The sequence below is a fragment of the Pseudomonas sp. efr-133-TYG-5 genome, from assembly GCF_030209175.1.
GTDB lineage: Bacteria > Pseudomonadota > Gammaproteobacteria > Pseudomonadales > Pseudomonadaceae > Aquipseudomonas.
This window is the reverse complement of the sequence record NZ_JARVSM010000004.1, coordinates 1-111818: the sequence shown is the minus strand read 5'-3', so window position 1 is coordinate 111818 and position 111818 is coordinate 1. Positions and strand designations below refer to the sequence as shown.

The 111818-nt window shown below is 62.7% G+C and carries 111 protein-coding genes (1 of these 111 running past the window's edge); 46 read left to right on the top strand and 65 right to left on the bottom strand.

The window, feature by feature from the left end:
* On the bottom strand, nt 1-663 hold the 5' portion of the coding sequence (locus QRN70_RS15305) for a response regulator transcription factor (protein ID WP_285418837.1). The gene continues 57 nt to the left of window position 1, outside the view; only the first 663 of its 720 coding nucleotides appear in the window; it begins with the start codon at nt 661-663; its stop codon lies off the left edge, out of view.
* A gap of 169 nt (nt 664-832) precedes the next feature.
* Between QRN70_RS15305 and QRN70_RS15300 the strand changes: the two genes are divergently transcribed.
* Entirely contained in the window at nt 833-2374 is a 1542-nt protein-coding gene (locus tag QRN70_RS15300) for a sensor histidine kinase (RefSeq protein ID WP_285418836.1), read from the top strand.
* Nucleotides 2375-2531: 157 nt separating this feature from the next.
* Here QRN70_RS15300 and QRN70_RS15295 read toward each other — a convergent pair whose 3' ends face one another.
* The 4 genes from QRN70_RS15295 to glyQ form a co-directional block, all read right to left on the bottom strand.
* Nucleotides 2532-3311 (bottom strand): lysophospholipid acyltransferase family protein, encoded by a 780-nt coding sequence (locus QRN70_RS15295; protein WP_285418835.1) that lies wholly within the window; start codon nt 3309-3311, stop codon nt 2532-2534.
* An 82-nt stretch (nt 3312-3393) separates the two neighbouring features.
* Complete coding sequence (gene gmhB / locus QRN70_RS15290; protein ID WP_285418834.1) at nt 3394-3933, bottom strand: D-glycero-beta-D-manno-heptose 1,7-bisphosphate 7-phosphatase; 540 nt, start codon at nt 3931-3933, stop codon at nt 3394-3396.
* A 4-nt stretch (nt 3934-3937) separates the two neighbouring features.
* Entirely contained in the window at nt 3938-5992 is a 2055-nt protein-coding gene (glyS, locus tag QRN70_RS15285; protein WP_285418833.1) for a glycine--tRNA ligase subunit beta, read from the bottom strand.
* Nucleotides 5989-6942 (bottom strand): glycine--tRNA ligase subunit alpha, encoded by a 954-nt coding sequence (glyQ, locus tag QRN70_RS15280; protein WP_003187265.1) that lies wholly within the window; start codon nt 6940-6942, stop codon nt 5989-5991. Before glyQ ends, glyS begins: the two co-directional genes overlap by 4 nt.
* An 81-nt stretch (nt 6943-7023) precedes the next feature.
* On the opposite strand from glyQ, the gene tag reads away from it, so the two are divergent.
* From tag to QRN70_RS15265, 3 genes are all read left to right on the top strand, one after another.
* Complete coding sequence (tag, locus tag QRN70_RS15275; RefSeq protein ID WP_285418832.1) at nt 7024-7581, top strand: DNA-3-methyladenine glycosylase I; 558 nt, start codon at nt 7024-7026, stop codon at nt 7579-7581.
* Between the two features lie 40 nt (nt 7582-7621).
* Nucleotides 7622-8509: a lysophospholipid acyltransferase gene (locus QRN70_RS15270; protein ID WP_285418831.1), complete on the top strand. Its 888-nt coding sequence runs from the start codon at nt 7622-7624 to the stop codon at nt 8507-8509.
* Between the two features lie 82 nt (nt 8510-8591).
* Complete coding sequence (locus QRN70_RS15265) at nt 8592-8831, top strand: PilZ domain-containing protein (RefSeq protein WP_285418830.1); 240 nt, start codon at nt 8592-8594, stop codon at nt 8829-8831.
* Between the two features lies 1 nt (nt 8832).
* Here the strand turns inward: QRN70_RS15265 and QRN70_RS15260 are convergent, their stop codons facing one another.
* From QRN70_RS15260 to def, 5 genes are all read right to left on the bottom strand, one after another.
* Complete coding sequence (locus QRN70_RS15260) at nt 8833-9147, bottom strand: tetratricopeptide repeat protein (protein ID WP_285418829.1); 315 nt, start codon at nt 9145-9147, stop codon at nt 8833-8835.
* 167 nt (nt 9148-9314) lie between these two features.
* Nucleotides 9315-10691 (bottom strand): Trk system potassium transporter TrkA, encoded by a 1377-nt coding sequence (trkA, locus tag QRN70_RS15255; protein ID WP_285418828.1) that lies wholly within the window; start codon nt 10689-10691, stop codon nt 9315-9317.
* Between the two features lie 22 nt (nt 10692-10713).
* On the bottom strand, nt 10714-12024 hold the full coding sequence (gene rsmB / locus QRN70_RS15250; RefSeq protein ID WP_285418827.1) for a 16S rRNA (cytosine(967)-C(5))-methyltransferase RsmB: 1311 nt from the start codon (nt 12022-12024) through the stop codon (nt 10714-10716).
* Nucleotides 12021-12980, bottom strand: coding sequence for a methionyl-tRNA formyltransferase (gene fmt, locus QRN70_RS15245; protein ID WP_285418826.1), 960 nt, complete (start codon nt 12978-12980; stop codon nt 12021-12023). The genes rsmB and fmt overlap by 4 nt, the downstream gene beginning before the upstream one ends.
* 70 nt (nt 12981-13050) lie before the next feature.
* Nucleotides 13051-13557: a peptide deformylase gene (gene def, locus QRN70_RS15240; protein WP_285418825.1), complete on the bottom strand. Its 507-nt coding sequence runs from the start codon at nt 13555-13557 to the stop codon at nt 13051-13053.
* A gap of 155 nt (nt 13558-13712) precedes the next feature.
* On the opposite strand from def, the gene QRN70_RS15235 reads away from it, so the two are divergent.
* The 3 genes from QRN70_RS15235 (at nt 13713) to tsaC (ending at nt 16530) form a co-directional block, all read left to right on the top strand.
* Complete coding sequence (locus QRN70_RS15235; RefSeq protein ID WP_285418824.1) at nt 13713-14738, top strand: LysM peptidoglycan-binding domain-containing protein; 1026 nt, start codon at nt 13713-13715, stop codon at nt 14736-14738.
* Between the two features lie 79 nt (nt 14739-14817).
* On the top strand, nt 14818-15918 hold the full coding sequence (gene dprA, locus QRN70_RS15230) for a DNA-processing protein DprA (protein ID WP_285418823.1): 1101 nt from the start codon (nt 14818-14820) through the stop codon (nt 15916-15918).
* A 54-nt stretch (nt 15919-15972) separates the two neighbouring features.
* A complete protein-coding gene (gene tsaC / locus QRN70_RS15225) occupies nt 15973-16530 on the top strand; it encodes an L-threonylcarbamoyladenylate synthase type 1 TsaC (RefSeq protein WP_285418822.1) in 558 nt (185 codons plus the stop codon).
* Between the two features lie 73 nt (nt 16531-16603).
* Here the strand turns inward: tsaC and QRN70_RS15220 are convergent, their stop codons facing one another.
* Nucleotides 16604-17581 carry a quinone oxidoreductase family protein gene (locus QRN70_RS15220; protein ID WP_285418821.1) on the bottom strand — a complete coding sequence of 326 codons (978 nt, stop codon included), beginning with the start codon at nt 17579-17581 and terminating at the stop codon, nt 16604-16606.
* A 193-nt stretch (nt 17582-17774) separates the two neighbouring features.
* Between QRN70_RS15220 and hemF the strand changes: the two genes are divergently transcribed.
* Both hemF and aroE read left to right on the top strand, forming a co-directional pair.
* Nucleotides 17775-18689 (top strand): oxygen-dependent coproporphyrinogen oxidase, encoded by a 915-nt coding sequence (gene hemF / locus QRN70_RS15215; protein ID WP_285418820.1) that lies wholly within the window; start codon nt 17775-17777, stop codon nt 18687-18689.
* A 13-nt stretch (nt 18690-18702) separates the two neighbouring features.
* Nucleotides 18703-19524, top strand: coding sequence for a shikimate dehydrogenase (gene aroE, locus QRN70_RS15210; RefSeq protein ID WP_285418819.1), 822 nt, complete (start codon nt 18703-18705; stop codon nt 19522-19524).
* Between the two features lie 91 nt (nt 19525-19615).
* Here aroE and QRN70_RS15205 read toward each other — a convergent pair whose 3' ends face one another.
* The 3 genes from QRN70_RS15205 to betC all read right to left on the bottom strand — a co-directional run bounded on the left by QRN70_RS15205 (nt 19616) and on the right by betC (nt 23900).
* Complete coding sequence (locus QRN70_RS15205; RefSeq protein WP_285418818.1) at nt 19616-21184, bottom strand: SulP family inorganic anion transporter; 1569 nt, start codon at nt 21182-21184, stop codon at nt 19616-19618.
* Nucleotides 21185-21448: 264 nt separating this feature from the next.
* Nucleotides 21449-22369: a choline ABC transporter substrate-binding protein gene (gene choX / locus QRN70_RS15200; protein ID WP_285418817.1), complete on the bottom strand. Its 921-nt coding sequence runs from the start codon at nt 22367-22369 to the stop codon at nt 21449-21451.
* Nucleotides 22370-22385: 16 nt separating this feature from the next.
* Nucleotides 22386-23900 (bottom strand): choline-sulfatase, encoded by a 1515-nt coding sequence (gene betC / locus QRN70_RS15195; RefSeq protein WP_285418816.1) that lies wholly within the window; start codon nt 23898-23900, stop codon nt 22386-22388.
* Between the two features lie 114 nt (nt 23901-24014).
* On the opposite strand from betC, the gene QRN70_RS15190 reads away from it, so the two are divergent.
* Nucleotides 24015-24965, top strand: coding sequence for a choline sulfate utilization transcriptional regulator (locus tag QRN70_RS15190; RefSeq protein WP_285418815.1), 951 nt, complete (start codon nt 24015-24017; stop codon nt 24963-24965).
* Nucleotides 24966-25051: 86 nt separating this feature from the next.
* Here QRN70_RS15190 and QRN70_RS15185 read toward each other — a convergent pair whose 3' ends face one another.
* Nucleotides 25052-25717: an NAD(P)-dependent oxidoreductase gene (locus QRN70_RS15185; RefSeq protein ID WP_285418814.1), complete on the bottom strand. Its 666-nt coding sequence runs from the start codon at nt 25715-25717 to the stop codon at nt 25052-25054.
* 84 nt (nt 25718-25801) lie between these two features.
* Here QRN70_RS15185 and QRN70_RS15180 point away from each other — a divergent pair, with 84 nt between their 5' ends.
* Nucleotides 25802-26128, top strand: coding sequence for a DOPA 4,5-dioxygenase family protein (locus tag QRN70_RS15180; RefSeq protein WP_285418813.1), 327 nt, complete (start codon nt 25802-25804; stop codon nt 26126-26128).
* Here QRN70_RS15180 and QRN70_RS15175 read toward each other — a convergent pair whose 3' ends face one another.
* Nucleotides 26129-26530, bottom strand: coding sequence for a GFA family protein (locus QRN70_RS15175; protein WP_285418812.1), 402 nt, complete (start codon nt 26528-26530; stop codon nt 26129-26131).
* A 321-nt stretch (nt 26531-26851) separates the two neighbouring features.
* On the opposite strand from QRN70_RS15175, the gene QRN70_RS15170 reads away from it, so the two are divergent.
* From QRN70_RS15170 to QRN70_RS15130, 9 genes are all read left to right on the top strand, one after another.
* Nucleotides 26852-28159, top strand: a complete 1308-nt coding sequence (locus tag QRN70_RS15170; protein ID WP_285418811.1) for a CitMHS family transporter — start codon at nt 26852-26854, stop codon at nt 28157-28159.
* A gap of 70 nt (nt 28160-28229) precedes the next feature.
* Nucleotides 28230-28997, top strand: a complete 768-nt coding sequence (locus QRN70_RS15165; protein WP_285418810.1) for a TerC family protein — start codon at nt 28230-28232, stop codon at nt 28995-28997.
* 377 nt (nt 28998-29374) lie between these two features.
* Nucleotides 29375-31033, top strand: coding sequence for a Na/Pi cotransporter family protein (locus tag QRN70_RS15160; RefSeq protein ID WP_285418809.1), 1659 nt, complete (start codon nt 29375-29377; stop codon nt 31031-31033).
* A 172-nt stretch (nt 31034-31205) separates the two neighbouring features.
* Nucleotides 31206-32597 (top strand): M16 family metallopeptidase, encoded by a 1392-nt coding sequence (locus QRN70_RS15155; protein WP_285418808.1) that lies wholly within the window; start codon nt 31206-31208, stop codon nt 32595-32597.
* 191 nt (nt 32598-32788) lie between these two features.
* Nucleotides 32789-33817 carry a DUF5924 family protein gene (locus QRN70_RS15150; protein WP_285418807.1) on the top strand — a complete coding sequence of 343 codons (1029 nt, stop codon included), beginning with the start codon at nt 32789-32791 and terminating at the stop codon, nt 33815-33817.
* A 55-nt stretch (nt 33818-33872) separates the two neighbouring features.
* A complete protein-coding gene (locus tag QRN70_RS15145; protein WP_285418806.1) occupies nt 33873-35021 on the top strand; it encodes an ABC transporter permease in 1149 nt (382 codons plus the stop codon).
* Nucleotides 35018-35821, top strand: a complete 804-nt coding sequence (locus tag QRN70_RS15140) for an ABC transporter ATP-binding protein (protein WP_285418805.1) — start codon at nt 35018-35020, stop codon at nt 35819-35821. The genes QRN70_RS15145 and QRN70_RS15140 overlap by 4 nt, the downstream gene beginning before the upstream one ends.
* A gap of 1 nt (nt 35822) precedes the next feature.
* Nucleotides 35823-36761 (top strand): MlaD family protein, encoded by a 939-nt coding sequence (locus tag QRN70_RS15135; RefSeq protein WP_285418804.1) that lies wholly within the window; start codon nt 35823-35825, stop codon nt 36759-36761.
* Entirely contained in the window at nt 36758-37381 is a 624-nt protein-coding gene (locus tag QRN70_RS15130; RefSeq protein ID WP_285418803.1) for an ABC-type transport auxiliary lipoprotein family protein, read from the top strand. Before QRN70_RS15135 ends, QRN70_RS15130 begins: the two co-directional genes overlap by 4 nt.
* 115 nt (nt 37382-37496) lie before the next feature.
* Here the strand turns inward: QRN70_RS15130 and QRN70_RS15125 are convergent, their stop codons facing one another.
* From QRN70_RS15125 to QRN70_RS15105, 5 genes are all read right to left on the bottom strand, one after another.
* Nucleotides 37497-38726, bottom strand: coding sequence for a spore maturation protein (locus tag QRN70_RS15125; protein WP_285418802.1), 1230 nt, complete (start codon nt 38724-38726; stop codon nt 37497-37499).
* A 201-nt stretch (nt 38727-38927) separates the two neighbouring features.
* Nucleotides 38928-40259: a glutamate/aspartate:proton symporter GltP gene (gltP, locus tag QRN70_RS15120; protein WP_285418801.1), complete on the bottom strand. Its 1332-nt coding sequence runs from the start codon at nt 40257-40259 to the stop codon at nt 38928-38930.
* Between the two features lie 704 nt (nt 40260-40963).
* Nucleotides 40964-41428, bottom strand: a complete 465-nt coding sequence (locus tag QRN70_RS15115; protein WP_285418800.1) for an inhibitor of vertebrate lysozyme family protein — start codon at nt 41426-41428, stop codon at nt 40964-40966.
* Between the two features lie 2 nt (nt 41429-41430).
* A complete protein-coding gene (locus QRN70_RS15110; RefSeq protein ID WP_003177151.1) occupies nt 41431-41595 on the bottom strand; it encodes a DUF1328 domain-containing protein in 165 nt (54 codons plus the stop codon).
* A gap of 77 nt (nt 41596-41672) precedes the next feature.
* The gene (locus QRN70_RS15105; protein ID WP_285418799.1) at nt 41673-41960 is read right to left on the bottom strand and encodes a hypothetical protein; all 288 of its coding nucleotides are present in this window, start codon (nt 41958-41960) and stop codon (nt 41673-41675) included.
* A gap of 427 nt (nt 41961-42387) precedes the next feature.
* Between QRN70_RS15105 and algB the strand changes: the two genes are divergently transcribed.
* Together algB and QRN70_RS15095 are read left to right on the top strand one after the other, a co-directional pair.
* A complete protein-coding gene (algB, locus tag QRN70_RS15100) occupies nt 42388-43734 on the top strand; it encodes a sigma-54-dependent response regulator transcription factor AlgB (RefSeq protein WP_025112294.1) in 1347 nt (448 codons plus the stop codon).
* A 10-nt stretch (nt 43735-43744) separates the two neighbouring features.
* Nucleotides 43745-45535: a KinB sensor domain-containing domain gene (locus QRN70_RS15095; protein ID WP_285418798.1), complete on the top strand. Its 1791-nt coding sequence runs from the start codon at nt 43745-43747 to the stop codon at nt 45533-45535.
* On the opposite strand, the gene QRN70_RS15090 is transcribed toward QRN70_RS15095, so the two are convergent.
* The 7 genes from QRN70_RS15090 to QRN70_RS15060 form a co-directional block, all read right to left on the bottom strand.
* A complete protein-coding gene (locus QRN70_RS15090) occupies nt 45532-47145 on the bottom strand; it encodes an EAL domain-containing protein (RefSeq protein WP_285418797.1) in 1614 nt (537 codons plus the stop codon). The two genes, QRN70_RS15095 and QRN70_RS15090, sit on opposite strands and share 4 nt — an antisense overlap.
* 76 nt (nt 47146-47221) lie before the next feature.
* Nucleotides 47222-48001, bottom strand: a complete 780-nt coding sequence (locus tag QRN70_RS15085; RefSeq protein WP_285418796.1) for an N-acetylmuramoyl-L-alanine amidase — start codon at nt 47999-48001, stop codon at nt 47222-47224.
* A 100-nt stretch (nt 48002-48101) separates the two neighbouring features.
* Complete coding sequence (locus QRN70_RS15080) at nt 48102-50168, bottom strand: diguanylate cyclase (protein ID WP_285418795.1); 2067 nt, start codon at nt 50166-50168, stop codon at nt 48102-48104.
* Entirely contained in the window at nt 50169-51044 is an 876-nt protein-coding gene (locus QRN70_RS15075) for an endonuclease/exonuclease/phosphatase family protein (protein ID WP_285418794.1), read from the bottom strand.
* Between the two features lie 14 nt (nt 51045-51058).
* Nucleotides 51059-51700: a thiol:disulfide interchange protein DsbA/DsbL gene (locus QRN70_RS15070; protein ID WP_285418793.1), complete on the bottom strand. Its 642-nt coding sequence runs from the start codon at nt 51698-51700 to the stop codon at nt 51059-51061.
* Nucleotides 51701-51900: 200 nt separating this feature from the next.
* A complete protein-coding gene (locus QRN70_RS15065) occupies nt 51901-52512 on the bottom strand; it encodes a c-type cytochrome (RefSeq protein WP_285418792.1) in 612 nt (203 codons plus the stop codon).
* Between the two features lie 45 nt (nt 52513-52557).
* Nucleotides 52558-52815 carry a c-type cytochrome gene (locus tag QRN70_RS15060; RefSeq protein WP_285419358.1) on the bottom strand — a complete coding sequence of 86 codons (258 nt, stop codon included), beginning with the start codon at nt 52813-52815 and terminating at the stop codon, nt 52558-52560.
* Nucleotides 52816-53032: 217 nt separating this feature from the next.
* Between QRN70_RS15060 and yihA the strand changes: the two genes are divergently transcribed.
* A complete protein-coding gene (gene yihA / locus QRN70_RS15055; protein ID WP_007962753.1) occupies nt 53033-53683 on the top strand; it encodes a ribosome biogenesis GTP-binding protein YihA/YsxC in 651 nt (216 codons plus the stop codon).
* A gap of 410 nt (nt 53684-54093) precedes the next feature.
* Here yihA and polA read toward each other — a convergent pair whose 3' ends face one another.
* Complete coding sequence (polA, locus tag QRN70_RS15050) at nt 54094-56898, bottom strand: DNA polymerase I (RefSeq protein WP_285418791.1); 2805 nt, start codon at nt 56896-56898, stop codon at nt 54094-54096.
* Between the two features lie 74 nt (nt 56899-56972).
* Between polA and QRN70_RS15045 the strand changes: the two genes are divergently transcribed.
* Together QRN70_RS15045 and QRN70_RS15040 are read left to right on the top strand one after the other, a co-directional pair.
* Nucleotides 56973-57269: a DUF2782 domain-containing protein gene (locus QRN70_RS15045; RefSeq protein ID WP_285418790.1), complete on the top strand. Its 297-nt coding sequence runs from the start codon at nt 56973-56975 to the stop codon at nt 57267-57269.
* Nucleotides 57270-57331: 62 nt separating this feature from the next.
* Nucleotides 57332-58285, top strand: coding sequence for a homoserine kinase (locus QRN70_RS15040; protein WP_285418789.1), 954 nt, complete (start codon nt 57332-57334; stop codon nt 58283-58285).
* Between the two features lie 84 nt (nt 58286-58369).
* Here QRN70_RS15040 and QRN70_RS15035 read toward each other — a convergent pair whose 3' ends face one another.
* Nucleotides 58370-59290, bottom strand: coding sequence for a zinc ABC transporter substrate-binding protein (locus QRN70_RS15035; protein ID WP_285418788.1), 921 nt, complete (start codon nt 59288-59290; stop codon nt 58370-58372).
* Between the two features lie 66 nt (nt 59291-59356).
* On the opposite strand from QRN70_RS15035, the gene QRN70_RS15030 reads away from it, so the two are divergent.
* From QRN70_RS15030 to QRN70_RS15015, 4 genes are read left to right on the top strand one after another with little or no spacing between them, the layout of a single operon-like run.
* A complete protein-coding gene (locus QRN70_RS15030) occupies nt 59357-59839 on the top strand; it encodes a Fur family transcriptional regulator (protein ID WP_285418787.1) in 483 nt (160 codons plus the stop codon).
* Nucleotides 59839-60624: a zinc ABC transporter ATP-binding protein ZnuC gene (znuC, locus tag QRN70_RS15025; RefSeq protein ID WP_285418786.1), complete on the top strand. Its 786-nt coding sequence runs from the start codon at nt 59839-59841 to the stop codon at nt 60622-60624. The genes QRN70_RS15030 and znuC overlap by 1 nt, the downstream gene beginning before the upstream one ends.
* A complete protein-coding gene (gene znuB, locus QRN70_RS15020) occupies nt 60617-61405 on the top strand; it encodes a zinc ABC transporter permease subunit ZnuB (protein WP_285418785.1) in 789 nt (262 codons plus the stop codon). Before znuC ends, znuB begins: the two co-directional genes overlap by 8 nt.
* Nucleotides 61406-61442: 37 nt before the next feature.
* Nucleotides 61443-62156, top strand: a complete 714-nt coding sequence (locus QRN70_RS15015) for a PA5502 family lipoprotein (RefSeq protein WP_285418784.1) — start codon at nt 61443-61445, stop codon at nt 62154-62156.
* 124 nt (nt 62157-62280) lie between these two features.
* Here QRN70_RS15015 and katE read toward each other — a convergent pair whose 3' ends face one another.
* On the bottom strand, nt 62281-64422 hold the full coding sequence (katE, locus tag QRN70_RS15010; protein ID WP_285418783.1) for a catalase HPII: 2142 nt from the start codon (nt 64420-64422) through the stop codon (nt 62281-62283).
* Between the two features lie 259 nt (nt 64423-64681).
* On the opposite strand from katE, the gene QRN70_RS15005 reads away from it, so the two are divergent.
* The 3 genes from QRN70_RS15005 (at nt 64682) to QRN70_RS14995 (ending at nt 67217) form a co-directional block, all read left to right on the top strand.
* On the top strand, nt 64682-65689 hold the full coding sequence (locus tag QRN70_RS15005) for a methionine ABC transporter ATP-binding protein (RefSeq protein WP_285418782.1): 1008 nt from the start codon (nt 64682-64684) through the stop codon (nt 65687-65689).
* The gene (locus QRN70_RS15000; RefSeq protein WP_285418781.1) at nt 65689-66363 is read left to right on the top strand and encodes a methionine ABC transporter permease; all 675 of its coding nucleotides are present in this window, start codon (nt 65689-65691) and stop codon (nt 66361-66363) included. Before QRN70_RS15005 ends, QRN70_RS15000 begins: the two co-directional genes overlap by 1 nt.
* A gap of 80 nt (nt 66364-66443) precedes the next feature.
* Nucleotides 66444-67217: a MetQ/NlpA family ABC transporter substrate-binding protein gene (locus QRN70_RS14995; protein WP_285418780.1), complete on the top strand. Its 774-nt coding sequence runs from the start codon at nt 66444-66446 to the stop codon at nt 67215-67217.
* 277 nt (nt 67218-67494) lie between these two features.
* Here the strand turns inward: QRN70_RS14995 and QRN70_RS14990 are convergent, their stop codons facing one another.
* The 5 genes from QRN70_RS14990 to QRN70_RS14970 are packed head-to-tail and all read right to left on the bottom strand — an operon-like array spanning nt 67495 to nt 71403.
* The gene (locus QRN70_RS14990; RefSeq protein WP_285418779.1) at nt 67495-68130 is read right to left on the bottom strand and encodes an SCO family protein; all 636 of its coding nucleotides are present in this window, start codon (nt 68128-68130) and stop codon (nt 67495-67497) included.
* Nucleotides 68127-69026, bottom strand: coding sequence for a heme o synthase (cyoE, locus tag QRN70_RS14985; RefSeq protein WP_285418778.1), 900 nt, complete (start codon nt 69024-69026; stop codon nt 68127-68129). The genes QRN70_RS14990 and cyoE overlap by 4 nt, the downstream gene beginning before the upstream one ends.
* A complete protein-coding gene (locus QRN70_RS14980; RefSeq protein WP_285418777.1) occupies nt 69014-70093 on the bottom strand; it encodes a COX15/CtaA family protein in 1080 nt (359 codons plus the stop codon). Before QRN70_RS14980 ends, cyoE begins: the two co-directional genes overlap by 13 nt.
* Before the next feature lie 10 nt (nt 70094-70103).
* Nucleotides 70104-70697 (bottom strand): PA_0111/PP_0108 family redox-active disulfide protein, encoded by a 594-nt coding sequence (locus tag QRN70_RS14975; RefSeq protein WP_285418776.1) that lies wholly within the window; start codon nt 70695-70697, stop codon nt 70104-70106.
* A complete protein-coding gene (locus QRN70_RS14970) occupies nt 70663-71403 on the bottom strand; it encodes an SURF1 family protein (RefSeq protein ID WP_285418775.1) in 741 nt (246 codons plus the stop codon). Before QRN70_RS14970 ends, QRN70_RS14975 begins: the two co-directional genes overlap by 35 nt.
* 70 nt (nt 71404-71473) lie before the next feature.
* Here QRN70_RS14970 and QRN70_RS14965 point away from each other — a divergent pair, with 70 nt between their 5' ends.
* Nucleotides 71474-71677 (top strand): twin transmembrane helix small protein, encoded by a 204-nt coding sequence (locus tag QRN70_RS14965; RefSeq protein ID WP_285418774.1) that lies wholly within the window; start codon nt 71474-71476, stop codon nt 71675-71677.
* 62 nt (nt 71678-71739) lie between these two features.
* Here the strand turns inward: QRN70_RS14965 and QRN70_RS14960 are convergent, their stop codons facing one another.
* The 4 genes from QRN70_RS14960 to coxB all read right to left on the bottom strand — a co-directional run bounded on the left by QRN70_RS14960 (nt 71740) and on the right by coxB (nt 76128).
* A complete protein-coding gene (locus QRN70_RS14960; RefSeq protein WP_285418773.1) occupies nt 71740-72627 on the bottom strand; it encodes a cytochrome c oxidase subunit 3 in 888 nt (295 codons plus the stop codon).
* 25 nt (nt 72628-72652) lie between these two features.
* Nucleotides 72653-73204, bottom strand: a complete 552-nt coding sequence (locus QRN70_RS14955) for a cytochrome c oxidase assembly protein (protein ID WP_285418772.1) — start codon at nt 73202-73204, stop codon at nt 72653-72655.
* A 127-nt stretch (nt 73205-73331) separates the two neighbouring features.
* Entirely contained in the window at nt 73332-74918 is a 1587-nt protein-coding gene (ctaD, locus tag QRN70_RS14950; protein WP_285418771.1) for a cytochrome c oxidase subunit I, read from the bottom strand.
* Between the two features lie 82 nt (nt 74919-75000).
* Entirely contained in the window at nt 75001-76128 is a 1128-nt protein-coding gene (coxB, locus tag QRN70_RS14945; RefSeq protein WP_285418770.1) for a cytochrome c oxidase subunit II, read from the bottom strand.
* Nucleotides 76129-76498: 370 nt separating this feature from the next.
* Here coxB and QRN70_RS14940 point away from each other — a divergent pair, with 370 nt between their 5' ends.
* Nucleotides 76499-77149, top strand: coding sequence for a hypothetical protein (locus tag QRN70_RS14940; RefSeq protein ID WP_285418769.1), 651 nt, complete (start codon nt 76499-76501; stop codon nt 77147-77149).
* Between the two features lie 134 nt (nt 77150-77283).
* Here the strand turns inward: QRN70_RS14940 and QRN70_RS14935 are convergent, their stop codons facing one another.
* From QRN70_RS14935 to QRN70_RS14910, 6 genes are all read right to left on the bottom strand, one after another.
* Nucleotides 77284-78810 carry a SulP family inorganic anion transporter gene (locus QRN70_RS14935; protein ID WP_285418768.1) on the bottom strand — a complete coding sequence of 509 codons (1527 nt, stop codon included), beginning with the start codon at nt 78808-78810 and terminating at the stop codon, nt 77284-77286.
* A 90-nt stretch (nt 78811-78900) separates the two neighbouring features.
* Nucleotides 78901-79632: a carbonic anhydrase gene (locus QRN70_RS14930; RefSeq protein WP_285418767.1), complete on the bottom strand. Its 732-nt coding sequence runs from the start codon at nt 79630-79632 to the stop codon at nt 78901-78903.
* Nucleotides 79633-79868: 236 nt separating this feature from the next.
* Nucleotides 79869-80927 carry a PA0069 family radical SAM protein gene (locus QRN70_RS14925; RefSeq protein ID WP_285418766.1) on the bottom strand — a complete coding sequence of 353 codons (1059 nt, stop codon included), beginning with the start codon at nt 80925-80927 and terminating at the stop codon, nt 79869-79871.
* A gap of 74 nt (nt 80928-81001) precedes the next feature.
* Entirely contained in the window at nt 81002-82303 is a 1302-nt protein-coding gene (locus QRN70_RS14920; RefSeq protein ID WP_285418765.1) for a c-type cytochrome, read from the bottom strand.
* Nucleotides 82304-82315: 12 nt separating this feature from the next.
* A complete protein-coding gene (locus QRN70_RS14915) occupies nt 82316-84100 on the bottom strand; it encodes a GMC family oxidoreductase (protein WP_285418764.1) in 1785 nt (594 codons plus the stop codon).
* Nucleotides 84101-84102: 2 nt separating this feature from the next.
* The gene (locus tag QRN70_RS14910) at nt 84103-84852 is read right to left on the bottom strand and encodes a gluconate 2-dehydrogenase subunit 3 family protein (protein WP_285418763.1); all 750 of its coding nucleotides are present in this window, start codon (nt 84850-84852) and stop codon (nt 84103-84105) included.
* A gap of 299 nt (nt 84853-85151) precedes the next feature.
* Between QRN70_RS14910 and QRN70_RS14905 the strand changes: the two genes are divergently transcribed.
* A complete protein-coding gene (locus tag QRN70_RS14905) occupies nt 85152-85796 on the top strand; it encodes a dual specificity protein phosphatase family protein (RefSeq protein WP_285418762.1) in 645 nt (214 codons plus the stop codon).
* A gap of 43 nt (nt 85797-85839) precedes the next feature.
* On the opposite strand, the gene QRN70_RS14900 is transcribed toward QRN70_RS14905, so the two are convergent.
* Entirely contained in the window at nt 85840-86124 is a 285-nt protein-coding gene (locus tag QRN70_RS14900) for a YheV family putative zinc ribbon protein (RefSeq protein WP_285418761.1), read from the bottom strand.
* Nucleotides 86121-88199 carry an oligopeptidase A gene (prlC, locus tag QRN70_RS14895; RefSeq protein WP_285418760.1) on the bottom strand — a complete coding sequence of 693 codons (2079 nt, stop codon included), beginning with the start codon at nt 88197-88199 and terminating at the stop codon, nt 86121-86123. Before prlC ends, QRN70_RS14900 begins: the two co-directional genes overlap by 4 nt.
* Before the next feature lie 62 nt (nt 88200-88261).
* Between prlC and QRN70_RS14890 the strand changes: the two genes are divergently transcribed.
* Together QRN70_RS14890 and QRN70_RS14885 are read left to right on the top strand one after the other, a co-directional pair.
* Complete coding sequence (locus QRN70_RS14890) at nt 88262-88807, top strand: gamma carbonic anhydrase family protein (RefSeq protein WP_285418759.1); 546 nt, start codon at nt 88262-88264, stop codon at nt 88805-88807.
* Between the two features lie 28 nt (nt 88808-88835).
* Nucleotides 88836-89486, top strand: coding sequence for an HAD family hydrolase (locus tag QRN70_RS14885; protein WP_285418758.1), 651 nt, complete (start codon nt 88836-88838; stop codon nt 89484-89486).
* A 106-nt stretch (nt 89487-89592) separates the two neighbouring features.
* Here QRN70_RS14885 and QRN70_RS14880 read toward each other — a convergent pair whose 3' ends face one another.
* Nucleotides 89593-90669, bottom strand: a complete 1077-nt coding sequence (locus QRN70_RS14880; protein WP_285418757.1) for an aminopeptidase — start codon at nt 90667-90669, stop codon at nt 89593-89595.
* A gap of 59 nt (nt 90670-90728) precedes the next feature.
* Between QRN70_RS14880 and QRN70_RS14875 the strand changes: the two genes are divergently transcribed.
* Nucleotides 90729-91151 (top strand): PA0061/PA0062 family lipoprotein, encoded by a 423-nt coding sequence (locus tag QRN70_RS14875; protein ID WP_285418756.1) that lies wholly within the window; start codon nt 90729-90731, stop codon nt 91149-91151.
* Nucleotides 91152-91191: 40 nt separating this feature from the next.
* Nucleotides 91192-91611 carry a PA0061/PA0062 family lipoprotein gene (locus tag QRN70_RS14870; protein ID WP_285418755.1) on the top strand — a complete coding sequence of 140 codons (420 nt, stop codon included), beginning with the start codon at nt 91192-91194 and terminating at the stop codon, nt 91609-91611.
* A 6-nt stretch (nt 91612-91617) separates the two neighbouring features.
* Here QRN70_RS14870 and QRN70_RS14865 read toward each other — a convergent pair whose 3' ends face one another.
* Both QRN70_RS14865 and QRN70_RS14860 read right to left on the bottom strand, forming a co-directional pair.
* Nucleotides 91618-91857 carry a DUF1161 domain-containing protein gene (locus QRN70_RS14865; RefSeq protein WP_285418754.1) on the bottom strand — a complete coding sequence of 80 codons (240 nt, stop codon included), beginning with the start codon at nt 91855-91857 and terminating at the stop codon, nt 91618-91620.
* Between the two features lie 102 nt (nt 91858-91959).
* On the bottom strand, nt 91960-92391 hold the full coding sequence (locus QRN70_RS14860) for an OsmC family protein (RefSeq protein WP_285418753.1): 432 nt from the start codon (nt 92389-92391) through the stop codon (nt 91960-91962).
* A gap of 244 nt (nt 92392-92635) precedes the next feature.
* Between QRN70_RS14860 and QRN70_RS14855 the strand changes: the two genes are divergently transcribed.
* Complete coding sequence (locus tag QRN70_RS14855) at nt 92636-93637, top strand: LLM class flavin-dependent oxidoreductase (RefSeq protein WP_285418752.1); 1002 nt, start codon at nt 92636-92638, stop codon at nt 93635-93637.
* A gap of 111 nt (nt 93638-93748) precedes the next feature.
* Here QRN70_RS14855 and QRN70_RS14850 read toward each other — a convergent pair whose 3' ends face one another.
* Both QRN70_RS14850 and QRN70_RS14845 read right to left on the bottom strand, forming a co-directional pair.
* Nucleotides 93749-93973, bottom strand: coding sequence for a DUF1161 domain-containing protein (locus tag QRN70_RS14850; protein WP_285418751.1), 225 nt, complete (start codon nt 93971-93973; stop codon nt 93749-93751).
* 127 nt (nt 93974-94100) lie between these two features.
* Nucleotides 94101-94316 carry a dodecin gene (locus tag QRN70_RS14845; RefSeq protein WP_027610201.1) on the bottom strand — a complete coding sequence of 72 codons (216 nt, stop codon included), beginning with the start codon at nt 94314-94316 and terminating at the stop codon, nt 94101-94103.
* Between the two features lie 159 nt (nt 94317-94475).
* On the opposite strand from QRN70_RS14845, the gene QRN70_RS14840 reads away from it, so the two are divergent.
* Nucleotides 94476-94802, top strand: a complete 327-nt coding sequence (locus tag QRN70_RS14840; protein ID WP_011331820.1) for an ElaB/YgaM/YqjD family protein — start codon at nt 94476-94478, stop codon at nt 94800-94802.
* Here the strand turns inward: QRN70_RS14840 and QRN70_RS14835 are convergent.
* Nucleotides 94775-95692: a LysR family transcriptional regulator gene (locus QRN70_RS14835; protein ID WP_285418750.1), complete on the bottom strand. Its 918-nt coding sequence runs from the start codon at nt 95690-95692 to the stop codon at nt 94775-94777. The genes QRN70_RS14840 and QRN70_RS14835 overlap by 28 nt on opposite strands.
* Nucleotides 95693-95806: 114 nt before the next feature.
* Between QRN70_RS14835 and trpB the strand changes: the two genes are divergently transcribed.
* From trpB to QRN70_RS14820, 3 genes are all read left to right on the top strand, one after another.
* Nucleotides 95807-97039, top strand: coding sequence for a tryptophan synthase subunit beta (trpB, locus tag QRN70_RS14830; RefSeq protein ID WP_285418749.1), 1233 nt, complete (start codon nt 95807-95809; stop codon nt 97037-97039).
* Nucleotides 97039-97851 carry a tryptophan synthase subunit alpha gene (gene trpA / locus QRN70_RS14825; protein ID WP_285418748.1) on the top strand — a complete coding sequence of 271 codons (813 nt, stop codon included), beginning with the start codon at nt 97039-97041 and terminating at the stop codon, nt 97849-97851. The genes trpB and trpA overlap by 1 nt, the downstream gene beginning before the upstream one ends.
* Nucleotides 97852-97973: 122 nt before the next feature.
* Nucleotides 97974-98417: an anti-virulence regulator CigR family protein gene (locus QRN70_RS14820; protein ID WP_285418747.1), complete on the top strand. Its 444-nt coding sequence runs from the start codon at nt 97974-97976 to the stop codon at nt 98415-98417.
* A gap of 94 nt (nt 98418-98511) precedes the next feature.
* Here QRN70_RS14820 and QRN70_RS14815 read toward each other — a convergent pair whose 3' ends face one another.
* From QRN70_RS14815 to QRN70_RS14765, 11 genes are all read right to left on the bottom strand, one after another.
* A complete protein-coding gene (locus QRN70_RS14815) occupies nt 98512-100473 on the bottom strand; it encodes a DUF7844 domain-containing protein (protein WP_285418746.1) in 1962 nt (653 codons plus the stop codon).
* Complete coding sequence (locus QRN70_RS14810) at nt 100470-100790, bottom strand: DUF2388 domain-containing protein (protein WP_285418745.1); 321 nt, start codon at nt 100788-100790, stop codon at nt 100470-100472. Before QRN70_RS14810 ends, QRN70_RS14815 begins: the two co-directional genes overlap by 4 nt.
* A 28-nt stretch (nt 100791-100818) precedes the next feature.
* The gene (locus QRN70_RS14805) at nt 100819-101127 is read right to left on the bottom strand and encodes a DUF2388 domain-containing protein (RefSeq protein WP_285418744.1); all 309 of its coding nucleotides are present in this window, start codon (nt 101125-101127) and stop codon (nt 100819-100821) included.
* Nucleotides 101128-101234: 107 nt separating this feature from the next.
* Entirely contained in the window at nt 101235-101552 is a 318-nt protein-coding gene (locus QRN70_RS14800; protein ID WP_285418743.1) for a DUF2388 domain-containing protein, read from the bottom strand.
* 133 nt (nt 101553-101685) lie between these two features.
* Entirely contained in the window at nt 101686-101895 is a 210-nt protein-coding gene (locus QRN70_RS14795; protein WP_285418742.1) for a YjiS-like domain-containing protein, read from the bottom strand.
* A 257-nt stretch (nt 101896-102152) separates the two neighbouring features.
* Complete coding sequence (locus QRN70_RS14790) at nt 102153-102368, bottom strand: DUF1127 domain-containing protein (protein ID WP_285418741.1); 216 nt, start codon at nt 102366-102368, stop codon at nt 102153-102155.
* A gap of 321 nt (nt 102369-102689) precedes the next feature.
* Nucleotides 102690-104183 (bottom strand): succinyl-CoA:acetate CoA-transferase ScpC, encoded by a 1494-nt coding sequence (scpC, locus tag QRN70_RS14785; RefSeq protein WP_285418740.1) that lies wholly within the window; start codon nt 104181-104183, stop codon nt 102690-102692.
* 214 nt (nt 104184-104397) lie between these two features.
* Nucleotides 104398-105831: an NAD(P)(+) transhydrogenase (Re/Si-specific) subunit beta gene (locus QRN70_RS14780; RefSeq protein WP_285418739.1), complete on the bottom strand. Its 1434-nt coding sequence runs from the start codon at nt 105829-105831 to the stop codon at nt 104398-104400.
* Nucleotides 105831-106151, bottom strand: coding sequence for an NAD(P) transhydrogenase subunit alpha part 2 (locus tag QRN70_RS14775; RefSeq protein ID WP_003187417.1), 321 nt, complete (start codon nt 106149-106151; stop codon nt 105831-105833). The genes QRN70_RS14780 and QRN70_RS14775 overlap by 1 nt, the downstream gene beginning before the upstream one ends.
* A 15-nt stretch (nt 106152-106166) precedes the next feature.
* Entirely contained in the window at nt 106167-107288 is a 1122-nt protein-coding gene (locus QRN70_RS14770) for a Re/Si-specific NAD(P)(+) transhydrogenase subunit alpha (protein ID WP_285418738.1), read from the bottom strand.
* A gap of 434 nt (nt 107289-107722) precedes the next feature.
* A complete protein-coding gene (locus QRN70_RS14765; protein WP_285418737.1) occupies nt 107723-108622 on the bottom strand; it encodes a LysR family transcriptional regulator in 900 nt (299 codons plus the stop codon).
* Nucleotides 108623-108780: 158 nt separating this feature from the next.
* Between QRN70_RS14765 and QRN70_RS14760 the strand changes: the two genes are divergently transcribed.
* Together QRN70_RS14760 and QRN70_RS14755 are read left to right on the top strand one after the other, a co-directional pair.
* The gene (locus tag QRN70_RS14760) at nt 108781-109962 is read left to right on the top strand and encodes an acyl-CoA dehydrogenase (protein ID WP_285418736.1); all 1182 of its coding nucleotides are present in this window, start codon (nt 108781-108783) and stop codon (nt 109960-109962) included.
* A gap of 13 nt (nt 109963-109975) precedes the next feature.
* Nucleotides 109976-111196, top strand: a complete 1221-nt coding sequence (locus QRN70_RS14755) for a CaiB/BaiF CoA transferase family protein (RefSeq protein WP_285418735.1) — start codon at nt 109976-109978, stop codon at nt 111194-111196.
* Nucleotides 111197-111818: the final 622 nt, after the last annotated feature.

Below are 111818 nucleotides of genomic sequence, written 5' to 3'. Positions count from 1 at the left end.
CAGCTGCCAGCCGCGATCCGCGGTCAGTCCCAGTTTGTTGCGCAGGCGGTAGATATGCGTGTCCAGAGGACGTGAGGTGGACATCTCTTCGTGGGGCCAGAAGCGTTCGTAGAGGTAGTCGCGCGACAGCGGGCGGCCGAGGTTGCTGAACAGGCAGTGCGCCAGGCGATACTCGCGTTCGGTCATGACGATCGGCTTGCCGTCGCGGGTGACCGTCAGTTCGGCGTCGTCGAAGACCAGATCGTTGAAGCTCAGGACTTCGGCAGTGACGGCGCGCTGCTGGCTGTGCCGACGCAGCACGGCAGCGACTCTGGCCTTCAGCTCGTTGGGCCGGAACGGTTTGCTGACGTAATCATCCGCCCCGGCATTCAGGGCCTGGACGATATCGCTTTCGCCGTCGCGGCTGGTCAGCATGATCGCTGCCGGTGGCGCTTGCAGATGCTCGCGGGTCCAGCGCAGCAAGGCCAGGCCACTGAGGTCGGGCAGTTGCCAGTCGAGGATCAGCAGGTCAAAGGTTTCCCGACGCAGCTGACGCAGCAGGTCTTCGCCGCGCTCGAAGCTGTGCAGTGACCACGGCTGTTCGCCGGCTTCGGCCAGCTGCTGCAGGGTCTGCTCGACCCGACGCAATTCGGCGGGTTCATCGTCCAGTATCGCAACACGCATACGCGGTGATTCCTTGGCGCTTGGGCAATTGGCTGCCGAACAATAGCGGCTCGGCCAACGCAGTGAAAGTAACGGCCCGTCGTGGATTGCGCTCCGCTATGATTCTTCGGGTCTACGTCCTCAGACCTGTGGCCCATGAAACGATTCCACCCGCCCTGCCCGTTTTCTCATGAATAACCCTCGTCGCCTGGAAAGTCGTGTACCGAGCCAGGTTCAGCGCCTGTTTCGGCAACTGGTGCGCGAGTGGGTGTGGATAAGTCTAGTGCTGTTGCCGCTGACTGCGCTGTTGTCTTATCGCGCGCAGATCAACCTGCACGATGCCGTGCCGGGCTGGAGTGCGGCGCTGTCGGTATTGCTGGTGGCCGCTGTGTTGGGCCTGCTGTTGTGGCGACCGCGCCTGGCGATCTGGCTGACGCTGGGCGGCATGGCGTGCGTGTTGCTGGCCAGCGTCGGCCTGGCCGAGATGCGGCATTGGTGGTCGCCGACGCCGGCGGTCCTGGGGATGCTGTTCGGCTATCTGATCTGGAACTGGCGCCGCCTGAGCGTGGTGCTGACCTACTTCGGCTGGGAGCTGGCGCGGCTGGACGGCGAGCCGAAGGTTTTCCCGGAGCGACGTCGCGCGCAGTTTCCCAGCGCCGATCGCTTGCAGGGGCAGATCATGGCCCTCGAGCAGGCCATGAGCCGCACCCGCGATACCCGCCGGTTCATCGCCGATGGCCTGGAATATCTGCCGGTGGCGACACTGATCAGCGATCCGCGGGGCACGATTCTGTTGGGCAACCGCAAGGCCCGGGAGCTGTTCGACAGTAACCTGGTGGGCGAAGACGTTGTCGAACAGCTCGCGCGTCTCGGTTACCCGGAATTATCCACAGAGCCGCGGCCAGCGTTGTCGACCCTCCCTCTGCTGGAATTCCGTGACCACAAGGAGCGCAGCCTGCGCCTGGAGCGCGCCGCCCTGCTGCCGGTGGACGGCGAGACGCCGATCGGCTGGCTGCTGAGTCTCACCGACCTCAGCGCCGAACGTGCGGCCGAGGAACAACGCGGGGTGTTGCTGCGCTTTCTCTCCCACGACCTGCGCGCGCCGCACTCGGCGATCCTCGCCTTGCTCGATGTGCACCGCCATCAGGCCGGCGCGGACTCGCCGCTGTTCGAGCAGATCGAACGGCAGGTGCGCCGGGCGCTGGATCTCACCGATGGCTTCGTGCTCCTGGCGCGGGCCGAATCGGCGGCGTATCAGTTTCAGCCAAGCCTGTTTGCCATGCTGGTGCTCGATGTGCTCGATCAGGCGCTGCCCATTGCCCAGCAAAAAAACATCGCGCTGGTGCACGAGATGGACGAGGCATCCCAGGAGCGTCTGGTCCTGGCCGATCAGGGGCTGCTGACGCGGGCGTTGTTCAACTTGCTGGAAAATGCCATCAAGTACAGCCCCGCCGATTCCAGGATCGAGCTGCGCGTCAGTTGCTATGGCGACTGGTTGCGCTGCGACCTGAGCGATCAGGGCAAAGGTATCGCGGCGCAAGAATTACCCGAGCTGTTCAGCCAGTACCGGCGCTTTTCCTCGGCGCAGGGCATCGATGGTGTGGGCCTGGGCTTGTCGATGGTCAAAGCGGTGATCGATCACCATGGCGGACGGATCGAGTGCCACAGTGTGGTCGAGCGCGGTACGACATTTCGTGTAGAGCTGCCGTTGATTGCCGATGAGCAGGCATAAAAAAACCGGCTATATCAGCCGGTTCCGTTACTTCCGAAAAAAACTTATGCACCTTTTACGGCGTTTTATCAGCTTCAGAAATATATAAGTAAATCAGTCACTTAATTTGATTTTTCAGGGTTTTGCGAACAAACCGTACACAGGTTATCCACAAATCTCAGACAGCGACCTGATCATTGGCGGCCGGTGCCTGTGGTGCTGGCGGCAGTGAACCCATGTCGCGTTGTGCCTGTTCGTTCCAGGCCTGGACCCGGTCATTGAGGTCGGCGATGGCGCGGGGCCCGCTGCCCTCGGCGTACATCGGTTTGCCGATGACCACGGTGATCACGCCCGGCTTCTTGCCCCAGCCGATTTTCGGCCAGAACTTGCCGGCATTGTGTGCAATCGGCAGCACCGGCAACGCCGCATTGACCGCCAATGCGCTGCCGCTGCGGGAGAACTTGCCCATGGTGCCGTGGGGAACGCGCGTGCCTTCCGGGAAGATCAGCACCCAAACGTTGTCCTTGAGCAACTCGTCACCCTTGGCCGCGACCTGCTTGAGCGCCGCTTTCGGGTTGTCACGATCGATCGCGATCGGCCGCAGCATGGCCATGGCCCAGCCGAAGAACGGCACGTAGAGCAATTCGCGCTTGAGCACCTGGCTCAAGGGCGAGAAATAAGCGGAGAGGAAAAACGTCTCCCAGGTGCTCTGGTGGTTCGATTGAATCACGCAGGGCCGGTCCGGCACGTTTTCCGCGCCTTTGACTTCGTAACGGATACCGAGGAAGACCTTGGTCAACCACAGGGCGCAACGGCACCAGTACACGTTGATGAAACGATAGCGCGCCTTGAACGGCAGAAAGGGCGCGATAAAAAAGCTCAGGCTGCACCACAGCAAGGAACTGGTGCCCAGCAGCAGGTAAAAGAGGAAGATTCTGATGGCCTGCAGTATCGACATGGCGACGTTTACCGTTACGGGCGATGCCCGACTGTTCAAGCGCACTCCCGATCAATCCCTGGTCAGGAACTTCAGAAGCACTCTAGTTGTGGATAAGTTCTGCGGCAATCGCCGCCAGATCGTCAAAAATCAGGGTGCCGACCGGAAGGGTCTTGCCCAGGGTCTTTTCGCCTTTCCCGGTCTTTACCAAAACGGGCTGTGAATCGACGGCTTTGGCGGCCTCCAGGTCACCAAGGCTGTCGCCGACGAACCAGACATTCGTCAGCGCCACGTTGTAATGCCCGGCAATGGTTTGCAGCATTCCCGGTTTCGGCTTGCGGCAAGCGCAGCCTGCGTCCGGGCCATGCGGGCAATACACGATCAGGCCGACCTCACCGCCCTGCTCCGCCACCAGCTCGCGCAGGCGCGCGTGCATGGCATCGAGGGTGGCGAGGTCGTAATAGCCGCGCGCAATGCCCGACTGGTTGGTGGCCACCGCCACCGTCCAGCCGGCCTTGCTCAACTGCGCAATCGCTTCGATCGAACCGGGCAGCGGAATCCACTCCTCCACCGACTTGATGTAAGCGTCGGAGTCGTAATTGATCACTCCGTCCCGATCGAGAATCAGCAGTTTCAACAGCAATCCCTCAACCCAGCAGCGAAATGTCGGCAACACCGAGGAACAGGCCACGCAGGCGCGCCAGCAGCGCGTAGCGGTTGGCGCGCACGTTGGCGTCGTCGGCATTGACCATCACGGCCTCGAAGAATGCATCCACCGGCTCGCGCAGCGCGGCCAGGCGCGCCAGCGATTCGCTGTACTGGCGCGCAGCGGCCATCGGTTGCACAGCCTGGTCGGCCTGCTGGATCGCCGAGTACAGCGAGAACTCGTTGGCGTTGTCGAAGTACTTGGCCTCGACCACGGTCGGCACCGAGCCTTCGACCTTGCCCAGCAGGTTCGAGACACGCTTGTTGACGGCCGCCAGCGCTGCCGCTTCCGGCAGTTTGCGGAAGGCCTGGACTGCCTGCACACGCTGGTCGAAGTCCAGCGCCGAACCCGGTTTCAGGGCACGTACCGACAGGTAGGTGGCCACGTCCACGCCTTCGTCTTCGTAACGCGCACGCAGACGGTCGAAGATGAATTCCAGCACTGCGTCGTTGAGGCCGGCGGCCTTGACCTTGGCGCCAAAGCCATTCACGGCGAAGGCCACGGCGTCGGTCAGGTCCAGATCCAGTTGCTTCTCGATCAGGATACGCAGCACGCCGAGTGCCGCGCGACGCAGGGCATACGGGTCTTTGCTGCCGGTCGGCAGCATGCCGATACCGAAGATGCCGACCAGGGTGTCGAGCTTGTCGGCGATCGCCACCGCGGCACCGGTCAGGGTTGCCGGCAGTTCAGCACCGGCCCCGCGCGGCATGTACTGCTCGTTCAGCGCCAGCGCGACATCTTCCGGCTCGCCGTCATTGAGGGCGTAGTAGTAACCGGCGACACCTTGCATCTCCGGGAACTCGCCGACCATTTCAGTGGCCAGGTCGCATTTCGACAGCAGGCCCGCGCGGGCCGCCCACGAAGCGTTGCCGCCGATACGAGCAGCGATGTACGCCGCCAGTTTCGATACGCGCTCGGCCTTGTCGTAGACGCTGCCGAGTTTTTCCTGGAACACCACGTTCTGCAGGCGCAGGTTGAAGTCTTCGAGTTTCTGCTTCTTGTCCTGCTTGAAGAAGAACTCGGCGTCGGTCAGGCGTGGGCGCACCACTTTCTCGTTACCGGCGATGATCTGCTGCGGATCCTTGCTCTCGATGTTGGCCACGGTGATGAAGCGTGGCAGCAACTTGCCGTCGGCATCCAGCAGGCAGAAGTACTTCTGGTTGTCCTGCATGGTGGTGATCAGCGCTTCCTGCGGCACGTCGAGGAAACGTTCCTCGAACGAGCACACCAGCGGCACCGGCCACTCGACCAGCGCGGTGACTTCGTCGAGCAGCGCCGGCGGCACGATCGCGGTGCCTTCCTGGCGGGTAGCCAGTTCTTCGGTGCGCTTGCTGATGATGTCGCGACGCTCGTTGGCGTCGGCTAGCACGTAGGCAGCACGCAGGTCGGCCAGGTAGCTCGACGGCGAACCGATGCGCACGGCTTCCGGGTGGTGGAAGCGGTGGCCACGGGAATCACGGCCAGCCTTCTGGGCGAGGATGGTGCAGTCGATGACCTGGTCACCGAGCAGCATCACCAGCCACTGGGTCGGACGCACGAACTCTTCCTTGCGCGCACCCCAACGCATGCGTTTCGGGATCGGCAGGTCGTTCAGCGAATCTTCGACGATGGTCGGCAGCAGGCTCGCGGTCGGCTTGCCGGCGATGTTCTGGCTGTAGCGCAGTTTCGGACCGCTCTGGTCGATTTCGCTCAGCTCGACGCCGCACTTCTTGGCGAAGCCCAGTGCCGCTTGAGTCGGGTTGCCTTCGGCATCGAAGGCGGCCTGACGCGGCGGGCCGTCGAGGTTGATGCTGCGGTCCGGCTGCTGGGTGGCCAGCGCGGTGATCAGCACGGCCAGACGCCGCGGCGCCGCGTAGACGGTCTTGCTTTCGTAGCTCAGGCCGGCAGCCTGCAGGCCCTTGTCGATACCGGCGAGGAAGGCATCGGCCAGGGTGGTCAGGGCTTTGGGTGGCAGTTCTTCGGTGCCCAGTTCAACCAGAAAATCTTGAGCACTCATTGTGCAGCCTCCAGCTTGGCCAGTACTTCGTCACGCAGGTCCGGGGTTGCCATCGGGAAGCCCAGCTTGGCGCGCGCCAGCAGGTAGGCTTGGGCGACGGAACGCGCCAGGGTGCGTACGCGCAGGATGTATTGCTGACGCGCGGTCACCGAGATCGCCCGGCGCGCATCCAGCAGGTTGAAGGTGTGCGAGGCCTTCAGGACCATTTCGTAGCTCGGCAGCGGCAGCGGCTGGTCGAGTTCGATCAGGCGCTTGGCTTCGCTTTCATAGAAGTCGAACAGTTCGAACAGCTTGTCGACGTTGGCGTGTTCGAAGTTGTAAGTGGACTGCTCCACTTCGTTCTGGTGGAACACGTCGCCGTAGGTCACCTTGCCGAACGGGCCGTCAGCCCAGACCAGGTCGTAGACCGAGTCCACGCCCTGCAGGTACATGGCCAGACGCTCGAGACCGTAAGTGATCTCGCCGGTCACCGGGTAGCACTCGATGCCGCCCGCCTGCTGGAAGTAGGTGAACTGGGTCACTTCCATGCCGTTGAGCCAGACTTCCCAGCCCAGGCCCCAGGCGCCGAGGGTCGGCGATTCCCAGTTGTCTTCGACGAAGCGGATGTCGTGGACCAGTGGGTCCAGGCCGACATGCTTGAGCGAGCCCAGGTACAGCTCCTGGAAGTTGTCCGGGTTCGGCTTCAGGACCACCTGGAACTGGTAGTAGTGCTGCAGACGGTTGGGGTTTTCGCCGTAGCGGCCGTCAGTCGGACGGCGGCTTGGCTGCACGTAGGCGGCGTTCCAGGTTTCCGGGCCGATGGCGCGCAGGAAGGTCGCGGTGTGGAAAGTGCCGGCGCCTACTTCCATATCGTAGGGCTGAAGTACCACGCAACCTTGCTCGGCCCAGTATTGCTGGAGCGCGAGGATCAAGTCTTGGAAGGTACGCACGGCTGGCGTAGGCTGGCTCACGAAATTCACCTGTTTCTTGGGCTGCGATTTAAAGAGCGGGAGTATACCCGATTCAGTCGCACCTCCACCCCCTGGAGCCTTATGCCACGCTGCTTTTGGTGTACCGAAGATCCGCTGTACATGGCTTATCACGATCAGGAGTGGGGCACGCCGCTGCGCGAGGCGCAGGGTTTGTTCGAGTTGCTTTTGCTCGAAGGGTTCCAGGCCGGGCTGTCGTGGATCACCGTGCTGCGCAAGCGTGAGCGCTATCGCGAGGTGCTGTACGGCTTCGACGTACAGCGCGTGGCGCAGATGAGCGACGCGGAAATCGATGAATTGATGCTCGATCCGGGCATCATCCGCAATCGCCTCAAGCTCAAGGCCGCCCGGCGCAACGCCCAGGCCTGGCTGGCGCTGGAGGACCCGGTGGCGTTGCTCTGGTCGTTTGTCGATAACCAGCCGGTGATCAACCATTTCAAGGATCGCAGCGAGGTCCCGGCCATCACCCCGCAAGCGGTGGCGATGAGCAAAGCCTTGAAAAAGGCCGGTTTCACCTTCGTCGGCCCGACCATCTGCTATGCGCTGATGCAGGCCTCGGGGATGGTCATGGATCACACCCAGGACTGCGACCGCTACGCGCAGCTTGCCAACGCCGGTTAGAATGGCCGCCTCGCGCACCGCACAAGATCAGGAGTGACCTGTGGAAAAGTTTAAAGGCGCCTTGCTGGTAGGCGCTCTGCGGCTGTTTGCCCTGCTGCCATGGCGGGCCGTGCAGGCCGTGGGTTCGGCGATCGGCTGGATCATGTGGAAAACCCCCAACCGCTCCCGCGACGTAGTGCGGATCAACCTCAGTAAATGTTTTCCACAGATGGACCCGGCCGAGCGCGAGCGTCTGGTCGGCCAGAGCCTGAAGGACATCGGCAAGTCGCTCACCGAAAGCGCCTGCGCGTGGATCTGGCCGGCGCAGCGCTCGATCGATCTGGTGCGCGAAGTCGAAGGCCTCGACATCCTCAAGGATGCGCTGGCGTCGGGCAAAGGCGTGGTCGGCATCACCAGCCATCTGGGCAACTGGGAAGTGCTCAACCACTTCTATTGCAGCCAATGCAAACCGATCATTTTCTACCGCCCGCCGAAGCTCAAGGCGGTGGATGAATTGCTGCGCAAGCAGCGCGTGCAACTGGGCAACAAGGTCGCAGCTTCCACCAAGGAAGGCATCCTCAGCGTCATCAAGGAAGTGCGCAAAGGTGGTGCAGTGGGCATTCCCGCCGACCCGGAACCGGCCGAATCCGCCGGGATCTTCGTGCCGTTCTTCGCCACCCAGGCGCTGACCAGCAAATTCGTGCCGAACATGCTTGCCGGCGGCAAGGCGGTCGGGGTGTTCCTGCATGCCCTGCGCCTGCCGGACGGCTCGGGTTATAAAGTGATCCTCGAAGCCGCGCCAGAGGCCATGTACAGCACCGATACTGCCGAATCCTGCGCAGCGATGAGCAAAGTCGTCGAACGCTACGTCGCCGCGTACCCGAGCCAGTACATGTGGAGCATGAAGCGCTTCAAAAAGCGTCCGCCAGGTGAAGAGCGCTGGTACTGACCCATTTCGATGTGATTGGCATGATCTGTGGATAACCTCAACGGCGAGGTTATCCACAACCGTTCATACAAGGGCGCAGCAGATGTCCGAACACCGCAAGTCGTTTCGCATCAAGATTACCCACGAAAGCCTCGGCGAATGCCTGGGCCAGACGCGCAATCTGTCCACCACCGGGGTCTATGTACAGCACCCGCGCCTGGCGACGCTGCCGTGCGGCGCCGTGGTCTATGGCCAGGTCCAGGACTTACCCACAGGCGCGCCACGGGTGCGGATGGAAGTGGTGACCGTGGATGCCGAAGGCATCGGCCTGCGCTATCTGTGAATCACGGCGCCTGCCGGTCCAGCTTCTTTAGAAACACCGTCATTTCCTTTTCGGCCTGCTTGTCGCCATGGGCACGGGCCGCTTCCAGGCCTTGTTCCCAGGCGTGCCGCGCGGCGGCGTGATCGCCCAGCGCCAGGTGCGCCTTGCCCAACAGTTTCCAGGCGGCCGAATACTTCGGATCGAAACCCACACAGCGCGCAAAGTGCTCCGCAGCCTTGGCGTTTTCCCCAAGATCCAGATAGCCCTTGCCCAGGCCAAAGCGCAGCAATGCGTTATCCACACCCTTGGCGAGCATTTTTTCCAGGGATTCGAGCATCGGTGGAGTCCTTTTCTAATGCGTCGGTAAGATCTGCGGTGCCGCCATCGCTGGCAAGCCAGCTCCCACAAGGATCTCGGGTGCACAGCACATTGGTGAGCACGCGCAAAACCGCTGGGAGCTGGCTTGCCAGCGATGGGGCCAATGAAGGCACCGCTCATTCAGGATCAGAAGAAGCTCAACCCCACGTGGAACAGCTTCTCCACGTCGCGAATATGCTTTTTATCCACAAGGAACAGGATCACGTGGTCACCCGCTGCGATCACCGTGTCGTCATGGGCGATGATCACCTCGTCGTCGCGAATGATCGCGCCGATGGTGGTGCCCGGGGGCAAGGCGATGTTCTCGATGGCCTTGCCGATCACCTTGCTCGATTTCGAATCGCCGTGGGCCACCGCTTCAATGGCTTCCGCCGCGCCCCGGCGCAGCGAGTGCACGCTGACGATGTCGCCCCGGCGCACGTGGGCCAGCAAGGTTCCGATGGTCGCCAGTTGCGGGCTGATGGCGATGTCGATATCGCCGCCCTGGATCAGGTCGACGTAGGCCGGGTTGTTGATGATGGTCATGACCTTCTTCGCGCCCAGGCGCTTGGCCAGCAGCGACGACATGATGTTGGCTTCGTCGTCGTTGGTCAGGGCGAGGAAAATGTCGGCGTCGGCGATGTTCTCTTCCAGCAGCAGATCGCGGTCCGACGCACTGCCCTGCAACACCACGGTGCTGTCGAGGGTGTCGGAGAGATAGCGGCAGCGTGCCGGGTTCATCTCGATGATTTTCACCTGGTAGCGACTTTCGATCGCCTCGGCCAGGCGTTCACCGATCTGCCCGCCACCGGCGATGACGATGCGCTTGTAGGTTTCGTCGAGACGGCGCATTTCACTCATCACCGCGCGAATGTTCTCACGGGCAGCGATGAAGAAAACTTCGTCGTCGGCCTCGATCACCGTATCGCCCTGCGGCAGGATCGGCCGGTCGCGGCGGAAAATCGCCGCGACCCGCGTCTGCACATTCGGCATGTGTTCACGCAACTGGCGCAGTTGCTGACCGACCAGCGGTCCGCCGTAGTAGGCACGCACCGCCACCAGTTGCGCCTGGCCCTCGGCGAAGTCGATGACCTGCAGGGCGCCGGGATGCTGGATCAGGCGCTTGATGTAGTTGGTCACCACTTGCTCGGGGCTGATCAGCACGTCGACCGGGATCGCTTCGTTCTGGAACAGTTGCTCTTCGCGGGTCAGGTAGGACGCTTCGCGGACCCGGGCGATTTTCGTCGGGGTGTGGAACAACGTGTGGGCGACCTGGCAGGCGACCATGTTGGTTTCGTCGCTGTTGGTCACCGCCACCAGCATGTCGGCGTCGTCCGCGCCGGCCTGGCGCAGTACCGTCGGCAGCGAGCCGCGGCCCTGCACGGTGCGGATATCGAGACGGTCGCCGAGGTCGCGCAGGCGGTCGCCATCGGTGTCGACCACGGTGATGTCGTTGGCTTCGCTGGCCAGGTGTTCGGCCAGCGAGCCGCCGACCTGTCCCGCACCGAGGATGATGATTTTCATCCAGTCACTCCATGGAATCCGTTTAGCCGCGCGCGGCAGCGATCTTGATCAGCTTGGCGTAATAAAAGCCGTCGTGCCCGCCCTGCTGGGCCAGCAACTGGCGACCGTGGGGCTGCTTGATCCCGGCGGTCGTGGCCAGGTCCAGCTCCCGTGCACCCGGTGTGCGCGCGAGGAACGCGGCGATGACCTCGGTGTTTTCGGTCGGCAAGGTCGAGCAGGTGGCGTAGAGCAGGATGCCGCCGACGTCGAGGGTTTTCCACAGGGCGTCGAGCAGTTCGCCCTGCAGTTGCGCGAGCGCGGCGATGTCGTCGGCCTTGCGGGTCAGTTTGATGTCCGGATGGCGGCGGATCACCCCGGTGGCCGAGCACGGCGCGTCGAGCAGGATGCGCTGGAACGGTTTGCCGTCCCACCACGCGGCGGTATCGCGACCGTCGGCGGCGATCAGCTCGGCGCTCAGGCCCAGGCGCTCAAGGTTTTCCTTCACCCGCAGCAGACGCTTGGCTTCCAGATCCACCGCGACCACGCCGGCCAGCGCCGGCTCGGCTTCGAGGATGTGGCAGGTCTTGCCGCCGGGGGCGCAGCAGGCGTCCAGCACGCGCTGGCCCGGCGCCAGGTCGAGCAGGTCGGCGGCCAGTTGCGCGGCTTCGTCCTGCACGCTGATCCAGCCTTCGGCGAAGCCCGGCAGGCTGCGCACGTCGGCCGCGGCGTCGAGGACGATGCCGTCGCGGCTGAACGTGCACGGCTGCGCGGCGATGCCGGCATCCGCCAGCAGGCCCAGGTAGGCATCGCGGCTGTGATGGCGGCGGTTGACCCGCAGGATCATCGGCGGATGCGCGTTGTTCGCCGCGCAGATCGCTTCCCACTGTTGCGGCCAGAAGGCTTTCAGGGATTTTTGCAGCCAGCGCGGGTGGGCGGTGCGTACCACCGGATCACGCTCGAGCTCGGCGAAAATCGTTTCGCTTTCGCGTTGCGCATTGCGCAGCACGGCGTTGAGCAGGCCCTTGGCCCAGGGCTTTTTCAGCTTGTCGGCGCAACCGACGGTTTCGCCGATGGCCGCATGCGCCGGCACGCGGGTGTACAGCAGTTGATAGAGGCCGACCAGCAGCAGCGCCTCGACATCGGCATCGGCTGCCTTGAACGGCTTCTGCAGGAGTTTTTCCGCCAGTGCCGACAGGCGTGGCTGCCAGCGCGCGGTGCCGAAGGCCAGGTCCTGGGTGAAGCCGCGGTCGCGGTCCTCGACCTTGTCCAATTGGGTCGGCAGGGAGCTGTTGAGCGAAGCCTTGCCGCTGAGGACAGCGGCGAGTGCCTTGGCGGCGGCCAGACGCGGGTTCATGGCGCGTCCACCGCGGCACCCAGCACGGTGCCGGTGGCGAATTTCTCACGGCGGCTGTTGAACAGGTCGCTGAAGTTCAAGGCCTTGCCGCCAGGCAGTTGCAGGCGGGTCAGGCACAGCGCCTGTTCACCGCAGGCGACCAGCAGACCGTCCTTGCTGGCGCCGAGGATGGTGCCCGGAGCGCCGCGGCCCTCGGCGAGCGTTGCCGCCAGCACTTTCAGGGCTTCACCGTTGAGCGTGCTGTGGGTGATTGGCCACGGGTTGAAGGCGCGCACCAGGCGTTCCAGCTCGACGGCTGGACGGCTCCAGTCGAGGCGCGCTTCGTCCTTGTTCAGCTTGTGCGCGTAAGTGGCGAGGTCGTCGTTCTGCACCTCGCCCTCGAGTGTCCCGGCCGCGAGGCCGGCGATCGCCTGCACCACGGCCGGCGGGCCCAGTTCGGCAAGGCGGTCGTGCAGGCTGCCGCCGGTGTCGGTGGCGCTGATCGGCGTGACGACCTTGAGCAGCATCGGTCCGGTGTCGAGACCGGCCTCCATGCGCATCACGGTGACGCCGCTCTCGGCATCGCCTGCTTCCACGGCGCGCTGGATCGGCGCCGCCCCGCGCCAGCGCGGCAGCAAGGAGGCGTGACTGTTGATGCAGCCCAGGCGCGGGATATCCAGCACCGCTTGCGGCAGGATCAGGCCGTAGGCGACCACCACCATCAGGTCCGGCTTGAGCGCCGCCAGTTCGGCCTGGGCGTCGGCGTTGCGCAGGGTCGGCGGCTGGAACACCGTGATGTTGTGTTCCAGGGCCAGCTGCTTGACCGGGCTCGGCATCAGTTTCTGCCCGCGACCGGCCGGACGATCCGGTTGGGTGTAGACCGCGACGACCTCGTAGGGGCTGCTCAGCAGGGCCTTGAGGTGTTCGGCGGCGAATTCCGGGGTGCCGGCAAAGACAATGCGCAGGGGCTCGGTCATGGAGGGCTCTCTATTGCGAAGCTTCTTGAAAAGAAAAAGGCTTGCCGCGGCAAGCCTTTGAAGGAGGGCATCAAGCGTTCTGGCGGTGGAGCTTTTCCAGCTTCTTCTTGATGCGGTCGCGTTTGAGCGTGGACAGGTAATCGACGAACAGCTTGCCGTTGAGGTGGTCGCATTCGTGCTGGATGCACACGGCGAGCAGGCCTTCGGCGATCAGTTCGTAGGGCTGGCCGTCGCGGTCCAGTGCCTTGATCTTGACCTTCTGCGGGCGGTCGACGTTTTCGTAGAAACCCGGCACCGACAGGCAGCCTTCCTGGTACTGGTCCATCTCCTCGGTCAGCGATTCGAACTCGGGGTTGATGAACACCCGCGGCTCGCTGCGGTCTTCGGAGAGGTCCATCACGACGATACGTTTGTGCACGTTGACCTGGGTCGCGGCGAGGCCGATGCCCGGCGCTTCATACATTGTTTCAAACATGTCATCGACCAGCTGACGCACTTCGTCGTCCACTACAGCCACAGGTTTGGCGATAGTGCGCAGACGCGGGTCCGGAAATTCGAGGATGTTCAAAATGGCCATAAGCTTGATTGCTGCACGTGTGAAGTAAAGTCGGGCGATGGCCTGGCGGGTCCGAAGATGCAGGCTACCGTTGTGAAACGTAGTCTCTTTTCCAGAGGCGAGCCACGGGGGCTCTGGCGTTTCACGCGAACGCACATAATAAAGGGATTCACCGCATGAGGAAATCACTACTCGCCCTGCTGCTCCTGGCGTCGGTCGGCGTGGCGCACGGGCAAGTGCAACTCAAGGAAGGTTTTCCACAGCAATACACGGTGGTTGCGGGGGATACCCTCTGGGACATTTCCGGCAAATACCTGCGCGAACCCTGGCAGTGGCCGCAGTTGTGGCGGGCCAATCCGCAGATCGAAAACCCCAACCTGATCTACCCGGGCGACACGCTGACGCTCAGCTACGTCAATGGCGAGCCGCGCCTGACCCTCAATCGCGGGGCGTCGCGCGGCACCATCAAGCTGTCGCCGCGCATTCGCAGCAGCCCGGTGGCCGAGGCGATCCCGAGCATTCCGCTGAAATCGATCAACAGCTTTCTGCTGAGCAACCGCATCGTCGACAAGGTCGAGGACTTCGACAAGGCGCCGTACATCGTCGCCGGCGACGCCGAACGGGTGCTCAGCGGCACCGGCGACCGGATCTTCGCCCGCGGCCATTTCGACCCCGAGCAGCCGGTGTACGGCATCTTCCGTCAGGGCAAGGTCTACACCGATCCGCAGAGCAAGGAGTTCCTCGGGATCAACGCCGATGACATTGGCGGCGGCGAGATCGTTGCCACCGAAGGCGATGTCGCCACCCTCGCCCTGCAACGCACCACCCAGGAAGTGCGGCTGGGCGATCGCCTGTTCAGCGGCGAAGAGCGTTCGATCAATTCGACCTTCATGCCCAGCGCACCCGCCACTGACATCAATGGCCTGATCATCGATGTGCCGCGCGGCGTCACCCAGATCGGCGCCATGGACGTGGTGACCCTGAACAAGGGCAAGCGCGACGGACTCGCCGAAGGCAACGTGCTGGTGGTGATGAAAACCGGGGAAACCGTGCGTGACCGGGTGACCGGCCAACCGCTGAAAATCCCCGATGAACGCGCCGGGCTGCTGATGGTGTTCCGCACCTACGACAAGCTCAGTTACGGCCTGGTGCTGAACGCATCGCGCTCGCTGGCGGTGCTCGACAAGGTGCGAAATCCTTAGCAGGCTTCACAAGTTACCAACAGAGTTATCCACAGCTTGTTCCGAACGGTTCGGGGCTTATAACGATCAAGGATGATCCATGATGCTGTCCGTCTGTACGCCGGTTTCCCCTGCGGAACTGGAAGCGCGTCTGCGCCTGCACCGCTTGCCGGAAATCGGCTCCAAGCGTTTTGCCAAATTGCTCGATGCCTTCGGCTCGGCGTCCAAGGCGATCAGCGCGCCGGCCAGTGCCTGGCGCGCCCTGGGTCTGCCGGCAGCCTGTGCCGAGGCCCGGCGCTGCCCTCAGGTGCGCGACGGCGCCAGCCACGCATTGCGCTGGCTAGAGCGGCCGGGACAGCATTTGCTGATGTGGGACCAGGCGGATTACCCGGCGCTGCTGGCGCAGATCGCTGATCCGCCGCCGTTGCTGTTCGTCGCCGGGGATCCGCTGATCCTGGAGCAGCCGCAGCTGGCGATGGTGGGCAGCCGACGGGCCTCGCGGCCGGGAATGGACACCGCCGGCGCTTTCTCCCGCCGCTTGGCCGGGGCCGGTTTTGTCATCACCAGTGGCCTCGCCCTGGGCATCGACGCCGCCGCGCATCGAGCGGCACTGGACGTCGGCGGGCTGACCGTGGGCGTGCTCGGCACCGGCCTGGAAAATTTTTATCCACAGCGCAACCAACGGCTGGCGGACGCGATGATTGCCAGTGGCAGCGCGGTGGTTTCGGAGTTTCCCCTGGACGCCGGGCCGGTGGCGAGCAACTTCCCCCGGCGCAACCGCATCATCAGCGGTTTGTCGCTCGGCGTGCTGGTGGTCGAGGCGAGTGTCGCCAGCGGTTCGCTGATCACCGCGCGGCTGGCGGCGGAGCAGGGTCGCGAGGTCTATGCGATTCCGGGCTCGATCCATCACCCCGGGGCGCGCGGCTGCCATCGGTTGATCCGCGATGGCGCAGTGCTGGTGGAAACCATCGAGCACATCCTCGAAACGCTGCGTGGCTGGCAGCATGTGCCGTTATCCACAGCCGCGCCGAGTGGCGACCATCCCTTGCTGCGTCTGCTGCACGCCGCCCCGCACACCAGCGAAGCGCTGGCCGACAGCAGCGGCTGGGCGCTGCCGAAAGTGCTGGCGGCACTCACCGAACTGGAAATGGACGGTCGCGCGGTGTGCGAAAACGGTCGCTGGCTGGCGAGGACGAGCTAGGTTTTACAAGGAAGATCGGTAAACTGCGCGAAACCTGTTTGCGGAGATTTTTTCATGGTCAACAGTTGGCGTGTGCAACAAGCCGCACGAGAAATTCGCGCCGGGGCGGTCATTGCCTATCCAACCGAAGCCGTCTGGGGGCTGGGGTGCGATCCGTGGAACGAAGAAGCGGTCGATCGGCTGCTGGCGATCAAGAACCGTTCGGTGGATAAAGGGCTGATTCTGGTCGCCGACAACATCCGTCAGTTCGATTTTCTGTTCGAGGACTTCCCGCAGGACTGGCTCGACCGCATGGCCAGCACCTGGCCGGGGCCGAACACCTGGCTGGTGCCGCACCAGAACCTGCTGCCGGAGTGGGTCACCGGGGTGCATGACACCGTGGCGTTGCGGGTCAGCGATCATCCGCAGGTGCGCGACCTGTGCTCGCTGGTCGGGCCGTTGATCTCGACTTCGGCCAACCCTCAGGGGCGGCCGGCCGCGCGTTCGCGCCTGCGGGTCGAGCAGTATTTCCGCGGGCAGGTCGACCTGGTGCTGGGCGGCATGCTCGGCGGGCGCAAGAACCCCAGCCTGATTCGTGACCTGGCCACTGGCAACGTGGTGCGCCCGGCCTGACATCGCGCTGTGCCAATCGCCGGCAGACCGGTACCTGCAAACCTGCAGGCGCCGGACTGCCGGCGATCGCGTCTCAAGGCAACAGAATGGTCGAGCCGGTGGTGCGGCGTGCCGACAGCTCAGTCTGTGCCTTGGCTGCCTCCGCCAGGGCATAGCGCTGGCTGATATCGACCTTGAGCTTGCCGCTTTCGATCATGGCAAACAGCTCGTCGGCCATGCGTTGCAGGTTCTCGGCGTTGTTGGCGTAGGTCGCCAGCGTCGGCCGGGTCACGTACAGCGAGCCCTTGGCCGCAAGAATCCCCAGGTTGACCCCGTCCACCGCACCCGAGGCGTTGCCGAAGCTCACCACCAGGCCGCGCGGCGCCGTGCTGTCGAGGGAGGTCAGCCAGGTGTCCTTGCCGACGCCGTCATAGACCACCGGGACTTTTTTCCCGTCGGTCAATTCCAGCACCCGTTGCGCGACGTTTTCGTGGCTGTAGTCGATGGTCGCCCAGGCGCCGTTGGCCTTGGCCAGTTCGGCTTTTTCCTTGGAGCTGACGGTACCGATCAGCTTCACGCCCAGGGCCTTGGCCCATTGGCAGGCGAGTGAACCGACACCGCCGGCGGCGGCGTGGAACAGAATGGTTTCGCCACCCTTGAGTTCATAGGTCTGACGCAGCAGGTATTGCACGGTCAGGCCCTTGAGCATGACGCCGGCAGCGGTTTCGAAACTGATGCCTGGCGGCAGGTGCACCAGGTTGGCCTCGGGCAATACGTGCACGTCGCTGTAGGCGCCCAGCGGGCCGCTGCCGTAGGCAACGCGATCGCCGACCTTGAACCGCGTCACTTCGCTGCCCACCGCTTCGACGACGCCCGCGCCTTCCGCGCCGAGGCCCGAGGGCAGGGCCGGCGGTGCGTAGAGACCGCTGCGGTAGTAGGTGTCGATGAAGTTCAGGCCGATGGCCTTGTTGCTCACGCGGACCTGTTGCGGGCCCGGTTCTGCGGGTTGGTAGTCAACGTACTCGAGCACTTCGGGTCCGCCATGGGCGCGGAACTGGATACGCTTTGCCATCTGCCTACTCCTTGGGTCTTTGACTACGAGGGTGTAGTACGAAGCCCCCTATCGAACTCCCATGCTTGATCTTCGTCAACTGCGGCGCGCCGGCGTGCGGTGTTATGCTACGCGCCCATTTGCGTTGCCCCCCGGCCCACGGGGCGCCGCGTAGTTTTGCCCGATCTGTTTTGCCCCGATCCAAGGTGATGCCATGACGACCCGCACCGACGCCGTAAAGGCCTATCTGCTCGACCTGCAAGACCGCATCTGCGCCGCGCTGGAAACCGAAGACGGTGGCACACGCTTCGTCGAAGACGCCTGGACCCGTCCGGCCGGCGGTGGCGGTCGCACCCGGGTGATCGAGAACGGCACGGTGATCGAAAAGGGCGGCGTGAATTTCTCCCATGTCCACGGCAGCGGCCTGCCGCCGTCGGCCAGTGCCCATCGCCCGGAACTTGCCGGTCGTGGTTTCGAAGCCCTGGGCGTGTCGCTGGTGATCCACCCGCACAACCCGCATGTGCCGACGTCCCACGCCAACGTGCGCTTTTTCATCGCCGAGAAGGAAGGTGAAGAGCCGGTCTGGTGGTTCGGCGGCGGTTTCGACCTGACCCCGTACTACGGCAACGAAGAGGACTGCATCCACTGGCACCGCGTCGCCGAGCAGGCCTGTGCGCCGTTCGGTGCGGACGTCTATCCGCGCTACAAGGCCTGGTGCGACAGCTACTTCCACATCAAGCATCGTCACGAGCCGCGGGGGATCGGCGGCCTGTTCTTCGATGACCTGAACGAGTGGGATTTCGACACCAGTTTCGCTTTCATGCGCGCGATCGGTGACGCCTACATCGACGCTTACCTGCCGATCATGCAGCGCCGCAAACATGATGCGTTCACTGCACGGCAGCGCGAATTCCAGGAATTCCGCCGTGGCCGCTACGTGGAATTCAACCTGGTCTACGACCGCGGCACGCTGTTCGGCCTGCAGTCGGGCGGGCGTACCGAGTCGATCCTCATGTCGCTGCCGCCGCAAGTGCGCTGGGCCTACGACTGGAAAGCCGAGCCGGGCAGCGAAGAAGCGCGCTTGACCGAGTACTTCCTGCAGGATCGCGACTGGCTGGCCCAGGCCTGAACGAGGAGTTGTGATGGACCGTTACGTCGTTTTCGGCAACCCGATCGGCCACAGCAAGTCGCCGCTGATTCACACGCTGTTCGCTGCGCAGACCGCGCAGAGTCTGGACTACAGCACGTTGCTGGCGCCGCTCGACGGCTTCAGTGATTGCGCCACGGCGTTTTTCCAGGAAGGACGCGGTGCCAATGTCACCGTGCCGTTCAAGGAAGACGCCTATCGCCTGGCCGACAGCCTGACCGCCCGGGCGCAACGCGCCGGTGCGGTGAACACCTTGAGCAAACTGGCCGACGGCACGCTGCTCGGCGACAACACCGACGGCGCCGGGCTGGTGCGTGACCTGACGGTGAATGCCGGGTTCAGCCTCACCGGCAAACGCATCCTGTTGCTCGGCGCCGGTGGCGCGGTGCGCGGTGCCCTGGAGCCGTTGCTCGCGGAGAAACCGGCGTCGGTGATCATTGCCAATCGCACGGTGGACAAGGCCGAGCTGCTGGCCGAGCTGTTCTGCGACCTGGGGCCGGTGTCGGCCAGCGGTTTCGACTGGTTGCAGGAGCCGGTGGACGTGATCATCAACGCCACCTCCGCCAGCCTCACCGGCGAGGTGCCGCCCATTGCGCCGAGTCTGATCGAGCCGGGCCAGACGCTGTGCTACGACATGATGTACGGCAAGGAACCGACCGCATTCTGCCGCTGGGCCAGTGAACACGGGGCGGCCGTGTCGATGGATGGCCTGGGGATGCTGGCCGAGCAGGCCGCGGAAGCGTTTTACCTGTGGCGCGGCGTGCGCCCGGATACCGCGCCGGTGCTCGCCGAGCTACGTCGCCAGTTGGCCCTTTAACAGCATCGCTGGCAAGCCCGCTCCCACAAGGATCACCCAGATCCCTGTGGGAGCTGGCTTGCCAGCGATGGAAGTCGCCACGAATGTCGGATCACTCCTCAAACCGGATCGGACATTTCTCCGGCCCTTCGAGCTTGCGCAGCTCCTCCACCACCTGCGGTCGTGCCTGGCGCAGGGTCAGGCTGCGATCCTGGCGCAGCAGGCGCCGCGCTTCCTGGTGGAGCATTTCCACCCCGGAATAGTCGATGAAGTTGATCTGCTGCGCCTCGATCACCACGCGCGCACCGTGCAGGCGTTGCAGGCGCACTTGCAGGTAGTGGCTGGCGCCGAAGAAGATCGACCCGCCGACCCGCAGCACATCGTCCTCACCGTCGCGCCAATGCTGCACCCGTGGTTGCGAGGTACGCTTGAGGTAGAAGAACAGCGAGGCCAGTACCCCGGCATAAATCGCCGTCTGCAATTCCAGCAGCAGCGTGGCGAGGCAGGTCAGGGCCATCACCACGAATTCGGCGCGGCTGACGCGCCACAAGGCGCGGATGCCGCGATGATCGACCAGGCCCCAGGCGATCAGCAGGATGCTCCCGGCCATCGCCGGAATCGGAATGTGTGCGATCAACCCGGCAGCGAACATCGCGAACAACGCCACCCACAGCGCCGAGAACACCCCGGCCAGCGGCGAGCAGGCCCCCGCCTCGTAGCTCAGCCCGGAACGGGTAAACGACCCGGCGGACAGCGAGCCGGAGAAGAACGCGCCGACAATGTTCGATAGCCCCTGGGCGCGGACTTCCTGATTGGCATCGAGCAACTGCTGCGAACGTGCGGCGATCGAGCGGGCAATCGACAGGCTGGTGACCAGCCCGAGCATGCCCACCGCCACAGCGCTGGGCAGCAGGCGCAGGATCAGATCCAGATCCAGCGGCAGCGCACTGAACGGCGGCAAACGCCCGACGAAAGCACTGACCAGATGCACATGGCCGAACATCGACGGCCACGCCCAGACCAGCAGGCTGGCCAGCATCAGGGTGATCAACAGGGTCGGCCAGCGCGGCAGCAGTTGTTTCAGCCCGAAGCCGACCGCCAGCGTCGCGACGCCGAGCAGCAGTGACGCTTTATCCACCGCCCTGAGGTGCTGCAGCACGTCAATCAGGCTGGCCAGTGCCGTGGCTTTCGCGGGCAGATCGAGGCCGAGCAGATTCGGCAACTGGCCGATGGCGATCACCACCGCGGCGCCGAGGGTGAAGCCGAGCACCACCGAATGCGAGACGAAATTGACCAGCGCGCCAAAGCGCAGCAGGCCGAGCAGCCACTGGAATATTCCGGCGAGGAAGGTCAGCAGCAGGATCAGGGTGATGTAGTCCTGGGAAGCAGGCACGGCCAAAGGGCTGACGCTGGCGTAGAGGACAATCGAAATCGCCGCCGTCGGCCCGCAGATCAAATGCCAGGATGAACCCCACAGGCAGGCGATCAGCACCGGCATGATCGCGGCGTAGAGGCCGTACTCGGGCGGCAGCCCGGCGATCAGCGCGTAGGCAATCGACTGGGGTAAGGCGAGAATCGCCCCGCTGAGGCCGACGATCAGATCCCGTCCGACGCTGGCGCGGGTTTGTCGCGGCAGCCAGGTGAGGAAGGGGAACAGTGAGCGGCGACTGGGGAGGGCCATGGATCCTCTCGGTTTGTGGGTTGGTGCAAGGGTAACAGGCTGGTTTCGGATGTTGCTGGGTGTCAGTTGAATCCGTTCCCTCACCCCGCTCGATGATTGAGAGGGGGACTGACCGAGGTGTTGGTTCGACATTCATCGACCTGCAAGTCTTGCGTCGAACTCGGGTTCTGAAGTCAACGACGTTCGGCTCCCTTTCCCCTCACCCCCCTTGGCGAAGAGAGGAATGGGGTGAGGGAGCGAACTCAGGCCTTCAGCACCCCGCGATCAGAGCTTCGCTTTGACGGCCGGCAACGCGTCCTTTCCATCCACGGTCTTCACGCCATCGAGCCACTTGTCCAGCACCGCCGGATTGGCCTTGATCCACGCCTTCGCCGCATCGGCATTGCTGAGCTTCTTGTTGACCACCTCGGCCATGATGCTGTTCTCCATCTCCTGGGTGAACGCCAGGTTGGTCAGCAACTTGCCGACGTTCGGGCAGGCCTCGGCGTAGCCCTTGCGCGTCAGGGTGTAGACGCTGCCGGTGTCGCCGAAGTATTTCTCGCCGCCCTTGAGGTAATGCATCTTCAACTGCACGTTCATCGGGTGTGGGGTCCAGCCGAGGAAGGTGACGAATTTCTGTTTCTTCACTGCCCGCGAGACTTCGGCGAGCATCGCCTGTTCGCTGGATTCGATCAGTTTCCACTGGCCGAGGTTGAAGTCGTTTTTCTTGATGATCTCTTGCAGTGAGATGTTGGCTGGCGCACCGGAGCCGATGCCGTAGATCTTCTTCTCGAACTTGTCGGCGTATTTGTTCAGGTCGGCAAAGTCATGCACGCCGGCCTCCCACACGTAATCCGGCACGGCCAGGGTGAACTCGGTACCGTCGAGGTTCTTCGCCAGTTGCGTGACGTCGCCGCTGGCGACGAATTTGTCGTAGAAACCCTGCTGTGCCGGCATCCAGTTGCCGAGGAACACATCGACCTGGCCGTCCTTGAGGCCGCCGAAGGTGATCGGCACGGCGAGCGTGTCGACCTTGGCCTTGTAGCCCATGCCGTCCAGCAGGAACCCGGTGATGGCGTTGGTGGCAGCGATGTCGCTCCAGCCCGGATCGGCCATTTTCACCGTCTCGCAGCTCTGCTCGGCAAATGCCGAGGCACTGCCCAGGGCCAGCAGGCCAACCGTCACTACTGTGGATAACTTGAGCATGGACTTCCCCTTAACATTATTGGTTTTGGCAGGGTTGTGGATAACGTGCTTTGCGTTCCAGGTCATCGAGGTCGATGTGGTTGCGCATGTACTGCTGACTGGCGTCCACCAGCGGCTGGTGATCCCAGCTCTTCAGCTTGCCGAGGGTCAGCGCCTGCGCCACGAAACGGCGCCGCCGCTGGCTGGCGAGCACATCGCGGTGAATGGCCGGGATGTCCCACTTCGCCCGCGCATCGGCGAGAAAATCGGCGAACAGCTGGCGATGTTGCGGTGATTGGCTGAGTTCTTCCAACTCGCGTGGATCGTTGTCTACATCGAAGAGTAGGCAAGGGTCGCTCTCGCTGTAGATAAATTTGTAGGCCCCGCGGCGGATCATCATCAACGGGCTGATGGTGCCCTCGGCCATGTATTCGCCAAAGACTTCATCGTGGCCGCCCTGCCCTTGCAGGTGCGGCAGCAGCGAGCGGCCATCCAGCGGCAGGCCGGGTTCGAGGCTGCCGCCGGCCAGGTCGACAAAGGTCGGCAGCAGGTCGGCGGTCGACACCGCAGCGCTGACCCGGCGGGCGCCGAACTGGCCCGGCGCACTGATCAACAGCGGCACCCGCGCGGCCATTTCATACCAGTGCATCTTGTACCAGAGCCCGCGCTCGCCGAGCATGTCGCCATGGTCGCCGGAGAAGACGATGATGGTGTCGTCGATCAGCCCGGTATCCTCGAGGGTTTGCAGGAGTTTGCCGACGTTGGCATCAATGTAGCTGCACGCGCCGAAGTAGGCGCGGCGCGCATCGCGGATTTTATCCACAGGCAGTGGCTTGTCCCACAGGTCGTAGACCTTGAGCAAACGTTGCGAGTGCGGGTCGAGTGAATGTTGATCCGGTGTCGTCGGAAGCGGGATATCCGCATCGTCGTACAAATCCCAGAACGCCTTGGGAATCGTGTACGGGTCGTGGGGGTGGGTCATCGACACGGTCAGGCAGAACGGCTGATCGCCGTCCTCACGAATGTGGTCGAACAGATATTGCTGGGCCTTGAACACCACCTCTTCGTCGAAGTCGAGCTGGTTGGTGCGCACGCACGGCCCGGCCTGCAGCACCGATGACATGTTGTGGTACCAGCTCGGGCGCACGTCCGGCTCGTCCCAGTTCACCGCCCAGCCATAGTCGGCCGGATAGATGTCACTGGTCAGGCGTTCTTCGTAGCCGTGCAGTTGATCCGGGCCGCAGAAATGCATCTTGCCCGATAGTGCGGTGCGGTAGCCGAGGCGGCGCAGGTAATGCGCGTAGGTCGGTATGTCGGCGGGGAAATCGGCGGCATTGTCGTAGGCGCCGATCTGGCTCGGCAACTGGCCGCTGACCAGGGTGAAACGCGATGGCGCGCACAGCGGACTGTTGCAGTAAGCGGCGTCGAACACCACGCCCTGGGCGGCGAGGCGCGAAAGATTCGGCAGTTTGATCGGCGACGGGCCGTAGATCGGCAACATTGGCGCGGCCATCTGATCGGCCATGATGAAAAGAATGTTCTTGCGCTTCATGTGATCGCGGCATTCCATAGTGAATATTTATGCGACATTGCTGCGATCGAGCATGGAGCGCATGCTCTACCCGGTAAAGCCCGTGCCGGGCAATGACTAGGATAAGCACAGCTTATGTATGAAGCCCTTGGCGACCTGTCGCTGGATCTGCTGCGTGCCTTCGAAGCGGCGGCGCGCCAGCGCAGCTTCACCGCGGCAGCGGTGGAACTGGGCACCACGCAACCGGCGATCAGCCAACAGATCAAGCGCCTTGAGGAGCAGTTGGGCGCGCGGCTGTTCGACCGCATCTACCGCGGCATCGAACTGACCGAGGCCGGCTCGATCCTGTTCGAGCAGGTGACCCTCGGTTTGCAGAATATCGACGCCGGATTGAGCGCGATCAGCGCACAGCAGCAACATGAAGTGCTGCAGGTGGCCACCGACTTCGCCTTCGCTGCGTATTGGCTGATGCCGCGCCTGCAGCGCTTTCACGCGGCCAATCCGCACATCGACGTCAGCCTGGTGACCAGCGAACGCAATCACAACATGCTGCGCACCGATATCGATGTCGCGGTGCTGTTTGGTGACGGGCGCTTCAAACAGGGCGAAAGCCATTGGCTGTTCAGCGAAGAAGTGTTTCCGGTGTGCAGCCCGCAATTGCTCAAGGCGCGCCCCCTGCCCTTGCCCGCCCAGGCGTTGCTGGAGTTGCCGCTGCTGCACCTGCGCGGCGAAAACAGCAGTAACTGGTTCGACTGGAGTGGTCTGTTCCGCGAACTCGGCATCAGCACGCCCCCCGCGCCGGGGCAACTGCGCTTCGATAACTACACCTTGCTGATTCAGGCAGCGATTGGCGGCCAAGGCGTGGCGATTGGCTGGCGCCACCTTGTGGATAACCTGCTGACCCAGGGTCTGCTGTGCCGGCCGATTGCCGAGACGACCCTGTCGCGCCTCGGTTATTACGTGGTGCTGCCGCAGCGCAAACGCCGGGGCGTGTTGATTCAGCAGTTTGTCGACTGGTTGATGGCCGAACAGGCCAGCAGTGCCGAGTCCCTGACAGGCATGGCATTGCCGTCGATTGCGGTATGAAGATCAAGGATCGCAGCCCGAACCTGCCCCAGCTCTTACCGTTGGAAGACCATCCCCCGCAGGAACTGAAGGCAGTGGCTTTTTAGTTAGGTACCCGACGCGGCGACAAAATTCACGTGCTGGCCCACGTGCAGGTTCAGCCGCAGCTCATCGGCAATCCCCACCGCCACTCGGTTCAGCCGCTCCAGCGGTTCGGCCAGACCCGGCTCGAGTGAATGGCTGACCTGGCTGAAATGCTCGATGGTCAGCCCCGCGACGCCGCGTGGTGCGTTCACCAGCGTCCACTGCAACGGGCTGCTCTGCAGGGCTTCACGGATTTCCTCGGCGGCGTGACGTTGCAGGCGATCGTCCAGGTCCGGCTCGTCGAGCACGGCGAAATCGCCGACCACAAACAGCCGCGGCACCCCCGCCGATTGCAGGCCGTCGATCAGCGCATCGACCGCCAGCACTTGCTCGACCGGCCCGAGCAGTACGGATTTTTCAATGTGATCGCTGCTGAACGGCAGGCCCGGCGCATCCAGCAGGCAGATGACCGCCGAGCTGCCGGCCACGCTCTGATTGACTCGTTCGGCGTCGAACAGGTCGCCGCTCTTGGTGCGCAGGCCCGGCCGTGGCGCGAGCGCGGTCAAATCGTCGAGGATGGCAATGACTTCGTGCTGACGACGCAGCAGTTCAGCCATCAACGCACCGCCCAGGCTACCCATGGCACCATAGAGCACCACTTTCACCGCCGGGGTTTCGGCATTTTTCATGGCTGAGTTCCCTTTTGTTTTCCCTTGTATGGCGTGTGACATACGGGTAACGCCGAGGGTTCGAACCGATTCAGAGGCTTTGCGATGCAAGCGATCAAGGGTTACCACGCCCACGTTTATTACGACGCCACCACCCTCGCGCAGGCGCGGGCGCTGTGCGAGGAGGCGGCGCAATTGTTCCCGCTGAAGATGGGCCGGATGCACGAACGCCCGGTCGGCCCGCACCCGGACTGGAGCTGCCAACTGGCCTTCGGCCCGGAGCTGATCGGCGATGTGCTGCCGTGGCTGGCGCTCAATCGCCGGGGCCTGGTGGTGTTCCTGCACCCGGACACTGGCGATGACCTGCGCGACCACACCGAGCACGCGATCTGGATGGGCGCGATGCGGCCGCTGGACCTGTCTATTTTTTAATCAGAGGGTTTCTTCAGGTTCGCCAGGTAGATGCTCGTCCAGGTGCAGCCATGGCAGGCGGCTGTCGGTCCAGATATGCCGCTCGGCGGCGGCCTGCTCGGGGTGATCGAGCGTGGCGACAGTCAAATCGATGCTCTCGGGGCTGAGCAACGTCACCAGCGCCAGTTGTGCACCGCAGGTCGGGCAGAAGAACCGTGCACAACGGGTCGACGAGTCATAGCGCGAAGGCGTCCCGGCCAGCCACTGGAAACTCGCTGCGGGCACGGTGATCCAGGTGGTGACGATACCGCCACTGACCTGACGGCAAATCGAACAATGGCAGTGGGCGATGTCGTGCAGCGCCCCGCTGAACTGATAACGAATGTGTCCGCAATGGCAGCCGCCACTGTGCATCGGTTGCATCACCCTGCCCTCCTGTCCGCGTATTCATTGACTCTAGCCGCATCCGACGGCCGGTTGGCCATTCGCCCAAAGCTTGGCGCGGCGAAAGCTGGCTGAAAGCTTCCCCGATTAGGATCGCCCCCACTGCCGGCAACAGACCGGTTGGCCACGGCGTGTGACGGTTCGCGCGCCCGGCCCAATTAACAACAACAATGGTGATCTGATGTCCTCTGTAACCCGCCTCCTCGCTGTCACTCCGCCCGTACGCCTCGTGCTTCCCGTTCTGCGCTGATCCCACCCGGTCCGCCCATTCCCTAGCCGCGCTACGCCTGGAGTATTCCCATGCTGACTTTCCTTGGCTTTGCCATGGTCATCACGTTCATGTTCCTGATCATGACCAAGCGCCTGTCCGCGCTGATCGCCCTGATCATCATCCCGATCCTGTTCGCCCTGTTCGGTGGTTTCGCGCCGAAGATCGGTCCGATGATGCTCGAAGGCATCACCAAGCTCGCGCCGACCGGCGTGATGCTGATGTTCGCCATTCTGTATTTCGCCCTGATGATCGACTCCGGCCTGTTCGACCCGGCCGTGCGCAAGATCCTCAAACTGGTCAAGGGCGACCCGCTGAAAGTGTCGGTCGGCACCGCCGTACTGGCGCTCGTCGTTTCCCTCGATGGGGATGGCGCGACCACTTACATGATCTGCGTGGCCGCCATGCTGCCGCTGTACAGCCGCATCGGCATGAGCCCGCGGATCATGGCCGGGCTGATCATCCTCGCCGGCGGCGTGATGAACATGACCCCGTGGGGTGGCCCGACCGCCCGTGCCGCCAGTGCGCTGCACGTCGACCCGTCGGACATCTTCGTGCCGATGATCCCGGCCATGGCCGCCGGCGTGGTGGCAATCCTGGTCATCGCCTACTTCTACGGCAAGCGTGAACGTGCGCGTCTGGGCGAGCTGCACCTAGTCGGCGACGAAATCGACCACAGCGAAATCAGCGTGTCGCAGTTCCCGGATGCCCGTCGTCCGAAACTGATCTGGTTCAACGGCCTGCTGACCCTGGCGCTGATGTGCACCCTGATCGCCGGCCTGTTGCCGCTGCCGGTGCTGTTCATGGTGGCGTTCAGCATCGCGATGATCGTCAACTACCCGTGCCTGCAAATGCAGAAGGACCGCGTCGCCGCTCACGCCGGCAGCGTGCTGTCGGTGGTCAGTCTGATTTTCGCCGCGGGTATCTTCACCGGTATCCTGTCGGGCACTGGCATGGTCGATGCGATGTCCAAGAGCCTGCTGGCGGTGATTCCGGATTTCCTCGGCCCGTACCTGGCGGTCATCACCGCGCTGGTGAGCATGCCGTTCACGTTCTTCATGTCGAACGACGCGTTCTACTACGGGGTGTTGCCGGTGCTGTCCGAAGCGGCCAGCCACTACGGCATCACCGCCGTGGAAATGGCCCGGGCGTCGATCGTCGGTCAGCCGGTGCACCTGCTCAGCCCGCTGGTGCCATCGACTTACCTGCTGGTGGCGCTGGCCGGCATCGAGTTCGGCGACCATCAACGCTTCACCCTGAAGTGGGCAGTGCTGGTCTGCCTGTGCATACTGGTGGCTGCATTGCTGTTGGGGACGTTCCCGCTGTTCAGCACTTTGTAACGGCATCAACTCACCAGAACGCCAGCTGCTTGCTGGCGTCTTGGTTTAACACTCGCTCAAAGGAATACACATGGATTGGCTGACCAACCCCGAAATCTGGGTTGCCTTCTTCACCCTGACCGCCCTGGAAATCGTCCTCGGCATCGATAACATCATCATGATTTCGATCCTGGTCAGCCGCATGCCCAAGCACATGCAGCCGCGCACCCGGATCTTCGGACTTGGCCTGGCCATGATCACCCGGATCCTGTTGCTGCTGTCGATCACCTGGGTCATGCGCCTCACCGCCGACCTGTTCGAGGTATTCGGCCAGGGCATTTCCGGACGTGACCTGATCCTGTTCTTCGGTGGCCTGTTCCTGCTGTGGAAAAGCTCCCAGGAGATGTACCACGCGCTGGAAGGCGAAGACGAAAGCGACGACGAGCCTTCGGGCAAGGGCGGCAACTTCCTCTACACCATCATCCAGATCGCGATCATCGACATCGTGTTCTCGCTGGACTCGGTGATCACCGCCGTCGGCATGGTGTCCCATGTGCCGGTGATGGTCGCGGCGATCATCGTCGCGGTGCTGGTGATGATGGCGGCCTCGGGCAAGATCAGCGAGTTCATCGACAAGCACCCGTCGCTGAAAATGCTCGCGCTGTCGTTCCTGCTGGTGGTCGGTACCGTGTTGATCGCCGAATCGTTCGACGTGCATGTGCCTAAAGGCTACGTCTATTTCGCCATGGCGTTCTCGCTGGCGGTGGAAGCGATCAACATCAAGATGCGCACCGCGATTGCGAAGAAGCGCAAGCAGCAGGACCCGGTGAAGCTGCGCAAGGACATTCCGGGCCAATAACCCGCTTGTCCGGCAGCCAATGAAAAACCTGTGGGAGCTGGCAAGCCAGACTTCCACAGGTTTTTTTTCAAATGGATTCTGGGTTCCTGCACAAGTCCTGTGGGAGCTGGCTTGCCAGCGATAGCGGCGTGTCAGGCAACATCAAGGTCGCCAGTGCTGCCGTCATCGCTGGCGAGCCAGCTCCCACAGGAATTTGGGGTGATTGCGCGGGTTGTGGATAAAGCCATTTTCATGACACTTTTGTTTCAATCCCCGCTTTAGCTGTGCAATGCTGGCGCCCAGTCCGTTAGCCAACTACAGCTTAAGTATCAAAAACGTAGAAACCGCGCGGTACCGTCAACTTGCTCCTCTGGGGCGCTGAAATACAGGGGGTCTGCATGCTCACCCTGCTCAATCTGCTGTCTGCCGTGGCCCTGCTGATCTGGGGCACGCACATCGTCCGAACCGGCATCCTGCGGGTGTACGGCACCAATCTGCGCCATGTGATTGGCCAGAACATGTCCAAGCGCTGGCTGGCCTTCGTCGCCGGCATCGTCGTCACCGCGATGGTGCAGAGCAGCAACGCCACCGCCATGCTCGTCACCTCCTTCGTCGGCCAGGGCCTGATGGCGCTGACCCCGGCGCTGGCGACCATGCTCGGCGCCGACGTCGGTACGGCGCTGATGGCGCGGGTGCTGACCTTCGACCTGTCGTGGCTGTCGCCACTGCTGATATTTCTCGGGGTGATTTTCTTCCTCTCGCGCAAGCAGACGCGGCTCGGGCAGATGGGCCGGGTCAGCATCGGCCTGGGCCTGATCATTCTCGCCCTGCAACTGATCGTCGAAGCGGCCGCACCGATCACCCATGCCCAGGGGGTGAAAGTGATTTTCGCCTCGCTGACCGGCGACATCCTGCTCGACGCCCTGGTCGGCGCGCTGTTCGCGATGATTTCCTACTCCAGCCTGGCCGCCGTGCTGCTCACCGCGACCCTCGCCGGGGCCAGCGTGATCAGCCTGCCCGTGGCGATCGGCCTGGTCATCGGCGCCAACATCGGCAGCGGCGTGCTGGCGTTCATGAGCACCAGCATGCAGAACGCCGCCGGCCGCCAGGTGGCGCTCGGCAGCCTGCTGTACAAGCTGATCGGCCTGCTGTTGATCATTCCGGTACTCGATCCGCTGGTGCACTGGATCGACAGCCTGGATTTCAGCTCGCAGGAAATGGTCATCGGCTTCCACCTGCTCTACAACACCGTGCGTTGCCTGATCCTGCTGCCCAGTGTCGGGCCGATGGCGCGGCTGTGCGCCTGGCTGCTGCCGGAGCGTCCGGAGGTCAACGGCACGGCCAAGCCTCGCCACCTCGATCCGACCGCCCTGGTCACGCCCAGCCTGGCCCTGGCCAATGCTGCTCGGGAAACCCTGCGCATGGGCGACCTGATCGACAACATGCTCGACGCCACCCTCGATGTCCTGCGCGGCAAGCAGACCGCCGTCACCCAGGAAATGCGCCGGCTGACCGACGACGTCGAGGCGCTGTACAGCGCGATCAAGCTGTACCTGGCGCAAATGCCCCGCGAAGACCTCGGCGAGCACGACAGCCGGCGCTGGGCGGAGATCATCGAACTGGCGATCAACCTCAAGCTCGCCAGCGACCTGATCGAACGCATGCTGCGCAAGGTCCAGCAGCAGAAAACCTCGCAACGCCGCTCGTTTTCCGAGGATGGCCTGGAGGAACTGGCCGGGCTGCACAGCCAGTTGATCGCCAATCTGCGCCTGGGGCTGTCGGTGTTTCTCAGCGGCGACCGCGAAAGCGCCCGTCAGTTGCTGCGCGAAAAACGCCGCTTCCGCGCCCAGGAGCGGCGCCTGGCGCATGCCCATGTCAGCCGTTTGCAACGCAAGATCGTGCAGAGCCTGGAAACCAGTTCGCTGCACCTGGAGCTGATTGCGGATATGAAGCGCTTGAATTCACTGTTCTGCAGCAGTGCCTACGTGGTGCTGGAAACGGCGGATACCGGGGCGCTGGAAGCGGATGACATGGCCGACATCACGCATTCGCCTTGAACGTCTGGGGCTGGGGTCAGTCAGTAACTCAGAGTTCAGCCTCAAGGCCGCTTTCGCTGGCAAGCCAGCTCCCACAGGGTTTCGTGAACGCCGCCTTGTGGGAGCTGGCTTGCCAGCGATGGGGCCATGACTGACAACACGGATCTCCAAATCAGCCGTACGGAAGACTGTTATGCGTTGCCTGTTGTTCGCCTGTCTGTTGCTCGGTTCCCTGCCCGCCTTCGCCATTGATCGATTTCAGGTCGAAGGCTATGCCCTGCCCAACGGCCTGCAACTGCTGCTCAAGCCCGGTACTGAGCGCGGCCATGTGGCGATTCGCCTGGTGGTGGGTGTCGGTCTCGACGATTTCGACTGCGATGAAAAAGAGCTGCCGCACCTGCTCGAGCACTTGCTGTTCAGCGGCATCGATGCCACCGGCGAAGGTGGCCTGGAAGAGCGCATGCAGGCCCTCGGCGGCGACTGGAACGCCTTCACCAGCAACGCCGACACCACGTTTGTCATCGAGGCACCGGCGAAGAATCAGCGCAAGGTGCTCGACCTGCTGCTCGACCTGCTGACCCAGACGCGCATCGACGACAACGCGATCAACGCCGCCAAACGCGTGGTCGAGCGCGAGGACGGCGGCCATTACACGCGCCTGCGCCGCTTCCTCGACCGCCAGGACCTGGGCCACTCGGCGAGCAATCAGCTGGCGGTCGAGCTGGGCCTCAAATGCCCGCAGCGCGCCGAGGTCGACCACCTGACCCAGGAACAACTGGAGAAGGTACGCAAGGCCTGGTACGCACCGAACAACATGACCCTGATCGTGGTCGGTGAGCTCGACAAACTGCTGCCGGCCTACCTGGAACGCTCCTGGGGCGCGCTCGAGGCCGTCGACCCCAGCGAACACCGGCCACTGCCGGACATTCGCGCCAGCGCCGCCCATGAACGCACGCTGATGCGCGGGTTCATCGGCGACAGCGCCAAGCTGCACTGGCTGGTGCCGGAGCCGGTGCTGGACGATCAGTACGACGAAACCTTCGACCTGCTCAAGGATTACCTGGACTGGGCGCTGTATCGCCAGTTGCGCCTGAACCACAGCCTGTCGTACGGGCCGTGGGCCGAGCGCGAGGTGTTCGGCGGCGTCGGCTTCATGAGCCTCAACGCCGATCTGGATCGCGCCGATATCGCTGAGGCCCAGCAGGTGCTCGAAGCGCTCAAGGCCGACCTGCTGAAAAACGGCCTCGATGCCGACACCTTCGCCCGGCTCAAGCAGGCCGCCATCGCCCATCAGGCCTGGGCGGTGCAGGGCAACAGCGCCCTCGCCGACTATTACTGGAGTGCCCTCGGTGACTACGAGGACGGCCGCTTCACCGACCCGGCCCGCGAGCTGCAAGGGGTGACGCTGGAGACGGCGAACAAGGCCATGCGCGAGTTGCTGCTGCAGCCGGGCTATCTGCGCATCGAGAAACCGCTGCTCAGCGACGACCAGGTGTTGTGGCTGATCGGCGGCGGTATCTTTTTGTTGCTGCTGATCCTGCTCGGCTGGCGATTGCACCACCGCCGAAAACCTGCCGGACATTGACCTTGTGGGAGCGAGCCTGCTCGCGAAAGCGGTGTGTCATTCAACAAAAGTGGTGACTGACCCGCCGCCTTCGCGAGCAAACTCGCTGCCACAGGGAGGGCGGTGAATTTACTGACCGGCAGCCTCGCCACACCGCTCTGCCAGCGGTACTCTGTCGAGGTTTTTTTCCCCTCAAGTCGTGAACTGCGCCCATGCCGAAACTGCCCCAACTGATCCAGCGCATCCTTGAACTGATGAAGCGCTATCCCGGGGTCATTGCGCTCGGTGGTTTCATCTCCGGGGTCGGCAGTTTCATCCTCGTCGACCGGCAACAGGGGCTGGCCAGCTGGATCACCATCATCATGCTGCTCAGCTGGATCTGGCTGATGCTGGAAAACACCCTGACCGGTCTGTTCGCCCGGGTGTTCAAGCGCGAGATTCCGCAACCGCTGCTGCGCTACGCGACGCAGATGATTCACCAGGAAAGCCTGTTTTTCGTCCTGCCGTTTTTCTTCATCACCACCACCTGGAACAGCGGCCAGCTGATCTTCACCGGGCTGTTGAGCGTGGCGGCGCTGATTTCGATCGTCGATCCGCTCTACTACAAATGGCTGGCGCCGCGGCGCTGGGCGTTCCTCGCGCTGCATACCCTGACCCTGTTCGCCGCGCTGCTCACCGCTTTGCCGGTGATCATGCACCTGACCACTGCGCAGAGCTTCAAGTGGGCGCTGGGGATCGCCGTGGCGCTGTCGTTCCCCAGCCTGGCGTCGATCTTTCCGATCCGCACGCTGCGCAATGCCCTGGCGATCCTCAGCATCACCGTCGGTATCGGTGGCGTCGGCTGGGTTTTGCGCTCGTGGGTGCCGCCGGCCACGCTTTGGATGACCGACGTGGCAATCAGCACCCAGCTGCAGGACCGCACCCCCGGTGCCAGCCTCGACACCGTCAGCGCCGAGCAGATCCGCAACGGCGGGCTCTATGCCTACACCGCCATCAACGCGCCGCGCGGCCTCGATGAGCGGATCTATCACGTCTGGCAGTTCGACGGCAAAGAGGTCGACCGCATCGCCCTCGACATCCACGGCGGGCGCAAGGAAGGCTACCGGGCGTGGACGCACAAGCAGAACTTCCCCGGCAATCCGGCGGGCAACTGGCAGGTGCGCGTGCTGACCGAAGATGGCCAGGTGATCGGTGTGCTGCGCTTCGAGGTCACGGACAGCACACCGACCAAAGAAAAGTAATCCGGTTCGTGCTATTACGTAGGTTCGCGTATTCAGCCGAACAAGCACGGAGCTTATGACCAGCAGCCCAATGGCCGGCAGTGCCCACCTGGACACCTCGCTCACCCCTGCCCGCCTGCGGGTCACCGGGGACTGGACGCTTGCCCATTACGCCGACCTCAAGCACCTGAGCGCCAAGCTCCACGGCCAGTACGACGGCAATACCCCGATCGATCTCAACGGCCTCGGCGCCCTCGACACCGCCGGCGCCTCGCTGCTGGTCGAGCTGCTGGGTTCCGAGCGTCTGGGCAAGTCCGCCGAACACCCCGATTGCACCCTCTCTGCTGCCGATCGTGCGCTGCTGCAAACCGTGTATTGCTCGTTGAGCGATTTCTGCGTGCCGCTCAAGGAGCCGGAAATCAGCGTCAGCGTGCAACTGCTGACCCGCATCGGCCGCGCCGTCGACACAGTGTGGCAAGACACCCTGCAGCTGCTCGGCTTCGTCGGCCTGATCCTCGAAACCATCGCCCGTAACCTGTTCCGGCCCCGGCGCTGGCGGATCACGCCGATGATCGCGCACATCGAACAGACCGGCCTCGACGCCGCGCCGATCGTGGCGCTGCTGACGTTCCTGGTCGGCGCGGTGGTGGCGTTCCTCGGCGCCACGGTACTGGCCAGTTTCGGCGCCAGTATCTTTACCGTGGATCTGGTCGGGTTCGCCTTTCTGCGCGAATTCGGCGTGCTGCTCACCGCGATCCTGATGGCCGGGCGCACCGCCAGTGCCTTCACCGCGCAGATCGGCTCGATGAAGGCTAACGAAGAGATCGACGCGATCCGCACCCTCGGCCTCGATCCCATGGAGTTGCTGGTGGTGCCGCGCGTGCTGGCGCTGCTGGTGGCGCTGCCGATGCTGACCTTTCTGGCGATGATTTGCGGGATTGTCGGCGGCGGTGTGGTCTGCGCGGTGTCGCTGGGGATTTCCCCGGCGATGTTCCTGGCGCTGCTGCAATCGGACATCGGCATCCAGCATTTCCTGGTCGGCCTGGTGAAGGCGCCGATCTTCGCCTTCCTGATTGCGGCGATCGGCTGCCTGGAAGGGTTCAAAGTCAGCGGCAGCGCCGAATCGGTCGGCGCCCACACCACCTCCAGCGTGGTGCAGTCGATTTTCGTGGTGATCGTGCTCGATGCGGTGGCCGCGCTGTTCTTCATGGAGATGGGCTGGTGAGTCGTCTACCCCGCGCACCGTCCGAGGCGGTCATCGAAGTCCGAGGCCTGAGCAATCGCTTTGGCAGCCAGAGCGTGCACGAGAACCTCGACCTGGATCTGTACAAAGGCGAAATTCTCGCCGTGGTCGGTGGTTCCGGCAGCGGCAAATCGGTGCTGCTGCGCAGCATTGTCGGCCTGCGCCGGCCGAGCGAGGGCATGGTCAAGGTGTTTGGCCAGAACCTGCCGAGCCTGCCCGAGCACGAGCGCTCGCTCATCGAACGGCGCTTCGGCGTGCTGTTCCAGAAAGGCGCGCTGTTCTCCTCGCTGACGGTGACCGAGAACGTTGCCCTGCCGCTGATCGAGCACGCCGGCCTGAGCCGGGACGACGCCGAGCACCTGGCGGCGGTGAAACTGGCGCTGGCCGGGTTGCCGCTGTCGGCGGCGGACAAGTACCCCGCCTCGCTGTCCGGCGGCATGATCAAACGCGCGGCGCTGGCCCGGGCGCTGGCGCTGGATCCGGATATTCTGTTTCTCGACGAGCCCACCGCCGGCCTCGATCCGATTGGCGCGGCGGCGTTCGACCAGTTGATCCTGACCCTGCGCGATGCGCTGGGCCTGAGCGTGTTCCTGGTGACCCACGACCTCGACACGCTGTACACCATCACCGACCGGGTGGCGGTGCTGGCACAGAAGAAAGTGCTGGTGGCCGGCCCCATCGATGTCGTTGCGCAAACCGACGACGCGTGGATTCACGAATATTTCCACGGCCCTCGCGGCCGCTCGGCGCTGGACGCCGCCAAACTGCTCAACGAGGTCTGACATGGAAACCCGAGCCCATCATGTATTGATCGGCCTGTTCACGGTGATTGTGGTGGCGGGCGCCCTGCTCTTCGGCCTGTGGCTGGCCAAGTCGAGTGTCGATACCGAGTTCAAGGATTACGAAATCGTCTTCAACGAGGCCGTCAGCGGCTTGTCCAAGGGCAGCCCGGTGCAATACAGCGGGATCAAGGTCGGCGACGTGGTCAGCCTGCGCCTCGACCCCGAGGACCCACGCCGGGTGCTGGCGCGCATTCGCCTCGGCGGCGACACCCCGGTCAAGGAAGATACCCAGGCCAAACTGGCGCTGGCCGGCATCACGGGCACGTCGATCATCCAGCTCAGTGGCGGCACGCCGCAGAGCCCGAAACTGCGCGGCCATGACGGCAAGCTGCCGATCATCGTCGCCTCGCCCTCGCCGATCTCGCGGCTGCTCAATGACAGCAACGATTTGATGAGCGGCATCAGCGCCCTGCTGAACAACGCCAATCACATGTTCTCGGCAGAGAACGTCGAGCGCGTCAGCAACACCCTCGCCCACCTCGAACAGACCACCGGCTCGATCAACGACCAGCGTGGCGACCTGCGCCAGGCCATGCAGCAACTGGCGACGGTCGGCAAACAGGCCGGCAACATGCTCGAACAGACGTCGGCGCTGATGCGCAACGCCAACGGCCTGCTCACCGACCAGGGCAAGCAGGCCCTGGGCAGCGCCGAGCAGGCGATGAAATCCCTGGAGCAGAGCAGCGCCACCATCAACGGCTTGCTCAGCAAGAACCAGAACTCCCTCGACAACGGCATGCAGGGCCTCAATGGCCTGGCCCCGGCGATTCGCGAACTGCGCGAAACCCTGACCTCGCTGCGCGCCATCTCCCAACGCCTGGAGGCCAACCCCAGCGGTTACCTGCTGGGCAGTGACAAGAACAAGGAGTTCACCCCATGAAGCCGACTCGTCTCGCCCTCCTCGCCGGTTTCAGCCTGATTGCCGCGTGCTCGATCCTGCCCAAGTCGGAACCGGCGGATGTCTATCGCCTGCCGAGCGCCCAGGCGTCCGCCTCGACCGGCGCGGTGGCGGCTCAGCCGTGGTCGCTGCGACTGAACAAACTGCAGGCCAGCGAAGCCCTGAACCGGCCGAACATCGCGGTGATTCCCCAGGGTGACGTGATCAGCAGCTACAAGGCCTCGCGCTGGAGCGATCCGGCGCCGGTGCTGCTGCGCAATCGGCTGCTGGACGGTTTCCAGCGCGATGGCCGGGTGACGCTGCTGAGCACCGATGACAGCAACTTTGCCGCCGATCTGGAGTTGGGCGGCAACCTGCAGGCGTTCCAGACGGAGTACCAGGGCAGCCAGGCCAGCGTCGTGGTGCGCCTCGATGCCGTGCTGGTGCGTGGTTATGACCAGCGCATCCTCGCCAGCCGCCGCTTTGAGGAGCGTCAGCCATTGCAGGATGTGCAGGTGCCGGCGGTAGTTGCCGGGTTTGGCCAGGCCAGCGATCGGCTGACGGCCAAGGTTGTCGCATGGGCTGTAGATCAAGGCCAGAAACTCGCGCCCTCAAGACCTTGAGCCCAGCGCAATCGCTGTGGGAGCGGGCTTGCCCGCGATGGCGGTGTGTCAGACAACAGCGATTGTGGATGTGCTGCCCTCATCGCTGGCAAGCCAGCTCCCACACGGCTCACTCTCAGCCGAAGAACCAGTAGCAGACGCCAATGGCGCCGATCACCCCGGCCAGCTCAGCCAGCAACGCACAGCCCACCGCGTGCCGCGCACGCTGGATCCCCACCGCACCGAAGTACACCGCCAGCACGTAGAACGTGGTTTCGGTGCTGCCCTGGATCGTCGCTGCCACCAGCGCCGGGAAGCTGTCGACGCCCGAGGTTTTCATGGTTTCGATGAGCATCGCCCGCGCCGCACTGCCGGAGAACGGCTTGACCATTGCCGTTGGCAGCGCGTCGACGAAGCGCGTGTCCCAACCGGCCCACTGCACCAGATGACGAATGCCGTCCAGACCGAAGTCCAGCGCTCCGGAGGCACGCAGCACACCAATCGCGCAGAGCATCGCCACCAGATACGGCAGCAGGTTCCTGGCGACGTCGAAGCCCTCCTTCGCGCCCTCGACGAAGGCCTCGTAGACCTTGACCTTGCGTAGCGCGCCGATCACCAGGAACAGCATGATCAGGCCGAACAGCGTCAGGTTGCCGAGAATCGACGACAGGCCGGCCAGCGCCGTGGCCGACATCGTCGCCAGCAACGCCATGAAGCCGCCAAGGATCAGCGCCCCGGGAATCAGATAGGCCAGCACCACCGGGTCCCAGATGCGCAGGCGCTGCATGAATGCCACCGAGAGGAAGCCGACGATGGTCGAGCAACTGGTGGCCAGCAGGATCGGCAGGAACACCAGGGTCGGATCCGGCGCGCCTTGCTGGGCGCGGTACATGAAGATCGTCACCGGCAGCAGGGTCAGCGAGGACGCGTTGAGCACCAGGAACAGGATCTGCGCGTTGCTGGCGATGGTGCTGCTGGGGTTGAGTTCCTGCAGTGCCTTCATGGCCTTGAGGCCGATCGGCGTGGCGGCGTTGTCCAGGCCCAGACCGTTGGCGGCGAAGTTCAGCGTGATCAGACCCAGCGCCGGGTGCCCCGCCGGGACTTCCGGCATCAGGCGCAGGAACAGCGGGCCCAGCACTTTCGCCAGCCACTCGACGATTCCGGCCTTCTCGGCGATGCGCAGGAAACCCAGCCACAGGGTCAGCGTGCCGAACAGCAGCACCATGACCTCGACCGAGAGCTTGGCCATGGCAAAGATGCTTTCCACCATCGCCGCGAAGATCCCGGCGTTACCGCCGACCAGCCACTGCACCAGTGCCGACACGGCTGCCACGATGAAGAAGCCAAGCCACAGGCCATTAAGCATCAGTCAAATCCCCCGGAAGATGCGGCGAATGATAGCGGGGTCGCCAGAAACGACAAACCCCGGATTGCTCCGGGGTTTGTGGTAAGGCTTGCCTCAATCACTGTGGCAGCGAGCTTGCTCGCGAAGGCGGTGTGTCAATCAACCTAATTGTTGGATGTGCCGGCCTCTTCGCGAGCAAGCTCGCTCCCACAGGGGTTTGCATCAAGGCTTGGAGATTTCGCCAGCCGGCAGTTTTTCCTTGCTGCGCCAGTGTGGCAGGGAGTTCCAGTAGCGCTGGCCCTTGGCGTCGTCGTACATGCCTTCCCAGCGGGCGATGACCAGTACCGCCAGGGCGTTGCCGATCACGTTGAGCGCGGTGCGCGCCATGTCCATGATGCGGTCGACACCGGCGATGAATGCCAGGCCTTCCAGCGGAATGCCGACGCTGCCCAGGGTCGCCAGCAGCACCACGAACGATACGCCCGGGACACCGGCGATGCCTTTGGAGGTGACCATCAGGGTCAGCACCAGCAGCAGTTGCTGGCTGATCGACAGGTCGATGCCGTACAGCTGGGCAATGAAAATCGCCGCGATGGACTGGTACAGGGTCGAACCGTCGAGGTTGAACGAGTAACCGGTCGGCACCACGAAGCTGCAGATGGCTTTCGGCGCGCCATAGGCTTCCATCTTCTCGATCACCCGTGGCAGCACGGTTTCCGAGGACGCCGTGGAGTAGGCCAGCACCAGCTCATCCTTGAAGATGCGCATCAGCTTGATCACGGAGAAGCCGAACAGCTTGGCGATCAGGCCCAGCACGACGAAGGCGAAGAAGGCGATGGCGACGTAAACCAGGATCACCAGTTTGGCCAGCGGCAGCAGCGAGGCGAAGCCGAAGTTGGCCACGGTCACCGCGATCAGGGCGAATACGCCGATCGGGGCGTAGTTCATGATCATGTGGGTGACTTTGAACATGCTTTCCGAGACGCCCTGGAACATCTTCACCAGCGGCTCGCGCAGGTCCGACTGCAGGCTCGACAGACCGAGACCGAACAGCACGGAGAAGAAGATGATCGGCAGCATCTCGCCGCGTGCCATGGCCGCGAAGATGTTCGACGGGATCAGGTTGAGAATGGTCTCGATGAACGCGTGTTCATGCTGCACTTCGGCGGCGGTGGCCTGGTACTTGGAGATGTCCACGGTGCCCAGGGTGCTCATGTCGATGCCTGCACCCGGGTGGAACAGGTTGGCCAGCAGCAGGCCGACGACGATGGCAATGGTGGTGACGATTTCGAAGTAGATGATGGTCTTCAGGCCGATCCGCCCGAGTTTCTTGGCGTCGCCCACGCCGGCGATGCCGACGATCAGCGAGGAGATGACGATCGGGATCACGATCATCTTGATCAGACGGATAAAGATATCGCCTGCCGGTTGCAGGACGTTGCTGATCCACCAGGCTTTCTCGGCACTGAAATGGTTGAGCAACGCACCAATTGCAATCCCTAGCACCAGACCGATGAGGATCTGCCAGGCGAGGCTGAGTTTTGCCTTCTTCATTATCTTTACCCTTACTTGCGTTTGACTCAGGCACATGCAGGAACTGGAACGCTCTTTAGCGGAAAAGTCTGTGCATCTGCCTCCGTATAAGGTGCCCCGGGGCGCGTGTTGGCGGCTCTCCGGCAGGCGAAAAAAGGCGCAACTATTCCGATGCGGGGTTGCGACGTCTAATGCCGTAAACGCCTACCCTATGCCGAATCGGCATGAGCTTTTTCAACTGAAACTGGCGTCCCAACCGGTTCGAATACGACATTTCGGCAGGCATAAGTGCCGTGAACCGGCCATCTCAGCGTGAATTGGCTGTTTTTTGAGCAACTGAATTTAGTCGGAAATTTCGGAAAAAGCCTACGTTTGGAGGCAAAAAGTCCGACCGTTCATTCGGCTGGTTTGTCGATATACGGTCGACTGGAAACACTGCGAAATGGTTTCGCCGGCAGTTTGCCGGGAAAAAAGACGAGCAGAGCGCTCTGGATCAACGTTTTGTAGTGGACAAAGCCCTTCGCAAGTCCGTCGCGCCACTGAGGGCGGGCGAACTTGCGTCGCAGCTTTTACCCTGACCCGGCCCTCAGCGCAGGCACTCCCTGTACCCGTAGGTCACTCCGACCCTGCAACAGTCAGAACGTCCCGGCCCCCTGGTCATGCGCCAGCCTTCCTCGGGCTGGCGCAATGGAAGGCAGCGAGGCCGCTGCCCTCATGTTCGAAACTCAGTACCAGTTCGGATCTTTCTTCAATGTTTCCATCAACAGATCCTGCATGCCCTGGTCAGGCTTGCCGAGGAAGCGGTAGGTCGCATGTCGGGTAGGCGACTTGTCGGCCGGCAGGCCCTCGGGCACATCGACGAGCATGGCGTAAGCATCTTTCTTGTCGAAGCTGAAGGCGACGATCAAGCGATGGTTCAGGCACTTCTCCTGGCTTTCGCAGAGAGGGCCTACCAGGTACTTGTCGCCGTCTTCAGTGACGGCATTCATCTGCTGGTCAGGCGCGCCGGAGAGGTTCATCACCCATTCCGGCAGGCGTTCTTCCTTCTTCACCACGCCTTCCCAGGTTTCCCTGTATTGCGGGTCGGAACTCAACAGTTCGTTGACCCGCGTCTGGCCATCATTGGCCGCCATCGCCATGGCACTACCGCCCAGAAGCAGGGCGGCTGCCAGTGTCTTCAACGCACTCATGGTCAGCCTCGGCCGCGACGGCCAAAGAAGAAGGAAGCGATGAACATCACCAGGAACACGACAAAGAGAATCTTGGCGATACCCGTGGCGGTGCCCGCGATACCACCGAAGCCCAGTACTGCAGCGATGATGGCAATGATCAGGAATGTAATTGCCCAACTCAACATGGTGATTCTCCTTACTTCTCTATTTAGGGATGTTGCGTGTCCTGGCGCGTCGGCGCCCGAATCCGGTTGAAAAGTGCTTAGAAAACCCAGCGTTCCTCACGTGGCATCTGGTCCAGCGGCTGTGGCTGGTCGACATCCATCATGCGCATCGAGGCGCTCTCGGCCTGGCTGCTGCGAACGGCGCTGAAATGGCTCTGTGTCGCATGCTGCATCGAGATCAGCGGTGCTTCCGGCTGCTGGCTGTTCTCCCAGCGCAGGTACTGCTGGCAGGCGATCAGGGTGATCAGCAGCGCGAGCACGCCAAACAGACCTTGCTGAATGTGCAGTGGCGAGATACGCACTTGGGCGGCACGTTGGCGAGTCATCCTGGGTTCCTCACGCTTGTTCGGTTGGGGCAGTTCGTTTCTGCCCGGGCTGAGATGACTATTGCAGCCTGCATGCCAGTTTTTTATCAAAAAAATACTCAATAAAAACAATGAGTTACGATTGATATGAAAATCGATCGCGACGCATCCTGCACGATGGGTCATCCAACGTCGTGCGTAATGCACGATTATTTCGTAGGAGATTTCATTCTTATTGAATTGAGAGCAGGGCGCGGATGTCAGAAAAGGACGCAGGCAAGCACCTGCAAATGAGTGATTGTTTAAAAAATCAGAAAAATCAGTGTATTAGCCGTAAAGGCAGGAGGGGGCTACCCTCCTATAGCCGGCATCGTTCAGAATCAACCATGCAACTTGCCCGATTTTTCCGGGACTAACCCAAGACCAATCACTATGGAGCGTAGGAAAAATGGAATCTGCCACTGAGCATCAAGGCCGCATTCTGCTGGTGGACGATGAATCCGCCATCCTGCGAACCTTTCGTTACTGCCTCGAAGACGAAGGTTATACGGTAGCTACCGCCAACAGTGCGGCCCAGGCCGACGCGCTGTTGCAGCGTCAGGTGTTCGACTTGTGCTTCCTCGATTTGCGCCTGGGCGAAGACAACGGTCTCGATGTGCTGGCGCAGATGCGGATCCAGGCGCCGTGGATGCGCGTGGTGATCGTCACCGCTCACTCGGCAGTCGACACTGCGGTCGACGCGATCCAGGCCGGCGCTGCCGATTACCTGGTCAAACCTTGCAGCCCTGACCAGTTGCGCCTGGCCACGGCCAAGCAACTGGAGGTGCGCCAACTGTCGGCGCGCCTCGAAGCCCTCGAAGGCGAGATCCGCAAGCCCAAGGACGGCCTCGATTCCCACAGCCCGGCGATGAAAGTCGTCCTGGAAACCGCGCGCCAGGTCGCCAGTACCGATGCCAACATTCTTATTCTGGGTGAATCCGGTACCGGTAAGGGCGAACTGGCCCGAGCCATCCACGGCTGGAGCAAACGCGAGAAGAAGTCCTGCGTCACCATCAACTGCCCGTCGCTGACCGCCGAGCTGATGGAAAGCGAGCTCTTTGGGCACAGCCGCGGTGCGTTTACCGGGGCCAGCGAGAGTACCCTCGGGCGCGTCAACCAGGCGGATGGTGGCACGCTTTTTCTCGACGAGATCGGCGATTTTCCCCTGACTTTGCAGCCAAAGTTGCTGCGATTCATTCAGGACAAGGAGTACGAACGAGTCGGCGATCCGGTGACCCGCCGCGCCGATGTGCGGATTCTCGCCGCCACCAACCTCAACCTTGAGGACATGGTGCGCGACGGGCGTTTCCGTGAAGATTTGCTGTATCGCCTCAACGTCATCACCTTGCACTTGCCGCCATTGCGCGAGCGTGCCGAAGACATCCTGACCCTGGCCGACCGCTTTCTCGCGCGCTTCGTCAAAGAGTACGCACGTCCGGCGCGGGGCTTCAGCGACGAGGCGCGCGAAGCGCTGCTCGGCTATCGCTGGCCGGGCAACATTCGTGAACTGCGCAACGTGGTCGAGCGAGCGAGCATCATCTGTCCTCAGGAGCGCGTCGAGATCAGCCACCTCGGCATGGCCGAGCAACCGGCCAACAACGCGCCGCGGGTTGGCGCTGCGCTGAGTCTCGATGAGCTGGAAAAAGCCCACATCGGCGCCGTCCTGGCGACCGCCGGCACCCTCGACCAGGCGGCCAAGACACTGGGCATCGACGCCTCGACCCTGTATCGCAAGCGCAAGCAGTACAACCTGTGAGCGTGCGACGATGAAACTGGCGATGAAGTTGCGCACGCGCCTGTTCCTGAGCATTTCCGCACTGATCACCGTGGCCTTGCTCGGGCTGCTGCTCGGGCTGGTCAGCGTGTTGCAGATGGCCGGGACTCAGGAAGCGCTGGTGCGCAACAACTTCGTCACCCTCGACCTGGGCCTGAAACTGCGCCAGACCCTCGGCGACCAACTGATCATGATGCTGGCCGAAAAGCCCGATCCAGTGGCCTTCGAAGCGTCCAAGCAGCATTACTTCCAGCTCCTCGATGAAGGTATTGCCCAGGAAGGCGAGGGCGATGGTCGGCAGTACGGCTTCAGCCAGGCCAAGGCCGATTACCTGAGTTTTCTGCAGACGTTCGAGCAGTCCCACGATCCGGCCAGTGCCCTGAGCGGTAACGGCGACCTGCGCGAGCGCTTCAATACCCTGCGCAACGGCCTGATCACCGAGCACAAGCACGCCCTGGACAACATCAACGCGGTGCAGCATGACGCCCGTGACCGTGCCCTGCTGGTGGCGGGGCTGCTCGGGCTGGTGGGCTTGGCGGTGCTGATCATCGGTTTCGTCACCGCCCATGGCATCGCCCGACGCTTCGGGGCGCCGATCGAGGCGCTGGCAAAAGCCGCGGACAACATCGGCCAGGGCAATTTCGAAGTGACCCTGCCGATTTCCTCGGCCATGGAGATGAACCAGCTGACCCGGCGTTTCGGCATGATGGCCGAAGCCCTGCGCGAGCATCAGGCGACGAATGTCGATGAGCTGCTCGCCGGGCAACAGCGCTTGCAGGCGGTGCTCGACAGCATCGACGACGGCCTGCTGATGATCGATCGCCAAGGGCATCTGGAGCACTTGAACCCGGTGGCGCAGCGGCAACTGGGCTGGGACAGCGACCGCTTCGGTCAAGGCCTGGGCACGGCGTTGCAGCGCCCGGAACTCGACGCGCAGCTGCAACTGGTACTGCGCGGCGGCACGCTGGAGCGCGCGCCGGAAGACTTGAGCATCGAGGTCGATGGCGAATCGCGCCTGCTCACCTACAGCCTGACCCCCGTCAGCCATACCCAGGGGCATATCCTCGGCGCGGTGATGGTGCTGCACGATGTCACCGAGCAGCGGGCCTTCGAGCGCGTGCGCAGTGAGTTCGTGCTGCGTGCCTCCCACGAATTGCGCACCCCGGTGACCGGCATGCACATGGCGTTCGGCCTGTTCCGTGAACGGGCGAAATTCCCCGAGGACTCGCGCGAGTCCGATCTGCTCGACACCGTCAATGAAGAAATGCAGCGCTTGATGCAACTGATCAACGACCTGTTGAACTTCTCCCGCTATCAGAGCGGCTTGCAGAAACTCACCCTGGCACCGTGTTCGATCGATGACCTGCTGGAGCAGGCGCGCCTGCGGTTCGCTGACGAGGCCGCGGAGAAGGGCATTGCCTTGAATGTCGAAGTGCAGGGCACGTTGCCCCGCCTGCAGGCCGATCAGGCACAGCTGGAGCGGGTGCTCGACAACCTGATCGACAACGCCTTGCGACATACCGCGCGTGACGGGCTGATCCGCTTGCAGGCACGGCGGCATGGCGAGCGGGTGATCATCAGCGTCGAAGACAACGGCGAGGGCATCGCCTACGGTCAGCAGGGACGGATTTTCGAGCCGTTTGTCCAGGTCGGACGCAAGAAGGGCGGCGCCGGCCTGGGCCTGGCCTTGTGCAAGGAAATCGTCCAGCTGCATGGCGGGCGCATGGGCGTTTATTCGCGGCCGGGGCAGGGCACGCAGTTCTACATGGCGCTGGCGGTCTAGGCTTCGTCGTCCAGGCGGCGCCCGGCCAGGCGCCGCCCGCGAGTGATCAGTTCGATGAACTGCACCGCGCTCAGCGCATGAGCGAACAGCCAGCCCTGACCGAACTTGACCCCCTCGCTGCTGAGAAACACCGCTTGCGCCTCGTGCTCGATGCCTTCGGCGATCACCTTCAGGTCCAGCGCCTGAGCCATATGAATGATGTGCGGGGCAACGCCGCTGCTGGCGGCGTCGTGTCCGAGGGCATCGATGAAGGCCTTATCGATCTTCAGGCAATCCACCGGCAGGGTCTGCAGGTAGGCGAGGCTGCAATAGCCAGTGCCGAAATCGTCGATCAGCACCTGATGGCCGACATCGCGCAGCGCCTGCAGGTTTTCCCGCGCCACCACCACATCGATCAGGCCGCGCTCGGTCACCTCGAAGGCAATCTGCCGCGCTGCAACCCGGTGCAGGGTCAACAGTCGCGCCATGACCTGGCCGATGCGCGGCACCATGACGTCGCACGCCGCGAGGTTGACCGAAATATACAGCTGCGGATTGGCGCGCAGCACCGGCCCGAGTTGTTCGAGCAAGCGCTGCAGGACGAAGTCGGTCATCTGGCGGATTTGCCCGGTGTTTTCCGCCATCGGGATAAACAGATCCGGACTGGTCAGCGTGCCGTCCGGGCGGCGCCAGCGCAGCAGGGCCTCGGCGCCGACGCAATTGCGGCTGTCGAGGTCGAAAATCGGTTGATACAGCACCTGCAGTTCGCCGCGGCGAATGGCGCCATTCAGTTCGGCATCCAGCGACTGACGCTGGCGTACCAGCATGAACACGAAAAATCCCACGAACGCGCCCAGCACCAGGCACGCCGGCACCATCCACCACCACACCGTGGGAATGTGCATGCCAGTACGCGGCGTGATCAGGACCAGTTGGTATTCCGGGTTGTCGGTGCGCATCCGGTAGATCAGCCGGGTCTGGGTCACTTGCAGGGCGTCGCGGCTTTTTGGCGGCCACACTTCGGTCGGCGGCCAGTCCTGGGCCACGCCGAGCACCGGAATCGCCCGGCTGCCGTGATCCAGCACCACCAGCAGGCTGCTGCCGGGCGACAGGTCGACCATGTCGGTCAGGTGCCCGCGCGAAGTGGCCACGCGGAAGTTGCCGCGCCCGAGCATCAGCGCGGCGCGATTTTCATCGGGTTCGGTGGTGGTGTTCAGCCAGTAGCTGTAGGTCGGGCCCTTGATGTCCGGCGGGCGCACCACCGACAAGCCTTCCTGGCGCGGCCGGTTGGAGCAGATCCGCGAGGCGTCCATATAGGCGGCTTCGTAGACAAAGCGATAGTTGAAGGTCACCTGCTGCAGCGTGGCGATCATCTCGTCGTCGCAACTGCGCAACGGTTGGGCTTCGAGGTCGTCGAGGCTTTCGCGCAACTGGCCGAAGAGTTGTTCGAGGCGGGCGAGGAAACGTTCGCCCTGCGCGTTCATTTCCTGGCTTTCGCTCTGCTCGATCTGCCGCATTGCCACGAACATGCCGCCGGCGATCAGCAGGCTGGCGCTGAGGACAGCCGCGATCATCGCCAAAAACCACGGGCGATAAAACCAGCTACGCAGCGTCTCTCGGGTAGCAACCATCATGGAATATCCGAAGAATTACCAATGAGTTATAGCTGCTGATTACGATTTCGCCCTGACCGTCGGGCGGGCGTCATTATTTTGTCTGGTTAAGCACCAACAGCAGGGCCGCCGTTTGCGCATCCGGCGTGCCGTCGAAGCGGCTGGGCCGATAGTGCATCTGGAACGCGGCGAGGACGTGGCGCGTGGCAACGTCCAGTTCACCGGTCTGTGGCGTCGCGTAGCCAAGGTGTGCCAGTTGCGTCTGGAACCAGCCGATGCTCGGCAACTCGGCGTTGAACAGCGCCTGTTGACGCGCCACCGCTTGCTCGTTGGGCCACAGACCGAGGCCTTCGGCCGCCAGGCGCTTCCACGGGAACAGTGGGCCCGGGTCGAGCTTGCGCAGAGGGGCGATGTCGCTATGGCCGATGATATGCCGCGGGCTGATGCCCTGGCGTTTGCTGATGTCCTTGAGCAGGACGATCAGCGCCTGCACCTGCGCTTCGCTGTACGGATACCAGAGGCGCCCGGTCGGGGTGTCCTTGAAGCCCGGGTTGACGATTTCGATGCCGATCGAGCTTGAGTTGAGCCAGGTACGGCCCTGCCACTCGCTTTCCCCGGCGTGCCAAGCGCGCTGGTTTTCGTCCATCAGCTGGTAAATCGTGGCGTTCTTGTCGTCGCCGATCAGGTAATGGCTGCTGACTTCGCCGCGCGTCAGCAATTGCAGCGAGCGTTCGAGGGAGGCAGAGGTGTAGTGGACGATCACGAACTGCACGCGGCTGTCGTGATTGGCCGAAGGGTGGCTGGTGTCGTAACGCGGGCCGCTGGCACATCCGGCCAGTACCAGCAGCGAGGCGATGAGAGCGAGAAATTTCATGGCAGGCAGCAGTACACACAGAACAATAATGCAACAGTGTAACGTACTGCCTCGCCCATCGACCGCCAATGGGCCGATTTAAACAAAATGGAACAATTGCCTAGCCCAGTTCCACTCGATTGCGTCCGGCGTTTTTCGCCCGGTACAGCGCCTGATCGGCTCTTTTCAGCACCAGATCGCTGTGTTCTCCCGGGCGGAACGACGCCAGCCCCATGGAAAGGGTGATCGTCACTCGCTCACCCTTGAAGTGAAACGGGCAGGCTTCGATGGCCGCGCGCAGGGTCTCGAGCAGCTTGGCGCCGACCGCCGGCGGAGTAGCCGGGAGCAACAGGACGAATTCCTCGCCACCGAAGCGGGCAATGAAATCATGGCTGCGCAGGCGCTTGCGCAGCACCGTGGCGATGATCTTCAACACCTTGTCGCCAGCGAGGTGGCCGTAGTTGTCGTTGATTCGCTTGAAGTGATCGAGGTCGAGCATGGCCAGGCTGAGGGTGTTGCCATGCTGTTGCCACTGGGCGATCTCGTGCTCGAGGCGCTCGCTCCACGCGGCGCGGTTGGGCAGACCGGTCAACGGGTCGACCAGCGCCTTCTGCCGCTGCTCTTCCAGGTGTTCGCGATAGCCGAGGGCTTCCTGCTCCATGTGCGCTACGCGCTCGGACAGGCTCTTGAGGCGCGCCGTGACTTCCTGTTCGCGGGCGTCGCGTTGCTTCTGGTGCTGGTCCATGGTCCCCAGCAGGCCTTCGAGGTGGTTCTCCAGCACTTGCTTGAGGTCGTCGAGATCGGCGGCATCCTGGACACTGCTCTGCAAACCATCGACCTGCTCACGGATCTGCGTGTCCATGGCGCGCGCCGCCGAGCTGTTGTCGGCATGGCCGGCGCTGGCCGCCTGCAGATTGCTTTGAAACGCCTCCAAGCGCTCATTGAGTTGTTGCAGGTAGGTTTCGAATTCGTGCTGGCCGCTGTCGGTAATCGCCAGCATCAGCGTCGCGAGATCGTCGAGAATCGGCAGCAATTCGTACCAGTTCAGACCATTTTGCAGGCGATCACGCATGGCCTCGGCCTGCGGACGGTGGCGCTCGGGCAGCGTCAGGTCATCCAGCAGACCGATCAGGGTGTCTTCGATGTGCCTGGCCACCGAGCTGTAGGACGGCTCCGGTGAATCCGGCAGGGCGTAGAGAATGTCGTGCTCGGCCTGCTCCGGATCGATGGCTGCCAGGGCCTGGGCGATGGGCTCGGGCAGGGGCAGGCTGTCGAGGATCAACGGCGCCGGGCTGTCAGCGGGGTGGATCAGCTCGTCGGGGTTGACCGTGATTGGCGTCAGCGGCGTGGCGGGCAGCACCTGAGCGACAGGCTGCGGCTCGGGTTCGGTGGCGGCTGTTTCGATTGCCGCGGGGACGACCGGGGGCTCGAACGCCGCGACTTCCGGCTCTGGCTCAACGACTGGCGCAGAGGGCCGGGCAGGCTCGGCGGCCGGCGATTGCGCGACCACCGCCACAGCTTCAGCCTCGATGGCGGCGTCCGCGGCGGTGTGCGCCGCTTGCTCGGCAGGGGCAGCGGCCTCGGAATCCGCCGGGGCCGCTTGTAGCGCGGTTGGCGGCGTTGCGTTTGCCGCGACGCTGTCCGGCGCTGCGGCTTCCTCGTTGTCCCGGCCGCCGAACAGGCGTTGCAGCAGGCCCGGGCGACTGGGTTCCGCCGGGGTTTCCAGCTGCTGCAGCGCCTTGCCCTGCAAGCCGCTGAGTTCACTGAGCAACAGCGGCATTTCCCGTGCCTGGCTGACACGGCCGTCCAGTTGCTTGGCGAATTTCTTCAGTGGCTGGGCCACCTCGCGCGGCAATGGCAGGGCCTGCAACTGGCTGACCAGCGCGTTCAGCGCGGTGCTGACTTGTTCGATACGCGTTTCGCGGCGTTGCTCGGAGTCGAGCACGGCTTTTTCCAGGCGCGGCAGCAGGGCGGCGAGGCCGGCGTCCATGTCATCGGTGCGCACCACATCGCGCATCTCTTTCATGCATTGATCGACCACGCGGTCGGTGCCTTCCGCCGCCAGGGTGCTGCGCACCAGGCCTCGGCGCAGAAGGTCGAGCCGGGCGTCCCATCGACGTTCGAGCTTTTCCTGTTGTTCGATGCTTTTGAGGTACTTTTCTTTCCAGCGCTGGGCTTCGTCGCTCATTCAAGGGATCCGCGAGGGGGCAGGACTCAACGCGGGCAATGCATCGGCCGTGAGCGAACCCGGCAGACGAATCTCTACCGCGACCGGCAGGTGATCGGAAATCGGTTGGGCCAGCACTTCGACCTTTTCCAGGGTCAGGGTCGGGCTGAGCAGAATGTGGTCCAGGCAGCGCTGCGGGCGCCAGCTGGGGAACGTTGCCTCGAGTTGCGGCGCCAGCAGGCCGAGGTCGCGCAGCGGCGAGTGTTGCAGCAGGTCGCTGGCATGGGTGTTCATGTCGCCCATCAGCACCTGGTGCTTGTAGCCACCGATCAGCTCGCGGATATAGGCCAGCTGCAGGTTGCGCACCCGGGCGCCGAGCGCCAGGTGCATCATCACCACCACCAGCGACTCGGGACCTTCGCCGAAGCGCAGCAGAATCGCCCCGCGACCTTTCGGACCCGGCAGCGGATGGTCCTCGATCGCCCACGGACGCAGCCGGCTGAGCACGCCATTGCTGTGCTGGGCCAGTTTGCCGAGGTTGCGATTGAGTTGCTGGTACCAGTAGGGGAAAGCGCCCAGATGGGCCAGGTGTTCGACCTGATTGACGTAGCCTGAGCGCAGGCTGCCGCCATCGACTTCCTGCAAGGCGACCAGATCGAAGTCGCCGAGCAGATTGCCGATCTTCTGCAGATTGTTCGAGCGCCCGGTGTGCGGCAGCAGATGCTGCCAGCTGCGGGTCAGGTAGTGCCGATAGCGCTCGGTGCTGATGCCGACCTGAATATTGAAGCTGAGCAAGCGCAGACGGCTGTCTGCAGGCAGGCCCGTGGATTGCAGGTGATGCTCGTTGACCTGCGGATCATGCAGGCCAACGAGTCGTTCGGTGCCCCAGCGGCGCATGGCGGTTGCCGCGCTTAGTTGGCGGCTGCCTTGTTCGCCGCTCGCTCCTTGGCCACCAGTTGGTCAGCCAGTTGCAGGGCTTGTTCGGCACCACCGGCAGAGCCGATGTCGAAGCGGTATTTGCCGTTGACGATCATGGTCGGTACACCGGAGATCTGGTACTTCTTGGCCAGTTCGCGGGCCTTGACGATCTGCCCCTTGATGGCGAACGAATCGAAGGTGGCGAGGAACTTGTCCTTGTCCACGCCCTGGGTGGCGAGGAAGTCGGCCATGTCATTCTTGTCGGTCAGCTTCTTGTGTTCTTTCTGGATTGCATTGAACACCGCAGCGTGCACGTTGTGTTCGACACCCATGGCTTCGAGGGTCAGGAACATCTGGCCGTGGGCGTCCCAAGGACCGCCGAACATGGCGGGGATGCGCACGAAATTGACGTCGGAAGGCAGTTTCTCGACCCACGGATTGATCACCGGTTCGAAGGCGTAGCAGTGCGGGCAGCCATACCAGAACAGCTCGACCACTTCGATCTTGCCAGGCACGGCGACCGGCACCGGATTGCTCAGTTCGACGTAAGGCGCAGCAGGGGCTTCGGCGGCCTGGGCCGTCACGCCGAACAGGCTGGCAGCGACGAGGGCGGCGCTGATGATCAGATTACGCATGCTTTACTCCTGGACAATTTGGGTCGCCTCGCGCGACCTGTTTTCAGACAGATCCTGGCGGGCATGAGTTCTGTAGTGTAACGGCAGCGGCCACAAAAAAGGGCGGCCAAAGCCACCCTTTTTATACTTGCTGCGACGGATTAATCGAGCGTTAACGTTGCCGCCGATATGCACCGCCGACGACGCCCGATCCAGGGCCTTTAGTGCAGGCCCTGAATGTAGCTGGAGACCGCGGCGATGTCTTCGTCGCTCAGTTTGCGGGCGATGGTGCGCATCGGCATGGCGTCGCCGTCGTTGTTGCGGCCGGCCTCTTCCTTGCGGAAATCGGTGAGTTGCTTGGCGATGTATTGCGCGTGCTGGCCGCCCAGGTGCGGGAAGCCGGCAGCGGCGTTGCCGGCGCCATTCGGCGAGTGGCAGCCGGTGCAGGCTGGCAGGCCTTTTTCCAGGTTGCCGCCACGGAACAGGGCTTCACCGCGAGCGACGATCTTCGGATCGGCGGCGCCGACGCTGCCTTTCTGGCTGGCGAAGTAGGCGGCGATATCGGCCAGGTCCTGGTCGCTCAGGTTGGTCAGCAGGCCGGTCATTTCCAGAACGGTGCGCTTGCCCGACTTGATGTCGTGCAGCTGCTTGGTCAGGTAGCGTTCACCCTGTCCGGCCAGTTTTGGAAAGTTTGGCGCCATGCTGTTGCCATCGGGGCCATGGCAGGCGCCGCAAACGGCGGCTTTCGCCTGGCCAGCGGCTGCATCACCTGCAGCATGGGCGATGCCGGAGATTCCCACGGTCAACAGCAGACTCACGATCAATTTGTTCATCAGCTAATCCAACTACGGCTAAGGGTTAAGAGTTATGGACCGGGCTTACTCGCTCATCCAGAGGATGATGGCTTGGTAATCCTCGGCACTGCAGTCCATGCACAAACCACGCGGCGGCATCGCCTTGAAACCCTGGGTCACGTGTTGTACCAGCGTCTCCATACCTTTCGCCAACCTCGGCGTCCAAGCTTCCTGATCGCCTCTTCTGGGCGCCATGGGGAGTTGGCCGGAATGACAGGCACTACATACACGGTTGTACACCGCTTCCGGATCCTGTGTAGCCTGAGCGCTGTAAAGCGGCATCATGAACCCGGCAGCCAGCAGCCATTTAAACGACCTTTTCAGGGTTGAGAGCGTTCTGCGTTCTAATGCGCAATCAAGGTCTGTCGCTCTCGTGAACTTCATCCTACGCTGGGACAAAGCGCACACAAAATCTGCGGCATTATATACTGGCGTCACTGAAACGGAAGCGACACCGCCTTCCGCGCCCATTCCCGGCGCCGCCCACATCGGAAATCCCATGCAACTCAAAAACCCCATCCTCGGCCTGTGCCAACAGTCCACGTTCATGCTCAGTGCCGCCAAAGTCGATCAGTGCCCTGACGACGAAGGCTTCGAAGTGGCGTTCGCCGGTCGCTCCAACGCCGGCAAATCCAGCGCCCTGAACACCCTGACTCACGCCAGCCTGGCGCGCACCTCGAAAACCCCTGGGCGCACACAGTTGTTGAACTTCTTCAAGCTAGACGATGAACGGCGTCTGGTCGACCTGCCGGGCTACGGTTATGCAAAAGTGCCGATCCCGCTCAAGCAACACTGGCAGCGCCACCTCGAGGCTTACCTGGGCGGCCGCGAGAGTTTGAAGGGTTTGATTCTGATGATGGACATCCGCCATCCGATGACCGACTTCGACCTGCTGATGCTCGACTGGGCCGTGGCGGCCGGCATGCCGATGCACATCCTGCTGACCAAGGCCGACAAGCTGACCTATGGCGCAGCCAAGAACACGCTGCTCAAAGTGCAGGCGGAAATTCGCAAGGGCTGGGGCGATCTGGTCACTATCCAGCTGTTCTCGGCGCCAAAACGCATGGGCCTGGAAGAGGCCTACACTGTATTGGCGGGCTGGATGGAACTGGCAGATAAAGGTGCCGAAGCGGCGACCGAGGCAGAATAAGGGGATTTCAAAACTGGCAGTGGTGTTGCCCGGCAAGGCAAAAGTGCAGTTGAAAAGCGGAGTTCAGGGGGCCTGAATGAGCATTTTTAACTGCGCTTTTAACGCAGTCTGGCGGTGCCACAGGCAATTTTGAGGCAAAAAAAGCCCCGGACTTCATATGGGGAGGGAGAAGTTCCGGGGTTTAAGTTCCGAACCGCTAGGGCGGGGTTCAGATATCTGCCAACACTTAACACAACATAGGAGCATCGAAGGGCTTCACCAGCCATTCAGTATCTCTGAGTGGTCAGCTGCAAGATTAGTTCAGATTTTTTTCAAAAAGCTTTGGAATAAGCCCCAGAACGATCCGTGCTAAGCCCTTGCGCAGGCTGCTGCCGCGACGCCGTGCCGCAGCAGAAACCGCTTCAGACGCCTCAGTGCGCCTCGTCCCAGTTGTTGCCAACCCCGACTTCCACCAGCAGCGGCACATCCAGTTGCGCCGCCTGGCTCATGTGCAGGCGGATCTCGGCGCTGACCTGTTCGACCAGATCCTCGCGCACCTCCAGCACCAGTTCGTCGTGCACCTGGAGGATGACCTTGGCGTCCAGTCCGGAACTGCTCAGCCAGTTGTCCACGGCCACCATGGCTTTCTTGATGATGTCTGCGGCGGTGCCCTGCATCGGCGCGTTGATCGCCGTGCGCTCGGCGGCGGCCCGTTCCTGCGGCTTGTTGGAGTTGATCTCCGGCAGGTACAGGCGACGGCCGAAGAATGTCTCGACGTAGCCCTGGTCTGCTGCCTGCTTGCGGGTGCGCTCCATGTATTCGCGCACGCCGGGGTAACGGGCGAAGTAGGTGTCGATGTAGGCCTTGGCGGTCTTGGTGTCGACGCCGATGTCCTTGCCGAGTTTCTGCGCGCCCATGCCGTAGATCAGGCCGAAGTTGATCGCCTTGGCGCTGCGGCGCTGGTTGGAAGTCACTTCGTGCAGTTCGACCTTGAACACTTCGGCGGCGGTGGCGGTGTGTACGTCCAGGTTGTTGCGGAAGGCATTCATCAGGCCCTCGTCCCGGGACAGGTGCGCCATGATCCGCAACTCGATCTGCGAGTAGTCCGCCGCCAGCAGTTTATAGCCTTGCGGCGCGACGAAAGCCTGGCGGATACGCCGGCCTTCCGCGGTGCGCACCGGAATGTTCTGCAGGTTCGGATCGCTGGACGACAGGCGCCCGGTGGACGCCACGGCCTGATGGTACGAGGTGTGGATGCGCCCGGTACGCGGATTGATCTGCTCCGGCAGACGGTCAGTGTAGGTGCTTTTCAGCTTGCTCATGGAACGGTGTTCCATCAGCACTTTCGGCAAGCGGTGATCGTCCTCGGCCAGCTTCGCCAGCACTTCCTCGGCGGTCGATGGCTGGCCCTTGGCGGTTTTCTTCAACACCGGCAGGCCAAGCTTTTCGTAGAGGATCACGCCCAATTGCTTTGGCGAGCCGAGGTTGAATGCTTCCCCAGCGATTTCGAACGCTTCGCGCTCCAGCGCGACCATCTTGTCGCCCAGCTCGATGCTCTGCACGCCGAGCAGCGCGGCGTCGACGAAGGCGCCCTGGCGTTCGATGCGCGCCAGCACCGGCACCAGCGGCATCTCGATATCGGTCAGCACGCTGGCCAGACTCGGGATCGCGCTGAGTTTGTCGAACAGGGTCTGATGCAGGCGCAGGGTGATGTCGGCATCTTCGGCAGCGTACGGCCCGGCCTGTTCCAGGGCGATCTGGTCGAAGGTCAGCTGCTTGGCGCCTTTGCCGGCGATGTCCTGGAAGCTCACGGTGGTGTGCTCCAGGTACTTCTGCGCCAGGCTGTCCATGTCGTGGCGGGTGGCGGTGGAATTGAGCACGTAGGACTCGAGCATGGTGTCGAAGGCGATGCCACGCACGTGGATGCCCTGGTTCTGATCGCCACCGATGGCGCAGTTGGCGAGGATGTTCATGTCGAACTTGGCGTGCTGGCCGACCTTGAGCTTGCTCGGGTCTTCGAGGATCGGCTTGAGTGCGCGCAGCACGGTGTCGCGATCGAGCTGCTCGGGCACACCGATGTAAGAGTGGGTCAGCGGGATGTAAGCCGCTTCGTTGGCCTGCACGGCGAAGGACAGCCCGACCAGTTGCGCCTGCTGCGCATCGATGCCGGTGGTTTCGGTGTCGAAGGCGAACAGCTTGGCGTTGTTCAGTTTCTCCAGCCAGACGTCGAAACGCGCCTGATCGAGGATGGTTTCATACGCGGCTTCGGTCGGAGCGGCAGGGGCTTCTTCTGCGTGGGCGCTGAACAGATCGGCGGCCGGTGCGGGCTCGGCGGCGGCGCTCAGTTCCTGGCGCTTGGCGTCGCGATCGAGATCGTTCAGCCAGCTCTTGAATTCCAGCAGGGTGTACAGCTCGTAAAGCTTGGCCGGGTCTTCCGGACCCATCTGCAGGTCGTCGAGGCCGATGTCCAGCGGCACGTCGACCTTGATGGTCGCCAGTTGGTAGGAGAGGAAGGCCATCTCCTTGTGCTCTTCGAGCTTGGCCGGCAGGGTCTTGGCGCCGCGGATCGGCAGGGTCGGCACAATGTCGAGTTGCGCATACAGCTCGGTAAGGCCGCCGTTGACGCCGACCAGCAGGCCGGAAGCGGTTTTCGGGCCGATGCCGGGAACGCCCGGGATGTTGTCGGAAGAATCGCCCATCAGTGCCAGATAATCGATGATCTGCTCGGGAGCGACGCCGAATTTCTCCTTCACGCCCTCGACGTCCAGCGAGCTACCGGACATGGTGTTGACCAAGGTAATGTGGCCGTCGACCAGTTGCGCCATGTCCTTGTCGCCGGTAGAGATGATCACCGGACGATCCGCCGCGGCGCTGCTGCGCGCCAGGGTGCCGATCACGTCATCGGCCTCGACGCCTTCGACGCACAGCAGCGGGAAGCCCAGGGCGATCACGCTCTGGTGCAGCGGCTCGATCTGCACACGCATGTCATCCGGCATGCTGGGCCGGTTGGCCTTGTATTCGGCGTACATCTCATCGCGAAACGTCCCGCCCTTGGCGTCGAAGACCACCGCGAACGGGCTGTCCGGATACTGCTTGCGCAGGCTCTTGAGCATGTTCAGCACGCCCTTGACCGCACCGGTCGGCAGGCCTTTGGAGGTGGTCAGCGGCGGCAGTGCATGGAAAGCGCGGTACAGGTAAGACGAACCGTCCACCAGGACGAGGGGGGCTTGGCTCATGAGCAGAATCAACCTTTTCGGCGGGCCCGGCGCTAGAATAGCGGGACCGTTGACGACAAAGGGACAAGGTTATCATGCGTACGTTAAATCGCTTGCTGCTGGTCAGTTTGATTGCAACCGTACCGTTGGCCGCGATCGCCGCGGATGATGCGCCGTCAACGGAGCCGGAAGTTACCATCAACACGCACACCGAAGGCGACAAGGTCATTCAGGAATACAGCCGGAGCGGTTTCGTGTATGCGATCAAGGTCACGCCGAAGGGCGGCAAACCGTATTTCCTGGTGCGCGCCGATGGCACGGACGCGAACTACATCCGTTCCGACCAGCCGGATATGCTGATTCCGTCGTGGGAAATCTTTACCTGGAAGTAGGATTCCCGACTTTTTAATCGGCGCCGCCTGATCGCGGCGCCCGAACTGAGCAGTTTTTAACCATGTCTGTGTTCACCCCCCTGGCTCGGCCCGAGCTGGAAACCTTTCTCGCCCCTTACGGGCTTGGCCGTCTGCTTGATTTCCAGGGGATCGCCGCCGGCAGTGAAAACACCAACTTTTTTATCAGCATGGAGCAGGGCGAATTCGTCCTGACCCTGGTCGAGCGCGGCCCGGTGCAGGAGATGCCGTTTTTCATCGACCTGCTCGACGTGCTGCACGAGGCCGATCTGCCGGTGCCGTACGCGCTGCGCACCACCGACGGCGTGGCCCTGCGTGAACTCAAGGGTAAACCGGCATTGCTCCAGCCGCGCCTGTCCGGCAAGCACATCAAAGTCGCCAACGCCCAGCATTGCGCGCAGGTTGGGGAGTTGCAGGCACATCTGCACCTGGCGACCCAGGGCGAGCGCATGATCAAGCGCAAGACCGACCGTGGCCTGGACTGGATGCTGGAAGAGGGCAGCGCGTTTCTCTCGCACCTGAGCGATGAGCCGCGCGCTTTGCTGCAAAAGGCTCTGGACGAAATCACGCAACACAAAGAGAAAATTCTCGCGCTGCCACGGGCGAACATCCACGCCGACCTGTTCCGCGACAACGCCATGTTCGAAGGCACGCACCTGACCGGGCTGATCGACTTCTACAACGCCTGCTCCGGGCCAATGCTGTATGACGTGGCGATTGCCCTGAACGACTGGTGTTCGGACGAGGAAGGCTTGATTGACGGGTCGCGTGCCCGCGCATTCCTCGGTGCCTATGCGGCGTTACGGCCGTTCACGGCAGCCGAGGCCGAGCTGTGGCCGACCCTGCTGCGCGTGGCGTGCGTGCGGTTCTGGCTGTCGCGGTTGATCGCCGCCGAGCAGTTTGCCGGACAGGACGTGCTGATTCACGATCCGCAGGAATTCCAGCAGCGCCTGGCACAGCGTCAGCAGGTGCACACGCCGCTGCCTTTCGCCCTCTGAGATCAAAGGCTCGCCGCCTTCTGCCGCGCCTGCACAGTCATCACTGCAGGCGTTGCCGAAGGCGGCGATGTTTTTCTCTGGGGGTTACAACGATTCCAGGCAGCCGGCCAGATCGTTGCCAAGCTTCTCCAGCACCTGCTCATAGCCCTGAGCTGTCGCCGGCGTATAGCCGCCCAACGCATCCAGCTCCGCCAGCTTCACCGGCAGGCCCGCCACCAGGGTTTCCGCCAGGCGTGGACGCAGTGGCGGTTCGCTGAACACGCAGGTCTTGCCGACTTCCTGCAACCGTGTACGCATGGCCGCGACATGCTGGGCGCCCGGCTGCACTTCCGCGGCGACGCTGAACACGCCGGCATGCTTGAGGCCGTAGGCGTCTTCGAAGTAGTCGAAGGCTTCGTGGAAGACGAAGTAGGGCTTGCCTTCAACACCGGCCAGACGTTTCTTCAGGCGCTCGTCGAGAGCATCCAGGCGCTGATCGAAGGCTTTGGCGTTGCTCTGGTAGCGCTCGGCGTTGGCCGGATCGGCGGCGCTGAGGTCGGCGGCCATTTTCTCGGCGATGACCCGCGCGTTGACCGGCGACAGCCACAGGTGCGCATCGAGGCTGCCTGGACGGTGGTCGTGGTCATGTTCGTCGGCTTCTTCGGCGTGGGAGTGGCTGTCCTCGGCGAAGCGCCGCAGCTTCATCCCCGGCAGATCCTGCACGGCGACGCTCGGCAGCGTCCGGCCGTTGAGCACGCGCGGCAGGAAACCTTCCATGTCCGGACCGATCCAGTACAGCAAGTCGACCGCTTGCACTTTGCGTACGTCGGACGGGCGCAGCGCATAGTTGTGCGGCGAAGCGCCGGGCGGCAACAGCACTTCCGGAATCGCCACGCCGTCCTGCACGGCGGCGGCAATCAGTTGCAGAGGCTTGATGCTGGTGAGGACGCGAACGTCGGCCTGGGCCTGACCGATCAGCAGAAAACTGGCGATAAAAGCCACAAAAACAGAAAAAAGTCGGGACACGATGACCACTCAATGAGGCGAGAACGGGTAACATAATAACGTCTCTAACCAAACTCGTCGCCGCTCATGCCTATTACCCCGATTGCCAGCCGTCCCCACGACCACTCCCATTGCGTGCACAGCGCCCTGTCCGAGGCCGATGCCTTGTGTGCACAGAAGGGCCTGCGCCTGACCGCATTGCGGCGGCGGGTGCTGGAATTGGTCTGGCAGAGCCACAAGCCGCTGGGCGCCTACGACATTCTGGCGGTGCTCAGCGAGCAGGACGGCCGTCGCGCCGCGCCGCCGACGGTGTACCGCGCGTTGGATTTCCTCCTGGAAAACGGCCTGGTGCACCGCATCTCGTCGCTGAACGCCTTCGTCGGCTGTGTCCACCCGAAACATTCGCACCAGGGCCAGTTCCTGATCTGCCGCGAATGCCACGCCGCCATCGAGCTCGAGCAGAAGACCATCAGCGACGCCATCGTCAACAGCGCCAGGGACGTCGGTTTCATCGTCGAGGCCCAGACCGTCGAAGTGGTCGGACTCTGCGCCGGTTGCCAGGGGGCCTGATGAACGACGCGCTGATCCGTCTGCAGCAGGTAGCCGTCAGGTTTGCCGGGCAGAACGTGCTGGACAACATCGACCTGAGCGTCGAGCCGGGGCAGATCGTCACCCTGATCGGCCCCAACGGCGCCGGCAAGACCACCCTCGTGCGGGCCGTGCTCGGCTTGTTGAAGCCGGACAGCGGCAGCGTCTGGCGCAAGCCGAAACTGCGCGTCGGCTACATGCCGCAGAAACTCCACGTCGACCCGACTCTGCCACTCTCGGTGCTGCGCTTCCTGCGCCTGGTGCCGGGTGTCGACCGTCCGCGCGCCCTGGCGGCGCTCAAGGAGGTCGGTGCCGAACACGTCATCGATAGCCCGGTACAGAGCGTTTCCGGCGGTGAGATGCAACGCGTGCTGCTGGCCCGGGCGCTGCTGCGCGAGCCGCAACTGCTGGTGCTCGACGAGCCGGTGCAGGGCGTCGACGTCGCCGGGCAGGCCGAGCTGTACAGCCTGATTACCCGACTGCGCGACCGGCACGGCTGCGGGGTGCTGATGGTGTCCCACGATCTGCACCTGGTGATGAGCACCACGGATCAGGTGGTGTGCCTCAATCGCCATGTCTGCTGCTCCGGGCACCCCGAGCAGGTCAGCGGCGATCCGGCCTTCGTCGAGCTGTTCGGCAATAACGCGCCGAGCCTGGCGGTCTATCACCATCATCACGACCACGCCCACGACCTGCACGGTTCGGTGGTCAAGGCGCCCGGTGCGGGCCATACCCACGTCCATGGAGATAGCTGCAAGCATGGCTGATTTTCTGTTCTACGCCCTGCTTGCCGGTCTGGCGCTGGCGCTGGTGGCCGGGCCGTTGGGCTCGTTCGTGGTCTGGCGGCGCATGGCCTATTTCGGCGACACCCTGTCCCACGCGGCGTTGCTCGGCGTGGCCCTGGGCTTTCTGCTGGATGTCAGCCCGACCGTGGCGGTGACGGTCGGCTGCCTGCTGCTGGCGGTGCTGCTGGTGACCCTGCAACAGCGCCAGCCGCTGGCATCCGACACATTGCTGGGGATTCTCGCGCCGAGCACGCTCTCGCTCGGGCTGGTGGTACTAAGCTTCATGCATGAAGTGCGGATCGACCTGATGGCCTATCTGTTCGGCGACCTGCTGGCGATCAGCCCGACCGACCTGGCGTGGATTCTCGGCGGCAGCGCCGCGGTGCTGGTGCTGCTGGTGACCCTGTGGCGCCCGCTGCTGGCGATCACCGTGCACGAAGAGCTGGCGCGGGTCGAAGGCCTGCCGGTGGCGGGCCTGCGCATGGCGCTGATGCTGCTGATCGCCGTGGTGATCGCGGTGGCGATGAAAATCGTCGGGGTGTTGCTGATTACCTCGTTGCTGATCATCCCGGCGGCTGCGGCACAGCGTCACGCCCGCTCGCCGGAGCAGATGGCAGTGGGCGCGAGCCTGCTGGGCATGCTCGCCGTGGGTGGCGGGCTGGCGTTGTCGTGGTTCAAGGACACCCCGGCGGGCCCGTCCATCGTTGTGACGGCCGCCGCACTGTTTCTGCTGAGTTTTGTTCTGCCCCGTCGAGGGGTGTAGACTTGCTCGTTTTTTGCGCAAATAGAGAGTCGCAGGAATGAAGCCGTTCGCCTCCCGTTATCTGCTCCTTGTCGCATTTTCCGTGCTGCTGGGCGCCTGCCAAAGCACGCCGCCGGTGGCCGAAGCCCCCGACGCGCGGGCCACGGCCATCGCACAGCTGGAGCAAAGCCTGGCCAGCAGCGAACTGGCCACCGCCGAAGACCAGTTGGCTGCGTTGCAGGCTGAAACGCCCAACGACCAATCCCTTGAGCAATACCAGCGGCAACTGGCCGAAGCCTATCTGCGGCGCAGCCAGATCGTTCTGCAGAAGGGCGACGTCAACGCTGCCGCGACGGCGTTGAGCCGTGCCCGCGCGTTGATGCCCAAGGCCCCGGCGCTGACCGGTGGGGTCAACGGGGCGATCACCGAGGCGCGCAAGGCCGAGCTGGAAAAGGCCGAAGCCGCGCTGCAGGCCGCTGAAGCCAAGCCGAAAGCCAGGGTCATCGACCCGACTGCCGAGAGCACGACGGTGGCGCTGAATATCAGCGACAGCCGCAAACTTCGCCGGCAACTGGATGCCATCGCCGCCGATGTGGTGAATTATGAATGTGCCGTGAGCATTCAGGCGCCACGTACCCAGGACTACCCTTGGCTGGCGACGCTGCTGAGCAAGCGGGTGAAGAAACTCAACCCGGATTTCGAACTGCAGATCGACAAGCAGATCCTGCGCACCGTGCCGGCGCAGATGGTTCTGAGTCCGCGTAAACCCTGAAAGCTTCGCGAGCAGGCCCGCTCCTACAGTGGGGTTTTCTGTGAACACAAATCCTGTGATCGACGGAAATCCACGGTGGGAGCGAGCCTGCTCGCGAAAGCAGCCTCAGCTCCAGTAAAGCGCCTTACGCCGGAATGGCCTTGGCCTTAGGCTCCCGCGCCCAGACCCGGTGCTGGCCGATCGCCGCGAAGAACGGCTTGGTCAACCCCGGTACATCCTTGCCCTGCAGCAACCCGTCGTCCGCCTCCAGCTTCAACAGATCCTGCAACTGCTTGGCATCGCCATGCAGGGCAATGGCCTTCAGATGCTTGTACGCCTCCAGCAGGTAATGCAACGCCACGCCGTCGCCGCTCAACGCCTTGATCGAATCCGCGCCACCCGGCACGAACACCGCATCGAAGATCACCGACGGCATGCCTTCCATGGAGGCATCCACCGCCAAGGTCTTGCCGTCGGCGGTTTTCACTGGCGCTGAGGTCGGCCCCAGCAGCTTGGCGTGCGCACCTTCTGCCGCCAAGGCCTTCTTCATCGCGTCAATCGCCGCACCATCGACGCCGTTGGCGGCCAGAATCGCCACTTTGCGCGTCTTGATGTTTTCCGGCAGCAGATTGGCCTGGCTCAGCGCCGGCGAATGATCGAACGAGGTCTTGCGCACGTCGACCGTGCCTTTGCTCGGTGCCGGCAGGCCAAGGTTGGCGGCTACGCGTTTGGCCAGTTCCAGGTCGATGTTGGCCAGGATCTCATTGACCTCCCGGGCGCGGATGAACTCACGCTCGACCTTGCCCAGTTCGAAGCTGTAGGCGGCAATGATGTGTTCCTTCTCATGGTCGCTCATGCTGTTGAAGAACAGGCGAGCCTGGGAGAAGTGATCGCCGAACGACTCGCTGCGCTGACGGATCTTGTGGGCATCGATGCGCTCCGGATAGCTTTCGAAACCACCGTCCTGCGCTGCTGGCGGCGTTTCCTTCGGCCAGCCGCCGTCGATCGAGTTCGGCTCGTAGGACGCGCGACCCTTGTCGATCACGGTGCGATGCTGCGCGTCGCGCTGGCCGTTGTGGAACGGCGCGACCGGGCGGTTGATCGGCAGCTCATGAAAGTTCGGCCCGCCGAGTCGGCTGATCTGCGTGTCGGTGTAGGAAAACAGCCGACCTTGCAGCAGCGGGTCGTTGGAGAAGTCGATCCCCGGCACGATGTGGCCCGGGCAGAAGGCGACCTGCTCGGTTTCGGCGAAGAAATTGTCCGGGTTGCGGTTGAGGGTCATTTTCCCCAGTGGCGTGATCGGGACGATTTCTTCCGGGATCAGTTTGGTCGGGTCGAGAATGTCGAAGTCGAAATCGTGCTCGTTTTCTTCCTCGATGATCTGCACGCCCAGTTCCCATTCCGGGTAGTCGCCCATCTCGATGGCTTCCCAGAGGTCGCGACGGTGGTAGTCGGTGTCTTTACCGGCAAGTTTCTGCGCCTCGTCCCAGACCAGCGAACAGGTGCCGGCGGTCGGCCGCCAGTGGAATTTGACGAAGCGCGATTTGCCCTCGGCATTGATCAGGCGGAAGGTGTGCACGCCGAAGCCCTGCATGCTGCGCAGGCTTTTCGGGATCGCCCGGTCGGACATCGCCCAGATCACCATGTGCGCCGATTCCGGCACCAGCGAGACGAAGTCCCAGAAGGTGTCATGGGCCGAACCGCCGGTAGGGATTTCGTTGTGCGGCTCGGGTTTCACCGCATGGACGAAGTCGGGAAACTTGATCGCGTCCTGAATGAAGAACACCGGCATGTTGTTGCCGACCAGATCGAAGTTGCCTTCGTCGGTGAAGAACTTCACCGCGAAACCGCGCACGTCACGCACGGTGTCGCCGGAGCCGCGTGGGCCCTGCACCGTGGAAAAGCGCACGAATACCGGGGTTTTCTTCCCCGGGTCCTGCAGGAAACCGGCCTTGGTCAGCTCGGCGTGGTTTTCGTAGCTCTGGAAGAAGCCGTGGGCGCCGGTGCCACGGGCGTGGACGATGCGCTCCGGAATCCGCTCATGGTCAAAATGCGTGATTTTTTCACGCATGATGAAGTCTTCTAGCAGCGAAGGGCCGCGCGGACCGGCCTTGAGGGTGTTCTGGTTGTCGGCGATCTTCACGCCCTGGTTGGTGCGCAGGGCCTGGCCGGTGGCGTCGGAGCGGAAGGTCTCCAGGCTCTCGAGTTTGGCATTGGTGTTGGCGCGATCCGGGGTGTCGGTCCCGGCCAGCTCACTTTTCGACGGGGCAGGTTTTTTCGTACTCATCAGTCATGGACTCCTGGTTTGTCCCGGACGGCCCGGGACGCTTGAGCTTTTCCCAGGCACGGCACCCAGGGTTTTCAAGTCGCTTACTTAGTGACTGATGAGCGATTTGGGCGTTCCTTTTTTATGACCTTTGATCTTGTTATTGCCAAATCGAAGGTTATTCGCGAAATAAATGCTAAGAACCTCTATACGGACAGGCTAAAATGCGCGCCCGGCTAACCGCTGACCCTTTTTCAACGCGCCCCACAAGGTTCGCTACGTGATCGAGTTTCAAAACGTCCACAAAACTTACCGCGTCGCCGGTAAGGACATCACCGCGCTGCACCCGACCAGTCTGTCGATTGAGAATGGTCAGGTTTTCGGCCTGATCGGCCATTCCGGTGCGGGAAAAAGTACCCTGCTGCGTCTGATCAATCGCCTGGAAGACTCCAGTGGCGGCAAGATCATCGTCGATGGCGAAGAAGTCACCGCGCTCGACGCCAACGGCCTGCGCCGTTTCCGCCAGCAGGTCGGGATGATCTTCCAGCACTTCAATCTGCTGGCCTCCAAGACCGTGGCCGACAACGTTGCGCTGCCGCTGACCCTGGCCGGCGAGCTGTCGAGCAGCGCGATCGACCAGCGCGTGGCCGAGTTGCTGGCGCGGGTCGGTCTGTCCGACCACGCGAAAAAATACCCGGCGCAGCTGTCCGGCGGGCAGAAGCAGCGCGTCGGCATTGCCCGCGCCCTGGCGACCAAACCGAAGATTCTGCTGTGCGACGAGGCCACCAGTGCCCTCGACCCGCAGACCACGGCGTCGGTTTTGCAGCTGCTGGCCGAGATCAACCGCGAGTTGAAGCTGACCATCGTCCTGATCACCCATGAGATGGACGTGATCCGTCGCGTCTGCGATCAAGTGGCGGTCATGGACGCTGGGGTAATCGTCGAACAGGGTTCGGTGGCCGAGGTGTTCCTGCATCCCAAGCACCCGACCACCAAGCGTTTCGTCCAGGAAGACGAGCAGATCGACGAAAGCGAACAGCGCGATGACTTCGCTCACGTGCCGGGGCGCATCGTGCGTCTGACCTTCCAGGGCGAAGCGACCTACGCGCCGCTGCTCGGTACCGTCGCCCGGGAAACCGGCGTCGACTACAGTATCCTGGCCGGTCGTATCGACCGCATCAAAGACATTCCGTACGGGCAGTTGACCCTCGCCGTCACCGGTGGCGACATGGACGCGGCGTTCGCCCGCTTCACCGCCGCTGACGTTCACATGGAGGTGCTGCGTTGATGGAAGCGCTGATGAGTTTCTTCACCAATATCGACTGGTACGAAATCTGGCTGGCCACTGGCGACACCCTGCTGATGCTCGGTGGTTCGCTGCTGTTCACGGTTTTGCTCGGCCTGCCGCTGGGCGTATTGCTGTTCCTCTGCAGCCCGCGGCAATTGCTGGAAAGCCGTGGCCTCTACGCATTCATGTCGCTGGCGGTGAACATTCTGCGTTCGTTGCCGTTCATCATTCTGCTGATCGTCATGATCCCGTTCACCGTGCTGATCACCGGCACGTCGCTGGGCGTGGCCGGGGCGATTCCGCCCCTGGTGGTCGGCGCCACGCCGTTCTTCGCGCGGCTGGTGGAAACCGCCCTGCGTGAAGTCGATCGCGGCATCATCGAGGCGACCCAGTCGATGGGTGCGACCACCCGCCAGATCATCGTCAACGCTTTGCTGCCGGAAGCCCGTCCAGGCATCTTCGCAGCGATTACGGTGACTGCGATTACACTGGTTTCCTACACGGCCATGGCCGGTGTCGTCGGTGCCGGTGGTCTCGGCGACCTGGCGATCCGTTTCGGCTACCAGCGCTTCCAGACCGACGTGATGATCGTCACCGTGGTGTTGCTGCTGATTCTGGTGCAAGTGCTGCAAATGGTCGGCGACCGTCTGGTCGTGCATTTCTCGCGCAAATAAGCGGTTTTTGTAAATCAAGAGATGAGCCGGCCATTCGCTGGCAGGCGCCACGACGGGCGCTTTGAAAAGGAGTTAGCTGAATGAAAAAACTGATTGTTGTCCTGGCGGCCGTTGCCGCGTTTTCGGCCCAGGCCGATGAAACCCTGACCGTTGCCGCCACCCCGGTGCCGCACGCCGAGATCCTCGAGTTCGTCAAGCCGGCCCTGGCCAAGGCAGGCGTGGATCTGAAGGTCAAGGTGTTCACCGACTACATTCAGCCGAACGTGCAGGTTGCCGAAAAGCGTCTGGACGCCAACTTCTTCCAGCACCAGCCGTACCTCGATGAGTTCAACAAGGCCAAGGGCACCAGCCTGGTGGCCGTGACGGGCGTGCACCTGGAGCCGCTGGGCGCCTACTCGAGCAAGATCAAGGACCTCAAGGACCTGCCGGGCGGTGCTAACGTGGTGATCCCGAACGACGCCACCAACGGCGGCCGTGCGCTGTTGCTGCTGGCCAAGGCCGGCCTGATCACCCTGAAGGATCCGAGCAACATCCTGTCGACCGTCAAGGACATCGCCCAGAACCCCAAGGATCTGAAAATCCGTGAACTGGAAGCCGCGACCATCCCGCGTGTGCTGACTCAGGTCGACCTGGCGCTGATCAACACCAACTACGCGCTGGAAGCCAAGCTCGATCCGTCCAAGGATGCGCTGGTGATCGAAGGCAACGACTCGCCTTACGTGAACATCCTGGTGTCCCGCGCGGACAACAAGGACAGCGACGCGATGCAGAAACTGGCCGCTGCGCTGCACAGCCCGGAAGTGAAGAAATTCATCACCGAGAAGTACAAGGGCGCGGTGTTGCCGGCGTTCTGATCAGACGATCTGATCGTGCCCCTGCTCTGCGTGGGCATGCATCCCCGGACGCTTTGCTTCCGCTGGGACGCAGAGCGTCCCTTTCTGCATTCCCACGCAGAGCGTGGGAACGATCGAAAACGAAAAAGGGGCGCATTGAATGCGCCCCTTTTTTGTTTGAATCACAGCCTTGGTGGGAGCGAGCTTGCTCGCGAATGCGGTGTATCAGTCGAGATATCCTGACCTGACACACCGCATTCGTGGGCAAGCCCGCTCCCACAGGGGATCTGTGCCGGTTTTACTTGCGGTTAAGCATCACCGGCAGTTGCGCCACCAGTTTGGCGTTGTTCAGCGGCGCACGAATGAATCCGCGCTGCGTGCCGTCCGGCCCGATCACCGCCAGATTGCCGCTGTGATCCACCGTGTAATTCGGCTTGCTGGTATCCGCCGGGATGAACGGGATGCTCACCGCATTGGCGACTTTCTGCAGTTCTTCCACCGAGTTCGGCGTCAGGCCGATGAACTGCGGATCGAAGTAACCCAGGTACTGTTTCAACTGCTTCGGGTTATCCCGGTTGGGATCGACGCTGACCAGTACGATCTGCAACTTATCCACAGCCTCCTTGGGCAGCTCGCTCTTGATCTGGCGCAACTGGGCGAGGGTGGTCGGGCAGATATCCGGGCAGAAGGTATAGCCGAAGAACAGCAGGCTCCACTTGCCTTTCAGCTCGTCGATGGCGACCGGCTGGCCGTCCTGGTCGGTCATCGTCACGTCCGGCAGGTTACGGCTCTGCGGCAGCAGGATGATGCCGGCGTCGATCAGCGCGGTGGGGTCGCCCTGGCCTTTGCCACTGAGCACTTTGTTGACGGTCAGTCCCAGGATCAGCGCGATCACGGCGACGAGGATGAAGACGGTTTTCTGGGTTCGAGTCATAGGTTCAACAGTAAGTAGTGGTCTACGAGCAGGGCAATGAACAACAGGAACAAGTAATAAATAGAGTACTTGAAGGTGTTGATCGCCGCGTGCGGCCGAGTGCCACGGTACAGCACCACGGCCCATTGCAGAAACCTTGCACCCAGCGCGAGCGCGCAGACCAGATAGAGCACGCCGCTCATGTGGATCACGTACGGCAGCAGGCTGACCGCGAGCAGGGCGAAGGTGTACAGCAGAATGTGCACCTTGGTGTAGTGCTCGCCATGGGTCACCGGCAGCATCGGGATGTCGGCCTTGGCGTATTCCTCCTTGCGATGGATGGCCAGCGCCCAGAAGTGCGGCGGGGTCCAGGCGAAAATGATCAGCACCAGCAGCAACGGCTCGGCGCTGACATGGCCGGTGGCGGCGGTCCAGCCGAGCAGCGGCGGGGCGGCACCGGCGAGGCCGCCAATGACGATGTTCTGTGGCGTCGCGCGCTTGAGGAAACCGGTGTAGATCACCGCGTAACCGAGCAGCGAGGCCAGCGTCAGCCACGCGGTCAGTGCATTGGTGAAAGTCAGCAGCAGCGCCTGGCCGAGCAGCGCCAGCACCAGGGCAAAGGTCAGCGCGGCGGCGGGCGACACCCGCCCTTCGGCCAGCGGCCGTTTGTGCGTGCGCGCCATCACCGCATCGATGCGCCGATCCACCACATGATTGACCGCCGCTGCGCCACCGGCGCACAAGGCGATCCCCAGGTTGCCGAAGATCAGCACCGTCCACGGCACCCCGGCGCGGGTCGCGAGAAACATGCCGACCAGCGAGGTGATGAGCATCAGCACCACCACTTTCGGTTTGGTCAGCTCCAGATAGTCACGCCACAGCGCCTGCGCGGGACGTTCGCCGATCAGAAGCGCCATGGCGTTTCTCCTTTAATGGTGATGGGTGCCGCCGCGTGTTTACCCGGGCTCAGGCGCCAGCGCGCCAAGGCGGGTTGGCGCACCCGCACCAGACTGGTTCGCGCGTGGTAATTGACCAGCACCATGCTCAGCAGCAGCGCCGCGCCGCCGGCGTTGTGCGCCACGGCCACCGGCAACGGCAGATGCAACAGCACATTGCTGATGCCCAGGGTGATCTGTGCGCCGAGGGCGATCAACACCAGCCCGGCGAGGCGGGTCATGCCGACGCCTTTCAGTTGCCAGGCCAGGCCGAGCAGCACCAGCGTCACCAGCAGTGCGCCGATCCGGTGGGTCAGGTGGATTGCCGTTCTCGCGTCGCTATCGAGCTGGCCGCCGAGGTAATTCGGGCCGATGTGCTGGGTCAGGTGAAAGCCGTTGGCGAAATCCGCCGGCGGCAGCCATTGGCCGTGGCAGGTCGGGAAGTCGATGCAGGCCACCGCCGCATAGTTGGAACTGACCCAGCCGCCCAGCGCAATCTGGCCGATCACCAGCAACAGCCCGGCAGTCGCCCAATACTGCAGGCGCCTGGGCACGGTCAGTGCCGGCAGCACGCCAGACAGGCGCAGGGTCAGCAGAAACAGCAGGCTCAAGGTGGCGAAGCCGCCGAGCAGATGCCCGGTGACCACTTGCGGCCAGAGCTTGAGCGTCACGGTCCACATGCCGAACGCCGCTTGCGCGAACACCACGGCAAGGAGAAACAGCGGCAATTTCAACGGCTGCCCGGGATGCCGACGATTGACCCAGGCGCGCCCGGCCAGCACAGCGATGAGCATGCCGAGGGTGCCGGCGAAGTAGCGGTGGATCATCTCGTTCCAGCCCTTGTGCGCTTCGACGGGCGCATCGGGGAAATGCAGTTCGGCATGGGCCAGTTGGGCTTCGCTTTTCGGCACGCTGATAAAGCCGTAGCACCCCGGCCAGTCCGGGCAACCGAGGCCGGCATGGGTCAGGCGGGTGTAGGCGCCGAGCAGCACCACGATCAGCGCCAGCAGGGTGGCGAACAGCGCGAGGCGAAATCCAGGTTTGGCCATGACGGTGTCCTCAGCCGATGTTCGACAGTTTCAGCAGGTGGCGCAGGTCGTTGAGCAGATCCTTGCCCTTCACACTCGGCTCGTAGCGCAGCACGAGGTTGCCGTGGGGGTCGATGATCCACAGTTGCGGGGTGGCTTTGGCGCCGCTGGCCTTGCTGAAGGTCGTGGCGTCCAGCGGATAGCGTTGCAGTTGCGGGTATTCGCGGCTCAGCTTGGCCTCGTAGTCGGCAGCCAGCGGTTGCGCGGCGGCGAGGGCGTGGCTGGCGCGCCCGGCATCGCGGCCGAGGCCGATCTGGATCTGCCGCGCGAGATAGACCAGTTGCTGGCAGTCCACCGCGCAATCCGTCGGCGCGGTCACCAGCATCTGCCAGCGCTCCTCGGCAGCCGTCACGCCGAGGTCGGCGCGGGTCTGGCCGTTACCGATCAGTTCGCCGTGGTAGCTGCGCCCCTCCGGTACCCAGAACTGCAATTTGTACATGCCGGTGGCGAGGATCATCGGGCCGACCACGCCGAGCACGATCAGCAGCAACTGGATACGTCCGCGCCGGCGACTGGCCGGGGCCTTGGCTTCAGACATGCTGGGTGGATTCATGGCCGCTCCCATGGTGTTTCTCCTTTGCGTTGTGCACGCCCAAATAGACATAGAGACCGAGCAGCGCGGTGGCCATGGCGAACCACTGCACGGCGTAGCCGAGGTGTTTTTCCGGGCCCATCGCGACCACCGGCCAGTCGGCCTGATAGCTGGCCGGGCCAGGTTCGGCGCGCACTTCATAGGCGAAGCCGTCGCGCTCGAGGGTTTTCCACACCTTCGCCGGCTCGACGGCGGTGATGGTCTGCGGCCAGTGATCGCTGGGCGGATCGGCGTGCAACTGGAAGGTCGCACCGGGGGCGACGTAGACCCAGGCATCGACATCGACCGCGGCGGCCGGGGTGTTGAATTGCGGCGCGACGCGGCGGTCCGGCCAGGGCAGCCAGCCGCGATTGACCAGCAGCCACAGGCCCGTGCGCGAGTCCTGCAACGGTTGCAGCAACTCGACGCCGACCTTGCCGTCACGCTGGCGGTTGTCCAGCAGCAGGCTGTGCGCGGCGTCGAACTGGCCGTGCAGGTGCACCCGGCGAAACGCCGGGTCGGCGCTGTGCAGCAACTCGCTGCTGGCCATCGGTGCGGCGGCGCGGCGTTCGGCGTAACTGGCGAGCAGGGCGGTTTTCTCGGCACCGCGGCCCAGTTGCCAGCAGCCCAGCGCCACCAGCAGCGGCAGCAGCAACGCCACTACCACGCTCGGCACGACGCCCGGGCGGAAGCGCTTCATGGCCGCGCCTCAAAGGCCGTGAGCGGGATCGCTATACTCAAGTGCATTGCCTGTCCCCCGGAGTCTTGCCATGCTCAAAGCAGCGATCGTCCTGATGCTGATTGCCACGGTGATCAGCCTGTTCAGCGGCCTGTTTTTCCTGGTCAAGGACGACAGCAGTTCCAATCGCCTGGTCATCGCCTTGAGTGTTCGGGTGGCATTGGCCGCCGTCACCGTCGGCTTGATCGCCTGGGGCTTCTACAGCGGCCAACTGGTGTCGCATGCGCCCTGGTAGCTGCAAGCCTCGAGCTACAAGCTGCAAGTTAGAAGCTTTACCGCTTTGGCTTGCAGCTGTTGTTAAAGCACGTAAACGAAGACGAACAAGCCGATCCAGACCACATCGACGAAGTGCCAGTACCAGCTCGCCGCCTCGAAGCCGAACTGGTGATCGGCATCGAAATGGCCCTTCATGATGCGCATCAGCATGACGAACAGAATGATCGTGCCGATGGTCACGTGGGCGCCGTGGAATCCGGTGAGCATGAAGAACGTTGCGCCGTAGATGCCCGAACCGAGGGTCAGGCCCAGTTCGTGGTAAGCGTGCATGTACTCTTCGGCCTGCAGGGCGAGGAAGCCGCAGCCGAGCAGCACGGTGATCGCCAGCCACAGTTTCAGCGCGCCACGATGGCCTTTCTTCAGGGCGTGGTGGGCGATGGTGATGGTCACGCTGGAGCTGACCAGCAGGATCGTGTTGATCAGCGGCAGGCCCCACGGGCTGATGACTTCCTTGGGTGGCGGAAACAGTTTCGGATCCGGGGTGTGCAGCAACGGCCAGGTGAACTGGAAGTTCGGCCACAGCATGTGCGCGATGCCTTTCGGGCCTTCGCCGCCGAGTGCCGGGCCGGAGACGTGCCGCACATAGAACAGCGCGCCGAAGAAGGCGACGAAGAACATCACCTCGGAGAAGATGAACCAACTCATGCCCCAGCGGAACGAGCGATCCAGCTGCGGGCTGTACAAGCCCGCCCGGCTTTCCTTGATCACGGCACCGAACCAGCCGAACAGCATGTACGCCAGCAACAGGCCGCCGACGAAAAAGATCAACGGGCCGTGGGATTCCGGACGCGCTGCCTTCAGATCGTTGAACCAGGTCGCCAGGCCGTACACGGTAATGACCATGCCGAAAGTGGCGACGATCGGCCATTTGCTCTGGGCCGGAACGTAGTAGTGCTCATGAGTTGGCATTTATTGTTCTCCTTATCGGGCACGCTCAACCGCCGGTGTTTGCAGCCACCGGAGGATGTCGGGCGGTGATATCGAACAGCGTGTAGGACAGCGTCAGGTGCTTCACGTCCTTGGGCATGTCGCGGTCAACGATGAAGCGCACCGGCATTTCGATCTGCTGACCGGGCTGCAGCACCTGCTGGGTAAAGCAAAAGCATTCGGTCTTGTGGAAATACGCCGCCGCGTTGCTCGGCGCGATGCTCGGTACGGCCTGGGCACTCATCGGCCTGTCGGTGGGGTTGCGGGCGATGAAGATCATTTCGTTCACCGCGCCGGGGTTGGCCGTGAGCTCGTCATGCTTGGGGTAGAACTCCCACGGCATGTCGACGTTGTTGGTCGACAGGAACTGCACCCGCACCTGGCGCGAGGCGTCGACGCTCTGCTCGCCTTCGTACTGCCCGGCGGTCTTGCCGTTGATACCGAAGGCCTTGCACATCACGTCGTAGATCGGCACCAGGGCAAAACCGAAGACAAACATCGCCACCACCACACCGAGCAGGCGGGTGACCAGTTTCTTCATCGAGATCGAGTCAGCCATGATTGTCAGCCTCTACCGAGATCCTCTGTGGGAGCGAGCCTGCTCGCGAAGCAGACAACTCGGTGCATCAGATGGACCGCGTCATCGTTGTTCGCGAGCAGGCTCGCTCCCACAGGGAGATTCGTGTTCATTTCACTTCCGGCGGCGTGGTGAACGTGTGATACGGCGCCGGCGACGGCACGCTCCATTCCAGGCCTTCGGCGCCATCCCACGGTTTGGCCGGTGCCGGCGCGCCGCCACGGATGGTTTTGATCACGATGAACAGGAAGAAGATCTGCGTGGCGCCGAACATGAACGCGCCGATCGACGAGACCATGTTGAAGTCGGCGAACTGCAGGTTGTAGTCCGGAATCCGCCGTGGCATGCCTGCCAGCCCCACGAAGTGCATGGGGAAGAAGGTCAGGTTCATGCCGACGAACGACAGCCAGAAGTGCAGCTTGCCGAGGGTTTCGTCGTACATGTGGCCGGTCCACTTCGGCAGCCAGTAATACGCCGAGGCGAAGATCCCGAAGATCGCCCCCGGCACCAGCACGTAGTGGAAGTGCGCGACCACGAAATAGGTGTCCTGGTACTGGAAGTCCGCCGGGGCGATGGCCAGCATCAGCCCGGAGAAACCGCCGATGGAGAACAGGATGACGAACGCCACGGCGAACAGCATCGGCGTCTCGAAGGTCATCGAGCCCTGCCACATGGTGCTGGCCCAATTGAACACTTTCACCCCGGTCGGCACGGCGATCAGCATGGTCGCGTACATGAAGAACAGCTCGCCCACCAGCGGAATGCCGACCACGAACATGTGGTGCGCCCAGACGATGAACGACAGGAACGCGATGCTCGCCGTGGCGTAGACCATCGAGGTGTAGCCGAACAGCGGCTTGCGCGCGAACGTCGGGATGATCTGGCTGACGGCACCGAAGGCCGGCAGGATCATGATGTACACCTCCGGATGGCCGAAGAACCAGAACACGTGCTGGAACAGCACCGGGTCGCCGCCGCCGGCGGCACTGAAGAAACTGGTGCCGAAGTGGATGTCCATCAGCATCATCGTCACGCACCCGGCCAGCACCGGCATCACCGCGATCAGCAGGAACGCGGTGATCAGCCAGGTCCAGACGAACAGCGGCATTTTCATCAGGGTCATGCCGGGGGCACGCAGGTTGAGGATGGTGGCGATCACGTTGATCGCGCCCATGATCGAACTGATCCCCATCAGGTGGATGGCGAAGATGAAGAACGTCACGCTTTCCGGCGCATAGGTGGTGGACAGCGGTGCGTAGAAGGTCCAGCCGAAGTTCGGCCCGCCACCGGGGGTGAACAGGGTCGACACCAGCAGCAGGAACGCCGCCGGCAACAGCCAGAAGCTGAAGTTGTTCATCCGCGGCAGGGCCATGTCCGGCGCGCCGATCATCAGCGGGATCATCCAGTTGGCGAGGCCGACGAACGCCGGCATCACCGCCCCGAAGACCATCACCAGGCCGTGCATGGTGGTCATCTGGTTGAAGAACGCCGGCTCGACGATCTGCAGACCGGGCTGGAACAGCTCGGCGCGGATCACCATGGCGAACGAGCCGCCGAGCAGGAACATGCAGAACGCGAACCACAGGTACAGGGTGCCGATGTCCTTGTGGTTGGTGGTCAGCACCCAGCGCATCAGGCCTTTGGCGGGGCCGTGGGCGTGGTCGGCATGACCGTGGTCATCGATTACAGCGCTCATGGCCGGTCTCCTTTACGTGAGTGGGCTGGGTTGGCCGGGGCGCGCTGCCCCGGCCGGTTCAGGAAATACGCGATGGACCGGCTCATTTGCTTTCCGCCTGTTTGAGCTCAAGCACTTCTTTTGGCGTGACCATGTCGCCCTTGTTGTTGCCCCAGGCGTTGCGTTCGTAGGTCACTACGGCGGCGATATCGACTTCCGACAGCTGTTTGCCGAACGCCGCCATGGCGGTGCCGGGCTTGCCGTGGAACACCAGGCTCAGGTGCGCCTCTTTCGGGCCGGTGGCAATTTTCGAGCCCTTGAGCGCCGGGAACATCGGCGGCAGGCCCTGGCCTTCGGCCTGGTGACAGGCGACGCAGGTGGTGTGGTAGATCTTGTCGCCACGTTCCTTGAGCTCGTCGAGGGTCCATTCCTTGCTGGTCAGCTCCTTGAGCTGCGCGGCTTCGGCCTTGCGCTCGGCCAGCCACTTGTCGTAATCGGCCTTTTCCTTGACGTCGACCACGATCGGCATGAAGCCGTGGTCCTTGCCGCACAGTTCGGCGCATTGGCCGCGGTACAGGCCGGGCTTGTCGATGCGCGTCCAGGCCTCGTTGACGAACCCGGGAATCGCATCGCGCTTGACCGCGAAGGCCGGCACCCACCACGAGTGGATGACGTCGGCGGAGGTGACGAGGAAGCGCACCTTGGCGCCGACCGGCAGCACCAGCGGCTTGTCGACTTCGAGCAGGTAATGCTCGCCCTTGGCTTCCTTGTTGTGGATCTGTTCGGCGGGGGTGGCCAGGTTGCTGAAGAACTCGACATCCTGGCCCAGGTATTTGTAGTGCCACTTCCACTGATAACCGGTGATCTGGATATCGATGTCCGGCTCACTGGTGTCGTACATGCGGATCAGGGTCGCGGTCGCCGGCACGGCCATCGCCACCAGGATCAGCAGCGGCACGACGGTCCAGAGAATTTCGACGGTGGTGCTTTCGTGGAATTTCGCGGCGACCTGCCCGGTGGAGCGGCGGTGCACCATCATCGACCAGAACATGGCGCCGAAGACGATGATCCCGATCACTACACAGATCCAGAAGATGGTCATGTGCAGGTCGAATACTGCGTGACTGATTTCAGTCGCTCCAGGCGCCATATTCACAGTCCAGGCCGCGTGGGCCGGGCTGAAAATCGACCACAACAGGAGGCCCATCCAGACGTGTGGATGTCGCATCATTGCGGGTTCCCCTTATCGTTCTTGTTATCCCGGAGGCGTAACGCCTGCGGCAAGGGAGCGGCTGCATCAGACTACGAACTTGAATCGCCGGGCCTTGCTGCGGGTGCAGTCGGGCGTCATCAGCTAACTCCATTCAATGGCGAGTATAGACAGCGGCGGAAAATTGCAATGCGATCGCGTAAATCATCTGAAACAGCTGGGACTTGCGTTCCAGCCCACGATTGGAGAAGGATGCAGACGAGTGGTGGCAAACCGATATAACGCCGGCGCATCAAGGATGAAATAATTATGACAAATGCGTCTTAGCATTTTTCGTAAGCCAGCTAAGTTATGTCTTCCCTATTTCATTGCCTTGTTCCCTGGAGTTTTCATGAACACCGCCGCATTGCGCGAGCAGATCCAAACAGCCCAACAGCACGAGAAAGAAACCGGCCTGCTGACCCGTCAGCTGGAAAGCAAGCTGCCTCATCTACACCCGGCGATCCAGTTGCCGGAAGCCGACGCCAATGGCGTGCTGACGCGTTTCGTCGCCGCCTACATCGATGAAGTACCGGACCTGCTGGACGCAGCCAATGAAGTCGCCAGGGAAGCGGGAATCGAATCGCAGATCAAACCGGTGCTGAAAATCGCCGAGCAGTATTTCCTCCAGCCGCCGGCCATCATGGCCGGGCATGTCGGCCTGGACAGCCTGCTGGACGAAGCCTACCTGGCGCACCGCTTTGTCGAAGAGGTCAACGACCTGTACATCAAGCATTTCGGCCAGCCACTGATCCCCTTGGACATGACGGTCGCCAATCTGATTGCTCACCAATTGATCGGTGAGGAATTTGCCAACCAACTGGACGAAGTGGTGCACCACGCCATCGACGAGATGCTCGATGACGACAGCTTTGCGCTGGAGTCGGTGGAAGCCTATCGCGAGAAACTGAGCAGCCCGGACACCGGCGCCGCGTGGAAACGCTGGCCGTGCATGGGACGCCGCCTGGGTGTGGGCCTGGAGCTGGATCAGCCTGCCGCGTAATCCGCGTTCCCGACCAATACCTGTGGGAGCTGGCTTGCCAGCGAAAGCGATGGATCAGTCAACATTTTCAGTGACTGAAAGACCGCCATCGCTGGCAAGCCAGCTCCCACAAGGTTTGTTTACAAGTGAGGGTTTCAGCCGGCCGCACCAATCCCGGTATTGGTCCGGACCCGCCCCTCAAGCCGTCGCTTCAAGCCGCGCGACTCGATCAGCAGTTTCGAGCCCTTGGCCGCATTGGCCCGGCCCCATTCTTCCAGCAACTCCAGACACGAATGGTCGATGTAGCTCAGGTTGTTGAGCGGCACATGCACCGTCGTGCCCGGCGGAATGCTGCCCAGTACCTGGGTCAGCGCCGGCACCTTGAGAAAGGTCGCCGCACCGACCAGGCGCAACTCCATTTCGCCATCCTGGGGCAGATCGATCAGGCTGATCTTCAGGCGCGAGGCCTTGAACGCCAGCTTCACCAGCGTCAGGCCGAAACCGATCAGTACCCCGGTCAGCAGGTCGGTGAAAATGATCGCCAGAGCCGTGGCGGCGTAGGTGAACATCGGCATCCGCCCATAGCGGCCCAGGCCACGGAAGGCTTTCAGGTCGACCAGTTTGAACCCGGTGTAGACCAGCACCCCCGCCAGACTCGCCACCGGAATGCTCTGCAGCAGGCTCGACAGCAGCAGGACAAACGCCAGCAGCCACAGGCCATGGAAAATCGTCGAGTAACGGGTGGTGGCACCGGCCTGGACGTTGGCCGAACTGCGCACGATGACACCGGTCATCGGCAGTGCGCCGACCAGGCCGCAGAGCATGTTGCCGACCCCTTGCGCGGACAGCTCACGGTCGAAATCCGAGCGCACGCCGCTGTGCATGCGATCCACCGCCGCCGCCGAGAGCAGGGTTTCCGCGCTGGCGATGAAGGCGACGGCGAACGCGGCGATCAGTAGGGTCGGGTCGGCGAGGCTGAGCAGGTCGGCCGGTTTCAGCCAATCGATGGCTTCGGCCAGATTGGCCGGCACCTCGACCCGCTTGACCTGCAAGGCCAGCAGCAGGCTGACGCCTGTGGCCAGACCCACGCCGAGCAGGGCGCCGGGCACGAAACGCAGCGCCTGCGGGCGAAACTTCTCCCACAGCCACATCACCGCGATGGTACCCAAGCCGAGCAAGCCCGCTTGCCAGCCGAACGACGGCAAGGCCTGCGCCACGGCGCCGGGGAAGGCCGTGAGGTTGTCCAGGCCGGAAGGTTGTGGCTTGGCATCGAGCATCACATGCACTTGCGAGAGCACGATCAGCACGCCGATCCCCGCCAACATGCCATACACCACGGCCGGTGCAGTCACCCGGAACCAGCACCCCAGCTTCAGGCGTCCGGCCAGCAGTTGCAGGAAACCGGCCAGCAGCAGGATCGGCCCGAGCATCTCGATGCCGTGCTGGCGCACCAGTTCGAACACCAGCACCGCCAGCCCTGCCGCCGGGCCGCTGACCTGCAACGGCGAACCCGCCAGCCAGCCGACCACCAGACCGCCGATGATCCCGGTGATCAGACCCTTGGCCGGTGGCAACCCGGAAGCGATGGCGATACCCATGCACAGCGGCAGGGCCACGAGGAACACAACCACCGAAGCCAACAGCTCCCGTGGCAGAACAGCTTTCAATTGAGCAGCACGCATGGTGATTCTCCCGAAGCTTTCTTCAGGCGTGGCGAGGCCGGGCCGCTGAAACAGCGGCCGGCGTCAAACCACACGGATTTTTAGGAGGATTTAGAAGCGCGCTTTGGGCGTCGCCACCGGAATCGGATGGCTGCCGTCGAGCGGCAGGAATCGACCCTGGTCCGCGTCGTAAGCTTTGATTTCGCTGGTTTCGATGTTGTAGACCCAGCCATGGATGAACAGATGACCGTTCGCCATGCGCGAGGCTACCGAAGGATGGGTACGCAAGTGCTGCAGTTGGGCGATGACGTTTTCCTCGGTGAGGATCGGCATGCTTTCTTTTTCGTCGGTGCAGTTGCAGTTGTCGTGCACCATGGTCTTCGCCACTTCAGCGTGGCGCAGCCAGGCTTTGACCGTCGGCATTTTTTCCAGGCTGTCCGGGTTGAGTACCGCACGCATGGCGCCGCAATCGGAGTGGCCGCAAATGATGATGTGTTGCACGCCCAGGGCCAGCACGGCGTACTCGATGGCGGTGGACACGCCACCGTTCATCTGCCCGTAAGGCGGTACCACGTTGCCGACGTTGCGGGTCACGAATAGATCGCCCGGGGAGCTTTGGGTAATCAGTTCGGGGACGATGCGCGAATCGGCACAGGTGATGAACATCGCCCGCGGCGACTGCGCCGTGGCGAGTTTCTTGAAGAGTTCTTCCTGCTGCGGAAAGACCTCATGATGAAAATGCAAAAAGCCGTCGACAATGGTTTTCAACGCTGCATCGGCGGATTCCGCCACAGGGAGGGCTTGCGCCGACGCAGCCAACGGCTGTTTATCCTTGTCACTCATGATTCATCCTCGTTGGCGGATTCAGGGATTCTTCCCCGGTATTCCGGTGTGAAGCCAGTGGCTGTTTACAACATCCGGGTCATCCCGACCCGTCAGTCACTCGATGAACAAGGTAACCGCCGAAACTTAACTCAAACTGAATCAAGTGCTCTAGAACGTGTGTTCCAGGTCACAAAAAACGTGACCAGCGTAACCGGCCGAGTAGGTCCAAGCACTCAACCATAGGCTAATTGTCGCTAAATCAGCGCCATCTGGCGACCCGGCGGACAGAAGGCCGTGCAATCGAGATTGAAGCCTTCGCGGTGATTCAGGCCCAGGCGTTTCAGGGCCTTGGCGAAACGCTGTGCCAAGAGATCGGCGAACGGCCCTTCACCGCGCATCCGTGCGCCGAAACGGCTGTCGTACAACTCGCCGCCACGGCTCTGGCGGATCAGGCTGAGCACATGGGCGGCGCGTTGCGGATAGTGCGCATGCAGCCATTCCTCGAACAGCGGGGCGACCTCCAGCGGCAGGCGCAACATCATGTAGGCGGCGCTCTGCGCGCCGGCGGCATGGGCCTCGCTGAGCAGGCTCTCGATTTCGCTGTCGTTGATCATCGGAATCATCGGCGAACACAGCACGCCGACCGGAATGCCCGCCTCACGCATGACCCGGATCGCGCGCAAGCGTGCCTTGGGCGCAGCAGCGCGGGGTTCGAGGATGCGCTTGAGCTCGTCGTCCAGGGTGGTCAGGCTGATCATCACCGCCACCAGACGCTGCTTCGCCAGTTCAGTGAGCAGATCGAGGTCGCGCAGGATCAGCGAGCCCTTGGTGACGATGGTCACCGGGTGCCGGTAGCGCAGCAGCACTTCGAGGGTCTGGCGGGTGATCCGGTGTTCGCGTTCGATGGGTTGGTACGGGTCGGTGTTGGAGCCGAGGTTGATCGGCGCACATTGATAGCCTTTTTTCCCAAGCTGTTCTTCCAGGACCTGGGCGGCGTTGGTCTTGGCGATCAGCCGGGTTTCGAAATCCAGCCCCGGCGACATGTCCCAGTAGGCGTGGCTGGGTCGCGCGTAGCAATAGATGCAGCCGTGCTCGCAGCCGCGGTAAGGATTGATCGAGCGGTCGAACGGCAGGTCCGGCGACGTGTTGCGAGTGATGATGGTTTTGGCCGCTTCGATCATCACTTCGGTGCTTTGGGTCTCGGGCACTTCCTGATACCAGCCGTCATCCTCGACCACCGAACGATTCGGCGCGAAGCGGTTGTGCGGATTGGTCGCGGTGCCGCGCCCGCGAGGTGGCAAAGGAGTAGACATGAAAACGCCCCGATACTGTGTGCATATACAGTATCGGGGCGTTGCTCATCTGGCTAGTGCCGTCGGGCGCCTGGTCAGTTGTGTTGCGTCACCTGGCCGAGGTCGTCGCCCGAGGTGGTCTGCAGATCATCCTTGCGCAGCGCGGCCACGTCGGCCGCTTTCACCGGCGCGCCCTGGTTGCCCCAACTGCCACGGATGAAGCTCACCACATCCGCCACTTCCTGGTCCGACAGGCGCCAGGCGAAGGCCGGCATGGTGAACGTCGATGGCGCGGTGTGGGTGGCCGGCAGGGTGCCGCCCTTGAGCACGATGTGGATCAGCGAGGTCGGATCGTCCGACTGCAGCACCGGATTGCCCGCCAGCGCCGGGAACACCCGGGTGTAGCCGTGACCATCGGTGCGGTGGCACGCCGCGCAGTTGTCGATGTACACCGCGGCACCGCGCTGGCTGTCGTCACCGTTCCACAAGGCCTTGGCAGCCTTGTCGTCGTACTGGTGCGGCTGGTCGGCGGGGTCGCTGGCCGGCAGGGTCTTCAGATAGCGGGCAATGGCGGTCAGGTCGGCATCACTCATGTACTGCATGCTGTGGGTGACCACATCGCTCATGCCGCCGAACACCGCGCTGCGGTCGCTGCGCCCGGTCTTGAGGAACTGCACCAGTTGCGCTTCGTTCCAGCTGCCGAGGCCGTCCTTGTGGTCGCCGCGCAGGCTCTTGGCGATCCAGCCTTCCAGCGGCGCACTGCCGGCGAGAAAACTGCTGCCATCGGCCGCACTCAAGGATTTTTCCTGCATGGTCAGGGCACGTGGCGTATGGCAGGCGCCGCAATGTCCGAGGCCTTCCACCAGATACGCGCCACGGTTGACGACAGCATCGTCCGACGCGGCCGGCCCCGCCTCGACCTTCGGCGCGAACAGCCAGCGCCAGCCCATCAGCGGCCAGCGCATGCTCAAGGGCCACGGGATGTCGCTGGCCTTGTTCTCTTGCGCCACCGGTTGCACGCCGTGCATGAAGTAGGCGTACAGCGCGTGCATGTCGTCGTCACTGACACGGGCGTAGGACGGATACGGCATCGCCGGGTACAAGGTACTACCGTTTTTGGCGACGCCATGGCGCACCGCCTGGTCGAAGTCCTCGAAGCTGTAGTCGCCCACGCCGGTTTTGTCCGGGGTGATGTTGGTCGAGTAGATCGTGCCAATCGGGGTTTCCATCGGCAGCCCGCCGGCGAACGGCTTGCCGTCCTTGGCGGTGTGGCAGGCCACGCAGTCACCGGCGCGGGCCAGGTATTCGCCCTGCCTGATCAGTTGTTGATCGACTTCGGCAGCGTGAAGCGCGGCGCTGCCAAGCAGCGCCAGGGTGGCGATAACGAGATTTTTCATGGTCATCGCTCCTTAAGCCTGAACCAGCGGGCCGGGGTTTTTCAGGTATTGCTCGCGGATCGCCCGGGCCGACCAGTAGGTCAGTGCCGCCACCAGTCCGGTCGGGTTGTATCCCAGGCCCTGCGGGAACGCCGACGCCCCCGGAACGAAGACGTTGTGCACGTCCCAGCTCTGCAGGTAGCGGTTGAGGGCGCTGGTTTTCGGATCGGTGCCCATGATCGCGCCACCGTTGAGGTGGGTGGTCTGGTAGGACGCGGTGTTGAAGTGGTCGCCGACTTTCTTGCCGATCACCGCGATGGCTTTCGGGCCCATGGCTTCGGCGATCTTGCCCATTTTCTCGACCATGAAGCGGTTCATCTTGATGTCGTTTTCCTGCCAGTCGAAGGTCATGCGCAGCAGCGGCAGGCCGTAGGCATCGCGATATACCGGGTCCAGATCGAGGTAGTTGCCGCGGTAGGACTGGTGCGCGCCGTGGGCGTCCATCGACACCTGATGGGTGTAGTAATCGGCGGTGGCGCGCTTCCAGGCACTGCCCCAGGCCGGGGTGCCCGGCGGGTTGGATGTGCCGGCAATCGGCCGGCTGCCGGCCTGGTTGACCCACATTGGCGAGCCGCCGACGAAGCCGTGCGGGCCGTGATCGAAGTTGTCGGCGTTGAAATCATCCACCGCCACGCCGTTGCCGCCGGCGCCGATGAAGTTGTTGGTGTGGGTGTCCTTGTCGAAGAACGCCTTGATCGTGGCCATGTTCTGGTAGGCGAAGTTACGCCCGACCACACCTTCGCCGCTGATCGGATCGTACGGCTTGCCGATGCCGGAAAGCAGCATCAGGCGCACGTTGTGCAGCTGGAAGGCACCGAGGATCACCAGGTCCGCCGGTTGCTCGATCTCGCGGCCCTGGCCGTCGATGTAAGTGACGCCGGTGGCCTTGGTCTTGCTGCTGTCGAGGTTGACCCGCAGCACGTGGGAATTGGGCCGCAGCTCGAAGTTCGCCAGCGGTTTCAGCGCCGGAAGGATGTTCACGTTCGGCGAGGCCTTGGAGTACATGTAGCAGACATAGCCGCTGCAGAACCCGCAGAAGTTGCACGGGCCCATCTGCGCGCCGTAGGGATTGGTGTACGGCCCGGAGGTGTTTGCCGAAGGCAGGTTGTAGGGTTTGTAACCGACTTCGGTCGCCGCTTTGCCGAACAGTTGGGCGGAAACGGTGTTCTTCTGTGCTTCCAGCGGGAACGGGTTCGAGCGATCCGCCGCGTAAGGGTTGCCGCCCTTGCCCTGACCGACCAGTTGGCCCTTCACGGTCCAGGCCTGGCCCGACGTGCCGAAGACTTTTTCGGCAAAATCGAAGAACGGCTCCAGCTCTTCGTAGCTGACGCCGAAGTCCTGGATGGTCATGTCCTTGGGGATGAAATGCTTGCCGTAGCGCTCTTCGTAGTGGCTGCGCATGCGCAACTCAATCGGGTCGACGCGAAAGTGCACGCCTGACCAGTGCAGGCCGGCACCGCCGACGCCATTGCCCGGCAGGAACGCGCCCAACTGGCGGTTCGGCAGCGCGATGTCATTGACGCTGTGGCGGATGGTGACGGTTTCCTTCGAGACATCCTGGAAGAGTTTTTTCCGTACGCTGTAGGTGAGTTCGTCGATCACCTGGGGATAGTTGCCGTCGGGGTAGGTGTCCTGCATCGGCCCGCGCTCCAGCGCCAGCACGTTGAGGCCGGCCTCGGTCAGCTCCTTGGCCATGATCGCGCCCGTCCAGCCGAAGCCGACGATCACCGCGTCGACCTTTTTCATTACCGTTGCCATGCTCACGCCCTCTCGCCGCGAATCGAAACTGCCGGGAAGGGGTATTGCTCGTTGCGTTCCACCCAATCCATGAAATCGGCGCGGGCGCCGGGGAAGCCGATCATGGTCCAGCCGACCATGCCTTTGTTGCCACCGTGGATCGGGTCGCAGAAGAACCCTTCCTTGGTGTTCTGCAGCAGCAGGCTGAAGAAAATCTTCGCCGGCACGCTGTCGAATTGCGGTTTTCCGGCTTCGAGCTGCTTCAGCAGATCGTCTCGGGTAGCGCTGTCTTGCTCAGCAAATACTTTACCGTTGAGGGATTTTGCCCACTGATCCGTGGCGGCAATGCCGAGACGATAGATCTCCTTGGGCACCAGTTTGCTCTGCCAGCCCATCTCCGGCGCGGCGTCGGCATCGAACGGGCCCTGCATGTACCACAGGGCTCCGGCGGCGTAGGGGGTGTTCATCTGCCGGTCGATGTATTCCGGCACGCCGGCCTCCAGGGCACCCGGGCCTTGCTCGTCGTTGGGGATCAGTTGCGCCACGGCGGCGTTGATGAAAGCCCATTCTTCGGCGGTGAAATACGTCGGCTCATAACCCGTCGAGCTGGCGCTGCTGCTGGCTCGCGCCGGTTGTGGCGCTGGTGCGCTTGCGGGCGCTGCGTGCAGCACGCTGCTGCCCAGGCCGGTGCCGGCGAGGGTGACCACCGGAATCAGGGTCAGGGATTTGCGCAAAAACTCACGCCGCGGGTTGTCTCGATCTTCATCAGACATGGGGTGTGCACCTCATCAGGCATTGATGGTTGTCAGCCGTTTCTGTGCCGGCTCGTGGTCAGTTGGCTGCGACGGGTCGAAAATGACCGGGGGAAGACAAGCACGTCTGCAACATCATGTGACAAATGGTAGCAGGCTAAGCAACCGGATAGACCGATTCAGCGGAAAAAAGCGCGAATTCGCCGGGTAAAGATTGCCTCGACTTCACGATTCTTTGACAAATGCCTCACAGGGATTTGACTGCGCGACCTGCAAGCTGCGAGCCCTCACTGACGAATCTCACACGGTCACCGCACAGCATGTTCCTGACGCGCTTCTCCTCTGCGATCTGTTTGTCGCTGCTTGCCCTGTTCAGCTCGATGTCGGCGCATGCCGCAGACGCTGCGGTTTCCCGCCCTGGCGAATGGGCGCAACCGGTCGAGGTGCAATACAACCTGTTCCAGATGTCGCCGACGCTCTACCGCAGCGCCTTGCCTGACAGCGGCGCGGTGCCGTTACTGAAAAACCTCAAGGTGGCGACGGTGATCAACTTTCTCCCGGAAGCGGATTCGAGCTGGCTGGCGGCCCCCGGCATCAATCAGGTGCAATTGCCGTATCGCACCAACCACGTCGATGACAGCGACGTGCTGAAAACCCTGCGCGCGATCCAGGCGGCCGAGGCCAACGGCCCGGTGCTGATGCACTGCAAGCACGGTTCCGACCGCACCGGCCTGATGGCGGCGATGTATCGCATCGTCGTGCAGGGCTGGAGCAAGGAAGATGCGCTGAATGAAATGACCCAGGGCGGGTTCGGTGAAAGCGGCCACTTCAAGGACGGCATCCGCTACGTGATGCAGGCCGATGTCGACAAGCTGCGCACCGCACTGGCCAATGGTGACTGCAGCACCAGCGCGTTCGCCACCTGCTCGATGAAGAGCTGGTTCCAGACCGTCAACCTCAAGTGAATCGCGCCGGTCACGGCATTGCACCGTGGCCGGCCTTGCGATTTCAGTCTTCGGACTTTTTCTTCAGCTTCGGATTCGGGAAGAACTGCACGGCCTGCACACTCTTGTCCGCGGCCGGCTTGAGCGCGCTGGTATTGACCCGCGTGCCCAACTCCTTGGGCACTGAAAGCCCTTGTGCATTGAGCGTGTCGGCGTAACCGCAAGCCACGCACTCGCGGTGCGGCACGTCGTCTTCGCTCCACATCATCAGCTTGTCCGGCTCGCTGCACGCCGGGCAGACCGCCCCGGCGATAAAGCGTTTCTTGGTCTTCACAGGTGCCTCACTCATGCTGCTGCGTCCTCACTCAGGCCGCTGTGGCGCAAGAGTGCGTCAATCGATGGCTCGCGGCCACGGAAGTCGACGAACAGCACCATGGGCGCCTGCGAGCCGCCGCGTGCCAGAATCGCTTCGCGGAACGCGCGACCGGTGTCGGCATTCAGCACGCCGTCTTCTTCGAACTTGGAGAAGGCATCGGCCGACAGCACTTCCGCCCACTTGTAGCTGTAGTAACCGGCCGCGTAGCCGCCGGCGAAGATGTGCGCGAAGCTGTTGGGGAAGCGGTTGTAGGCCGGCGGACGCATCACCGAAACCTCGTCACGCACGCCTTCGAGCACTTGCAGCACGCTGCGGCCGTCGCCGTGGGTGGCGTGCAGTTCGAAGTCGAACAGCGAGAACTCCAGCTGGCGCACCATCATCAGCCCGGACTGGAAGTTCTTCGCCGCGAGCATTTTTTCCAGCAGATCCTGTGGCAGTGGCTCGCCGGTCTCGTAGTGGCCGGAAATCAGCGCCAGGCCTTCCGGCTCCCAGCACCAGTTTTCCATGAACTGGCTCGGCAGCTCGACGGCATCCCAGGCCACGCCGTTGATCCCGGACACGCCGGCATGTTCGACGCGGGTCAGCAGGTGATGCAGGCCGTGGCCGAATTCGTGGAACAGGGTGGTGACTTCATCGTGGGTCAGCAGGGCCGGCTTGCCGCTGTCGGCCGGGGTGAAGTTGCACACCAGGTTGGCCACCGGGCTTTGCAGCACGCCGTCGATCGTGCGCCGCCGGTCACGGGCGCCGTCCATCCACGCCCCGCCGCGTTTGTTGGCGCGGGCATACAGGTCAAAGAAGAAGCGCCCGACGTGCTGGCCGTTCTCGCGGATTTCGAACAGGCGGACATCCGGGTGCCAGGTGTCGAAGCCTTTCTGCTCGGCGATTTCGATGCCGTACAGGCGCTGGACGATAGCGAACAGGCCGCTCAGCACCTTGTCGATCGGGAAGTAGGCGCGCAGGGTTTCCTGGGCCACGCTGTAGCGTTGTTCGCGGAGTTTTTCCCCGTAGAAACCGCTGTCCCAGCTCTGCAGGTCAGGGCAGCCCTGTTCGGCGGCGAACGCGCGCAGCTGCTGCAGATCCTGGGCGGCAAACGGCTTGCTGCGCTTGGCCAGGTCGCGCAGGAAGCTCAGCACCTGATCGCTGGACTCGGCCATTTTGGTCGCCAGGCTCAGCTCGGAGAAACTGGCGAAGCCCAACAGCCTGGCCAGTTCCTGACGCAGGTCGAGGATCTCTTCCATCACCGGGCCGTTGTCGTTCTGGCCGGCATTCGGGCCCTGGTCCGACGCGCGGGTGCAGTAGGCGGCGTAGACTTCTTCACGCAGCGCGCGGTCCTGGGCGTAGGTCATCACCGCGTAGTAGCTGGGGAATTCCAGGGTGATCAGCCAGCCGTCGAGGCCTTTGGCCTGTGCAGCGGCGGCCATTTGCGCCTTGGCCGAATCGGTCAGGCCGGCGAGGGCGGCTTCGTCGCTGATGTGCTTGGTCCAGGCCTGCGTGGCGTCGAGCAACTGGTTGGAGAAGCGGCTGCCCAGCTCGGAGAGCTTGCTCTGCACTTCGGCGTAGCGCTTCTGTTCGGCTTCCGGCAGGTCGATGCCCGACAGGCGGAAATCGCGCAGGGCATGTTCCAGGATGGTTTTCTGCGCCACGTCGAAACCGGCGGCTTCCGGGCTGTTGGCCAGGGCTTCATAGGCCTGGAACAGCTCGCGGTTCTGACCCATCTCGGTGGAGTAAGCGCTCAACGCCGGCAGGCACGACTCGTAGGCTTCACGCAGTTCGGCGCTGTTGCACACCGCGTTGAGGTGGCTGACCGGGCTCCACGCCGCGCCCAGGCGGTCATTGAGCTCGTCCATTGCCAGCACCAGGCCGGCCCAGGTCGGGTTCTTGCCTTGGGTCTTGAGGATCTCGGCGATGGCGGCGCGGTTGTCGGCGAGGATGGTTTCGATCGCCGGCAGTACGTGTTCGGCACGGATCGCGGAGAACGGCGGCAGGTCGTAGGACTGCAAAAGAGGGTTGTTCACGCTCACGGTTGGCACCTTGGCTGGAAGAAACATGTAGCCATCTTAATTACAATCGACACTCACCGCAGCTATCGGCGACAGAGAGAGAACTTATCGTGCCCCTTCGCAAGTACCAGAATCACACCCCGCGCCTGGCCCAGGGCGCGTTTGTCGACGCCTCGGCGGTGGTGATCGGCGACGTCGAAATCGGCGCGGACAGCTCCGTCTGGCCGCTGACCGTGATCCGTGGCGACATGCACCGCATCCGCATCGGTGCGCGCACCAGTGTGCAGGATGGCTGCGTGCTGCACATCACCCACGCCGGGCCGTTCAACCCGGACGGCTTCCCGCTGCTGATCGGCGATGACGTGACCGTCGCCCACAAGGTCATGCTGCATGGCTGCACGGTCGGCAGCCGCGTGTTGATCGGCATGGGCAGCATTGTCATGGACGGCGCGGTGGTGGAGGACGATGTCATCATCGGCGCCGGCAGCCTGGTGCCGCCGGGCAAGCGCCTGCAAAGCGGCTTCCTCTACGTGGGCCGCCCGGTGAAACAGATCCGGCCGCTGTCCGACAAGGAAAACGCCTTTTTCACCTACAGCGCGGCGAACTACGTAAAGCTCAAGGATCTGCATCTGGCCGAAGGCTACGACCAGCTCTGAACCGACTGACACCTGCCCAGGATTTCTCATGCATTACCAGACCGTACTGTTCGACCTCGATGGCACCCTCACCGACCCGCGCGAGGGCATCACCCGTTCCATCCAGTTCGCCCTCGGCAAGCTCGGCATCGATGAGCCGGACCTGAGCAAACTGGAGCACTTCATCGGCCCGCCGCTGTTGCAGGCGTTCATGCAGTTCTATGGTTTCGACGAAGCCAGGGCGTGGGAGGCGGTGAATTTCTACCGTGAGCGCTTCAAGGTCACCGGCCTTTATGAGAACCGCGTGTTCGCGGGCGTCACGCCTCTGCTGGAAACCCTCGCTGGCCAGGGCCGCCAGCTCTACATCGCGACGTCCAAGCCCTGGGTATTTGCCCGGGAAATTGCCCGGCACTTCGATTTTGCCCGGCACTTCAAGGTGATTTACGGCAGTGAGCTGGACGGCACGCGGACCAACAAGGTCGAGCTGATTGCGCACCTGATGGTCGAGGAGGGGCTGGATCCGGCCGACACGCTGATGATCGGCGACCGCAAGCATGACCTGATCGGCGCGCGCAGCAACGGCCTGGATGCGGCGGCGGTGGGCTATGGCTTTGGCAGTTTTGAGGAGTTGAGTGCTGAGGCGCCGGCCTATCACTTTGAGACGCTGGCGGAGTTGCATCAGGCGTTTTTGCCGCGCTGAGCATTGCGCCATCGCTGGCAAGCCAGCTTCCACAGGTGACCGCAGGTTCCTGAATCCACGTGGGAGCTGACTGGCCAGCGATGAGGCCGGATCAGCCGAGATCCATTCAAGATCCGGCCAGCGCTTTCAAGGCCGCTTTACGCTCCGCGACAGGTAAACCACCCAACTTCTCAACCTCGGGATAAAACCGCAGCCAATCCCCGCCAACCTGGCTGAACAGCGCCGCAAACGCCGGCACCCACTGGTCATACAGCCCGAACGGCAACAACCGCGCATTGTTCAGCGGCGTATTCACCCAGGCGTCATAACGCTTGTCCCCGGCCCACTGGTTGTCGCGCATCGCTCGATATTCGCGACGAAACTGCTCGAACGTCGCCGTTTTGCGCTCGCGCATCTGCTCGGCCGGCAGCGGTTGGGCGTAGAGCTTTTCCAGGCGTGAGCGCGTTTCCAGCACCAGCGCGATGAACTGATCACGCTGCTTGAGCCTGGCGTCGGTATCTGCCGGCAGGCCACGAAACGCCCGCCACTGGCGGGTGCCTTCCTGCTCGACAAACGTGGCAAATGACTCGTTGAATTCGGTGTCGTCCTGCACATAGACGCGCTGATGCGCCAGTTCATGAAAGATCAGCGTGGCCAGGCGCTCATCGCCCCAGCCCATCATCGAGTTGAGGATCGGGTCGTTGAACCAGCCGAGGGTCGAATAGGCTTCGACGCCGCCGATGGACACGTCCATGCCCTGCAGGCGCTGGATCGCCGCCTCGCCGCGTGCCGCGCTCTGGCTGTAGTAGCCGCGGTAGGCCACGCACCCGGCAATCGGGAAGCAATGATTGTGTGGCGTCAGGGAAAACTCCGGCGTCGCGAACACGTTCCACACCACGTAGGGCCGGCCGATGTCGGCGTACAGCCGATAGCTCTGGTTGTCCGGCAGGTGCAGATGCGTGCTGGCGAAGGCCCGGGCCTGCTGCGACCGGGCCAGGTGAGCGCGCAAGGTCGGGTCGCGGTGTCGATCGGCAATGACGTCGGCCACCGGCTCCCGGGCCCGCAGCAGTTGCCATTGCCCTTCGGCCAACTGGCTGTAGTAGCCGAGGCTGGAGCAACCGTTGAGCAACAAAACCATCACACCCGGAAACAAAACCGGCAAAACGCGATCAAGTAACCCATGGCTTGGAAACGGCCTGATCACAATAAGAACATCCCTGGAAAGTCTGCCCGCAAGACTATCCCGCCCATTGGAGCTACGCCATGCGCAAGTTGATGCTGACAGCAGGCCTGCTGAGCCTGACCGGTTGTGCCGGATTCGGAATGCCCGCCCCCGACCCCTCGCAAGCCTGGATCGATCTGGAGGCCCGGCAACAGGACACCGCGCTGCAGGCGCTGCAGGTCGATACCACGGCGGCGGTCGACACGCGCTACTTCGAGGTGCAGCCCGGCAGTCATGAGTTGAAGGTGCGTTATCAGTTCCCGGTGGCGGCGACCAACATCGGCCCGGATGCCGAGCCGCTGTGGCGCGATTGCCAGTTGAAAGTGAAATTCAAGGACTTCAATGCCGGCCAGCGCTATCAACTGCAGGCCGGGAGCATCGGTTTCCGGCCATGGGCCAAGCTCTATGACGAGCAACGCAAGGTTGTCGGCGAGGGCACACCGGCAGGCTGCCAGCGCACTTGATCGGCGTTATGCTGAATGTCCGAATTCAAGGACATTGATCATGCGCAGGTTGCCGCTGTTGCTCGCTGCAAGTGTTGTTGCCGGTTGTCAGAGCCCGCTGCCGGCGGCCAATCCACAGATGGCGTGGGTCGACTTTGCCATGCCGACGCCGGGCGGCAAGGTGCTGATGGCCGAACGCCTGGACAACCAGCGCCTGCCCGACGGCCGTTTTTTCCAGGTCATGCCGGGCAGCCATGAGCTGACGGTACGCTTCGATTTCGAGATTTTCGGCGGTGGCCAGGGCATGGACACCGATCCGCAGGAGCGCCTGTGCTACATGACGCTGCGTTACGACCATTTCGAGGCGGGCCAGCGTTATCGGCTGGAGGCCAGATCCCTGGCCTTCACGCCGAGCGCCCGGTTGATCAACCGTCAGGGGCAGATCGTTGCCGAAGAACGGCAGATCAATTGCGTGCCGTGAGGCGATTCAGTTGCCATTCTTCTGGTAGATGATCGCCTTGGTGCCGTTGTCGCAGGAGCCGACGACCATGGCCACGTCGTGCTTGTCGGCCTCTTCCTTGGAAACGATTTCCAGGGTGTAGGACGGCACGGCATTGGCCTGGATCTTGATTTCAATCTCTTTCTTGAGTTCTTCGCAGTCTTTCGGCGCTGCGAAGGCTGACGTGGCCAGCGCGCCGCAGATGACCGCCAAAGCAAAACGTTTCATGGTTGAAGCTCCTTAAAGCAGTGCGCACGAAGATGCGCGAACGCTGCTGTCATTTATTCGACCACCGTTTTGCCTGGCGGGTTCTGATCCTGCTCAAGCCAGTCAGCTGACCAGGGACGCGTCGAGGCTGATCTTCGCGTTCAACACCTTCGATACCGGGCAACCTTCCTTGGCCTTGTTGCTCAGCTCTTCGAACTGCGCCTGGGTCGCACCGGGTATTTTCGCCTTGAGGATCAGTTTCACCGCGGTGATGGCAAAGCCGCCGTCGAACTGGTCGAGGGTGACCTCGGCCTGGGTGTCGATGCTGTCGGCCTTGAGCCCGGCGTCGCCGAGAATCATCGAAAAGGCCATGGAGAAGCAGCCGGCATGGGCCGCGCCGATCAGTTCTTCCGGGTTGGTGCCCTTGCCGCCTTCAAAGCGCGCCTTGAAGCCGTAGGGGGCTTCGCGCAGGACGCCGGTTTCGGTGGAAATCGAGCCGATGCCGGTTTTCAGGTCACCTTCCCAATGTGCGGATGCCTTTTTCACGATAGCCATGTGTGCCTCCTCGTAGTCAGGCGCGAAACGCCGCGCCGTCGTGGTTTTTCCTTGCAAGGCTTCTGAGGATAGACGCTCGGACAAAGTTCAGCCGAGGTGAATCGTTGACTTATTTAGTAGGAAATTTCACCGTGGCTATTGAAACTCGGGTATATGCCCTTATTGCACAGAACACGCTTATGAATTCGGCAGGTTTGCCTTGGCAAAACAACAAACCTGCGTCCTCACTCGGAGAAGCAGGTTTATGAAGCAACTGTCCGACGTAAAATTTTCCACGCTCGACCTGGTGCCGGTCCGTGAGAACGGCAGCCCGGCCCAGTCGCTGCGCAACTCGCTGGACCTGGCGCAGCATGTCGAGAAACTCGGCTACACCCGCTTCTGGGTCGCCGAGCACCACAATATGGACGGCATCGCCAGCTCGGCGACGTCGGTGTTGCTCGGGTATCTGGCCGGCGGCACGTCGACCATCCGCGTCGGTTCCGGGGGGGTAATGCTGCCCAACCATGCGCCGCTGGTGATCGCCGAGCAGTTCGGCACCCTCGAGAGCCTGTACCCGGGGCGCATCGACCTGGGCCTGGGGCGTGCGCCCGGCTCCGATCAGATGACCGCCCGTGCCCTGCGCCGCGAGCGCTCGGGCAGTGCCGACGATTTCCCCGAAGATGTCGCCGAACTGGCGCGCTTCCTCGGCCCGCGCACCCCGGACCAGCGGGTGATCGCGATGCCGGGCAGCGGCACCAACGTGCCGATCTGGTTGCTCGGCTCGAGCCTGTTCAGCGCCCAACTGGCCGGTGAGCGCGGTTTGCCCTACGCCTTCGCCTCGCACTTCGCCCCGCGCTTCATGCACGAGGCGATTCGCGTCTACCGTAACCACTTCAAGCCGTCGGCGGTGCTCGACAAGCCGTACGTGATGCTCGGTGTGCCCCTGGTGGCGGCGGATACCGATGAGCAGGCCGATTACCTGGCCACCTCGGTCTACCAGCGCATTCTCGCGCTGATGCGTGGGCAGAGTCTGGTGCAGCGTCCGCCGGTGAAATCCATGGACGGCCTGTGGCTGCCGCATGAGCGCGAAGCGGTGGGCGATTTCCTCGGTCTGGCGATGGTCGGCAGCCCGCAGAAGATCCGGGCGCGGCTCGAAGTGCTGATCGAGCAGACTCAGGCCGACGAGCTGATTTTTACCTGCGATCTGTACGAACACGCCGATCGCCTGCATTCCTACGAGCTGCTGGCGCAGGTCATGAAGGGCTGATGTCTCGGCGCTGATCCCCTGCAGGAGCGAGCAGGCTCACTCCTGCAGGGAGAGCCTGTCGCCCACAAAAAAGCCGACGCTTTCGCGTCGGCTTTTGCATTTCAGGCGCGATCAACCGCGTTTGTAGACGATTTCCTTGGCGCCGCCTTCACATGTGCCGACGACCTTGCCGTCAGCGGCTGCACCCTTATCGACAACCTCCAGCGAATAACCGGAAACGCCCTTGGCATCGAGCTTGGCCGCGATTTCGGCCTTCAGCTCTTCACACGGCTTGCCAGCAGCGAATGCACCCCCGGCAAGGCTCAACAACCCAATAGCCAACATGAACTTCTTCATCGGTCGCACTCCCTGGTCGGATTAAAAGAGGCGGGCATCGAGCAATGGCCCGATGCGCTCACCCTGTAGCGCTTTGCCATTCCTATGGCACTCGGCCAGCGCGCAAGTTCAGAAGCGTAGACCAAACTCAGCTGCTGGCAATCCGGAACCCGACTTTCAGGGTCACCTGAAAATGGGCAGCCTTGCCGTCCTTGATGTGGCCGCGGGTCTCCACCACTTCAAACCATTCCAGATGCTTGATGCTTTTGTTCGCTTCGGCCAGCGCGTTGTTGATGGCGTCTTCGATGCTGCTGGTGGACGAACCGACCAGCTCGACTTTCTTGTACGTGTGATGATCACTCATAGCGTTCTCCTTGGGGTGGCTGAAATACAGCCTAGCAGTGAATAGCGGTGTTGATTTGGTCGCTTGCGCGGCAAGCGAAGTTCAGATTTTCTGCACTTTCTCGAACCGCTGAAGTCCCAACCAACACACGCCACTCATCACCAATGCAGGAGAGCCACCATGGCCAACACCTCTTTACGTAAAGCCTCATTGCAAAGCATGGAAGCGGAGATCGAGAGTCTGCTCAAGTCGTTGGAAAGCCTGAAGGATGACGCTTCGGACGAGTCGCGCAAGACCCTCAAGGCGCTGAAAAGCAATGCCGAGAGCGCGCTGAAACATTCGCGCAGCCTGCTCAGCGATGCTTATGAAGAAGTCAAAGTGAAAACCCGCGAGACCGGCATCGCCACCCGCGATTACGCACAGGAACATCCGTGGACGACGGCCGGTGTGGCCGTGGGTGCGTTGGGTCTGCTGGCCGCTTACCTGCTGTTCAAGCGCGGCGAGTGATCTGCCTGGCGCAGCTCGTTCCTGAGCCACTGCGCCAGTTGCCTGGCGCGCCCGTCCGCGGCGCGCTTGGGTAGCCACAACGCCAGTTGCGCCGGGGTTTCGCTGAAGCCCCATGGCGCAACCAGGCGCCCGGCCTTCAAGTCCTCCGCCACCAGCGGTTCGGGCGCGATGGCCACGCCGAGACCGGCGACTGCCGCCTCCAGCAAGTAATACAAATGCTCGAAACCCTGCCCGAACTTCAACGCCCTGGCGTCGAGGCCGCTTTGTCGTGCCCAGCTTGGCCAGGCCTGCGGCCGTGACGTGGTATGCAGCAACGGTTCGCTGAGCAGGGCCGCGGCAGGTGCCGCTTGCAGGCGCTGATAGCCGCTGAACAACGGGCTGATGACCGGACCGATGCGCTCGCTGGCCAGTTCGTAGACCTGCATGTCTGCCGGCCAGGGCGGTTCGGCGAACAGCAGCAGCGCATCCAGCCCCGGCCGGCGCGGATCGAGATCGCCTTCACCCGCCGAGAGATGCAGGCGCAAGTCCGGCAGATCGGCATTCAAGCGTCCCAGCCGTGGAATGAACCAGCGCGCCAGCAGGCTGCCGGAACAGCCGAGCACGAACGGGGCGTCGGCGCTGTCCTGGGTGAGTTCGGCGCAGACGTTGCGCAGACGGTCGAAGGCTTCGCTGCTGGCGTCGCGCAGGCGTACCCCGGCATCTGTGAGTTTCAAGCCGCGTCCGTCCTTGACGAACAGGCTGACGCCGAGGTGTTCTTCCAGCACCTTCAACTGTCGACTGACCGCCCCGTGGGTCACATGCAATTGCTCGGCGGCCTGACTGACGCTGTTGAGCCGGGCGGTGGCCTCGAAGGCGCGCAAGGCGTTCAGCGGGGGGAGATCGTGGCTCATGGTATCTGTGAGTTTTCCTGACAGGTTGCGGCGATCTTATCGGTTTTCAGCATAGAAGGTCAGGGGTAGAGTGAACGCCATTGTCTTCTGACCCGAATTCACCTGGAGCAAACCATGACCCAGACTTCGCACACCTCTGACCTGCGCAACGGCCCGGACGACAACGGCCTGTTCGGCGCGTTTGGCGGCCGTTATGTCGCCGAAACCCTGATGCCGTTGATCCTCGATCTGGCCCGCGAATACGAAGTGGCCAAGGAAGATCCGGCGTTCAAGGAAGAGCTGGCGTACTTCCAGCGTGATTATGTCGGTCGTCCCAGCCCGCTGTATTTCGCCGAACGCCTGACCGAGTTCTGCGGCGGCGCCAAGATCTACCTCAAGCGCGAAGAGCTGAACCACACCGGCGCGCACAAGATCAACAACTGCATCGGCCAGATCCTGCTGGCGCGGCGCATGGGCAAGAAACGCATCATCGCCGAGACCGGCGCCGGCATGCACGGCGTGGCGACCGCCACCGTGGCCGCACGCTTCGGTCTGGATTGCGTGATCTACATGGGCACCACCGACATCGAGCGTCAGCAGGCCAACGTGTTCCGCATGAAGCTGCTGGGTGCCGAAGTGATCCCGGTGGTCGCCGGTACCGGTACCCTGAAAGATGCGATGAACGAAGCGCTGCGTGACTGGGTGACCAACGTCGACAGCACCTTCTACCTGATTGGCACCGTGGCCGGTCCACACCCGTACCCGGCGATGGTCCGCGACTTCCAGGCCGTGATCGGCAAGGAAACCCGCGAGCAGTTGCAGGCCCAGGAAGGTCGTCTGCCGGACAGCCTGGTGGCGTGCATCGGTGGTGGTTCCAACGCCATGGGCCTGTTCCACCCGTTCCTTGACGACCAGAGCGTCGAGATCATCGGCGTCGAAGCCGCCGGCTACGGCATTGAAACCGGCAAGCACGCGGCCAGCCTCAATGGCGGCGTCCCGGGCGTGCTGCACGGCAACCGTACCTTCCTGTTGCAGGACGACGATGGCCAGATCATCGACGCCCACTCGATTTCCGCCGGCCTGGACTACCCGGGCATCGGCCCGGAACACGCCTGGTTGCATGACATCGGCCGCGTCCAGTACACCTCGGTGACCGACGATGAAGCCCTCGCGGCGTTCCACCAGTGCTGCCGCCTCGAAGGCATCATCCCGGCGCTGGAAAGCGCCCATGCCCTGGCCGAAGTATTCAAACGCGCGCCGAACCTGCCGAAGGATCACCTAATGGTGGTCAACCTCTCGGGTCGTGGCGACAAAGACATGCAGACCGTCATGCATCACATGGAACAGTCCAAGCAGGAGAAACACTGATGAGCCGCCTGCAATCCCGTTTTGCCGAACTCAAGCAACAGAACCGCGCCGCGCTGGTGACCTTCGTCACCGCCGGTGACCCGGACTACGCGACGTCGCTGGCGATCCTCAAGGGGCTGCCGAAAGCGGGTGCCGACGTGATCGAACTGGGCATGCCGTTCACCGACCCGATGGCCGATGGCCCGGCCATCCAGTTGGCCAACATCCGCGCCTTGGGCGCCAGGCAGAACCTGGCGAAAACCCTGCAGATGGTTCGCGAGTTCCGCGAAGACAACCGCGACACGCCGCTGGTGCTGATGGGCTACTTCAACCCGATCCACAAGTTCGGCGTCGAGCGCTTCATCGCCGAGGCCAAGGACGCCGGTGTCGATGGTCTGATCGTGGTCGACATGCCGCCAGAGCACAACGCCGAGCTGTGCGACCCGGCCCAGGCCGCCGGCATCGACTTCATTCGCCTGACCACACCGACCACCGACGACGTGCGCCTGCCGAAAGTGCTCAATGGCAGCTCCGGGTTTGTCTATTACGTGTCGGTCGCCGGTGTCACCGGTGCCGGTGCGGCAACCCTGGAACACGTCGAGGAAGCCGTGGCGCGCCTGCGTCGCCACACCGACCTGCCGATCAGCATCGGTTTCGGTATCCGCACCCCCGAGCAGGCGGCGTCCATCGCCCGTCTGGCGGATGGCGTGGTGGTGGGGTCGGCGCTGATCGACCACATCGCCAATGCGACCACGCCGGAGCAGGCCATCGACGGCGTGCTGAGCCTGTGTTCGGCGCTGTCCGAAGGCGTGCGTAAGGCCCGCGTCAGCTGAAGGTAAAGTTCCTGATACAGAGGAATTAGCACCTCGCGGCACAGACTAATCGAGCAAGACCGAGGGATTCAGGACCACGTTCTGAATCCCTTTTTGCTGTCAGTGCAGTGAGGAAAAACCCGATGAAAATGCCGAAACGTCTGATTGCCAGTCTGGGCGTGCTGATGATCAGCGCGACACCGCTGCTGGCCAGCGCCGACCCGCGCGACGATCACGACCACGGCGGCCCGCAGCAGGGCCACTACGACAATCGTGGCGATGACCACCGAGGCCCGCCGAACGATCACCGCGGCGGCCCGCCGCCGCGCGACTTCGGCCCGGTGCGCCAGGTGATTCGTGACAACCACGGCTACTTCGTACGTGGCGCGCCACCACCGCCAGGGCTTCATCTGGAACGTGGCCGGCCGTTGCCGCACGGCTACTACGGCGAGCGTCTGGATAACCGCGCGCTCGGGCGCCTGCCGTATTACCCGGGCTACGAATGGCGCCGGGCCGGAGGCGACATCGTGCTGATCGCGGTAGGTACCGGGATCGTCTATGAAATTCTGGAAGGTGTTCTGTACTGATCGTCGGGTAAAAAAAGATCGCCGCTTGCGCCAGCTTCTGCAGGGGATTTACCCACTCCGTGCAGGCGCTGGTGCAGGCGGCGATCTTTTGCTTTCAAGGCAACTCCAACCCGCCCGAAGCCTTGTGCAGTTTGCGCAGGTGCTCACCGATCTGCTTGACGTTGCCCTCGTTGGCGGCAATCTCCGCCGCCCGTTTCGGCTCCAGCAGCGCCCGCACTTCCTTGTCGAGATCGCCGCTCAGCGCCAGCAGTTTCTTCTGCCGTTCGCTGCTTTCCGCTTGCAGGCGGTTGAACTCGCTGGGCTGCGGCAAGCCGTAGCCGCGGGAGTCGAGCAGTTCCGCCGGGCGACTGAGGAAGCCGCTGTTGGCGAGAATCTCCTGCAGGGTCGCGTTGGCCTTGTCCATGCCGCCGTTCTCCAGTTCCCGAGCGCCGAGGTAGCGCTGCTTGACCTCGTCCTGGGCCAGCAGCAACTGACGGCGGAAACTTGCCTGTTCCAGCAACAACAGTGCCGCGCTGGTGCGCAGGTCGGCCTTCTCGAACCATGGCCGGCGTTCCTCGGCGGTCAGCGACAACCACTCCTCGACACTGGTCTGGCGGATCGGCAACTGCTTTTTCAGCACATCGAACATCGCCTGATAGCGATCGCGGAACGAGTCGAAGCGGTAGCCCAGGCGCAGGGCTTCCTTCGGGTTGTCGAGCACGCTGGTGTCGGCTAGGCCTCGGCCCTTGAGCACCTCCAGCAGACCGTTGGGCATGATGCTGTCGAGGCCAGTGAGCTGCGCGTTGTTGCTGCCGCTGCGCAGTAGTTTCAGGCTCTCCACCGCGCAGTTGTTGGACAGGAAGAAGTAGTTGCCGTCGTAGCTCCAGTGCATCTCGGCAGCGTGCTCGACCACGTCCTCGATTTCCTTGCGCGACAGCTTCAGCGGTACGGACGCGAGGCTGCGCAGTTCGGTCTTGGTGTATTCGTCGATCACCTGCGCCAGGGGCAGGACGAACAGCCGTGACGGGTATTTGCCGACCAGGCCGTCCCAGCTCGACAGCTGCACATCGCCGACGAAGGCGCGGTACGACAGCACCAGGTGCTGGTCCAGATCCAGTCGGCAATCCGGCCCGCGCGGGCGTCCCGGCGCACAGATCACCAGGCGCAGCATGCTGTGGCCCCAGCGGCTGACCCAGTTCTGGTTGGCCTCGGCCAGCAGGTAGTCGACGGCATACACCCGCTCCGGATCGACCTGGCCCAGCGGCTGCTTGGCGAAATCGTTGCCGGCGTTGAGGAAGGCGAACGACTGGCTGCAGCTGTCCTTGGCCGGCGGCGCCCAGCCGAAGTGCTCCTGGTAATAGCGATACAGCGCCGGGCGGCGGCAGGCGTAGCTCGGGTCGAGGAGGAAGTACTCCATGTTGACCGCAACAAACTCTTTCGGACTGGAAATCTCGTAGAGGTCCGGGCTGCGGGCAATCTGCCGGTTGTGCTGCTCGCGTTCGCCACGGCGGCCGACGTATTGCTGCCAGCCCGCGAGGTCGAGCAGGCGCGGATCGTCGCTGAGGGTGAAGCGTCGTCCGTTCTGACCGCGACACTCGTCGGGGATGCCGACCAGCCCGGCGCTGTTGCTGCGCCGGGTGCAACGCTGGATCAGCGTGCGTTCGGCGGCCGGCCACAACCGGGCGCGGTCATAAATGTGGGTGATTTCGTGCAGCACCGTGGCCAGCAGTTCCTTGCGCACGGTGCCATGCGGGCGATGGGTCTGTTCCCGGGCCGCGCTGCCATCGGTGAGGCCGGCGAGCAGCCTGCGGTTGAGGTCGAGCTCGGCGACCAGCGTGGCCTGGCCGTAGGCATTGGCGGGCATGTCGTCGGTCCAGCCGACATCGATGCGCCGGTCCAGGCGCTCGATGAAGCTCGGCGGCAACGCCTGCATGGCTTCATCGAGCAGCGCCTGGCTGGCCTGCTGCTGGGCCGGGCTCAGACCGTCGGTCTTGAGCCGCAATTGCAGGCTGGCGTGGGCGCTGTTGCCAAGCAGCAACAGCGTCCCGGCCAGCAGCCAGGCACCGATTGACTTCACAGTGCGAGGATGGCTTCGGCGAGTACCTGGTCACTGGCATCGCGGGCTTCCGGCACGCGCGTGCGCAAGGTATTGAAAGCGGCTTCGAGGTGCGCGCCACGGATATCGCCGTTGCTGGCGACGAAGCTGGCAGCGTCGTCATGGGCGTCGCGGATGATTTTCGAATCGCGGATCGACGTGGTGGTATCGGACGTGAAATCAATGGTGCGCTGGGAGGCACGAACGATGATGTTACTGGTGGCTACCAGGGTGTGCGCCTGGGCCATATCGGCCAACAACAGCAGGCCAAGGGCGGCAGCAATCAGCGGGCTACGCATGGAACGACTCCGGAGGGGACAAGGATAACTATTGGACGAGAATTGCCTGTGCCAGTTCAAGGTCGCTGACATGAAGTTTCGGCCGGGATTTGCGCAGGTAATGCAACGCGGATTCCAGCTGAGCGCCACGCAGTTGGCCGTCACTGGCAACGAAGGCCGCGGCATCGTCGTGTGCGGCGAGCAGCAGTTTACGGTCGAAAGGCGCAGAAGACACCATGCTGGTGGCATAACCGCTGACCACGGTGTTCTGCGTCGAGACATCAAAGGCATCCACCGATGTGGCCCAGCAGGCTGTCAGCAGAACGCAGGGGATGAGCAAATTTGGAAGAGAACGCATGAGACTCGGAAGCTGATGGCGAGCCCGAAGGCTAGCGCAATGCCCGGGCTAGAGCCAGTGCCGAAACATCGGGACACGACCGGCGTGTCCCGCGATGCCGCTGGCGCTTAGATCGTCAGGATGGCCTGGGCCAACTGCGCGTCGCTTGCATTCAGTTGTGGCGCCTTGTGACGGATGTGATCCAGCGCGCTTTCCAGTTTCACCCCACGGATTTCACCCTGGCTGGCGACGAAGCTGGCGGCGTCGTCACGGGCGGCCAGGACGATCTTGTCGTCACGGAACGACGAAGTGACATCGGAGGTGGCATCGGAAGAGGACTTGAGTGCGCCGACCACCGCGTCGGTGGTGACGATGAAGCTGGAAGCGCTCGCGTTGGCGGCCACGGCCAGCAGGGCGGCAGCGCTGAGCAGGCGAAGACGGGACATGGGTTAACTCCTGTGATGATCCGTATTGAGAGGTGGCACGGTGTCTGGGAGTCAGACGCCAGTCGCACAGCATTCGCCACGTTCTGCAGGGGATATTAGGCCTGCGCGCGGGGTTCGCACAGAGGGCAGAGTGCTAGCGCCAGAAGGGCTTGCGCAGTTCGTTGAGCCGGTCGGCGTGGTTCAGGCCCAGATCCGCCAGGTCTCGCGCATCGAGCCGAGCCAGCAGCCGTCGTGTCCTGGCACGCTCCAGGCCTTGCCACAGGCCACTGAGCAGGCGGCGCAGCGCGGATGGGCGCGCGGGGTGCTGGAGGGAAATTCTTGAAACATCCTGTAAGTCATTCATGACCGAATCCTTTGGCTGGTTGCATGGCAAGGTCATGTTGAGCCTGAAACAGAGAGCAGAGCAGATACACTTACAGGTAATTGTACTGGTCCAATTTTGATTTATTTATAACTGTACCTATCTCGAGCGCCGGCACGTGTGCGGGTACTTTTCCGCGTCCAAAACGACAAGGCCCGTCGCGGTTTCCCGCGACGGGCCTTGTTTGTTCAATTCGGGTTGCTGGCGGTGGGTCTAGCGACCAGAGCCAGCGACGCTACTTAGCGCCAGAACGGCTTGCTCAGCTCTTCGTAGCGTTGTGCTTCGCTGATACCGGCATCAGCCAGCAGGCGCGAATCCAGACGAGCCAGTTGGTGGCGGCTGGTAATGCGGCGTTGCCACAGCATCAGGTTGGCGATAACGCGCAGAGGCAGGGAAGCTTGGGTTTTTGCAGCTTTGTCTTCGAAGAACAGTTCGGAACTGAGTGTACGTTCCATGGTTGACATCCTTCCGCTTGTGGCGGGATTAGGTAGTGGTTTAACTGGTGCCCATGATCCTCTCGTTTGGCCAGTCACTGTAGATACAGTTCATATGTATTGTGAGTGACCAGTTAACTGTTTATAGGGGGTGTACGGGTCAAAAAAGCGCCAACTGTACTTGTCTGCACGTTATTGGTGCATTTTTGCGCAGTTTAGCCAGAGTGATAGGTAAATGCTGTAGGAAAACACCGGTACAGCAGTACAGTTTTTGACAAGTGGGAGGGTTGCAAGTATCCGCTGGCGAAAACTGTGTTTGCGTCAGCGGATGATCTGTGCGGATTACACCGCGAGCATGCGTCCGGTTTCTTCCAGATTCATGTGCCAGCTCAGCGCGTCCCGCAGGATGTGCGGGGTATGGCCGCCAATGGCGCAGGCAGCGGTGAAGTAATCGTCCAGCGCCTGGCGGTAGTCCGGGTGTACACAGTTGTCGATGATGGCGCGAGCTCGCTCCCGCGGCGCCAGGCCACGCAGGTCGGCCAGGCCCACCTCGGTCACGAGGATGTCGACGTCATGCTCGGTATGGTCGACGTGGCTGACCATCGGCACCACGCTGGAGATCGCGCCGCCCTTGGCAATCGATTTGGTCACGAAGACCGCCAGGTGCGCATTGCGCGCGAAGTCGCCGGAGCCACCGATGCCGTTCATCATCCGCGTGCCGCAGACGTGGGTAGAGTTGACGTTGCCATAGATGTCGAACTCCAGCGCGGTGTTGATGCCGATGATGCCCAGGCGCCGGACCACTTCCGGATGGTTGGAGATCTCCTGCGGACGCAGCACCAGCTTGTCTTTGTATTTCTCCAGGTTGCCGAACACGTCGCTGTTGCGCCGCTCCGACAGGGTGATCGAGCTGCCCGAGGCAAAGCTCAGCTTGCCGGCATCGATGAGGTCGAAGGTCGAATCCTGCAGCACTTCGGAGTACATGGTCAGGTCTTCGAACGGCGAGTCGATCAGCCCGCACATCACTGCGTTGGCAATGCTGCCGATGCCGGCCTGCAACGGGCCGAGCTTGTTGGTCATGCGCCCGCCGTCGACTTCCTGCTTGAAGAACGCGATCAGGTGATCGGCGATGGCTTTGGTGTCGGCGTCCGGCGGCAGCACGGTGGACGGCGAGTCCGGTTGCTGGGTGACGACGATGGCAACGATCTTCTCCGGCGGAATCGGGATCGCGGTGCTGCCGATACGGTCATCGACTTTTACCAGCGGGATCGGCGTGCGGGTCGGGCGATAGGTCGGGATATAGATGTCATGCAGGCCTTCGAGATTGGCGTTGTGCGCCAGGTTGATCTCGACGATCACCTGTTTGGCGAAAATCGCGAAGCTCGCCGAGTTGCCCACCGACGTGGTCGGCACGATGTGCCCCAGCTCGGTAATGGCCACGGCTTCGATCACGGCGATGTCCGGCAGCTTCAATTGCTGGTTGCGCAGTTGTTCGACGGTCTCGGACAGGTGCTGGTCGATGAACATCACTTCGCCGGCATTGATTGCCTTGCGCAGGGTGCTGTCGACCTGGAACGGCATGCGCCGCGACAGCACGCCGGCCTCGGTCAGTTGCTTGTCGAGGTCGTTGCCCAGGCTGGCGCCGGTCATCAGGCTGATCTTCAGCGGCGTGACCTTGGCCCGTTCGGCCAGCGCATGAGGGACAGCCTTGGCTTCGCCGGCGCGGGTGAAACCGCTCATGCCGACGGTCATGCCGTCTTCAATCAGAGCGGCTGCGTCGGCGGCGCTCATCACTTTGTCCAACAACGAAGGCAGGCGAATACGGTCACGGTACATGGATTATTATCTCGGGCAGCGAGTAGCAGGATGCGCAGTCTAGTGAATTTCGCGGGCGCCTGTCCCGCTACCAAGGTCGCAAACGAGGCGTCTATTTCGCGGGTTTCCAGTAAAACACCGTTACCGGATCTGCAACAACGCGGCAAATTGTCCGACGGTTTGCGCAAACAAAAACGCCCCGACGAGTCGGGGCGTTGTGCATTGCTGGCGAGGGTTACTCGACCGCTTTGACCATGTCTTCGATGACTTTCTTGGCGTCGCCGAACACCATCATGGTCTTGTCCAGGTAGAACAGTTCGTTGTCCAGACCCGCATAGCCGCTGGCCATGGAGCGCTTGTTGACGATGATGGTCTTGGCCTTGAACGCTTCGAGAATCGGCATGCCGGCAATCGGCGATTTCGGATCGTTCTTGGCGGCCGGGTTGACCACGTCGTTCGCGCCGAGCACCAGCACCACGTCGGCCTGGCCGAACTCGGAGTTGATGTCTTCCATCTCGAACACCTGGTCGTACGGCACTTCGGCCTCGGCCAGCAGTACGTTCATGTGACCCGGCATGCGCCCGGCCACTGGGTGAATCGCGTACTTCACGGTCACGCCGTGGTGGGTCAGCTTTTCGGTCAGCTCCTTCAGCGCATGCTGCGCACGGGCCACCGCCAGGCCGTAACCCGGAACGATGATCACGGTGTCGGCGTTGGTCAGCAGGAAGGTCGCGTCGTCGGCCGAACCGGATTTCACCGGACGCGCCTCTTTCGCGCCAGCAGGCCCTGCGTCTGCGGTATTGCCGAAGCCGCCCAGCAGCACATTGAAGAAGGAACGGTTCATCGCCTTGCACATGATGTACGAGAGGATCGCACCGCTCGAACCCACCAGCGAGCCAGCGATGATCAGCATCGAGTTGTTCAGCGAGAAGCCGATACCCGCCGCCGCCCAACCGGAATAGCTGTTGAGCATCGACACCACCACCGGCATGTCGGCACCGCCGATCGGGATGATGATCAGCACGCCCATGACGAAGGCCAGGGCCAGCATCAGCGCGAACGCGGCGAGGTTGCCGGTGAGCATGAAGGTCACGCCCAGCACCAGTGTCGCCAGGCCCAGGACGGCGTTCAGCTTGTGCTGACCGGCGAACTGTACCGGCGCACCCTGAAACAGGCGGAACTTGTACTTGCCCGACAGCTTGCCGAAGGCGATCACCGAACCGGAGAACGTGATTGCACCAATCGCCGCGCCGAGGAACAGCTCCAGACGGTTACCCGCCGGGATCGAATCGCCCAGTTGCTTGACGATGCCCAGCGACTGCGGCTCGACCACGGCAGCGATCGCGATGAACACCGCCGCCAGGCCGATCATGCTGTGCATGAAAGCGACCAGTTCCGGCATCTTGGTCATTTCCACGCGCTTGGCCATGATCGAACCGGCGGTGCCGCCGATCAGCAGGCCGACAATCACGTAGCCGATACCGGCCGTGGCCAGCTCAGCGCCGAGCTTGTAGATCAGGCCGACGGTGGTGAGGATGGCCAGCGCCATGCCCAGCATGCCGAACAGGTTGCCGCGGCGCGACGTGGTCGGGTGCGACAGGCCTTTGAGGGCCTGGATGAAGCAGATCGACGCGATCAGGTAGAGCGTCGTGACGAGGTTCATGCTCATTACTTCGGCGCCTCTTCTTTTACTTTTGGGGCTTTCTTCTTGAACATCTCAAGCATGCGCCGGGTGACCAGGAAGCCACCGAACACATTGACCGCGGCGAGGGCCACGGCGAGGGTACCCATGGTCTTGCCCAGCGGCGTGACGGTGAGGGCCGCCGCGAGCATGGCGCCGACAATCACGATGGCGGAGATGGCATTGGTCACCGCCATCAGCGGAGTGTGCAGCGCAGGTGTAACGTTCCAGACCACGTGGTAGCCGACATAAATCGCCAGCACGAAGATGATCAGGTTGTAGATACCGGGGGAGATAAGCTCTTCCATCGTCTGAATCCCTGCTTAGGCGTTTTTGCGGATGACTTGGCCGTCGCGGCACATCAGGCACGCGGCGACGATGTCGTCTTCGAGGTTGACGTCGAACTGGCCTTCTTTGGTGAACACCAGCTTGAGGAAGTCCAGCAGGTTGCGCGCGTACAGCGCCGAGGCGTCTGCGGCGACTTCACCAGCGAGGTTGGTCGGCCCGACGATAGTCACGCCATTCGCCACAACCACCTGATCGGCCACGGTCAGCGGGCAGTTGCCGCCCTGGGCGGCAGCGAGGTCGATGACCACCGAGCCGGGCTTCATCTGCGCCACGGTGTCTGCGCTCAGCAGCGTCGGCGCCTTGCGGCCCGGGATCAGGGCGGTGGTAATGACAATGTCGGCCTGCTTGGCGCGCTCGTGCACGGCCTGAGCCTGACGCTGCATCCAGCTCGCCGGCATAGGCCGTGCGTAACCGCCGACACCGACCGCGCATTCGCGCTCTTCATCGGTCTCGTACGGCACGTCGACGAACTTGGCGCCGAGGGATTCGATCTGTTCCTTCACGGCCGGACGCACGTCGGACGCTTCGATCACCGCACCCAGACGTTTCGCCGTGGCAATCGCCTGCAACCCGGCCACACCGGCGCCAAGAATCAGCACGCGCGCCGCTTTCACGGTGCCCGCAGCGGTCATCAGCATCGGCATGAAGCGCGGATAGTAGTGCGCAGCCAGCAACACCGCCTTGTAGCCGGCAATGTTCGCCTGCGACGACAACACATCGAGACTCTGCGCCCGCGAGGTACGCGGTGCCGCTTCGAGGGCGAACGCAGTAATCCCGCACTCGGCCATTTTGGCGATGGTTTCGTTATTGAAGGGGTTGAGCATGCCCACCAGCACCGTGCCGCGCTTGATCAGCGCCAGTTCGGCGTCGCTGGGGGCGACCACTTTGAGAATCAGCTCGGCACCGAACGCATCGTTGGCACTGCCAATGCTTGCGCCCGCCGCTTCATAGGCACTGTCGACAACACTGGCTTTGACGCCGGCGCCGGTTTGCACAGTGACCTTATGACCTTGGCTGATCAGCTTTTTAATGGTTTCCGGGGTTGCAGCAACCCGTGTTTCACCGGTCTGGGTTTCGAGAGGAACACCAATGTGCACGTCAAATCTCCTGCGTGATCTTATTGAGTAAACCCAGGCACTGCGGATGGTGCGACTGGGGCGGCCGATCAGCACGACCCCGCCGAATCAGGGCGGGGCGCGGCATTTTGCAGGCGAACTTTATGCCCTTCAAGGGATTATGACGGGTGACGGAAAATTAACTACAAGTCATGCCGTGACCGAATGTCGCAGATGGCCAGTTGAATCCCTTGCAGGCCGTGCCTTGCAAGGATTCTGGACGAATCTGCAAATTTTTCTCATCGGTGACGTGAATAGGTCGTAATGAGTCGCGAATGGAGGCTCAAAGCCACGTCCACAGGCGCTTTTGGGACGTCTGTACGACCTTCGTATACAGTCTGTCTATTTGCGACAAATACTTATATCTGTAGGGCTTTGGTTTTCCTGACTACGGGGTTAGTAATTGCTGTGAGCCTTTATTCTTCTAGGCTGTAGCGATGTGCCTGGGTTACCAACCAGTCCCGAAAAGCCTTGAGTGATGCCGATTCCACTTTGCGCTCCGGAATCATCAGGTAATACGCCTTGATGCTCGACAGTGCATTGGGATTGGCGATCACCAGGCGTTTTTCCGCCAATTCACGCTGGATCAGGAAGGGCGGAATCAGCGCCACGCCCATGTCATGCATGGCCGCCTGGGCGAGCATGGAGAATAGTTCATAGCGCGGACCGGTCATGTCACGGGGGATGTTGAGGTGCTGCAGGTTGAACCACTGCCGCCACGCGTAGGGGCGGGTGGTCTGTTGCAGCAGTGGCAGTTCGGCGATTTCGCTGGCGTTCAGATGCGTCTGGTTGCCGAGCAGGGCGGGGCTGCACACCGGCATCGGATTTTCGCCCATCAGCCTGTGGGATTCGGTACCGGACCAATCGGCATCGCCAAAGTAGATCGCTGCATCGAAATCGGTATCGGCGAACAGAAACGGCCGCGTGCGGTTGGTCAGGTTGACCGTCACTTCCGGATGCTTGTGCTGGAAATCCTTGAGCCGCGGCAGCAGCCACTGTGTACCGAAGGTTGGCACCACCGCCAGTTCGATCACGTTGGTGCCTTGCTGGCCCATCACCGAGAGGGTGTCGCGCTCGACCGCATCGAGTTGGGTGGCGACGCGGCGGCTGTAGGAAAGCCCCGCCTCGGTCAGCTTCACACCGCGGCGCGAGCGTCGGAACAGTTCGACATTGAGGAACTCTTCAAGGCTGGCGATCTGTCGGCAAATCGCACCCTGGGTGAGGGAAAGTTCTTCGGCGGCCCGGGTAAAGCTTTCGTGGCGGGCGGCGGCTTCGAAGCTGATCAGGGCGGTGGTGCTGGGGATTTTGCGGCGCATGTACGTCTACCTCACTAATCGGCCGCGTGGAAGGCATCTGGCGACCTTTCGGAGTGAGAAATTAGCACAACAGGATGCGAAATCCTCGTTTGCCGCTTTGGCTGCTCGCGCCTAGGATCAATGCCACGTTAATTCACCCGATTTGCGAGGACTCACCCATGGGCGGTAAAGCTAGCTTCAACTGGATCGATCCCCTGCTGCTGGATCAACAGCTGACTGAAGAAGAACGCATGATTCGCGACACCGCCGCGCAGTTCGCCCAGCAGAGCCTCGCGCCGCGTGTCCTCGAGGCGTTCCGCCATGAGAAGACCGACCCGGCGATCTTCCGTGAAATGGGTGAGGTCGGCTTGCTGGGCGCGACTATTCCCGAGCAGTACGGTGGCAGCGGCCTCAACTACGTCAGCTACGGCCTGATTGCCCGTGAAGTCGAGCGCGTCGACTCCGGCTACCGTTCGATGATGAGCGTGCAGTCCTCGCTGGTGATGGTGCCGATCAACGAATTCGGTACCGAAGCGCAGAAACAGAAATACCTGCCGAAACTGGCGTCCGGCGAATGGATCGGCTGCTTCGGCCTGACCGAGCCGAACCACGGTTCCGACCCGGGCGCGATGATTACGCGTGCACGTAAAGTCGAAGGCGGCTACAGCCTCACTGGCGCCAAGATGTGGATCACCAACAGCCCGATCGCCGACGTGTTCGTGGTCTGGGCCAAGGACGATGCCGGCGATATCCGTGGCTTCGTCCTGGAAAAGGGTTGGAAAGGCCTGAGTGCTCCGGCCATCCACGGCAAGGTTGGCCTGCGTGCGTCGATCACCGGTGAGATCGTCATGGACAACGTGTTCGTGCCGCAGGAGAACATCTTCCCGGATGTGCGTGGTTTGAAGGGCCCGTTCACCTGCCTCAACTCCGCCCGTTATGGCATCTCCTGGGGCGCGCTGGGCGCGGCCGAGTTCTGCTGGCACACCGCGCGCCAGTACACCCTGGATCGTCAGCAGTTCGGTCGCCCACTGGCGGCCACTCAACTGATCCAGAAGAAGCTGGCCGACATGCAGACCGAAATCACCCTGGCCCTGCAAGGCTGCCTGCGTCTGGGGCGTATGAAAGATGAAGGCACTGCCGCGGTGGAAATCACCTCGATCATGAAGCGCAACTCCTGCGGCAAGTCGCTGGATATCGCGCGCATGGCTCGCGACATGCTCGGGGGCAACGGCATCTCCGACGAGTTCGGCGTGGCCCGCCACCTGGTCAACCTGGAAGTGGTCAATACCTATGAAGGTACCCATGACGTTCACGCGCTGATCCTTGGCCGTGCGCAAACCGGTCTGCAAGCGTTCTATTAATAGGAGACCGACCATGGGCGCGCTGTCGCATCTGCGGGTACTGGATTTATCGCGAGTGCTGGCCGGCCCGTGGGCCGGGCAGATCCTTGCCGACCTGGGCGCCGAAGTGATCAAGGTCGAGCGTCCGGGCAATGGCGACGACACGCGCGCCTGGGGTCCGCCCTTCCTCAAGGACGCCTATGGCGAGAACACCAGCGAGGCGGCTTATTACCTGTCGGCCAACCGTAACAAGCAATCGGTGACGATCGACTTCACGCGCGCCGAAGGGCAGAAGCTGGTGCGTGAGCTGGCGGCGAAGTCCGACATCCTCATCGAGAACTTCAAGGTCGGTGGTCTGGCCGCCTACGGGCTGGACTATGAGTCGCTGAAGGCGATCAACCCGGATCTGATCTACTGCTCGATCACGGGTTTCGGTCAGACCGGGCCGTATGCCAAGCGGGCGGGTTATGACTTCATGATCCAGGGGCTCGGTGGGCTGATGAGCCTCACCGGGCGCCCGGAGGGTGACGAGGGTGCCGGGCCGGTGAAAGTCGGTGTGGCGCTGACCGACATCCTGACCGGGCTGTATTCGACGGTCGCCATCCTGGCGGCACTGGCTCACCGTGATCACGATGGCGGTGGGCAGCATATCGATATGGCATTGCTGGATGTGCAGGTGGCCTGTCTGGCCAACCAGGCGATGAACTACCTGACCACGGGTAATGCACCAAAGCGTCTGGGCAATGCGCACCCGAATATCGTGCCTTATCAGGATTTTCCTACGGCTGATGGTGACTTCATCCTAACCGTTGGCAATGACGGCCAGTTCCGCAAGTTCGCCGAGGTGGCCGGTCAGCCGCAGTGGGCGGATGATCCTCGTTTCGCTACCAATAAGCTGCGGGTGGCGAACCGGGCGGTATTGATTCCGCTGATTCGCCAGGCGACCGTCTTCAAGACCACCGCCGAGTGGGTGACTCAGCTGGAGCAGGCCGGGGTGCCGTGTGGGCCGATCAACGATCTGTCCCAGGTGTTCGAGGATCCTCAGGTCAAATCCCGTGGCTTGGCTATCGAGCTGCCCCATGCGCTGGCAGGAATGGTGCCGCAGGTCGCCAGTCCGATTCGGTTGTCTCAGACGCCGGTCGAGTATCGTCGTGCGCCCCCTCTATTGGGAGAGCACACGCTGGAGGTTCTGCAGCGGGTGCTGGGTCTTGGCGCCGGGGCGGTGGCCGCATTGAAAGAAGAAGGAGTGCTCTGAGTATTCCTTCTATATAGAAGGCGAGGGGTTTTGCTCTTTATATAGAAGGGATTGGATGTTTTTTGATCGATCTGCAACTTATTGAAAGAAAAGCGAAATTAACTGTTGACGGCAGATTCCAGAGGTCTATAATTCGCCCCACTTCCGGCGCAGTCGAAACGGAAAACTCCTTGAGATTCAATGAGTTACACGGTTTTCGACAGCGGCTTGCTTCAGTTCATCGAAGCCTGGAGGGAGTTGAAAATGCCGGTTTATAAGCGCTTTCAACGGTTCGATCTTCTCGGTCGAAAGCGGTGAAAAAGAGGTGTTGACAGCAGCGATTAACGCTGTAGAATTCGCCTCCCGCTAACGAGAGATCGGAAGCGCAAGTGGTTGAAGTTGTTGAGGAAATCTTCGAAAACTTCTGAAAATAATCACTTGACAGCAAATGAGGCTGCTGTAGAATGCGCGCCTCGGTTGAGACGAAAGATCTTAACCAACCGCTCTTTAACAACTGAATCAAGCAATTCGTGTGGGTGCTTGTGGAGTCAGACTGATAGTCAACAAGATTATCAGCATCACAAGTTACTCCGCGAGAAATCAAAGATGTAACCAACGATTGCTGAGCCAAGTTTAGGGTTTT

Bases quoted from the DNA above. Each gene is read 5' to 3' on its own strand.
- QRN70_RS15300 (WP_285418836.1), top strand. From the start codon at position 833: ATGAATAACCCTCGTCGCCTGGAAAGTCGTGTACCGAGCCAGGTTCAG.
- QRN70_RS15295 (WP_285418835.1), bottom strand. From the start codon at position 3,311: ATGTCGATACTGCAGGCCATCAGAATCTTCCTCTTTTACCTGCTGCTG.
- glyS (WP_285418833.1), bottom strand. From the start codon at position 5,992: ATGAGTGCTCAAGATTTTCTGGTTGAACTGGGCACCGAAGAACTGCCA.
- tag (WP_285418832.1), top strand. From the start codon at position 7,024: ATGCCACGCTGCTTTTGGTGTACCGAAGATCCGCTGTACATGGCTTAT.
- QRN70_RS15265 (WP_285418830.1), top strand. From the start codon at position 8,592: ATGTCCGAACACCGCAAGTCGTTTCGCATCAAGATTACCCACGAAAGC.
- QRN70_RS15260 (WP_285418829.1), bottom strand. From the start codon at position 9,147: ATGCTCGAATCCCTGGAAAAAATGCTCGCCAAGGGTGTGGATAACGCA.
- trkA (WP_285418828.1), bottom strand. From the start codon at position 10,691: ATGAAAATCATCATCCTCGGTGCGGGACAGGTCGGCGGCTCGCTGGCC.
- rsmB (WP_285418827.1), bottom strand. From the start codon at position 12,024: ATGAACCCGCGTCTGGCCGCCGCCAAGGCACTCGCCGCTGTCCTCAGC.
- fmt (WP_285418826.1), bottom strand. From the start codon at position 12,980: ATGACCGAGCCCCTGCGCATTGTCTTTGCCGGCACCCCGGAATTCGCC.
- def (WP_285418825.1), bottom strand. From the start codon at position 13,557: ATGGCCATTTTGAACATCCTCGAATTTCCGGACCCGCGTCTGCGCACT.
- QRN70_RS15235 (WP_285418824.1), top strand. From the start codon at position 13,713: ATGAGGAAATCACTACTCGCCCTGCTGCTCCTGGCGTCGGTCGGCGTG.
- dprA (WP_285418823.1), top strand. From the start codon at position 14,818: ATGATGCTGTCCGTCTGTACGCCGGTTTCCCCTGCGGAACTGGAAGCG.
- tsaC (WP_285418822.1), top strand. From the start codon at position 15,973: ATGGTCAACAGTTGGCGTGTGCAACAAGCCGCACGAGAAATTCGCGCC.
- QRN70_RS15220 (WP_285418821.1), bottom strand. From the start codon at position 17,581: ATGGCAAAGCGTATCCAGTTCCGCGCCCATGGCGGACCCGAAGTGCTC.
- hemF (WP_285418820.1), top strand. From the start codon at position 17,775: ATGACGACCCGCACCGACGCCGTAAAGGCCTATCTGCTCGACCTGCAA.
- aroE (WP_285418819.1), top strand. From the start codon at position 18,703: ATGGACCGTTACGTCGTTTTCGGCAACCCGATCGGCCACAGCAAGTCG.
- QRN70_RS15205 (WP_285418818.1), bottom strand. From the start codon at position 21,184: ATGGCCCTCCCCAGTCGCCGCTCACTGTTCCCCTTCCTCACCTGGCTG.
- choX (WP_285418817.1), bottom strand. From the start codon at position 22,369: ATGCTCAAGTTATCCACAGTAGTGACGGTTGGCCTGCTGGCCCTGGGC.
- betC (WP_285418816.1), bottom strand. From the start codon at position 23,900: ATGAAGCGCAAGAACATTCTTTTCATCATGGCCGATCAGATGGCCGCG.
- QRN70_RS15190 (WP_285418815.1), top strand. From the start codon at position 24,015: ATGTATGAAGCCCTTGGCGACCTGTCGCTGGATCTGCTGCGTGCCTTC.
- QRN70_RS15185 (WP_285418814.1), bottom strand. From the start codon at position 25,717: ATGAAAAATGCCGAAACCCCGGCGGTGAAAGTGGTGCTCTATGGTGCC.
- QRN70_RS15180 (WP_285418813.1), top strand. From the start codon at position 25,802: ATGCAAGCGATCAAGGGTTACCACGCCCACGTTTATTACGACGCCACC.
- QRN70_RS15175 (WP_285418812.1), bottom strand. From the start codon at position 26,530: ATGCAACCGATGCACAGTGGCGGCTGCCATTGCGGACACATTCGTTAT.
- QRN70_RS15170 (WP_285418811.1), top strand. From the start codon at position 26,852: ATGCTGACTTTCCTTGGCTTTGCCATGGTCATCACGTTCATGTTCCTG.
- QRN70_RS15165 (WP_285418810.1), top strand. From the start codon at position 28,230: ATGGATTGGCTGACCAACCCCGAAATCTGGGTTGCCTTCTTCACCCTG.
- QRN70_RS15160 (WP_285418809.1), top strand. From the start codon at position 29,375: ATGCTCACCCTGCTCAATCTGCTGTCTGCCGTGGCCCTGCTGATCTGG.
- QRN70_RS15155 (WP_285418808.1), top strand. From the start codon at position 31,206: ATGCGTTGCCTGTTGTTCGCCTGTCTGTTGCTCGGTTCCCTGCCCGCC.
- QRN70_RS15150 (WP_285418807.1), top strand. From the start codon at position 32,789: ATGCCGAAACTGCCCCAACTGATCCAGCGCATCCTTGAACTGATGAAG.
- QRN70_RS15145 (WP_285418806.1), top strand. From the start codon at position 33,873: ATGACCAGCAGCCCAATGGCCGGCAGTGCCCACCTGGACACCTCGCTC.
- QRN70_RS15135 (WP_285418804.1), top strand. From the start codon at position 35,823: ATGGAAACCCGAGCCCATCATGTATTGATCGGCCTGTTCACGGTGATT.
- QRN70_RS15130 (WP_285418803.1), top strand. From the start codon at position 36,758: ATGAAGCCGACTCGTCTCGCCCTCCTCGCCGGTTTCAGCCTGATTGCC.
- QRN70_RS15125 (WP_285418802.1), bottom strand. From the start codon at position 38,726: ATGCTTAATGGCCTGTGGCTTGGCTTCTTCATCGTGGCAGCCGTGTCG.
- gltP (WP_285418801.1), bottom strand. From the start codon at position 40,259: ATGAAGAAGGCAAAACTCAGCCTCGCCTGGCAGATCCTCATCGGTCTG.
- QRN70_RS15115 (WP_285418800.1), bottom strand. From the start codon at position 41,428: ATGAGTGCGTTGAAGACACTGGCAGCCGCCCTGCTTCTGGGCGGTAGT.
- QRN70_RS15110 (WP_003177151.1), bottom strand. From the start codon at position 41,595: ATGTTGAGTTGGGCAATTACATTCCTGATCATTGCCATCATCGCTGCA.
- QRN70_RS15105 (WP_285418799.1), bottom strand. From the start codon at position 41,960: ATGACTCGCCAACGTGCCGCCCAAGTGCGTATCTCGCCACTGCACATT.
- algB (WP_025112294.1), top strand. From the start codon at position 42,388: ATGGAATCTGCCACTGAGCATCAAGGCCGCATTCTGCTGGTGGACGAT.
- QRN70_RS15095 (WP_285418798.1), top strand. From the start codon at position 43,745: ATGAAACTGGCGATGAAGTTGCGCACGCGCCTGTTCCTGAGCATTTCC.
- QRN70_RS15090 (WP_285418797.1), bottom strand. From the start codon at position 47,145: ATGGTTGCTACCCGAGAGACGCTGCGTAGCTGGTTTTATCGCCCGTGG.
- QRN70_RS15085 (WP_285418796.1), bottom strand. From the start codon at position 48,001: ATGAAATTTCTCGCTCTCATCGCCTCGCTGCTGGTACTGGCCGGATGT.
- QRN70_RS15080 (WP_285418795.1), bottom strand. From the start codon at position 50,168: ATGAGCGACGAAGCCCAGCGCTGGAAAGAAAAGTACCTCAAAAGCATC.
- QRN70_RS15075 (WP_285418794.1), bottom strand. From the start codon at position 51,044: ATGCGCCGCTGGGGCACCGAACGACTCGTTGGCCTGCATGATCCGCAG.
- QRN70_RS15070 (WP_285418793.1), bottom strand. From the start codon at position 51,700: ATGCGTAATCTGATCATCAGCGCCGCCCTCGTCGCTGCCAGCCTGTTC.
- QRN70_RS15065 (WP_285418792.1), bottom strand. From the start codon at position 52,512: ATGAACAAATTGATCGTGAGTCTGCTGTTGACCGTGGGAATCTCCGGC.
- QRN70_RS15060 (WP_285419358.1), bottom strand. From the start codon at position 52,815: ATGCCGCTTTACAGCGCTCAGGCTACACAGGATCCGGAAGCGGTGTAC.
- yihA (WP_007962753.1), top strand. From the start codon at position 53,033: ATGCAACTCAAAAACCCCATCCTCGGCCTGTGCCAACAGTCCACGTTC.
- polA (WP_285418791.1), bottom strand. From the start codon at position 56,898: ATGAGCCAAGCCCCCCTCGTCCTGGTGGACGGTTCGTCTTACCTGTAC.
- QRN70_RS15045 (WP_285418790.1), top strand. From the start codon at position 56,973: ATGCGTACGTTAAATCGCTTGCTGCTGGTCAGTTTGATTGCAACCGTA.
- QRN70_RS15040 (WP_285418789.1), top strand. From the start codon at position 57,332: ATGTCTGTGTTCACCCCCCTGGCTCGGCCCGAGCTGGAAACCTTTCTC.
- QRN70_RS15030 (WP_285418787.1), top strand. From the start codon at position 59,357: ATGCCTATTACCCCGATTGCCAGCCGTCCCCACGACCACTCCCATTGC.
- znuC (WP_285418786.1), top strand. From the start codon at position 59,839: ATGAACGACGCGCTGATCCGTCTGCAGCAGGTAGCCGTCAGGTTTGCC.
- znuB (WP_285418785.1), top strand. From the start codon at position 60,617: ATGGCTGATTTTCTGTTCTACGCCCTGCTTGCCGGTCTGGCGCTGGCG.
- QRN70_RS15015 (WP_285418784.1), top strand. From the start codon at position 61,443: ATGAAGCCGTTCGCCTCCCGTTATCTGCTCCTTGTCGCATTTTCCGTG.
- katE (WP_285418783.1), bottom strand. From the start codon at position 64,422: ATGAGTACGAAAAAACCTGCCCCGTCGAAAAGTGAGCTGGCCGGGACC.
- QRN70_RS15000 (WP_285418781.1), top strand. From the start codon at position 65,689: ATGGAAGCGCTGATGAGTTTCTTCACCAATATCGACTGGTACGAAATC.
- QRN70_RS14995 (WP_285418780.1), top strand. From the start codon at position 66,444: ATGAAAAAACTGATTGTTGTCCTGGCGGCCGTTGCCGCGTTTTCGGCC.
- QRN70_RS14990 (WP_285418779.1), bottom strand. From the start codon at position 68,130: ATGACTCGAACCCAGAAAACCGTCTTCATCCTCGTCGCCGTGATCGCG.
- cyoE (WP_285418778.1), bottom strand. From the start codon at position 69,026: ATGGCGCTTCTGATCGGCGAACGTCCCGCGCAGGCGCTGTGGCGTGAC.
- QRN70_RS14980 (WP_285418777.1), bottom strand. From the start codon at position 70,093: ATGGCCAAACCTGGATTTCGCCTCGCGCTGTTCGCCACCCTGCTGGCG.
- QRN70_RS14975 (WP_285418776.1), bottom strand. From the start codon at position 70,697: ATGGGAGCGGCCATGAATCCACCCAGCATGTCTGAAGCCAAGGCCCCG.
- QRN70_RS14970 (WP_285418775.1), bottom strand. From the start codon at position 71,403: ATGAAGCGCTTCCGCCCGGGCGTCGTGCCGAGCGTGGTAGTGGCGTTG.
- QRN70_RS14965 (WP_285418774.1), top strand. From the start codon at position 71,474: ATGCTCAAAGCAGCGATCGTCCTGATGCTGATTGCCACGGTGATCAGC.
- QRN70_RS14960 (WP_285418773.1), bottom strand. From the start codon at position 72,627: ATGCCAACTCATGAGCACTACTACGTTCCGGCCCAGAGCAAATGGCCG.
- QRN70_RS14955 (WP_285418772.1), bottom strand. From the start codon at position 73,204: ATGGCTGACTCGATCTCGATGAAGAAACTGGTCACCCGCCTGCTCGGT.
- ctaD (WP_285418771.1), bottom strand. From the start codon at position 74,918: ATGAGCGCTGTAATCGATGACCACGGTCATGCCGACCACGCCCACGGC.
- coxB (WP_285418770.1), bottom strand. From the start codon at position 76,128: ATGATGCGACATCCACACGTCTGGATGGGCCTCCTGTTGTGGTCGATT.
- QRN70_RS14940 (WP_285418769.1), top strand. From the start codon at position 76,499: ATGAACACCGCCGCATTGCGCGAGCAGATCCAAACAGCCCAACAGCAC.
- QRN70_RS14935 (WP_285418768.1), bottom strand. From the start codon at position 78,810: ATGCGTGCTGCTCAATTGAAAGCTGTTCTGCCACGGGAGCTGTTGGCT.
- QRN70_RS14930 (WP_285418767.1), bottom strand. From the start codon at position 79,632: ATGAGTGACAAGGATAAACAGCCGTTGGCTGCGTCGGCGCAAGCCCTC.
- QRN70_RS14925 (WP_285418766.1), bottom strand. From the start codon at position 80,927: ATGTCTACTCCTTTGCCACCTCGCGGGCGCGGCACCGCGACCAATCCG.
- QRN70_RS14920 (WP_285418765.1), bottom strand. From the start codon at position 82,303: ATGAAAAATCTCGTTATCGCCACCCTGGCGCTGCTTGGCAGCGCCGCG.
- QRN70_RS14915 (WP_285418764.1), bottom strand. From the start codon at position 84,100: ATGGCAACGGTAATGAAAAAGGTCGACGCGGTGATCGTCGGCTTCGGC.
- QRN70_RS14910 (WP_285418763.1), bottom strand. From the start codon at position 84,852: ATGTCTGATGAAGATCGAGACAACCCGCGGCGTGAGTTTTTGCGCAAA.
- QRN70_RS14905 (WP_285418762.1), top strand. From the start codon at position 85,152: ATGTTCCTGACGCGCTTCTCCTCTGCGATCTGTTTGTCGCTGCTTGCC.
- QRN70_RS14900 (WP_285418761.1), bottom strand. From the start codon at position 86,124: ATGAGTGAGGCACCTGTGAAGACCAAGAAACGCTTTATCGCCGGGGCG.
- prlC (WP_285418760.1), bottom strand. From the start codon at position 88,199: ATGTTTCTTCCAGCCAAGGTGCCAACCGTGAGCGTGAACAACCCTCTT.
- QRN70_RS14885 (WP_285418758.1), top strand. From the start codon at position 88,836: ATGCATTACCAGACCGTACTGTTCGACCTCGATGGCACCCTCACCGAC.
- QRN70_RS14875 (WP_285418756.1), top strand. From the start codon at position 90,729: ATGCGCAAGTTGATGCTGACAGCAGGCCTGCTGAGCCTGACCGGTTGT.
- QRN70_RS14870 (WP_285418755.1), top strand. From the start codon at position 91,192: ATGCGCAGGTTGCCGCTGTTGCTCGCTGCAAGTGTTGTTGCCGGTTGT.
- QRN70_RS14865 (WP_285418754.1), bottom strand. From the start codon at position 91,857: ATGAAACGTTTTGCTTTGGCGGTCATCTGCGGCGCGCTGGCCACGTCA.
- QRN70_RS14860 (WP_285418753.1), bottom strand. From the start codon at position 92,391: ATGGCTATCGTGAAAAAGGCATCCGCACATTGGGAAGGTGACCTGAAA.
- QRN70_RS14855 (WP_285418752.1), top strand. From the start codon at position 92,636: ATGAAGCAACTGTCCGACGTAAAATTTTCCACGCTCGACCTGGTGCCG.
- QRN70_RS14850 (WP_285418751.1), bottom strand. From the start codon at position 93,973: ATGAAGAAGTTCATGTTGGCTATTGGGTTGTTGAGCCTTGCCGGGGGT.
- QRN70_RS14845 (WP_027610201.1), bottom strand. From the start codon at position 94,316: ATGAGTGATCATCACACGTACAAGAAAGTCGAGCTGGTCGGTTCGTCC.
- QRN70_RS14840 (WP_011331820.1), top strand. From the start codon at position 94,476: ATGGCCAACACCTCTTTACGTAAAGCCTCATTGCAAAGCATGGAAGCG.
- QRN70_RS14835 (WP_285418750.1), bottom strand. From the start codon at position 95,692: ATGAGCCACGATCTCCCCCCGCTGAACGCCTTGCGCGCCTTCGAGGCC.
- trpB (WP_285418749.1), top strand. From the start codon at position 95,807: ATGACCCAGACTTCGCACACCTCTGACCTGCGCAACGGCCCGGACGAC.
- trpA (WP_285418748.1), top strand. From the start codon at position 97,039: ATGAGCCGCCTGCAATCCCGTTTTGCCGAACTCAAGCAACAGAACCGC.
- QRN70_RS14820 (WP_285418747.1), top strand. From the start codon at position 97,974: ATGAAAATGCCGAAACGTCTGATTGCCAGTCTGGGCGTGCTGATGATC.
- QRN70_RS14810 (WP_285418745.1), bottom strand. From the start codon at position 100,790: ATGCGTAGCCCGCTGATTGCTGCCGCCCTTGGCCTGCTGTTGTTGGCC.
- QRN70_RS14805 (WP_285418744.1), bottom strand. From the start codon at position 101,127: ATGCGTTCTCTTCCAAATTTGCTCATCCCCTGCGTTCTGCTGACAGCC.
- QRN70_RS14800 (WP_285418743.1), bottom strand. From the start codon at position 101,552: ATGTCCCGTCTTCGCCTGCTCAGCGCTGCCGCCCTGCTGGCCGTGGCC.
- QRN70_RS14795 (WP_285418742.1), bottom strand. From the start codon at position 101,895: ATGAATGACTTACAGGATGTTTCAAGAATTTCCCTCCAGCACCCCGCG.
- QRN70_RS14790 (WP_285418741.1), bottom strand. From the start codon at position 102,368: ATGGAACGTACACTCAGTTCCGAACTGTTCTTCGAAGACAAAGCTGCA.
- scpC (WP_285418740.1), bottom strand. From the start codon at position 104,183: ATGTACCGTGACCGTATTCGCCTGCCTTCGTTGTTGGACAAAGTGATG.
- QRN70_RS14780 (WP_285418739.1), bottom strand. From the start codon at position 105,831: ATGAGCATGAACCTCGTCACGACGCTCTACCTGATCGCGTCGATCTGC.
- QRN70_RS14775 (WP_003187417.1), bottom strand. From the start codon at position 106,151: ATGGAAGAGCTTATCTCCCCCGGTATCTACAACCTGATCATCTTCGTG.
- QRN70_RS14765 (WP_285418737.1), bottom strand. From the start codon at position 108,622: ATGCGCCGCAAAATCCCCAGCACCACCGCCCTGATCAGCTTCGAAGCC.
- QRN70_RS14760 (WP_285418736.1), top strand. From the start codon at position 108,781: ATGGGCGGTAAAGCTAGCTTCAACTGGATCGATCCCCTGCTGCTGGAT.
- QRN70_RS14755 (WP_285418735.1), top strand. From the start codon at position 109,976: ATGGGCGCGCTGTCGCATCTGCGGGTACTGGATTTATCGCGAGTGCTG.